The sequence below is a fragment of the Blautia sp. AF19-1 genome, from assembly GCF_003479155.1.
Classification (GTDB): domain Bacteria; phylum Bacillota; class Clostridia; order Lachnospirales; family Lachnospiraceae; genus Fusicatenibacter; species Fusicatenibacter saccharivorans.
This window is the reverse complement of record NZ_QUGQ01000002.1, coordinates 101,320-216,662: the sequence shown is the minus strand read 5'-3', so window position 1 is coordinate 216,662 and position 115,343 is coordinate 101,320. Positions and strand designations below refer to the sequence as shown.

Here is a 115,343-nt window from a genome sequence, read left to right as displayed (position 1 = left end):
GTTCGTCGGCAGGATATGGTTCGGGCCGGCAAAATAGTCACCGAGAGGCTCGCTGGAGTTCTCGCCGAGGAAAATAGCACCGGCGTTATGTACCTTCATCATATCCTCAAACGGGTTCTTCGTCACGATCTCGAGGTGCTCCGGTGCGATGGCATCTACGGTGTCGATCGCTTCCTGATGCGAATCGGTGACAAGGATGTAGCCGAAGTTGTCCAGTGATTTGGAGATGATGTCGCTTCTGGAGAGGACTTTTAAGAAACCGTCTACCTCTTCACTTACCTTCTCTGCCAGTTCCTGGGAGGTGGTAATGAGGATCGCACTTGCAAGCTCATCATGCTCAGCCTGGCTTAAGAGATCGGCTGCCACGAACCGTGGATTTGCAGTCTCATCAGCAAGGACAAGAATCTCACTTGGGCCTGCGATGGAGTCGATGCTGACATTTCCGTATACGGCTTTCTTTGCAAGGGCAACGTAGATGTTTCCAGGTCCTACGATTTTATCGACTTTCGGAATGCTCTCGGTTCCGTAAGCAAGGGCTGCAATTGCCTGTGCACCGCCGATTTTAAAGACGCGGTCCGCACCGGCTTCTTTTGCTGCCGCAAGGACAACCGGGTTGACTTTTCCGTCTCTGCCGCACGGCGTTGTCATGCAGATTTCTTTGACTCCTGCCACTTTTGCCGGAAGAATGTTCATCAGAACAGAGGACGGATACGCTGCCTTTCCTCCCGGAACGTATACGCCGACACGGTTCAGGGCGGTCAGCTTCTGGCCAAGCATCGTTCCGTTCTCGGTAGAGGTGAACCAGCTGTTCTGTTTCTGTTTTTCGTGGAACTCACGGATATTTTTCATGGATCTGCGGATGACACCGATCAGCTCTGGATCTACGATGTTGTACGCTTCATCAATCTCTTCCTGTGTTACTTCTACGGTAGAAGCATCGAGTACCGCGTGGTCGAATTTCTCGGTATATTCGAAAACGGCTGCGTCTTTTCTTGTTTTTACATTCTCAATGATCTCCTGCACGGAAGCCTCGTACGTTCCGTACTGTGTCGGGCTTCGTTTCAGCATATTCTCCAGAATATTTTCTGTAGTCTCTTTTGTCAGTTTTACGATTCTCATACCAGTGCTCCTTTCAGATCCTGAATTAATTTAGTAATTCTCTCATTTTCCATCCGCATGCTCACCTGGTTGACAACCATGCGCGCAGACAGCGGGCAGACCTCCTCGAGAACGGTCAGGCCGTTTTCCCGTAAAGTGCTTCCTGTCTCTACAATATCCACAATCACTTCGGAAAGTCCGACAATCGGTGCCAGCTCGATCGAGCCGTTCAGCTTGATCATCTCAACGGTCTGGTGCTTGCGGTTGTAGAAGTAATCCTTGGCAATGTTTGGGTACTTCGTTGCCACACGGATCTGCTGGTTGTGCTGCAGCAGCTCACGCGCGGATTCCGGTCCGCAGACACACATGCGGCACTTGCCGTAGCCAAGGTCCAATACCTCGTAGAGGCGTCTTCCTTCCTCCAGAATCGTGTCCTTTCCGACGATTCCGATATCCGCTGCGCCGTACTCCACATAGGTCGGCACATCCGGACCTTTGGCGAGGAAGAAACGGAGCTTATGCTCTTCGTCCGTGAAAATCAGCTTTCTCGTATCTTTATTTTTCATTTCATCGCAGGTGATGCCAACTTTTTCCAGCAGCTCCAGCGTCTGGTACGCCAGGCGTCCTTTTGTCAGTGCAATGGTCAAATATCTCATCTTTTTCGTACCCTTCCTCTCCTACAGCTCCACCGGCTGTACTTCTCCTGTCGACAAATCGATAGCAAGCACCGAATCGCTCTTCTGAATATAGACAATGCCGCCGAACTGGTTCTTTCTGCCGTATTCTTCATAATCTGCAAGAACCTTGTCCCTTGCAAAGCAGACCAGCGCGACATCCATGCCCTTGCTTCTGTGCTCGTTAGCAAGTTTTACGGCCAGCGGCTGAAGAAAATCCGGGTAGAGCAGCATCGTTTTCGTATTGGCAATCGGAAGAGAAATTTTCTGGCGCTCCAGTGCATTCATCAGAGATTCCATGACAGTACAGAATCCGATCGCCGGCGCTTTCTTTCCGAAGTGCTGCAGCAGTGCATCGTAGCGGCCGCCTTTTACGATCGGCTCGCCGGTGCCGTAGGTGTAGGCCTGGAAAATAATACCAGTGTAGTAATGGAATTTGCTTAAAAGGCCGAGATCGAAGAAGACGTATTTTTCATAGCCGTAATCTTTAACGATCTCATAGATCGTAGCCAGACGATCGAGTGCCTCTCTTGCCGCCGGATTTCTTGTAAGGCCTTTTGCCTTTTCGAGAATCTCTGCATTTCCGAACAGCTGCGGAACATCACGGAGTGCTTCAAACAGATCACTTCGAAGGTTCTGTTTTGCCAGCAGCTCCTCGGCGCCAAAATGATTTTTAATGGAAATCAGTTCTTTTAATTCGTTCAGAACATCCTCGGCGAGCGCAGCTTCCTCGGCGAGCGCCTGGAAGAAACCTACGTGGCCGATGCTGATCTGGAAATCGGTAAGACCGGCATCCAGCATAACTTTTACGGTCATCGCAATGATCTCTGCGTCTGCCATTGCGGAATCATCGTTTAAGAGCTCGACGCCCATCTGGGTGGACTCTTTTAAGCGGCCCTGATAGCTGCTGCTGTTGACGAAGCTGCTTCCTCTGTAGCAAAGGCGGATCGGCATCGTCTCTTCCATGAAATACATGGAGGCTGCGCGTGCAATCGACGGGGTAAAGTCCGGACGGAGCACAAGGGTGTTGCCGTCGCGGTCAAAGAATTTGTAGAGCTCGCGGGACGGTGTTGTTCCCACTTCTCTTCCGAATACATCAAAAAACTCGAACGTCGGTGTTTCAATATCCTGATATCCAAACGCATGAAATACCTGCTCAATCTGATTCTCCAGGTATAATTTTTTCGTACATTCCTGATTGTAGACATCCCGGACGCCTTCCGGGGTATGAATTAATCGATCCATGTTTTGTTGTCCTCACTTTTTCGCTTTAGTTCACTACCATATTACCATATTGAATTTAAAACTATGGTTAGTATATCGGAAAACATTTTCCCTGTCAACTCAAAATTTTAATCCGCTTTCGAATCCCGTATCTCCAGATCCTTCTGGATTCCGTTCAGGTACGGGACGAGAACGCTGCTTCCCGTTCTGGGAAGGAAGAATGACGTTTCAAGCTCGGTGTAGGAAAAATGCTTCTTTCCGCCGTTCTGTCCGCGGTCCCAGAAGGTTTTCATCGTCTCATACCGCAGGTAATAATATTCGTCCCGCGCCGTAAAATACAGCAGCAGGAAGGAAATCCCCCCCTGCTGCTCGAAATCTTTCATAAACGTGACCTGGTGCTCGTGGATGTTTGCGAGCGGAAAGGAATCCGTTTTGCACTCTTTGGCATCGAAGCAGACGGGAATGCCCTGTACAGCGCCGATGTAATCAACGGTACTCTTCTTTTCAAAATAAGCCAGCGTGATGTGTCTGCTCTCCTTATCTATTTTGATCGGGGTGATCGGCGTCGGCACCTTCTGGATCAGTGCCAGATGCTTGTCACGGTACTGCTCGTTTGTGCGGTTGATCATTTCCTCCAACGTTGATCCGCGGAGTCCCCTCGATGTCCATGCCATAATTCCTGTCCTCGTCTTCGTTCTGTTCTTATTCAATCAGAGAAATTTTGTTCAGCGGCCAGTAGCGCAGAAAGGCCTTGCCGATGATCTTGTCTTTCTCTACGTACGGATTCAGCCAGTAGCGGGAATCCTTTGATACGTTCCGGTTGTCGCCGAGCATAAAGTAGCAGCCCTCCGGCACCTCATACGGTCCGAAATCGCCGACCGGTGTTTCCGGGCAGAAATCATCGCACAGCGGCTCGGTGGAATCGTTGATATACACCTTTCCGTCGCGGATCGTAACCGTCTCTCCCGGCAGTCCGATGACGCGCTTGATAAACTTCTGCTTCTCGTCGTCCGGATAATAGAAAATAACGATGTCATACCGCTGCGGATCGCTCTTTACATAAGCAAGGCGGTTACCGAAGATCTGGTCTCCGGTCATAATCGTGTTTTCCATGGAAGGAGATGGGATTCTTGCGTTGATGACAATGACCTGCTCCACAAAAACAACGACTGCCACGACAATGGCGATCATTTTTACATATTCCCAGATTTCCCGTCCGATGCTCGTCTCCTCCGTTTTTCTTGGTTTTGTTTCTTTCTTTTCGTTGTCTTTTCGGCTCATAATCCTTCTCCCGTCAAATGTTCTCCCTGTAAAATCCGGCGCACGGATGATGGCAGGGGCGCTGTAAAGGTTTTTCCGGACAGATCCGATAAGGTGCCCGTAAGCTCTGGAAATACCGCCTTCCACGAATGGAGAAGTTGGTATTTCAGTCCGTATTTTTCCCGGAAGCGGCGGTTAAACTCCGCATCCCCGTATTTCGTATCTCCCGCAAGCGGATGACCGATGCTCGCGAGATGGCTGCGGATCTGATGGCTCTTTCCGGTCACCAGCTCAACCTCCAGCAGCGTACAGCCTCTTCCGGCACAGAGCGGCCGGTATGCGGTTTCTATGTAAACAGCATCTCCCTGCTGCTCTCTCTGAATCGAAACACGGTTTGTCCTCTCATTTTTTGTGAGGTATCCGCGGATCCGCTCTGTCTCTGTCACGGTTCCTTTTACAACCGTCAGATAGTATTTTCCAACAGCCCGCTCTGCGATCAGTTCTGAAAGCTGCTGCGTCGCCGCAACGGTTTTTCCGGCAAGAATCAGACCGCTGGTATTCCGGTCCAGACGATTGCAGAGTCCGGCGCGGAACATGGTCTCCTCCCCGGCATTTTTTTCCGAAAGATAGGCGCCGAGCGCTTCGGTAAGGCTCACATCCGTCTCTTTCGCCTTCTGTGAGAGGACACCTGCCGGCTTGTTCAGGAAAATTACTTTTTCGTCTTCATAGACGATATCCAGCTTCGGATACTTTACCTGTTTTCCAGCCGCCGGTTTTTCCGGTGTTTTCCGAAATTTTTCGATGGTCTCTTCCGCCAGATACATCCGGATCGTATCGCCTGTTTTCAGCTTTTCACTGCCGTCCGCCTTTTTCTGGTTCAGCACAATGTTTTTCTTTCGCAGCATTTTATAGAAGAAACTCTTTGGCGCCTCCTCCATATATTTGGACAGATATTTGATGAGCTGCTGCGCGCAGTCTTTTTCTGTCACGGTCAGTTCTCTCATAGCAATGGTCTCCTACAGTGCCAGCGCCAGCATCGTGTGTTTCACCAGTTCCGTGCGGGACAGATCCGGGTACCGCTCATCCGGTTTGAAGTTTTCACTGGCGCTCTTTTCCAGCTCATCGTAGTTGCGGTTCAGGGAATCGAGGCGCTCCAGAAATGCTTTTTCCCGATCAAAAATCTTCACATGGCATTTGTAGCCGTTGGCACGGATGATCTTGTTCAGATACGTAGTGCAGTCCTCGATCTGTTTCTGGTCTTTGGCGCGCGTGGTGTAGCAGGCGATCTCCTCACCGCAGAACGCCGCTGCTTCGATCATCAGACTCGATTTTTCCTGTGTGATATACATTTCATATCCCATCAGCAGTTTTCCTTTTTTTGCCTCAATGGCATCGTACACTGCTTTGTCCACTGGCTTTTGCATAACCATCATGATAAAACCGACGGCGGCGCGGCAGCCCGGCAGACAGCCTACTACGGCGACAACCGTAAAAATGTTGCTCTTGTTTCCGTCTGCAAGCACAAGTCCGACAATAAAAACGATGGCCGGAAGGACGAACAGTCCCAGTGTCACAAGCAGTCTTTTTTTCTTTTCCCGGCGGATATAGCCGTAATCCCCTTTTCTGATATTCATTCTTCTGTCATTTCCCTTCTTCGATAAGATCCCCGCTCATCTTCTGCGTGTTTATTTCTTTTTGTGCACGTTGCGGAGCGTCTTTTTCGGCCGTCCGCCTGTTTTGGCTTTTCCCTGTCCGGAACGGTCATTCGCCGTCTTCTGGCCAAAGCCTTTTCCGTTGGACCCTTTTCCTCTTGACGGTTTTCCTGCCTCCCCGGCCATCTTTCTCGGCCGTACGAGACATTTCGGTCCGAATCCGATCAGATCCTCCCGGTGTGTCCGGCGCAGTGCCTCGCAGACGAGCTCATAGTTCTCCGGATTCCGGTACTGAATCAGCGCACGCTGCATCGCCTTCTCATGCGGCGATTTCGGCACGTAAACCGGATCCATCGTCCGCGGGTCAAGACCGGTATAGTACATACAGGTGGAAAGTGTGGAAGGCGTCGGATAGAAGTCCTGTGCCTGCTCCGGGATAAATCCCATATCGCGGATGTACTCGGCAAGCTCCACCGCATCCTCCAAGTCACACCCCGGATGGGACGACATAAAATACGGAAGTGCGTACTGCTGCTTCCCCGTCTTTTTGTTGCACGCGTCGAAGCGGCGGATAAATTCCTGATATACTTCGTGGCGCGGTTTTCCCATATAGGAAAGCACACGGTTCGAAACGTGCTCCGGCGCAACGCGGAGCTGACCGCTGACGTGATCCTTTACCAGCTCGGAAAGGAACGTCTGGTCTTTATCGGCCAGGACATAGTCAAAACGGATGCCGGAGCGGATAAAGACTTTCTTCACGCCCGGAATGTCTTTTAATTCCCGCAGCAGCTTCACATAATCTCTGTGATCTGCCACCATATTTTTACACGGCTCCGGGAAGAGACAGTTCCGGTTCGGGCAGGCGCCTTTGGTGAGCTGCTTTTTGCATGCCGGACCGCGGAAATCCGCCGTCGGGCCGCCGACATCGTGAATATAGCCTTTAAATTCTTTTTCCTGAACCATCTGCCGCGCTTCCGCCAGAATGGATTCGTGGCTTCTTGTCTGCACAACGCGTCCCTCGTGGAACGTCAGCGCGCAGAAACTGCAGGATCCAAAGCAGCCGCGGTTGCTCGTCAGACTGTATTTGATTTCCCCAAGCGCCGGCACACCGCCGTCTTTTTCATAGCTTGGGTGATAGGCGCGCATGTATGGAAGCGCATAGACATCATCCATCTCCTGCTCTGTCAAAGGACGGGAAGGCGGATTCTGTACAATGTAGCCCTGGCCCTCATACGGCTCTGCCATCGGCTTCGCATTGATGGCATCGGTATTTTTATACTGAATCGCAAAGCTCTCCGCATACGTCCGCTTGCTCTCCCGCACCTCCTCGAATGACGGCAGCACCACCGGGTCAATCAGGTGATCCAGCGTTTTGCTCCGATAAACGGTTCCCGGAATAAAGGTGATGTCATGAACGTCAATGCCGGCCGCAAGTGCATCTGCAATCGCTACGATCGAAAGTTCTCCCATTCCGTACGAAATCAGATCCGCACCGGAATCGAGAAGGACGGAGCGGCGCACCTGGTCAGACCAGTAATCGTAATGCGAAAGGCGCCGGAGCGATGCCTCGATGCCGCCGAGGATCATCGGTGTATGTTTATACGTTCTCCGGATCAGATTGCCGTACACGGTAACCGCGCGGTCCGGCCGTTTTCCCATGACACCGCCCGGCGTAAAGGCATCTGTTTTTCGGTGCTTTTTCGCCACGGTATAATGGTTGACCATGGAATCCATATTTCCGGAAGAGACAAGAAAGCCAAGACGCGGTTCACCGAAAATCGAAATGCTGTTCTCGTCCTTCCAGTCCGGCTGTGAGATGATGCCGACGGAATAGCCGTTCGCCTCGAGCACACGGCTGATGATTGCCGGTCCGAACGAGGAATGGTCCACGTAGGCATCTCCGATGACATAGACAAAGTCAAACTGTTCGATTCCCCGTTCCTTCATCTCTTCTCTTGTAATTGGTAAAAAAGGCATGCTTTACTTTCCTTTCTGTGTTTCGGCGTCCGCTATGCCAAGCGCCGCTTTTTCTTCCTGCGTCAGGAGACGGGCACTGCCCTTTGGCAGCGCCGGATCAAGTTTCAGGCTCCCCATCGACAGCCGTTTCAAATAGACGACCGTTTTTCCGACCTTCTCAAACATGCGCTTGATCTGGTGGAAGCGGCCCTCACAGATGGTAATGCGGATCCGGCTTTCAAAAATGCCAGGCTCTTTTTCTGTCGTTTCCAGAATGGTAAGCTCGGCCGGAAGTGTCGGTTTGTCGTCCCCAATGTCGAGCCCTTCGGCAAATGCCTGCCGATCTTCTTCTGTCACTTTTCCGTCAATCACGGCCTCATACACTTTCGAGACATGCGATTTCGGAGAGAGCAGCCGGTGGGAAAGGGCTCCGTCGTTCGTAATCAGCAGCAGCCCTTCGGTGTCCTTGTCGAGCCGTCCGACCGGAAAGAGGTCTTTTCTTGCCGCACCACTTAAAAGATCGAGTACGGTCCGGTCACGGCGGTCCTCCGTCGCAGAGACGACACCCGCCGGTTTGTGGAGCATCCAGTATTCCATTTTCACATAGGAAATGCTGTTTCCGTCCACAGTCACCTGCGCTTCATCCGGGTCGACTTTCAGTTCCGGGGCTTTTGCCGTAATTCCGTCTACGGCCACCCGTCCCTTCCGGACCAGGGCCTTTACTTCCTGGCGTGTTCCCACACCCATGTCCGCCAGATATTTATCGAGTCGTAATTTACTCATACCATCCGCCATCCTGCATAATATTTATTCTTTAACGTTCCGTTGTTTATTTTTCCCCAGCCAAGTGGGAAATCATCCAGGCACACAAGCACCCAGCCCTTTTTCCCCTGACACTCTTCCTCGGAAAACGAGAGTGTCTCACCCTTTAAGTAGCGCATGACACGGTCATCTCCCTTGGGAATGGTCAAACACGAAACGTATTCTTCTTTTTTCAGATACGCCGCCAGCGCCTGGGACGGCTCGAAGCGGTTTTTCTTTACGGTGCCAAGCGAAAGTCCGGTCCGCAGATAGCGCAGACCCTTTGCCGCACAGACACCTTCCGGCAGAAAATAGAGCTGGCCTTTCACAAGGGCAAACGAACCATTCTTCCAGTCCATGCGCACGCCAGCAAGAAACTCTTCCGCCTCTTTCGGCAGCTTCTTTGTCGTTTCCAAAAGTCGGGACGGCTGCCGTTTCCGGCTCTCTCCCTGCTTTTTCAGGAGCGCCACGAAATGGCCTTCTCCCTCCATCCGCTGCGGGAAAATATGAACGCACCGGGAAAGATCGCGGCCATTCACGGATACTCCCGGCGCAAACCCTTCGTAACCCGGGGTAATTTCCTGCACTTCCATATCCGGATGCGCATCCAGCAGCCCTGCGATGACCTCTTCATTCTCCTTTACAGAAAACGTACAGGTAGAGTACAGCAGCTCTCCGCCCTCTGCAAGCATCTGATACGCCTGCTCGATCAGTTTTTTCTGGATCGGCACATAATGCTCCGGCCCATTTTCACTGTAGTAGCGCAGCATTGAGCTCTCTTTTCGGAACATGCCCTCCCCAGAGCACGGCGCGTCAAGAAGGATCTTGTCAAAAAAGGCCGGATACAAGGTTACTAATTTTTCCGGATCCTCGCTCGTCACGAGAAGACGTCCCACTCCCTGGATTTCCAGGTTGCGCAGCAGCGCCTTCGCCCGCGAATTGCTGATATCGTTTGCCAGCAGCATGCCGCCCTCACCGATCCGGCTTCCCAGCTCCGTTGCCTTTCCGCCCGGTGCCGCACAGAGATCGAGCACACGGTCATCCGGCTCAATTGGAAGGCGGGATGCCGGTGTCATCGCACTCGGCTCCTGCAGATAATACAGGCCCGCATAGTAATCGGCATCCTTTGCCGGATTGCAGCTCTCTTCATCGTAATAAAATCCATTTGGGATCCACGGAACCTTCTTAAGCGGAATATCGGTCCGCCTAAGAAACTCTTCTGTCGAAATTTTTCCGTTGTTTACCCGCAGTCCTCTATGTACCGCCTCGTCAAATGTCTTGCAGTATGCCTCATATTCTTCCTCACCGAGCAGCTGTTTCATCTCCTGCTCAAAGGCTTCCGGCAGTGTGATCATATCCGTTTATCCCCTTTTGTTCTAAAGTTCGTCTGTAATTGCCTGTGCGCGGTATCCCTCTGCAATCAGATCCAGTTCTTTGTGGAACCGTTTTAACTCCTGCAGATCGTTCTGCGCATAGATGTGATAAAACTCATCCTGAATTTTTTCTACTTCGCGTTTGTTCGTCACCTTGTAAAGATTCTCGATATTATTCAGGATATCCGTGATCAGATTCCGCTGTATCTGGGAGGAATTCTGTGCATCCATAATCTCACTCCGCACAGAGGACATCTCATTATCCAGCACAATAATCGCCTTTGCAGCTGCGCTTAAGCGCTCCCGGATGTGATCCGGAATGTTTGCCTTATATTTGTACTGCAGCGAGTGCTCAATCGTCGCCCAGAAATCCATCGCCATCGTGCGGATCTGGATTTCCACCTGGATGCGCTTCGGGCCGTTCATCGTCTCCACGGTATAGTAAACAATGAGGTGATAGCTCCGGTAACCGCTGTCCTTCATGTGGCGGATGTAGTCTTTCTCGCTCTTAATCTCAATATCCGACCGCTTCTGGATCAGGTCGGCAACCTTTTCGATATCTTCAACGAACTGGCAGATGATGCGGATGCCCGCGATATCCTCCACCTGCTCCTCCATCTCTTCGGGCACAATGCCCTTTCTCTGCATTTTTTCCAGAATACTGGAAACACTCTTCACACGGCCGCTCACGCTCTCGATCGGTGAGTACAGCCCTTTTCCGTGGTGCTCCTTGATCAGATGCCGGAATTTCACCTGTAATTCCTTGACAGCCAGCTCGTATGGTTCCAGAATCTCATGCCATAACAGTATATCCATGTCCCCTAATCTCCTTTTTTGCTCCTGCTTTCAGCCATTTTTCTTATCGGATGGTAAACGTTTTGGAAATTCAATCCCCACCCTGTTACTTTATGCCTGTCTTTTCTGTTTTATGACTGTTTTTCAGAAACTTTTTTGAAATAGACACGGGCAGTTTTTTATGCCTGCCGTTTCGAAAGCTGCTCCAGAACGCGGCACAGGTACTGATACGTTCTCTCCACGGAGGAAATCGAAAGCCGCTCCTCGGTCGTGTGGATTGCTTTCATGTTCGGGCCGAAAGATACACAGTCAAGACCGGAAAGCTTTTCATAGAACAGACCGCATTCCAGTCCGGCATGAATCGCTTCCACTGCCGGTTTCTGTCCATACATGGCTTCATATTCCGCCACCATCAGATCGCGGAGGGCAGAATCCTCTTTATACTCCCATGCCGGGTACGCGCCCTCTACGTGGAACTCACCGCCCAGGAAACCGATCAGATACTCCAGCTTGTCGGAAAGGGCTTCTTTTGCACTTCCCACGGAGCTCCGCACACTTGCACACGCATGCAGGTGATCCGGCTCTAATTTCAGAATACCGAGGTTCAGGGATGTTTCCACCAGTCCCGGGATCTGGCCGCTCATCTTCTGTACCCCGTTCGGAAGATTCATCAGGAAAAAGACGGTTTTCTGCAGGCTGACCGGATGAAGCGCCGGTGCAGCGCCCTCGCCTGTTTTCTCTACCGTAACGGTAATACCGTCATCTGTTCCGCTGTACTCTCTGCAAAGATTTTCGCTGAAGCGTGATGCTTCCTCTTTTAAGATCTCTTTCTCTCCGCCGTCGATGGCAAGAAGCATGCGGGTTGTCCGCGGAATGGCGTTGTCTTTTAAACCGCCCTCCAGCTCGATCAGGGCATAATCCATCTTTCCTGCCAGTTCGTACAGGAAACGGCCCGCCAGAATGTTGGAGTTGGCACGGTTTTTGTGGATTTCCGTACCGGAATGGCCACCGGCAAGACCGGAAATCGTCACTTCCATCTGCTCACCCATCACTTCGCTTCTGCGCACCGGCAGATCCATCATGGCTGTCATACCGCCTGCGCACGATACGGTGAGAATGCCTTCCTCTTCAGAATCCATATTTAACAGTGTTCTTCCCTTTAATTCATTCCCGTTTAATGCTGCTGCGCCGAGCAGTCCGATCTCTTCATCCGTCGTAATCAGTGCCTCGATGGCCGGAAGCTGCAGATCATCCGATTCCAGCACAGCCAGCATATAGGCAACGGCGATTCCGTCGTCTCCGCCAAGTGTCGTGTCCCTGGCATAAATCTCATCGCCGTCGATGTGAAGCTCAAGGCCGTCCTTCGTAAAATCGTGGCTGCTGCCCGGCTTCTTCTCGCAGACCATATCGCAGTGGCCCTGCAGAATCACGGTCGGAGCCAATTCACATCCCTTCGATGCCGGGCGGCGGATGATCACGTTGTTGGACGCATCCTGATACCAGGATAATTCATGGTCCCTTGCAAACTGAACCAGATAGTCGCTCACTTCTTTTGTGTTTCCGGAGCCGTGCGGAATGCGGCAGAGCTCTTCAAAATAATAAAATACCCGTTCCGGTTTTAATCCTGCTAATACGCTCATTTTTTCTTCTCCCATCTTCTTTTTTTCAAAGCTTCGTCATACTCTATTTTAGAAAGCGGGAGGAGGTTCGAACGTCATGAAAAAATCACTTTTATTTCTCTCTTCCCTGCTTCTTTTTTTCTGTCTTCTTATCTTTCCCGCGCGGACTTTTTTCTATGCCTGCGAGGGTGTCAATCTCTGGTTTCATACCATTCTTCCGTCACTTCTGCCGTTTCTGATTCTGACATCTCTTCTTCTGGAAACAGGAGCCGCGCGGCGGATCTCTGCCCGTGCAGAAGTTTTTTTTCAAACGGTTTTCGGTCTTTCCCCGGCTGGGTTTTATGCACTTTTTCTCGGTCTTTTCTGCGGTTTTCCCATGGGAGCGCGCATCACTGCCCAGCTCTATGAGGCAGAAGAAATTGACCGGAACGAAGCGTGCTATCTTTTAACCTTCTGCAGCAGTCCGAGTCCTGCTTTTCTGTCTTCCTATGTTATCTTAACTGCGTTTTCCGGACAGATCCATCCCGGGTTCGTCTTCGGCGTGCTCTACGGTTCCAATTTTCTAACTGGTTTTCTGTTCCGGCTTGTTTTCCGCCGCTTCCGCCTGCACCGGCACACCGCCCATCGGACACATTCCGTGGAAAAAAAAGAGATGTCAAAACAGACTTCCAAAGGAAACCTGCTGGACACCTCTATCATGAACGGATTTGAAATCATTACACAGCTTGGCGGATACATCATCCTGTTTTCCATTCTGTCCGGACTTCTGATGGATCTGCATCCGTTTGGTTCCGCCTCGCCCCTGCTCTGCGGCGTGCTGGAAATCACGACGGGAATCGCACAGCTTGCCGCGTCCTCTCTTCCTTACGCCGGAAAAGTCTCTGCTATCCTTACCTGCGCCGCCTTCGGCGGTCTCTCTGTCGCTGCCCAGACAAACTGTATGATCCATAACAGCGGTCTGCCCCTCTGGCCTTATCTTGCCGGGAAGCTCTGCTGTGCTGCTTTCGCAGGAACGCTTGGTTTATTCCTCTTCGCTTTCCTCTTCTGATGCCGGATCATATTCCGGTACGACAACTTCTTCCTCTGGCTGCTCTTCTTCCGGAGCACCCTGCGGGGAGAGCTCACTTCTGTTCTGAACAACGGTATTGTAGCAGCTTGTCAGGGATTCTACAAAGCTGTTGTATTTCTCTCCTGCATCGTTTAATGCAGTCGTCATAATATTGCTTAAGTTGGCAAGCATATCATCGGTATATCCGATGGCACCGAGACGGATGCTGTTGGCATCGTTGGTTGCAGCATCCAGGATTTCCTGTGCCTGCTGGTTTGCATTGTTGACGGTCTCATTTGCCTGTGCGTATGCTGACTGCATCACTTCACTCTGCTCTACCATCTCTCTTGCCTTTGCCTGTGCCTCTGCAATGATGGCATCTGCCTTGTTCTGTGCATCTGCCAGAATCGCATCTTTGTTGCTGATGATCTTCTGGTACCGTTTGATCTCGTCCGGTGTTTTCAGACGGAGCTCACGGAGAAGCTCTTCTAATTCTTCTTTATTTACAACGATTTTGGTGGTAGACAGCGGCTGATATTTACAGCTCTCTACATACTCCTCAATTTCTTCGATGATCTGTTCAATTCTGCTGCTCATTTTAATTCTCCTTATCTTTTATCCTGCGGCATTCCTTCTGAATTTCGGGCGGCATACTTTGCGCGGATTTCTTTTTCCACAAAATCCGGAACAAATTTGTGAATGTCGCCGCCAAAAGCAGCTACTTCTTTTACTACCGTGGAGCTGAGGTACGCATACTCCAGCGAGGTAATCAGAAACGTGGTATCTACTTCCGGTTCCAGAACGCGGTTCGTCTGTGCCATCTGCAGTTCATATTCAAAGTCTGTGATCGCGCGGAGTCCGCGGACGATCGTATGCGCCTGGCATTCCTTCGCAAAATCAACAGCGAGCCCGCTGAAAGAACGGACTTCGACATTTGGAATGTCCTGGGTCGCTTTCTTTAGTATATTAACACGTTCTTCCACAGAAAACAACGGAGATTTTGAGGAATTATGTAAAACTCCCACGATTACGCAGTCAAAAAGCTTGGATGCACGCAGAATGACATCCAGATGACCATACGTTACAGGGTCAAAAGTTCCCGGGTATACGGCTGTCTTCATGATTCTTTTACTCCTTCGTGTTTGCTTTTCGGGGTAAGGAATACATGGACATTTGTCTTATAGATTTTTTTCTTCAGAATTTCGTATCCGGCATCCTCCGCCCAGTCGAAATCAGTATTCAGCGATGCTTCTACAATAATTAAGGTATCCTCACCGATAAAAGAGGCGTCGCGGAACGCATACAGCACGTCCTTTTCCAGTCCCTTATCGTATGGCGGGTCCATAAAAATGCAGTCAAAAGGCTCCTGTCCCTGAAGCGACTGCAGAGCTGCATGCGCTTCCATGGGCAGGAGCACTGCCTGCTGTTCCAGCTTCGTAAATTTTAAATTCTGCCGGATACAGTCTGCTGCAGCTTTGTTCTGCTCTACGAACCACGCGCGCTCGGCGCCGCGGCTCAACGCCTCGATTCCGATCGCCCCGCTTCCGGCGAACAGATCGAGAAAACGCGCATCCGGCAGATACGGCTGAAGCATATTAAATAAGGTTTCTTTGATCCGGTCCGTCGTCGGCCGGGTCTGTCTGCCGGGAACCGTCTTTAATGGAAGACTCCGGCATTTTCCTGCTATTACTCTCATGTTGGTCTTATTTTCGTCCTTACTGTTTTTGTTTGATGGATCAGTCGGCTTTCAACTGCTCTCTCCAGTCCAAATCTCCTCTTGCAAGTCCCAAAATCAGAGACTCCGCAGTTCCGATATTTGTTGCAATCGGGATATTGTACTGGTCGCAGGTACGGATAATTTTGTAGACATCCGGCTCTTTCGGATTGATCATCGTCGGATTGTAAAAGAAAATTACCATATCCATATCGCCGCGTTCAATCATCTCGGTAAACTGTTTGTCTCCGCCTACGCTTCCAGGCAGAAACTTGTGTACATGAAGGTTCGTCACCTCTTCAATCCGCCGTCCGGTGGTTCCGGTGGCGTACACCTCATGTTTCATGAGGATTCCCTTGTATGCAATACAGAAATCCTCGATCAGACTCTTCTTGCTGTTGTGTGCTATGATTCCAATATTCATTACTGCAAACCGCCCCTTCTCCTGTTTTTACTACCATGTACAGCAATTATAACAAATTTATTTTCAATACGCAATTCTTTTTGTGAATTTTTTACACAGTTTTTATATTTTTTCTGCCGTTCCATTTTTCCTTCTTCTTTTACTTTCTCCGCTTTTCCGGAAAAAATACAGAATCTGGAAGTTTATTTTTGTTTTCTTTCCACATACTATGACCGTAGCAGAACAGATGAAAAACACATCCGGATCTGCTTCACAGCAGCTTTTAACAAGCACAAAGATAAAGGAGGGAATGAACATGGCGAATCGTTCATCGAATACCGCAGCAGTACCAGAAGCAAAAGGCGCTCTGGACAAATTCAAATTTGAGGTGGCAAGCGAACTCGGCGTGCCGCTCAGTGATGGCTACAACGGTAACCTGACTTCCAAACAGAATGGTTCTGTCGGAGGTTATATGGTCAAAAAGATGATTGAGCAGCAGGAACGCCAGATGTCCGGCGGTTCTTCTGGCCAGTACTAATCATCCCGGTATAACATCCTGATGCCGGAACAGGCATCAAAAAGCGTGAGCTCTTTTCTTTTCGGAAAAGCTCACGCTTTTTTCTTGCTCCTGCAGAGCTGGTACATAATACTTACAGATCAATGCTTCCGGTTACATCATCATTGATTACGTAGTAAGCAGTAAATTCCTCCGGTTTTACATAAACCTTCAGGCTCTTTAATTCTTCTGCTTTCTTGCCATATCCTTCGATCCAGATCTGCTGGATTCTCTCGTACAGATCTTTCTCCTTGATTTCTCTTCCGCCGAACTGCAGAATCATCTCCTGCTCCGCTTCTTTCTTTGCTGCTTTTGCAGGTGATTTTTTCTCTGCCGGCTTTTTCACTGCTGCTGGTTTTTTCGGTGCAGCCGCTTTCTTTGTCGTTGTTTTCTTTGCTGTTGTGCGGGTTGTTTTTGCAGCTTTTGCTGCCGGTTTTTCTTCTGCTTTTGCAGGTGCTTCCTCTGCTGCTGCAGTTTCCTTTACAACTTCTTTTGCAACTTCTTTTACAGCTTCTTTCTCTGCTGCGGTTGTTTTTTCTGCTGCTTTGGTCTCTACTTTTACTGTCTCGTTCTCTGCTGTCTTAGCCTGGGCAGCTGGTTTTTTCTTTACCATATCTGTTTCCTCCCATTTGGACCGGCCCTGTATATTTTGGAAGAGCCGTCCTGCGAACTATCATTCAGGCGAACGCTTGACACTCACGGTCCGCACATTTTTTGATTCCTTGTTTATAATACATGAATTTTTTTGGCATTTCAAGTAATATCTGATTTCGCACGAATTTTCCACGAAATTGTACAGTCATTTTCCGTACTATCCAATCAGGCTGTTACTTTTATCCGATTTTGCATTTTAAAGCCGGATTTTTTTGTAATTTTTCACAATCCAATGTCGTGGTTTTCCAGATCAAGATACGATTTCATTACCTTTTTCAGCAGTTCATGCTCCGGTTTTTCAAAATAAGGATCGTCGGCAAGCAGTTCTGAAGCCGCCTCACTCGCTTTCTGCAGGATATCGGCATCCCGGAAAATATCTGCCATCTGGAATTCCATATCCCCGCTCTGGCGCGTTCCCAGCAGATCGCCGCTGCCGCGCAGTTTCAAATCTTCCGAAGCAATATAAAACCCGTCGTTCGAATGGTTCAGGATTTCCAGACGTTTGGCGGTCTCCTGATCTTTGTTTCCGCGGATGAAAATACAGTAGGACTGATGCTCTCCTCTTCCGACACGTCCGCGGAGCTGATGGAGCTGTGCAAGGCCGAACCGTTCGGCATTTTCCACCATCATCACCGTCGCATTCGGCACGTTGACACCGACCTCCACGACTGTCGTCGAGACGAGTACCTGGATTTCTCCGCTGGCGAACCGCTCCATGATCTCGTTTTTCTGCGCCGCCTTCATCTGTCCGTGCAGCATCTCTACTGTGATGCCCGGCAGCTCTTTTTTCAGGAGCTGTGTATAGTCGGTGACGTTTTCCGCTTCCAGACCCTCGCTCTCCTCCACCATCGGGCAGATCACATACGCCTGACGGCCCAGTTCGACCTGACGCGTGATAAAGCGGTAAGCTTTTGGACGGTAAGACGTATCCACCACACAGTTTTTAATCGGCAGACGCTTCGCCGGAAGTTCATCAATCACAGAAATCGAAAGATCTCCGTACAGAATGATAGCCAGGGTTCTTGGAATCGGCGTTGCACTCATAACGAGAACATTCGGCGGTTCCCCTTTTTCAGCAAGTGCCGTTCTCTGCCGGACACCGAAGCGGTGCTGTTCGTCTGTGATGACAAGCGCCAGATTTTTGTACTGTACCTTTTCCTGAATCAGTGCATGTGTGCCGATCACCATTTTGCAGCTTCCGTCTTCCAGACTGGCATAGATTTCCCGGCGTTCTTTTGCTTTCGTGGATCCAGTCAGAAGGCGGGGATTGTATTCCGTCAGATTGTTTTCTTTCAACAGAGTGCAGAGCGATTCATAATGCTGCCGCGCCAGAACCTCCGTCGGAACCATCAGCGCCGATTGGTAGCCGTTCTCAGCTGTCATAATCATTGCAAGGAATGCCAGAATCGTCTTTCCGCTTCCGACATCTCCCTGTACCAGCCGCGCCATGCGGGTATGGCCTTTTAAGTCCCGCTCCAGTTCGCCCCACACGCGCATCTGTGCATTCGTGAGACGGTACGGCATATTTTCGATGACTTCCTCCGTCTTCCAGACGGCGCGGATCGGGAACACATTGGTAATTCCCTCCGTCTGCTCTTTTAACTGCCGCAGGGACAGGATGAAGAGAAAAAACTCTTCGAACACAATTCTGCGCCGCGCCGTTGCCAGATGCTCCTGGTCTTTTGGAAAATGAACCTCATGGAGGGCATAATTGATTTCACAGAGTTCATACCGGGCACGGATTTTCTCCGGCAGATAGTCCTGCGCAGGTGCGCATCGTTCCAGCACCTGTGCTACGGCCTTGCTCACCATCTTGTTCGTGAGACCGGCTGTCAGCCCATAAACCGGCTGAAGACTTGCCAGAAGCTCATGGTATGCGGCAGGAGTGAAGATTTCCGGCTGCTCCATCACGAGACGGCCTGATTTTTCCTGTATCTTTCCGCGGAAGATAAAAACACTGCCTTTCTTCAGCGTGCTCCGCAGAAACGGCATATTAAACCAGGTAAGCTGCAGCCGCACCGGCTCCTCGTAGAGTTCCAGGACAACGACGCTCTTTCTCTGGTTTCCTTTTACCGACGGACTGTGGACAATTCTTCCGTATACCGCATTCTTTTCCTCTTGTCTGCATTCGCGAAGGGGAACCGGCTCTGCATAGCAGTCATAATCTCTTGGATAATAATGCAGAAGCTGCTGCAAATTGTAGATTCCTACTTTTGCAAACAGCTTCTCCGTTTTTTCACCGATCCCCTTCAGTGTTGTCAGGGGTTCCGTATTCATATTTTTCTTTCCTTACTCTTATTCAACCGAAACGACACAGTAGTAAATCGGCTGTCCGCCATAGTTTACTTCCACATCGCAGTCCGGATATGCCTGCTCGATTTTTTCGCCAAGGCTTTCGGCATCTTCCTCACTCATATCTTCACCGTAGTAGATGCTGATCAGCTCGCTGTCCTCATCGACCATGGCGCGGATGGTTTCTTCTGCAACGGTAAGAATATCCTGTCCGACAGCGAGAAGTCCGTGATCGCCAAGTCCCATGATGTCGCCCTGATGGATCTCTTTCTCATCGATGTGGGTATCACGTACCGCGTACGTTACCTGACCGGTTTTCACCATCTGGATGCCCTCTGTCATGGCCTCCTCGTTCTCTTCTGCAGATTTCTCCGGCACATAGCTGATCATGGCTGTGATGCCCTGCGGAACGGTTTTGGTCGGAACAACGATGATATTTTTGTCCTCAGTCATGGCTTTTGCCTGATTTGCTGCGAGGATGATATTTTTGTTGTTCGGCAGAATAAAGATATTCTTTGCATTGACCTTCTCAATTGCAGTCAGCATATCCTCGGTGCTCGGGTTCATGGTCTGACCGCCCTCGATCAGGTAATCAACACCGAGTCCCTGGAAGATCTCTTTGATTCCCTCTCCGATGGACACGGCAATGAATCCGTTCTCCTTCGGCGGCTGTTTTGCTGCTTCTTTTCTCTTCTTATCTTCCTCTGCCTGCTGTGCTGCGATCTTTTCTGCGTTCTTGATCAGGCGCTCCTGATGCTCCTCACGCATGTTGTCGATCTTCATTCTGGTCAGCTGTCCGTACGTCAGCGCCTTGGAAATTGCTTTTCCAGGATCGTTGGTATGTACGTGTACCTTAACCAGCTCATCGTCTGCAACGAGAACGATCGAATCTCCGATTCCGTTCAGGAAATCTTTGAATGCATAAACCTCTTCATCCGGAAGCGGGTTTTCCAGCATAATGATAAACTCGGTGCAGTAGCCGAATTTGATTTCTTTTTCTGTCTCTTTGGACGGTCTGACAAATTCTGTCTTTGCTTCCGGCATCTCGAAATTCAGATCAATCTCTTTCCCGAGGAACGCGTCATATGCGCCCTGCAGTACGGTTAAGAGACCCTGTCCGCCGGAATCCACAACGCCTGCCTCTTTTAATACCGGCAGCATCTCTGGTGTCTGGGATAGCACGTACTCTGCATGCGCGAGAACGTCCTCGATGAATGCGTTCAGGTCTTCGCTTTCCGGTGCAAGCTCTGCTGCTTTCTCTGCTGCTCCCTTTGCCACGGTCAGGATGGTACCTTCTTTTGGCTTCATAACGGCTTTGTATGCAGTCTCAACTGCTTTTTCCATTGCCTCTGCAAGAATCTCTGCGTTCAGCTCTTCATAATCGCGGATCTTCTTGGTAAAGCCACGAAGAAGCTGGGAAAGAATAACGCCGGAGTTACCTCTGGCACCGCGCAGAGAACCGGAAGAGATTGCCTTGGAAAGGTTGTACATGTTCACTTCTGTGAGTGAGTTTACTTCCTTGACTGCGGACATGATCGTCAGCGTCATGTTGGTACCTGTGTCGCCGTCCGGTACCGGGAACACGTTCAGCTCATTGATCCACTCTTTCTTTACTTCCAGATTTTTTGCACCAGCCAGAAACATTTTTGCCAGTAAGCCGGCATCAATTGTATTTGTAGCCACTTTCTTCATTTCCTCCTATTACCATCAGTCGATGACGCGAACGCCTTCAACCAGGATGTTGATTTTTTCAATTTCCATTCCGGTGAACTCTTCCACCTTGTATTTCACATTATTGATCAGGTTATCTGTTACGGCAGAAATACTGACTCCGTAAGAAACAATCACGTGGAAATCCAGGGAAATTTTATTTTCCGAAATCGATACATTGATTCCGTGTGTCAGACTCTCTTTTTTCAGAAGTTTGACCAGTCCATCTTTCATGTTTACCGCTGCCATTCCGACAATGCCGAAGCACTCCACAGCAACGCTGCCCGCATACAGGGCGATTACATCCGGATTGATTACGATTTCTCCCAAGCCTGTATTCATACGACCTTTCATGCCTTGTATCCTCCAATTCCATCATACTATTCAAAACACATGGAGACAGGAATAACTGACTCCACTCTACGATACATTATAACCGCTTTTCCGCAAAAAAGAAAGTTTAAAATGAAAAACCTTCAAAATTCATATAATTTTTTCATTTTTTACTTGCAAAACCGGTATAGATCTGTTAGAATGACTTATGTTGTGAGTCTAAAATGCGTTTTGACTCAAGTACGTATGTCAAGGAGGTGCAATCATGGCAAAGTGTGCAATTTGTGAGAAGGGTGCTCATTTCGGAAACAACGTAAGTCATTCACATAGAAGAAGCAATAAAATGTGGAAATCTAACGTAAAATCTGTCAAAGTTAAAGTTGACGGTGTACCGCAGAAAATGTACGTATGTACTTCCTGCTTAAGATCCGGAAAAGTAGAGCGTGCATAAGTTGAATGGTTAAAAGGCCTTTCCAGTCCGGGAAGGCTTTTTTGCTGTTTAAAAATAGAATTAAGATTTTAAAAAAAGTTCTGGGAAGAGCAAACAGGACATAAGTTTTCGCTTATGCCCTGTTGTGCTCTATTTTTTATATTTTAAAAGGGAGAAAAAAATAGCGTGGTCTCTTAAGCTGAACCTGCCAACGATCCATATGCTTAGCAAAAGAAAAAGAGCATCCTACCGAAACTTTCATTCTGGTAAGACGCCCTCGTCTTGATCTATGATATTAGTATAGTTGGCTGATTCATTTAAGATGGACTTATTATAGCGCAGCTTTCTTCATTTTGCAAGTATTTCTCTGTACAAATCAGCCAGTTCATTTCCGATCTTTTTGTGCATCTTTCACTATTCCCCTGTATTGCAGAACAGATGATATCCCACGCACAGCAGCAGAGCGGCCGCAAGAACCGTAAGAAATGAGCTGCGGATCATCAGGCTGATGAGAAGCCCGACCCCCATCCAAAACAGCAGAAAACCTAAAATTCTGCACAAACGAGCTTACTCCTTATCCGCCTCTTGGTTTATTATATGCTCTACTTTCTCTGCGGTATACCCGTCCTCTTCCTTTTTGCCGGTAAAGCGGCTGATCAGATCCGGAGCCATGTCAATGATTTTGGTCACAGCATCCTGGTTTTTGATGTTGACCAGACGCGTTCCGTTTTTGCTGATGACAAGAACGGCGCTCGGAGAAATTTTTCCGCCCATACCGCCTCCTGCATTGTTCTTTGCATTTTCTGCAAATGCACCCGCTCCCACGCCGAAGGAAACGTCTACCAGCGGCAGAAGAATCGTATCCTCAATGTGGATCGCCTCACCTACGACCGTCTTTGTTGTGATAAAACTGTCCATTCCGCGGAACAGTGCTTCTACGGTATTCTGAAATGTGTTGTCCTTTTCTGCCATCTTTTAGGCCTCCTTGTGTTTGAAATGTCGTATGGTTTTCCGAAGATTCTGATCCCGGAATAATCGAAGTGCAATGCCGGCTGCTGTCACAGCCTGAAAACTTCCTTTCATCCGGACATCGCCCTGGAGAATTTCCTGTTCGAAATCCGGCTGGATGGAAAGGTCTTTCGGCAGTTTTCCATAAATCATACCCAGAATGCCGAGTGTCTCTCCGGTCAGTGCCGGATCGTTAAATCCGAACCGGACTGTGCCGGTTACTTTTTTCGGTGCTGCTTTCTTCAGGAAATAAAGCACTTCTTTCTTTGCATGGAGCAGCGCCTCACGGAACATCTTCGAACGGAAGAATTTTTTCACACTCTCCCACTTTCTTTTTAACCGTCTGCCTGCCTGGATTTTCTGCTCCAGTTTTTCAAGCAGACGGAACGGAAGTTCCAACAGCCGGAAAGCTGTCTGCAGCAGACGGCTGGCAAGATTCAGCAGTTTTTCCGGAAGATATTCGATCCTTCCGAAAAACCGTTCCAGAATGCTTTTTTTCGGCGCATCCGGTTCCTGCTCTTGCTCTGGCTGCTCCTTCTGTGCTGTCACCTTCTGCTGCTTTTCTTTCTGGTCCGGTGCTTTCTGCTCTGCTGTTTTTTCTGCTTCCAGCGCATTTTCTGTCTCATTTTCCTCCGTCCGGGGCACGGACGCTTCTCCCCGGCGGATCTTTTTCAGCCGCCGTTTCCATGTTTCCAGTGATGCCCCGAAAAGCAGAATCTGCGCCTCCGGCTTCTGTTCCTCATACGAGGCCGTCAGCGCGACGGCTCCGAAAAGCCACGATACTCTTCCGCTCGCTTTTACGCAGGCAAATCCCTCTTCTTCTTTCAGAACCTGCGCCCGGTAGCAAAAAGGAAGAAACAGGACGGTGCAGACGATAAGAAGCACGAGAAACAGTAAAACAAGGATTAAAATCCCCAGTGCCTTCAAAATCATGAATAGTATATGTATCATTCACATCCCTCAATCCGGTTCAGCAGCCATTCCCGGATTTTTACTTCTCCGGTTTCCCGATAAGTTTCCAATGCGATCGCCTCCACAAGCTCAAAAGCTTCCTCGCGCGACACGGCAAGTCCGACAATCATCGGACAGTTTCTCCGCACGGCCGGCTGCAAAAGCAGATCCGCCGGAATTACATCCAGATTGTTCTGCTGATTGGAAGGCAGTGTGAGGAGCCAGACTCCCGGAACTGCTTTTTTGTTCTCAATCCGGCGCATCCATTTTTTCTGTTTCTTTTTTGCAGTATCCCCGACGTACAGATTTTTATACCAGTTTACCATATTTTCCCTGAGCCTGTGGCTGAACCTTCCATAAATTTGCTCTCTTCAGTTCCAGATACTCCTGATAGGCCTTTTCCAGAATCTGCCGTTCATTGGAAAACTTCAGCAGATGATATGCTTCGTGATACTTGTAATAGCCCGAATCCACAAAGTATTCTTCTCTCTGTGGACGGCTGTAGTAGCCGGATGAGACCATCAGATACCAGTGCACCTCTTTTTCCACGGTGTCCTCCGGAATGCTGAAGCTGTACTGGCTTTTTCCCACGTACTTGATGATGGTGCCGTGTACGCCGGACTCCTCATATACCTCGCGGACAGCAGTCTGTTCATGGGTTTCTCCCGGCTCAACGGTTCCTTTCGGCAGAACCCAGCCTTCATATTTGTTGCGGTAGCTTTTGTAAAGCGTCAATATTTTTCCACGGTAGATTACGATACCTCCGCAGCTTACTGCTTCGATCATACGTTTTAAGCTCCTTCTGGCTTTTTCCATTCCCTGACAGCTCTTTTCTTCCCGCTTGCCGCCAGATCTTCTGTTAAAAAGTATACCTCTTTTCCCGCCCCCGCGCAACCTTAAAACCGCATCCTTTTTCTAACATTTTTCTAAAAATTCAGAAAACGCGCCCGAACCCATCCTTTCCGGTTCGAACGCGTTTTTTTCATCGTTTACTGCTGTGCATAATATGCTTCAATTACCTGTCTTGCAATCGGTACAGCGACTTCACTCGAATATCCGCCGTTTTCTGCCACAACAGCAATGACAATATCAGGATCATCCGCATTGGAGAATCCGACAAACCAGGAATGCGGTGTCTCTCCGTCGCTTCCGTGTTCTGCGGTTCCTGTTTTACCGGCGATATTGTACGGCAGATCCGAAAGTGAAACTGCAGTTCCGCTCTGGACAACGCCTTTCATCAGCTCTGTCAGCGTATTGGCTTCGCTCTCGGACATTACCGTGCCAAGAGACTCTTTGTAAAAGGTTTTGACTGCCTGTCCGTCCGCAGACACAATGTTGTCCACATAACGCGGTTTGATCATTTCTCCGTCATTTGCAACCGCGGAGGCGATCAGTGCCATCTCCATCGGTGTTACCAGCGTATCACCCTGGCCAATGGAGGTCTGCATCACAAGAGCATCCGCCGTTGTCGAATCAAGGTCGAAAGAACTTTTGCTGGTCGGAAGCTCCAGATCCAGACGGCTGTTCAGATACAGGGAATCCGCCAGCGAGCGGAAGGCATCTTTATCCAGCCCAAGGCCAATCTGTGCAAAGGCAGAGTTGCACGAATGTGCAAACGCACCTGCAAAATCTTCCGGTCCATGCACTTCACCGCCGGAGCAGTGAATCGTATAGTTTCCTGCTGTCAGCTCACCGTCACAGTCGAACGAAAAACCGTCCAGTGTGCCGTTCTGACGGAGATACGCAAGCGAAGTAACAATCTTGAACGTAGATCCCGGCGGATATCTTCCCTGCAGACCGCGGTTCAGAAACACGCCGCTCTCATCGTCTGCGTTCAGTGCCTCCCAGTCCTCATCAATCGTATTAGGATTAAAAACCGGATTGCTCACATTGGCAAGTACACGGCCCGTTTTTGCCTCCAGCACGACAACTGCACCGCGGTATCCGTCCAGTGCATCGGCCGCGGCCTGCTGGAGTGTTGTATTCAGCGTTGTATAGAGACTGTCTCCCGGGTTCTTCGCATCGCTGAATTCATTCTTTACCTGCTTTAACTTACTTGTATGGGACTCCATCAGCATATAGTTGTAGGAAGATTCGAGGCCGCTGTTTCCTTTTCCCGTGTAGCCAACCACCTGCGCAAACAGGCTGCCGAACGGATACGTTCTTACTTCATCCCCGTTTTCATCTGTCGTCGTCTTTGCCAGTTCCTGGCCGTCCGCAGAATAGATTGTTCCGCGGATCACGCGCTCTGCATAGTTATTCTGTCTCGTATTGTAAGAACTATTCAGAAATTCTTCTTTCCGCACGACATTAAAGTAAACGAGATACGCGATCAGCCCAAGAAACATGGCCACGAACAGGAACGAAACGATCAGATACGGCCCTGCGCCGTTGTTTGCCGCCTTACCAGTGGAGGCTGTTCTCGGTCTGCTCTTCGATCCGCCGTTCGAATTCATCCGGCTGCTCGCGGTACTTCTGGCGGGTTCCCTGTCCGTCGTTCCGGCTGCCGCTCTTCTTTCGTCTTTCGGTCTCTTCGTCCGGGCGTCGTTTTTTCTTGGCGCCTGGGTCGTTTTTCTGCTGGTTTCGTTTCTTCTTGTTTTGTCTTTTCTCAAGCTCCTCACCTTCGTCTTCCCTTAAGATGTACAATCCCTGAATGATCGACAGCATCAGCACCGTGGAGAACATAGAGCTTCCTCCATAGCTGACCAGCGGCAGCGTGATACCTGTCATAGGAATAAATTTAATGGTTCCTCCGATGGTGAGGAACACCTGTGTCGCATATTCCGTTCCAAGACCCATGGCAATCAGTTTGTAGAACCGTTTGCTCATCTTCATGGAAATATTGATAATCAGAAGGAATGTGGACATGCACAGCAGAATCAGGCAGATTCCGAAGATAATGCCCATCTCCTCACAGATCGCACAGAAAATAAAGTCTTTCGTTGCAACCGGGATAATGTCAGGCCGTCCCTCGAAAAGGCCGGTTCCGAACCATCCGCCGGAGCACATGCCGAAGAGTCCCTGTGCTAACTGGCTGCTGATATCCCAGTTTCCGATCGGATCCTGCCAGAGTGCCACACGGTTCCGTACATGGGAAAACAGGAAATACGCCACAACGCAGGCGGCACTCATTCCCGCAAGTCCCAAAAGCGGATATCTGGCTTTTCTCGTTGCCACATAGATTACAACCACGTACGCCATAAAGAAGACGAACGCAGTTCCAAGGTCGGTGGATGCAACAAGGATCAGCACATGAACTGCCGCAACGACCGTTGCTTTCACAACGTTTCCAAAGGAATTATCCTCGCGCAGCATGCCTGCCATAAAGAACACGAGTGTGATCTTGGCAATCTCGGAGAGCTGGAACGTAATGCCGTGGATTTCGATCGACAGCTTCGCACCGCCGGAAGTAAAGCCAAGCACCATAACGACGGAAAGCATGGCAATTCCGAGCACAGCGTAAATCCAGGTCAGATTTTTCAGAAACTTGCCCTTTCGGACAATGACCGGAATGATGAAGCAGAGCAGTGTGGATGCCGCCAGAATTTTGTACTGGGACATCGCCTTTGACACGCTCAGTCTCGTCAGAATAATCATGCTGATCGAGAGCAGCATACACATGTTGTTTACCAGGATCATCGATGCCTTCCGGTAAATCAGGCGGTACAGGATCTGTACGCCCAGGATATACGCCATCGTGAGCAGAAACATCTGAATCGTTGATACTTCGCCCTCCTGCAGGAACATCACGAAGAAACAGATGAAATTCATCAGAATGATCATGATGATCTGCCGCATCAGAATGTAATGGCGCTCATCCTCATCCCGCTCTTTGAGTGCAGCAAACGACTGCACGGTAAAACAGATCATGAGGAAGGTAATCACATATTTTGATAACTGAACAATGGTATTTTCCATAAATTCCCCTTATTTTTTCTCACCGTTTACTCTACTTTCCGGCGGAAATGGCCTTTGGTATATTCCTGTTCGGCCGGAACTGAGATTCCTTTACAGTACGTTCCAGCAAACGCAGCGGCGATTTCTTTTGTCTCCTCCAGTGTCTCGATGGTAAAATTCAGCCGCACCGCAGCCGGATGCATGGACCGGATCTCATCGGCTTCTTTTACCAGGCCGAGCGGAAGGCTGTTGTAGATCACACTGTAGCACGAGGTGCAGTAACTCTTCACCGGGAAGTATTTTCCCATCCGGTCTTTTAAGCGTACCAGAGAATAACTGTGATTGCAGCCGTTCAGGTTCTTCTGGACACACTGGGCGGAAACCATCATCGGAAGGTAGCCGTAGACCACCATTTCGCTGTTCGTATTGTCACGTTTTCCGATTTCCCGCTCGTTCAGCTCATACGGAACGGTATCACGCTGCACGCCCTGCTCCTGCCAGAATGCCTGCGCACGGCTGTTGTACGTGTAAACGCTGTAATCGAGCCGGATATCCTTTTCCATTCCCATCTCTTTCAAAAACGAAAAGCTTTCGAGATTGCGGATCAGAAAACCGCCAAGACCGATCTCCTTCAGACAGCGGAACGTGTCGCGGTATTCCTTCAGATCGCCTTCACGCACAACGTGCGGCAGCATCAGATAAACCTGTTTTCCCAGTTCTTTCGCCTGCAGGATGCCTTTTTCCGCCTGCTCTTCGAAGATTTCCCGTTTGAAGCATCCCATGCCGGCGTAGATCGTCGTGATCTCCGGAATCTCGAGCAGCGCATTCCACTGGGCTCTCGTCTCGGCAGATGCGGTCAGCTCCATTTTCTTTTCTGCCCTGCTTTCCTGGTCCGGTTTTCCAGATGCTTTTGCTTCCTGTTCCGGCTTTTCCGCTGCTTTTCTGCGGTATGGCTCTGTCATCTCTTTCACCAGCTGGTCCGAAACGCCTCTCCGCAGCTCGTTTAACGTCTGCATCGGCACGAAACAGTTGTCATCCATACAGACATCGAGTTCTTTGAAATAGAATGGTGTCTCGCCTGTCTTTTCCAGCTGTGTTTTTACGCGTTCCTCGGTCAGCGGCTGCTTCTTTGCCGGTTCTACCATGCCCGCCTCTGCTGTTACGCTGTATTTTCCGCTTTCTGCACTTAAGAACGCCGGCTGGCCCGGATACAGGGTCAGAAAGCCGGAAATCGGCTCTTTTGCCTCAGTCTCGATATAATCTCTCTGGATCTCATAAAAGAGCTGCTCATTTCTGCGCTGTTTCTTTTTATTTTCCTGCTCTTTTTCGTTCTTCAGCGCCATCATATCGCGTCCGTTTCTTACGGTATAATAGCTTTTGTTGAAACCGTCACGGTTATACAGCTCATACAGCTTTTTCATGTCCTCCGGCAGAACGTGGAAACGGGACGGCTTTTTCTCGTACAGATCGAGGTATTTGCGGTAAATGCTGACAACGCCCGCTGTATACTCCGGCTTTTTCATTCTGCCTTCGATTTTGAGGGACATAATCCCGGATTTTACAATCTCCGGCAGCAGTTCTACCGTACACATATCCTTCGGGCTTAACGGATAGCGGTCGCCCGGCTCCCCCATGCGGTGGTTGTCTTTATCGTACGCTTCGTACGGCAGACGGCACGGCTGCGCGCATCTTCCGCGGTTTCCGCTTCTTCCGCCGATCAGGCTGGAAAAAAGGCACTGTCCCGAATAGCAGTAGCAGAGCGCCCCGTGGACGAAGCATTCAATTTCAAGGTTGGTCGTCCGGTGGATTTTCTGGATCTCCGCAAACGAAAGCTCACGGGCCGGTACCACACGCGTTGCGCCAAGGCTCTCCAGGAAACGCGCTCCCGCAGATCCTGTCACTGTCATCTGTGTGCTCGCATGAATGTCGAGATCCGGGAACCAGGAGCGGACCGCCTTTAAAACGCCCATATCCTGGACAATCACGGCATCCAGTCCCTGCTCATAGTACGGACGCAGATACGGATACAGTTTCTCTTCCAGTTCCTCCTCTTTTAAGAGGGTGTTGACCGTCAGATACAGTTTCCGGTTCCGCAGATGGACGTAATCAATGGCTGAGAGAATCTCCTGCTCATCCAGATTTTTTGCATACGCTCTTGCGCCGAATGCGGCTCCGCCGAGATAGACGGCATCCGCACCGGCGGAAACCGCTGCTTTTAACGCTTCCATCGAACCGGCTGGTGCTAATAATTCTGTCTTCATCTTTATCTCCTAAAAACGGGCGATTACCTGTTCCGCAATCCCCCGTTTTTCCTTCTTTTACGCTTTTAATAAATCTTCCAGATCCTTATTTGCCTTATCAAGCTGCCGCTGCAGTTCTTCCATCTCGCCGCGCACATGTTCCAGCTCGATTCGTTTCTCTTCCAGCTCTTTTTTCAGATCGCCGGCCTGGATTTCCGCTGCAATCAGATCGTGCTTCATATCGTAGGTTTCCCGGTCTTTGGCTTCCATATCCTCTTCGAGGGTATCTACCTGGCTTTTTGCTTTGAAATAGTCGTCTGCAATGTTCAGTGCAAGCAGTGTGTGCTTCGTATCCACCGACAGGCGGTTGTATCCGGCTGACTGGGAAAGTTCGCTGATCTTCTGATTCAGATAAGCAGCTACTTTCTGCAGATATTCCGGGCTCTCATAGCCTCCCAGTGTGATAATTTTTCCATCTATTAAAACCTGTGTTGTATTTTTTACAGCCATTCTTTTGCTTTTCCTCCACTGAATTTAACCGGACCAAACTTCCGGCTAATATAACCTATCATATACCGAAAATGGAAGAAAAACAACCTTTTTCTGCAAAAAGCGACAGAAAATGAAAGATTCAGGGCTTTTACTCTTCGATCTTACGCGGTGCCTCCAGCCCCAGGTGGTGCCAGGCAAATTCCGTTGCCACTCTTCCGCGCGGAGTGCGGTTGATAAATCCGGATTTGATCAGGAACGGCTCGTAGACATCTTCGATGGTGCCGGCATCTTCTCCAATCGATGCTGCCAGGGTATCGAGTCCCACCGGACCGCCCTGGAACTTTTCCATAATGGTGGTAAGAAGCAGCCGGTCAGTCTGATCCAGTCCGTAACGGTCTACTTCCAGCAGATCGAGAGCAAATGATGCGACCTCTTTTGTGATTCTTCCATCGTATTTCACCTGGGCAAAGTCGCGGACACGCTTTAAAATCCGGTTTGCCAGACGCGGTGTTCCCCTGGAACGGCGCGCCATCTCAAGCGCTCCCTGCGGGTCCACCTCCACATTCAGTACTTTTGAGGAGTGCAGGATAATGTTGGCCAATTCTTCCTCCGTGTAAAATTCCAGATGGTGGATGACACCGAACCGGTCGCGGAGCGGGGCAGTCAAAAGACCTGCACGCGTTGTTGCGCCGACCAGCGTAAACTTCGGCAGATCCAGGCGGATCGAGCGCGCCGAAGAGCCTTTTCCGATCATGATATCAATCGCAAAATCCTCCATCGCTGGGTAAAGAACCTCCTCGACCTGGCGGTTCAGGCGGTGGATCTCATCAACAAACAGGACGTCGCCCTCCTGCAGATTGTTGAGGATCGCTGCCATCTCACCCGGTTTTTCGATCGCCGGGCCGCTCGTTACCTTCATATGGGTTCCCATCTCATTTGCAATGATGCCCGCCAGCGTTGTTTTTCCAAGTCCCGGAGGGCCGTAAAACAGCACATGATCGAGAACATCACTTCGCTGTTTTGCTGCTTCAATATATACTTTCAGGTTCTTTTTCGTCTTTTCCTGTCCGATGTAGTCGTCCAGGTGCTGGGGACGGAGCGAACCTTCGATTTTCACGTCCTCCTCGAGAACGTCAGTTGTGATAATTCTTCTTTCCATCGTTATAAGGTTTCCTTCTTCCACAATTTAGGACCATCTGCTAAAACATATGCTTCAATGCCGCTTTCAGCACAGCCTCGCTGTCCATGCCTTCGGTGATTTCGACTTTCTTTACTGCCTGCAGTGCTTCCGTTCCGGAGTAGCCAAGCGCAGTCAGCGCCTGTACCGCATCCTGGAAGGCATCCGGTTCGCCTGTCTGCCGTACCGCCGCAGCCGCCTGATTTCCTGCCAGCTTCTGCTCGAACGCTTCCTGCAGGTCGAATTTGTCTTTTAATTCCAGAATCAGCTTCTGCGCGGTCTTCTTTCCGATGCCCGGTGTTTTGGCAATCGCCTGGACATCTTCCGAGAGGACGGCAAAGCGCAGATTGTCTGCAGTAAGCGTGGACAGCACCGCAAGCGCCGCTTTTGGTCCGATGCCGCTTACGCCGATCAGCATACGGTATATTTCAAGATCTTCACGGGACAGAAAGCCGAATAGGGAAATTCCGTCTTCCCGCACACTCATATGGGTATATATCTTTAACTCTTCTCCCTCCCGGATGCCTGCGTCGAACATACTCGCTGGAATATTCAGCTCATAGCCGATTCCATGGCTTTCGAGAATCATTTTTCCTTCCGAAAGAGAATCTACAGTTCCTTTGATAAATGCAATCATGTTTTTCCTCCAAAGCGCCGTTTTCTTTTTTCGAAAGCGAACGCACATTCTATTATAGCAGAACTTTTCTCATCACGCAACGATTAGTCGCTGTCTTTCTTGCATGTCAGATTTTTTCGTCTTATAATATCTTTAGATTCAAAAAAGTTTTTCAAAGGAGACAAAAAACCTTATGCAGATCATAGATTCTACCCCCGCTGCTCTCTCTGCCAATCTTCAGATGTATCTGAGAAACGGCGATGTCTTTTTCGATATTGAGACGACCGGCCTTTCCTGGCGTACCTCGCATCTCTATCTGATTGGTGCGCTGTTCTTTGACCCGGCCGCGGATGCTTTCACACTGCGCCAGTGGTTTCTTGATCGACCGACCGAAGAAAAAGAGATGCTTGTCTCTTTTTTCACGTTTCTTTCCGACGTGAAGCGGCTGGTGCATTTTAATGGAACGACATTTGATCTTCCTTACCTCACACACAAAGCACTGTTTTATCAGATGGAAGATCCGCTTTCGTCAATCGCATCCCTGGATCTTTATCAGGCACTCCGCCCGTTTCAGTCAATCCTGGGACTTTCTTCAATGAAACAGAAAAATGTGGAACAGTATCTCTCATTCCCACGGAAGGATCAACTTAACGGAAAACAGTTGATTTCTGTTTACCACGACTATCTTCAGACACTGGATGAAAAGAAACTGGAACTGCTTTTCCTTCACAATTATGAGGATGTCCTCGGCATGGGTTCTGTTCTGGAACTGCTCGCGCTTCCTGCCCTGTTTCACGGCGATTTTTCTGTCCAGTCGTGTCGTTTTACCGGACAGACACTGGAAGTTTCACTGCAGCCCGAGCGGGAAGTTCCGGTTTTCCTCTCCCGTGTCTGCGCGGATGGTTCTCTTACAGCCTTTGGTTCACGGGTTTCTCTCTCCCTGCAGACGCATACGGCGGAGCTGAAATATTTCTTCCCGGACTATAAGAATTACTATTATCTTCCGCTGGAGGATCAGGCTGTTCACAAGAGCGTTGGCGCGTTTGTCGATCCGGAACACCGTCAGAAAGCAAAGGCTGCCAACTGCTATCAGCGGCGGACCGGTACATTTCTTCCGCAGCAGAAAGAGTTTTTCACCCCGGCCTTCCGCGAGGATTTCAAAAGCCGCCCTTACTATTTTGAGTGGTCCGATGCCTTTCTTTCGCAGGAAAATCTCCTGAAAGAGTATCTCTGTTCCGAGCTTCAGCTCTTTTTCAAAGACGATAGCAAAACCAGAAAATAAAACAGCCGTACACGTTTTTGCATGCACGGCCGTTTTTCCGGGACTGTCCTTTCCAAGCAGTCCTTTATTTTTTCTCTTCTTTCTCTTCTACCTTTTTTTCTTCCTTTTTCAGAGAAGCATGATGCGTTCCCTGCAGATGCGGATAGGCGCGCAGATAACGTTTCGTTGTCAGGCGCATCAACCAGTTGGTCGGAAGCTGCGGTTTTGTCATCTGGTCAAAGCGCTCCAGCAGCTCTTTAAGATCCGGCATCTTATCGCTGCGCACATCAAATCCAAGTGCCGCAAACCGTTCTTTCTGCTCTGCTCCGAACTCGGTCAGGCGTTCCTTCTGCTCTGCTCCGAACTCCATCAGGCGGTTCTTCGACTCGGAAAGCGGATTTCTTCTTCCCTCGGCTTCTTTCCGCTCCTTCTCCAGCTTCTGCATCTGCTCCATTGCCTCAGACAGTGTCTGGCGTTTCTCGGCCAGATATTCTTTCATCTTATCTCTGGAATACTCTGCACGATACTGCTGTACTTTCGCATTCATCTCCTCGGCAAGCTGGTTAAAGCGGGATTTCTGCAGATATTTCATAAATTCTCCCCACGTTTTCTCCAGACTGCGCATCTTCTGTCCCAGCTGGAATGCTGCGGCTGCGGAAAATCCAAAATCTACCAGATAGCAGACGGTAACAACGGAAACAATGATCTCTCCTGTAGTATCCGAAACAAGATTCACTACTTTCACGGCAATCGGCTGCAGAATATAGAACAGCCCCAGTGTAAAGAATCCCCAGGCAATCGAACTGCTGAGGCAGATCTTTCCCTGAAAATTAAACTTCTGATTGCTGTAGTCCCACCAGTGCGCATGAAAAATGGTCTCCATCAGCACGCCGGTTACATATTCCAGAACCGTCGCTACAATGACACCTCCGAAATACAGTGCCCAGACGTTCGCTTCAAACGGGCGCAGGATCAAGTATACCATAACAGCGCCGGTGCCGTACAGTGTCAGCAGCGGACCATTGACAAAACCGCGGTTGACCAGTTTTTTCTGCCGGATCGATACATAGGAACTCTCCCAGATCCATCCGCAGAAGCTGTACAGCCAGAACCATGCTAGAACGTGGTACAGATCCACACCCAGAATCTTCGTCTCCCACATAAACTTTCATCCCCTTTTTCTTTTCTGGTGCCAAAAACAGGATGATAAGAAAATACCGCAGGCAACAGGTTTCCTGTCTGTTCAGGAAACCCGGTTGTCTACGGCATTCTAATCATCCAACTGCAGCACCTGCAAGTTAAATTATTCTTACTCTTCTACTGGCTCTTCGTTTTCCAGAGCTTTCATGCTCAGAGAGATTTTTTTGTCTTCCTCGTTGAAATCAACTACTTTTGCAGTGATTTCCTGTCCGATTTTCAGTGCATCAGACGGTTTCTCAACGTGCTCTCTGGAGATCTGGGAAACATGAAGCAGAGCATCTACGCCCGGCTCAAGCTCAACGAATGCACCAAAGTCAGTCATACGGGCAACACAGCCTTCTACTACGTTGCCTACAGCGTATTTGTCAGCAGCGTTCAGCCACGGATTCTCTTCCGGGAATTTTAAGGAAAGAGCGATCTTGTCGCCGTTGATGTCTTTGATCAGAACTTTTACAGTCTCACCAACTTTGAATACTTTTTTCGGGTTCTCTACGCGGCCCCAGGACATCTCAGAGATGTGAAGCAGTCCGTCAGCTCCGCCCAGATCGATGAATGCGCCGAAATCGGTAACATTCTTAACAGTTCCCTCTACAACATCGCCAACTGCAATGCGTGCGAACAGTTCTTCCTGCAGTTTCTTCTTCTCAGCAACGATGAGCTGTTTGCGGTCACCGATGATGCGTCTTCTTCTCGGGTTGAACTCGGTAATAACGAATTCAATTTCCTGATCTGCATATTTAGACAGATCTTTTTCATATACATCAGATACAAGGCTGGCCGGAATGAATACTCTGGTCTCCTCAACAACTACGGATAATCCTCCGTTCAGTACCTGTGTTACTTTTGCTTTCAGAACTTCATGATTCTCGAATGCTTCCTCGAGTCTCTTGTTGCCTTTTTCAGCAGCAAGTCTCTTGTAAGTAAGAAGGACCTGTCCCTCTCCATCATTTACTTTCAGAACTTTGACTTCCATTTTGTCACCTGGCTGTGCAACGGTGTGAAGATCGATGGAAGAATCGTTGGAATATTCGTTTTTGGTAAGAATACCATCGGCTTTGTATCCGATATTCAGGATAATCTGATCGTCTTTGACATCGATTACAGTACCCTCAACGACTTCTCCGTTTCTGATTGTTTTAAATGATTCATCCAGCATTTGTTCAAAACTCATTTCTGACATTTTTTGAACCTCCTCAATTATTTTATTCGGGGTGGATGCCCCAGCTGTAATACCTACGCGACCAAATGATTGAAAAGGCTTAGATTCCAAATCAACGAGTGTCTCTATAAAGTAAGTATTTTTACATTCTTCTTTACATATCTCATACAGCTTTTGCGTGTTTGAACTATGTCTGCCTCCCACGACAAACATGGCATCAACCTTCCTGGCAATTGCTCTCGCTTCCGTCTGTCTTTCCTCGGTAGCGTTGCAGATAGTCTTTAAAACAGTACTATCATAACTCTTTTTCAAAAAAATTTCAACTAAATCTTTAAATTTGTTGTAATTAAATGTCGTCTGTGCCACAATAGATATTGGTTTTCCATTTTCGGGCACAAAACTTTCCGCTTCTTCGGCGGTATGCATCACGGTAACCGGGCCGCTCGCCCATCCCATGATGCCCTGTACCTCCGGATGATCCGCGCTTCCGATGATGACGACGTGGCGGCCTTTTCTGCCCTCCTCGTCCACAATCCGGTGGATCTTCTTGACAAACGGGCACGTCGCATCTACAATCTTCATGCCGCGCGCTTCGATCTTTTCACAGACATCCCGCGACACGCCATGCGACCTGATCACAACGGTTCCGCCGGAAAGCCCCTCTAGTTCATCTTCCGAATGGATCACCTGCACGCCGCGGTTTTCGAGATCCTCCACAACCTGTTCGTTGTGAATAATCGGCCCGAAGGTGTAGACCGGCTTTTCACCGCTCTCAATTTCACGGTATACCGTATCGACCGCCCGTTTGACGCCGAAGCAGAAGCCTGCACTTTTTGCAACAGTTACTTCCATCTGTTTTTCTTCTCCTCTTTTCTCTGCCGCGTTTACATGCGCTCGCGGGCAAGGCTTAAGATCTTTTCCACAACCTCATCGATCGTCATTTCAGAGCTGTCAACGAGTACGGCGTCTTCTGCCTGTACCAGCGGGGAATGCTCTCTGTGCATGTCCTGATAATCACGCTCATTGATATCTTCCTCGATTTTCGCAAGATCGGCTGTCTGTCCCTTTTCGGTCAGCTCTTTCCAGCGGCGCAGTGCGCGGACATGGGCACTTGCTGTCAGATAGACTTTCAACGGTGCGTTCGGCAGAACGGCAGTTCCGATATCGCGGCCGTCCATCACAAGATCCGTATTCTCCGCCATCTCCTGCTGCAGCTCCACGAGTTTTTTCCGTACTTCCAGATAGGCGCTTGTCGCGGATGCCATCTTTCCAGCCTCCTCGGTGCGCAGTCTTCCGGTGACATTGACGCCGTTTAAATAAACCTGCTGCTCTCCGTTTTCGTAGGAAATGGAAATTTTCACATCTTTGCAGGCTGCCTCAATTTTTTCCTGCTCTTCCGGTGCAATGCCAAGATCTGAAAAATAGATGCCCATGGCACGGTACATTGCTCCTGTATCAACGTAGACAAACGAAAGCTCCTTTGCCACACGTTTTGCGATTGTACTTTTGCCAGCGCCTGCCGGTCCGTCAATTGCAAGATTAAATCTCATCTTCTCTCTTCCTCCTGAAAATTCTAAAATCTGTGATCCATATTTTATTCCTGTTCTTCCTTTGCCCGGATCTCTTCGGCTGCAGCGTGGGCACTTGCCCAGGCAATCTGCAGATTGAAGCCGCCGGTCAGTGCATCGAGATCGAGCACTTCTCCTACGAAGTACAGACCTTCTTTTTTCTTTGCCTCCATCGTGCCCGGACGGATCTCTTTCACGGAAACACCACCCTGTGTGATAATTGCTTCACGGAAACCCCGTGTTCCGGTTACTGTAAACGGGAAATGCGTGATCAGCTCTTCAAAGTGCTGACGCTCCGCTTTCGATACGGCATTGACCTGTTTGTACGGGTCGATCCCGCCAAGAGAGAGCATCACCGGAAGCAGTTTCGCCGGGAACAGACTGTTGATCACGTTGCGGAACTGTTTGTTCCGGTTTTCCTCAAATTCACGCAGGATCCGCGCATCCAGCTGTTCTTCCGTGAGTGCCGGCTTCAGGTTCAGATATCCTTTCAGCGGCTGCTGTTCCAGTGCTTTTCCGATGTAGGAGCTCGCAGAAAGCCCCAGCGGGCCGGAAATTCCGAAATGTGTAAACAGCATCTCGCCGAATCCATCGAACAGCGTCTTTTTGCCGTTTTTAATCGTCATCGTCACATTTTTCAGGGAGAGTCCCTGCAGCTCACGGATGTACGCTTCCTCTGTTTCCAGCGGCACCAGCGCCGGGCGGAGCGGAGTGACGGCAAGTCCTGCCTCTTCTGCGAAACGGTAGCCGTCTCCATCCGACCCCGTCGTCTGGTACGACATACCGCCGGTTGCGACAACGACATCATTGTAAAAAAGCTCTTTCCCGTTTTCCAGGCGGATTCCTTTCACGCGGTCTCCTTCGAAAAGAAGCTCTTTTACTTTTGTATTCTTATGCACCTGAACATTTTTCCGTTTCAGTTCCGTCTCCAGCGCGCGGATAATATCCGAGGAGTGATCTGACTCCGGGAAGACACGGTTTCCGCGCTCCACTTTTAAGCGGACACCTGCCGCTTCGAAAAACTCCTGCACCTGGGCGCTGTCAAAGCTGTAGGCGGAGCTGTACAGAAATTTCGGGTTTGTCACCACATTCGTGAAGAACTCTTCTGTCGGGCAGTCGTTTGTCACATTGCAGCGGCCCTTTCCTGTGATAAACAGCTTCTTTCCCAGCTTTTCATTTTTTTCATAGAGATGAATCTCTGTCTTTTCGCCGGCGGCAAGCACGGCGGTCATCATTCCGGCGGCGCCTCCGCCGATTACTGCTGCTTTTCTCATGCTTTCTCCTTTACCGGCAGAGCTGCCTTTTTTCCGCCCATGGGACGTGCATCGTCCAGCCCGTTGATTTCATCGTTGCTGTAAACCTGGTACTCATCCCACAGTTTTTCCATGCTCTCAAGTGTCTTTTTCACATCCGCCTGGCGTTTCATGCAGAGCGCCACGACAAGCGCATTGATTACACTCAAAGGGGCCACCAGAGAATCAACGATCGATGCCATATCGCTCTTGGCAATCAGCGTACAGGCTGCATAAACATTCATCGGTGAATGCACACTGTCTGTGATCGTAATCACCTTCGCTTTGCGGCTGTTCGCAAATTCCAGTGCCTTCATCGTACGCATCGAATACCGCGGGAAGCTGATGCCGATCACCACATCATCCTCCGTGATGCGGATCATCTGCTCGAAAATCTCGCTGGAACTGTTTGTCTGTACCTGGCGCACATCCGGGAAAATCATATGGAAATAGAACGCCAGAAAGCTCGCAAGCGGCGCGCAGCTCCGAATGCCGACAATGTAAATTGTCCGCGCAGAAAGAATCGTATCCGCAGCGCGCTCAAAGGCGCTCCGGTCCACTTCTTCCAGCGTCATCTTGATTTTTTCAATATCCGACTGCAGGACGGTCTCCAGAATTTCTCCCTGCGGCACGCGGCCATACGTAAACTGCATCCGCTGCACTGAATTCAGACGATTCATCACCATCTCCTCCAGTGCGCGCTGGAACTCCGGATATCCCGCGTAGCCAAGCTGCATCGCAAAGCGAACCGTTGTCGATTCGCTGACGCCGACCTGCTGTCCCAGGCGCGCTGCCGTCATCGATACGGCCTGGTCATAATGTGCCGTAATAAAATCTGCCAGCCTCTTCTGTCCTTTGCTCAACTTTCCGTAATTTTGATTCAGACGAATGAGGAGATTCTCGTTCGCTGCCTTCTGCTCTTCTGAAGAAGACTGTTCTTTTTCTTTTTTCATGTTATTTTCTTCCTGATTTGTTTTTCCGATCTGCAAATGCCGTTCGGCATCCACATTTTTTCTTTTGGGGGCATCCTGATTCTTTTTCGGACACACCTCGATCTTTTGAATTATAACACGAATAAATTACTGACGCAATGGCTGAAAAGCTGAAAAGGAAAGCCGGTGTTCTGCATTCCCTTTTTACGGGGAACACAGAACACCGGCTGATTTTTTTACTCAGATTTTATTTAGACCGGATATGCGCCGTCTTTTTTGTCAGCGGCTGCCGGATCTACTTTTGTCTGCTGCGCTTCACGATATTTGAAGAAGTCTACAGCTACCTGCGGGAACAGAGCGTAGGTTAATACATCCTCATCCTGCTGTTTCCACTGCTCGATCTCTTTCTCCAGTTTCGGAAGCTCCGGCTCAAGCAGGTCTGCGTAGCGGCAGGTGATCGGCTCGGTATCGCCGATGCATTTCTTCTGTACTTCCGGATTGAACGGTTTTACAGTTGCACCGTATTTTCCGGCAAGAACGTCTTTTGTCTCTTTCGTTACCATCTTGTAACGCTCGCCCATCAGGACATTGAATACAGCCTGGGTACCAACGATCTGGGAAGACGGAGTAACCAGCGGGCACTCGCCGAGGTCTTTTCTTACGCGCGGTACTTCTTCGAGTACATCGTAGTATTTGTCCTCTGCGTGCTGCTCTTTTAACTGGCTTGTCAGGTTGGAGAGCATACCGCCCGGTACCTGATACAGAAGAGTCTTGATATTTACGCCAAGGTTCTTCGGATTTAAGAGGCCTGTATCGAGCGCTTCGTCTCTCATCGGACGGAAGTAATCTGCGATCTCAGCCAGTTTGTTCTGATCCAGACCAGTATCGTATGGAGTGCCTTTGAAGGTTTCAACCATAACCTCAGTTGCCGGCTGTGAAGTACCCATAGCGAATGGAGACATTGCGGTATCGATGATATCAACACCAGCCTCTACTGCTTTCAGGTACGTCATGGATGCAACACCGGAAGTATAGTGGGTGTGCAGCTGAATCGGAAGATCGGTTGCTTCTTTCAGCGCGGTTACCAGCTCAGTTGCCTTGTACGGAACGAGCAGGCCTGCCATATCTTTAATACAGATGGAATCTGCACCCATCTCTTCGATTCTCTTTGCCATGGTGGTCCAGTAATCCAGGGTGTAAGCATCTCCTAAAGTATAGGAAAGTGCTACCTGTGCGTGGCCTTTTTCTTTGTTTGCTGCGCTGACAGCGGTCTGCAGGTTGCGCAGATCGTTCATACAGTCAAAAATACGGATGATGTCGATTCCGTTTGCGATGGATTTCTGTACGAAATACTCTACTACGTCGTCTGCGTACGGACGATATCCCAGGATATTCTGTCCGCGGAACAGCATCTGCAGTTTCGTGTTTTTAAATCCGTCACGAAGTTTTCTCAGTCTCATCCATGGATCTTCATGCAGGAAACGTAAGGAAGCATCAAAGGTTGCGCCACCCCAGCACTCTACTGCGTGATATCCGATTTTATCCATTTTATCAATGATCGGAAGCATCTGTTCTGTTGTCATTCTTGTCGCGATCAGGGACTGATGTGCATCACGCAGAACAGTTTCCATAATCTTGACAGGTTTCTTTTCTACTGCCATTTCTATCCTCCTAAATGAAGTGTTTTTCACTTTTGTTTGTCTTAAGAAGTTATACACCAAAGATCGCCATGAAGGTACCGGCCGCTACTGCTGTACCGATAACACCGGCTACGTTCGGTCCCATCGCATGCATCAGCAGGAAGTTCGTCGGATCTGCCTCAGCGCCAACCTTCTGGGATACACGGGCTGCCATCGGAACCGCAGATACACCTGCAGAACCAATCAACGGGTTGATTCTTCCATGTGTTGCCTTGCACAGTATTTTTCCTAACAGGACACCGCCTGCAGTACCAAATACGAATGCGATCAGACCCAGTGCAACGATCTTTAAAGTGCTGACATTTAAGAATGCCTCCGCACTTGTGGATGCACCAACGGAAGTACCAAGAAGGATAACAACGATGTACATCATGGCGTTGGAAGCTGTCTCCTGAAGCTGTTTTACAACGCCGCACTCGCGGAACAGGTTACCAAGCATCAGCATACCTACCAGCGGAGCGGTAGACGGAAGAATCATGCAGACAACGATTGTAATGACAATCGGGAACAGAATCTTCTCAAGTTTGGATACGGAGCGAAGCTGCTCCATTTTGATTTTACGCTCTTTTTCTGTAGTCAGAAGCTTCATGACCGGCGGCTGGATGATCGGCACAAGTGACATATAGGAATATGCTGCTACTGCGATCGGTCCCATCAGGTGCTGCTGTCCGAGCTTGTTCAGAAGGAAGATAGAAGTCGGGCCGTCGGCACCGCCGATGATGGAGATAGCTGCTGCCTCTCTTCCATTGAATCCCATGAAAATAGCGAAAAAGTACGCCAGATAGATACCAAGCTGTGCTGCAGCTCCCATGATGAAGCTGATCGGGTTTGCAATCAGCGGACCGAAGTCTGTCATCGCACCTACACCCATGAAGATCAGGGATGGAAGGATACTCCACTCGTCCAGAGTAAAGAAATAGTAGAACAGACCGCCCGCATGCTCAAGACCCTGTACGTCGGTATAAGGCTCAGCCATGATGTCCGGGTAAATGTTTACAAGCAGCATACCGAATGCGATCGGTACAAGAAGCAGCGGCTCAAATTCATGCTTAATCGCAAGATACAGGAAGAAGCAAGCCACTGCGATCATAACGTAATTGCCCCAGTCCAGATTAAAAAACGCCGTCTGGTGAAGCAGGTTGTTTAAAGTTTCAGTAATCATTTTTTCACCTCCGGTTTTTTCTTACAACGGGCATTAGTTCATGGTTGCAAGAACGTCACCGGATTCTACTGCATCGCCTACTGCTACATTGATGGTTGCTACTGTGCCATCCTGCGGTGCTACAACCGGGATTTCCATCTTCATGGCTTCCAGTACAAGAACAGCATCTCCTGCTTTTACAGCGGTGCCTGCTGCTGCTTCGATTTTGCAGATTTTACCAGGTACAGAAGCAGTAACCTCTACGCTGCCTGCTGCGCCTGCCGGAGCTGCTGCTTTCGGTGCTGCCGGTGCTGCTTTTGGTGCCGGAGCTGCTTTTGCTGCGCTGACAACTGGAGCTGCGCCTGCTGTGGTTCCTTCTTCTACAGTTACGTTATATACATTTCCGTTTACGGTAATGGTGTAGTTTTTCATTGAAAATTTCCTCCTTAAGCTCTTTTGCCTTTTCTGCGGATCGGACGTGCAACATAAGCATCTCCGGATGCAGAAGCCATATCTTCTTCATACATGGCGATTGCAGCTGTAATAACAGCCTGCAGCTCCATATCGTCTGCTTCCGGTGCTGTCTCTTCAACAACCGGTGCTGCGACAGCCTTCGGTGCTTCCTGTACAGGTGCTGCCGGTGCTTTTTTCTTCTTCTTGTCTCCCAAAATGTAATCAAACGAAGAAATAACGAAAATCAGGAAAATCAGCATAACAAATACGGTACCGATTCCGATGATGGTGTTCATGCCGGCCTGGCCGATCAGAACGCCCTTTGACTCCTCAACGGTGATGGTGAGGTCGGTCGGAACTGGTGTTCCGGTGCTGATGTTCCAGAATACGCGGACAATACCAGGATTTTTTTCAAATTCACCCGGAATTGTGCAGGTTACAAAATCTCCGTCTACTTCGAGAGTACCGTCTTCCAGGCTTTTTACCTCTCCGAGGTCAGCCTTTGCCTCTTCCCATGCCTCAGCTGCTCTTGCATAGAACTGCTGGTCGGAAGCTTCCATATTGACAAGATCGTCATCGCTGTAGGTCATCAGGCTCTGTCCTACCCACTGAACACTGGAGGAGAGCAGAGAATCTACCGTAGATGCCTCAACCGGTGAATAAGCCGGTGTAGATGCCGCATCCGCAAAAACAGGAGCTACGGTCACAACCATGGTGCAGGCTGCGGTAAGGACGAGACTTACTAATTTTTTCCAGTTCTTTCTCATCGTATGCCACCTTCCTTAGACTGTTCCGTGTTTTCTGTCCGGTCTGTCTTCTCTCTTGGTATACAGCATCTCGAATGCGCCGATAACATATTTTCTGGTGTCTTCCGGCTCGATGATGGTGTCCACATAGCCTCTTCTGGCTGCGGAAGTTACATTGTTCTGAAGGGTTGCATATTCAGCTGCTTTCTCGTTGATGGTAGCAGCGTCAGATCCTTCGTACATGATCTTTGCTGCAGATTTTGCATCCATCATTCCGATTTCTGCGTTCGGCCATGCAAATACCATGTCTGCTCCGATGGATTTGCTGTTCATGACAACGTATGCGCTTCCGTATGCTTTGCCGACAACAACGTTTACTTTCGGAACGGTTGCGTTTGCGAAAGCTGCGGTCAGGGCTGCTGCGTTCTTAGCCATGGTTCTCTCAGAGCATTTGGTTGCCTTGAATCCGGTTACGTTTGTGATGGTAAGTACCGGGATGCAGAAAGCATCGCAGAAGTTTACGAAATCTGCTGCTTTTTTGGCTCCTCTTGCGCTTAAGGTTCCATCCATTTTCTCTTTTACAGTTCCGTCCTCGCCGTAGATTTCAGAGCGGTTTGCAACTGCTCCTACGGTTGCTCCGTTTAACTGGATGAATGCGGTTACAACATCTTTTCCGTAAGCGGCTTTGGTCTCAAAATAGATGCCGTTGTCGCTGAGCTGGGAAAGAAGGATTCCGGTATCGCCTGCGCAGTTTGCAAGGTCTGCACATGCACGGTTCAGATCATCCTCGCACTCGGTGTATGCTTCGTCCTCGTTGTTTGCCGGAAGCATAGATACCAGGTTTCTGATCTGTCCGAGGATTTCTTCCTCGGTTCCAGCAAAGTCAACAAGACCTGCTTCTTCGCCCTGGAAATCTGCGGATGCGGTATCACATTTGGATACGTGGTTTCCGTCCAGTGCGTTCGGGGAGTTTACGAAAAGTTTTCCGTTTTTAGACTCCATGAACGTGAAGTCTGTCATAGCCGGGATGAGTGCCATACCGCCGCCGCAGGTACCAAATACTGCTGTGATCTGTGGAATCACGCCGGATGCCATTGCCTGCGCCATATAGATTTCGCCGAAACCGTTCAGAGCATCAGTTGCCTCCTGCAGACGCATACCGGCACAGTCTACCAGTCCGATGACCGGAGCACCTGTTTTCTGTGCAAACTCATACAGTCTCGCGATTTTTTTTGCATGCATTTCGCCGATGGTACCGCCCATCACAGACGCATCCTGGCTGTATACGTATACCAGGCTGCCGTTGATCACACCGTAACCAGTAATTACACCATCGGATGGTGTCTCCATGCCGGCCATGTTGAAATCTGTGCTTCTGGCAGTAACCTGTCCGCCGATTTCCACAAAGCTGTTTTCATCCAGCAAAGAGGCGATTCTTGTGCTCGCTAAACTTTGTGCTGTGTTACTCATTCTTCAAACCTCCATCTTTCTATTTTCATTATAAAATTTTAAACAAATTTTATACAAGTCTATCATATCTGTTTTTTCGTTTTTTTTCAATACTTTTTCTCACCTTTTTGACAGAAAATAGACAGAAAAATTTCAGATTTTTCCTATTATAAATGGAAGGTCAAACTTGATTTTTCCCAGCCTTTCCTTTTTCAAAAAGTCCTGTTTTCTTTCCGCATCGTACAAAAAAGCCGCCCGGCGGCGGCTTTTCTTACACGTTTTTCCTTCGGTTTAATATAGTTCAATGTGAACCGGAATTCCATTCTCATACTGCATCGCCGGTTCGCCAAGAATCAGCGGACGAAGATACGCCATCATCTCCTCGGTCACATCATGACCATCTTCTGTAATCCAGGAAAGCGGCACTTTCTTTTCTTTATTTGCCACTTCCGATACCGGAACGGAGGTATACTCCACGCGGTAAGGATCCGCGGAGATTCTTCGGATCGATGCCATCTGTCCTCCCTGTTTTTCCAGTGCACACTGGCAGGCTTTCATGCCGAGCATACGAGACTCCTCAAGATCGGTCGCACTCGCAAGATGAGCCGCGCACCGCTGCATCAGGTTCAGTTCAATCGATCTTACCTTACAGCCGATACGGTCACGCACCAGCTCTTCGAGTACTTTTGCAGAACCTGCAATGTAGCTGTGCCCAAACTGATCCTGTGCATCGCTCTGCACCTGCTCAGAAACATAGCGGCCCTCGCTGTCATGGATGCCCTCGCTGATTGCAACCAGAACACTGTCCTTCTGTTCCAGTTTTTCCTGCACATCCTTTAAAAACTGTTCGGTGTCAAAGACCGGCTCGCAAAGATAGATCAGGCTCGGCCCTTCTCCGCCGTTGACACGGGACAGTGCAGACGCTGCCGTCAGCCATCCTGCGTTTCTTCCCATGACCTCCACGATGGTCACAGCCTTCTTTTCATATACATGGCAGTCTCTCTCCAGCTCTGCAAAGGTTGCTGCCAGATATTTTGCCGCAGATCCAAAGCCCGGGCAGTGATCCGTTTCGACAAGATCATTGTCAATCGTCTTTGGCGCCCCGACAACAAACACATCGTCCACACCGTTTTCTTTGCAGTACTTTGACATCTTGTCTACGGTATCCATCGAATCATTTCCGCCGATATAAATAAAATAACGGATCTCATGTCTGCGAAAAATTTGAAGTATTTCTTCAAAATCCTCCTTGTTTTCTTCCGGATCGCCCAGTTTATAACGACAGGAGCCAAGCGCTGCTGCCGGGGTCTGCATCAGAAGAGAGATTTTTTCTGCTGAATCCAGTTTTTGTCCAAGATCAAGAAATTTTTCTGCAAGCACGCCTTCAATTCCATTTACCGCACCATAAATATGATCTACTTTTCCGGACAGTACAGCACAGGAAACAACTCCTGCCACCGTTGCATTGATCGCCGCGGTCGGTCCGCCAGACTGCGCTACTAACAGATTTCGCATATGATTTTCCTCCATCTATTCCCACTACTTTCTAAAAGTTTTTCACGAAATCACTTTCGCTTCGTCCTATAGCGTACCATATTTTTTTTCTTCCGTACACCCTGTTTTGCGTTTCCGGGAAAAGCCTGTAGACTTTCACAACGGATTGCAAAGTTTTTCGTTTTTTTCTTGCAGGATTGCCCTTAAAAAGCTATAATAGAAGCAATGTCCACGAAAAGGACGCAGAAAAATATACGTTTCATCAACAAAAAAACTGGAGGTTTTTTTCATGCAGACCAAGCAAGATGGCCGTCTCGGCACCGAAAAAATCGGGAAACTGATGCTCGAACTGGCCCTTCCCTCTGTCCTCGCACAGATTGTAAATGTACTATATAACATTGTAGACCGCATTTATATCGGCCGGATTCCTGATGTTGGTTCCCTGGCACTGACCGGTGTCGGCGTCACGTTTCCGATTATCACAATCATCTCCGCCTTTGCCGGATTCGCAAGTGGAGGCGGTGCTCCTCTTGCCGCCATCGCACTCGGACAGAAAAACCGGGACCGCGCAGAAAAAATTCTTGGAAGCTCCACTTCCCTGCTGCTCTTTTTCTCCGTGTGTCTGATGGCGTTTTTCTTTTTCTTTCAGACACCGCTTCTGTACCTCTTTGGTGCAAGCAGCAACACAATCCGATACGCTTCCACGTATATTTCCATTTATCTTGTCGGAACCGTATTTGTCGAGCTGGCTGTCGGATTGAATACTTTTATCAGCTGTCAGGGACACGCACGCACGGCCATGTGCTCCGTTCTCATTGGCGCTGTTATCAACATTGGTCTTGACCCTGTTTTCATCTTCGTTCTTCATATGGGTGTTTCCGGGGCCGCACTTGCTACCATTCTCTCCCAGGCTTTAAGTGCTGCATGGGTTCTTCGGTTTCTTACCTCAAAAAAATCAGGTGTCCGCCTTTCTCTTCGCACCATGAAACCGGATTTTTCCATTTTAGGCTCTGTCATGGCACTCGGCATCTCACCATTTATCATGTCTGCAACGGAAAGTGCCATCACAATCGTCATGAACCACGGGCTGCAGACGTACGGCGGCGACCTCTATGTCGGCTCGATGACAATTCTCCAGTCGGTGCTGCAGCTGATTTTCGTACCGGTCAACGGCTTTACAAACGGGGTACAGCCGATCATCAGCTACAACTTTGGTGCAGGCCAGTTTGACCGTGTCCGCCAGACAATCCGGCGCATGATCGCCATTACTTTTACTGCCGCTTTCGTCTACGTTGTATTCGCAATGCTTCGTCCGGCTCTTTTTGCCGGTCTTTTCACGACTGACCCGGAACTGATTGTCATCGTAGAGAAGGTACTTCCGGTCTACATTGCCGGCATGGCAATTTTCGGACTGCAGAGCGGCGTACAGAGTTCCTTCCTCGGTCTTGGCCAGGCGAAGATTTCTCTTTTTATTGCACTGCTTCGAAAAGTCATCCTTCTGATTCCGCTTGCACTCATTCTGCCGCATTTCTTCGGTGTCATGGGCGTTTACTATGCAGAACCGATCGCTGATGTATGTTCTGTTATCACTGCCGTTACGCTGTTTCTCTGCAATATCCGGAAAATTCTTTCAACGGAAACACTTGCAAAAGTAACTCATACCGAAGAGTGACAAAAGAGGCGCTCTGCGACCTTTTCCATGCACCACCCATAATCAATTTTCTCGATCGTTTCGGCTGCATAGACGGGATATTCCGCGAGAAGAATCCCGTCGATCGAATACGTAACCGAACCGACCTTTTCTCCTTTCTTTACCGGGGCTTTCAAAAGCTCCGGTAAAAAAATGTCTTTTTCCGGTATTTCTGTCTCTTTCAGAAGAGCGGGAAGCGAGCGCGCCGGATCAAGCGCCGGACTTGTAAGGGTAAGGCGGGCGCTGCTTTTTACCTGCAGCATCCCGTCGTAAACACCGTCTGCTACTTCAATCTGCCCTGGGTTCCAGCTATGGTCCAGCACGTCACGATACATATACGATTCCAGCCCGTAGTTTAAAAGCTTTGCGGCATCCGCCCATTTATAGTTTTTATGGCTGGGCCATCCGCATGCAAGCAACGACACAATCAGACGCTTTCCATCCCGCTCCAGCGCACCGGTATAACAGTAACCGGCTTTTGCCGTGAAGCCGGTTTTTCCCGAAACAGCTCCATCCATCTGATCCAGCAGTGCGTTGTGATTATAGCAGTTGAACATGTTTTTCTTTTCCAGATCCCAGAAGGTATAGGACCGCGTCTGCGTCACTGCGAGAAACTGGGCGGCTTTCGGTGAAATCCAGACACAGTATCGCATGATCCGTGCCAGATCAGCTGCTGTCGTGTGGTGATCTCCGCCTGCGTCAGAAGCATCGAGACCGTTCGGCGTCACAAAATGCGTATCCGTACAGCCGATTGCTGCGGCTTTTTCATTCATAAGCGATGCAAATTCCTCTACACTTCCGCCGATGGTCTCTGCAATCATTACCGCCGCGTCGTTATGCGATTCCAGCATCAGGGAATACAGAAGATCGCCAAGCAGAAACTGTTCTCCCTTGCGCACACCGAGATGTACTTTCGGCGCTGCGGCTGCTTTGGCCGATGCAGTTGCGACCGTCTGCTCTTGTCCGTTTTCCAGTGCCAGAATGCATGTCATGATTTTCGTTGTGCTCGCCATTGCCATAGGATCTGTCTCGCGTTTTCCGAACAGCACACGGCCGGTATCGCCATCCATCAGGCATGCCGCCGTTGCAAACAGCTGATTCGGCTCGCTCTCCTGCTCTGTCGCAGTCACGGACACACTTCCCAAAAACAGAAGCAGGATTCCCAGGAAAAAACCTGTCTTGTTTCTTCTTTTTCTGTTCAAAATCAGATCCCCCTTGTGTTTTTTCTCTTTAAAAATGGAAAAGCCGGACGCTCTTTTGGGACCGGCTTTTTGTCTGCTTCTTCTTCATTATATGAGGTTTCCTGCAAAATCATGGTAAAATTTCACAAAGTTATTGACACTGCGATCCATATCATGTATAATTCCCCGTGTTTGTATAGAATTACTAAACTTTTTGTTTATTTTTACTGAGATTTCCTGAGAATCCGTATTCAGCAAAAGGATCCCGGGAAAGACTTTGGATGCAGAAAGGATTTTTTATGGAAATCGGAAAAAAAATCAGGGAACTGCGGATGTGGAAAGGGCTGACGCAGGAGGAACTGGCAGATCGGAGCGAGCTGTCAAAGGGATTTATTTCCCAGCTTGAAAACGATGTGACCTCTCCCTCGATCGCCACGCTGGTTGATGTTCTTACCTGCCTTGGAACGGATCTAAAAACGTTTTTCGGCGAAGAGCAGGACAATCAGGTTGTCTTTTGCGAAGAAGATTACTTTGTAAAGACCGCTGAAGCGCAGGGCAACGAGATCGCATGGATCGTTCCGAATGCACAGAAAAACAGGATGGAGCCAATCCGGCTGACGCTGCAAAGCGGCGCGTGCACCGAGATTGATTCACCGCATGAAGGCGAGGAATTCGGCTATGTACTTTCCGGCCGTATTCTCCTTCATCTTGGAGATGAATGCCACAAAGTGAAGAAAGGGGAAAGCTTCTACTATCCCGCTTCCTGTAATCACTATCTGGAAAATCCGGGTAAAACACCGGCCATCATTCTCTGGGTCAGTTCACCGCCTTATTTTTAGATTTTTTACACCGCGTGATTTTCACGAGAAACGGTGTTCCAAATTTCACAACCCGAAAGGAGCATATTACACATGAGTACCAAATTACTTGATCTGGTCAACATCACAAAATCGTACGACGGAGTTACCATTCTGGATGATCTGAATCTTTATATCCGTGAAAACGAATTTCTTACTCTCCTTGGCCCGAGCGGCTGCGGAAAAACAACTACATTACGTATCCTCGGCGGTTTTGAGACACCGGATGCCGGAAAGGTTTTATTTAACGGACAGGATATCACCCAGCTTCCGCCAAACAAACGCCAGCTAAACACGGTGTTCCAGAAATATGCTCTTTTCACGCATATGACAATTGCGGAAAACATTGCTTTCGGGCTGAAAATCAAAGGAAAATCCAAAGCATATATCAATGACAAAATCAAATACGCATTAAAACTTGTTAACCTTGAGGGTTACGAAAACCGCTCCCCGGCGCTTCTCTCCGGCGGCCAGCAGCAGCGAATCGCCATTGCGCGCGCGATTGTCAACGAACCGAAAGTTCTCCTTCTGGATGAGCCGCTCGGCGCACTTGACTTAAAGCTCCGCCAGGACATGCAGTACGAGTTGATCCGTCTGAAAAACGAACTTGGCATCACCTTTGTCTATGTCACCCACGATCAGGAAGAGGCGCTTACCATGTCGGACACGATCGTTGTCATGAACCAGGGTTATATCCAGCAGATCGGCACACCGGAAGACATCTACAATGAACCGCAGAACGCATTCGTTGCAGACTTCATCGGTGACAGCAACATTCTCGACGGCATCATGATTGAGGACCGTCTCGTCGAGATTCTCGGTGCGAAGTTCGAGTGCGTTGATGTCGGATTCGGCAAAAACAAACCGGTCGACGTTGTGATCCGCCCGGAGGATATTGATCTTGTGAAACCGGAGGAAGGTACCATCCGCGGACGTGTCACCCATCTGATTTTCAAAGGTGTTCACTATGAGATGGAGGTTACGGTGAACGGTTTTGAGCTTCTCGTTCACTCTACCGATCTGTTCCCGGTCGGACAGGAAGTCGGCATCCATGTCGATCCATTTGATATCCAGATCATGAACAAACCGGAATCCGAAGATGAGGAGGCGGCAGCCATTGAAGAGTAATAAATTAAAGAAATGGCTGGCAGCACCGTATGCCGTCTGGGCTGCCGGTTTCATCATCATCCCGCTGATCCTGATTCTCTACTATGCGTTCACCGGGGAAGAAGGCGGCTTTACCCTTTCGAATTTCGCCTACGTTGCGACGAAGGAAAACATCAAGGCACTCGGCCTGGCGCTGTGGCTGTCGCTTCTTAGCACCGCGCTCTGTCTTTTGCTTGCCTATCCGCTTGCCATGATTCTGGCAAACCGGAATGTCAATCAGACCAGCTTTATTGTGCTGATCTTCATTCTCCCGATGTGGATGAATTTTCTGCTCCGTACGCTTGCATGGCAGACACTGCTTGAGAAAAACGGCGTCATCAACAGCATCCTCGCGTTTTTCCATCTGCCCGGCATTTCCATCATCAATACACCGGGAGCGATCATTCTCGGTATGGTGTACAACTTCCTGCCGTTTATGGTTCTGCCGATCTACAATGTTCTGATTAAGATCGACCGTGATGTCATCAACGCAGCAAGGGACCTCGGAGCAAACAGTGTGCAGACGTTTCTGAAAGTAACGCTGCCGCTCACCACGCCGGGTATCGTAAGCGGTATTACCATGGTATTCATCCCGGCGCTTACAACCTTTGTTATTTCCGACCTGCTCGGCGGAAGCAAGATCCTTCTGATCGGAAACGTCATCGAGCAGGAGTTCAAACAGACCAACAACTGGAATGCCGGAAGTGCACTCTCCACAGTCCTGATGATCTTCATCATCCTGTCGATGGTTCTGATGAACAAATACGATAAAGACGGGGAGGGAACGGCATTTTGAGAAAGAAACTGGAAAAAATTTACATGGCACTCATTTTTATTCTTCTGTATGCGCCGATTGTCACCCTTGTGGTGCTCTCCTTTAATGATTCAAAAACGCGTGCCAAATGGGGCGGCTTTACCCTGCACTGGTACCGCTCACTGTTTGCCAATACAGAGATCATGAATGCGCTGTATACGACACTGATCATCGCGCTTCTTGCCTCTGCGATTGCGACTGTGCTGGGAACGCTTGCGTGCATCGGCATCAACAGCATGTCGAAAAAGAGCCGGACGGTTTTCATGGGCATCACCAATATTCCGATGCTGAACGGTGAGATCGTCATGGGTATCTCGTTGATGCTGCTCTTTATCATCTGCCGCATTCAGCTTGGATTCGGTACCATTCTGATGGCACATATTACGTTCAATGTTCCTTACGTTATCTTGAGCGTTATGCCGAAATTAAAGCAGACGAACAAATCGACGTACGAGGCAGCTCTCGATCTTGGTGCCTCTCCGCTGTATGCATTCTGGAAAGTTATCTTCCCGGACATCATGCCAGGCGTTGTTTCGGGCTTTCTGCTCTCCTTTACGATGTCCCTCGATGATTTCGTTATCACCTACTTCACCAAGGGACCGGGCGTTGATACGCTCTCCACAAAGATTTATGCCGAAGTCCGCAAGGGAATCAAGCCGGAGATGTACTCGCTCTCCACGATTCTTTTTGTTACCGTACTGCTTCTGCTGCTCCTTGTGAATGTGAATCCTTCTCCGAAGGAAGAAAAAGAGGAGGCAAAAGAGCGCGAGGCTATGGCGAAGAAGGGCATCCGTTTCCGCATCACGAAACGTGTGGTCTTCCGCCGGATTCTTCCGATCGCCATGGTGCTTGTCATCGGCGGCGGCGGTATTTACTACGGAAGCCAGAATGCTTCAGCCGGCGGCTCCCAGCAGCTGATTGTGTACAACTGGGGCGAATATATGGATTCTGATGTCATCGATATCTTTGAGGAAGAAACCGGTATCCACGTTGTTTACGAGGAGTATGAGACGAACGAAATCATGTATCCGAAGATCAAATCCGGTGCGATTTCCTACGATCTTGTCTGCCCGTCCGACTATATGATTCAGAAGATGATCCAGAACGATCTGCTGCAGCCGATCAACTTTGACCATATTCCGAACGCTTCCAACATTGGAGATATGTACTACGAGACTTCCGAGCAGTTCGACCCGGGCAATCTCTACTCGATCCCGTACTGCTGGGGAACAGTTGGTATTCTGTACAACAAAAAAATGGTAACCGAGCCGATCGACTCCTGGTCTGTTCTGTGGGATACCAATTACCGCGACAGCATTCTGATGCAGGACAGCGTGCGCGATGCGTTTGCTGTTGCTTTAAAGGATCTGGGATACTCCTTAAACTCCACCAATATCAAGGAGCTGACGGAGGCGAAGGATCTGCTTGTGACACAAAAACCTCTCGTGCAGGCGTACGTTGTGGATCAGGTGCGTGACAAGATGATCGGAAATGAGGCGGCTATCGGCGTTATTTACTCCGGTGAAGCTATCTACACGAAGCGTGAAAACCCGGATCTGGAATACGTTGTTCCAAAAGAAGGCTCTAACGTCTGGATCGATTCCTGGTGCATTCCAAAAGATGCGCAGCATGTCGAGAACGCAGAGAAATTCCTGAATTTCCTCTGCCGGCCGGACATCGCACTGAAAAACTTTGAGTATATTACCTACTCTACGCCGAATGATGCGGCGCGTGAACTGATTGAGGATGACGATATCCGAAACAGTGAAATCGCCTTCCCGGATGAGGAAACGCTTGCACGGTGCGAAACCTTTACGTATCTTGGCGATGATGCCGATGAGGTTTACAACCAGCTGTGGCGTGAAGTAAAATCAAATTAAAGATCTGCTTTCGGACAAAAAAAGATCCCGGTCAGGAATTCTTAGGAAAGATTCCTGCCGGGATTTTTCTATTCTTACTGTTGCTCTCAAAAGTCTGTTTTAATCAAAATTGTGGTCAAAGCGCGGGGAAAGCGTTCCGTTTCCATGGAGCACTTCATCCAGCTTTACAAGCTCCTGCGGCGCCTCTGCAAGCGCTCTTTCGTACAGGTGGACAAGATTCCGTGTGCCCGCTTCGCATTCCTTCTGAGGCCTTCCAGGCATCACACGGCCGCCCATCGAATCGTAGCAGCCGACCAGTTTCATCACTCCAAGAAGAAGGCTTCTTACCGCACTGCTGCGGCAGATCGTGATTCTCGTCCAGAGCTTCATGCCCTTCAGGCATTCGACAATTTCTGTTTCCCCGATTTCCGGAAAACAGCGGTGGATGACCTTGTTGCCGTCGGTGTGCGGGCAGATCGGCGATGCCGGACGGTATACGAGCGGATCGAGGCCGTCCTCCAGCATGAAGTACTGGTCAAGGCTCGTCTCAATCTTTGCATGGGAAATTCCAGTGTGATCCACAAATTTCCCGATATACGGATGACACGTCGAATCGAGAAGGTAATGGCAGGCAAAGCCTAACAGATACGCTTCCATCGCCTCTGACGGACTCTGCTGATACTTTTTCACCTCATCCTCGAACAGAACGGAAGCCGTCTGCTCATGCAGAAACGTTCCGTAATCAGACACACGGTTTTTCGAGAACGGATGGTAATAAAAGAAGATATCCGGCCCGTGCAGTCCGATCAGATACAGTTTTTTGTTTTCTCGAATGATCTTTTTCAAATTTGCCGGAAGCTGTTCATAAACTTCTCTTCCGAACCTGTCGTGTGCGTACGTAGTAGGCATATCGGTATCTCCCTTCTTTTTTCTCCTGCCGGATCAGACATCCAGCTTGATCTGCATTTCCTCTTCCACTTCTGCGCGGAAGTCCTCCATCTTGACCGGACTGATCTCCGGCAGATTGTCGGTGGAATCGACGCCGAAGTTCCGCAGGAATTCTTCGGTCGTGCCGAACACAATCGGGCGGCCCGGCGCGTCGAGGCGGCCAAGCTCCTGCACCAGATTGTACTCCACCAGTTTGTTGACCGCGTGATCGCTCTTGACGCCGCGGATCTTGTCGATCTCCTGCTTCGTGATCGGCTGCTTGTAGGCAATGATCGAGAGGGTCTCCATCATGACGTCGGTCAGAACCGCCTTCTTCGGCTGCATGGCGATGTTGACAAGATAATCATAATATTCCTGTTTCGTGCACATCTGATACGCATTTTCAAGCTCCACGATGTGGATGCCGCGGTCTTTCGTATTATATTTTTCCATCATATGGTTCAGAATCCTGCGGGTCGTCTCCGTGTCATGGCCGATCGCTTTTGCAATCCTTCCCAGCTCCACGGAATCTCCCATCGCAAAAAGGACTGCCTCGATGGCTGCTTCCGCCTCCTCGACCGAAGAGGGGCGTCTTGCCTCACCCGGGGCAGTTTCTTTATTCCTGTTCTGTTCTTCCATCTGTCTTGTCCTCACTGTCTGTCTCGTCTGTATACGGCACAACTACGGTGTCTTCATCCTCCAGGGATTCAATCAGGATATCCCCGAAAAGCTCCTCCTGGCTGATCCGGATTTTGCCGGTTTTCATCAGCTCCAAGATTGCAAGGAAGGTGACAATCACATGCACCTTGCCCGGCTGGGATTCCAAAAGGTCGCGGAAGCTGAAGCGGCGTTTTTTAACAGCAAACTGCTCGACATACGTCATCTTGTCCGGCAGGCTGACCTCTTCTTTTTCGATCTTTCCGAACTTGCTTCGGATCGGGTCGATCTTGTCCTCCTGGCGCTTTAAAATCATTTTATAGATCGTATGGAGCTTCGCGAGAGAAATCTGCGAGAGGAGCTCGGAGGTGTCGACCGGCGTCCTGTACTCCAGCACTTCTCTTGGAAGCGTCGGTTCCTTGTACACGGAACGGCTCGCCTCGTTCATGCGGTCACGCAGCTCGTACGACATGTACTTATACATTTTGTACTCTAAAAGCTGCTGCACCAGCTCGGCTCTCGGGTCCTCTTCCTCGCCTTCCTCATTCACTTCTTTTGGAAGCAGCATGCGGCATTTGATATCCAGAAGCGTCGCCGCCATGACCATGAACTCGCTCATGATGTCGAGGTCTTCCCGCTCCATCTGATGAATGTATTCCAGATACTGGTCCGTAATCTCTACAATGGGGATATCGTAAATATCTATTTTGTTTTTATCGATCAGGTGAAGAAGAAGGTCCAGCGGTCCTTCAAACACCGGAAGCTTTACTGGTATCGCCATGTGCTCTGTTCTCCCTTACGGTTTCCCGATATCTGTAATAATCAATTCTCTTCTGTTCCAGATGCGGACCGGAATGGTGTGTTCGCCCGTTCCTGCACTGATGATCTGGCAGGTGCCGCCCGTCAGGAACAGCCCGCGGCAGTTTTTCGAAAAAAGGCGGAAATCCGGCGTCACAAGCCCCCGGTGCGCGCCAAGGCCCACCACGCCGCCGTGATAATGGCCGGAAAGCGTCAGATCGGCTCCATATGATGCATAGGAGCTGCGGTAGGCAGGGTGATGTGCCAGCAGAATGCCGTAGCGCGCCGGATCCGGTTTTCCAAGGTGGTCCGTCAGTTCCGAAACCGGCAGCGGTCCGCGGTAAAAGCGGTTGTAATAGGTGCGGTCCATGGCATAGCCGTAGATCCGGACCGGACAGCCGCTGATGGTAAGATCCGCCGTCTCATTTTCCAGATAGCAGATTCCTGCCTTTTTCAGGCGCTCCCGGAGCTTTTCATACAGATCGCCGTACTGTTCCGGATACAGCTTCAGACGGTATTCGTGGTTTCCGCAGCCATAGATTACCTGGTATTCCTCCGCAAGACGTTCCGCGAAACTCAGACCCGGGTCGAGGTTCTCCCCCGGCTTTGCCACAATCTGGTCCCCGCCGATGATGACAAGATCCGGAGCCGCCTCATCGATGACTGCCTTTAACACCGTGTTATCCGGGCCAAACTCCATATTGTGAAGATCACTGATAAACGCCAGACGAAAACCGTTTCCTTCCAGAAATTTTCCATTTGACGAAAGTTTGTAATAGGTCGTTGTAAATTTTCTCATACCGTTCATTATACTTGATTTTTCGGTGTATGACAACCCGTTTTCCCTGCTGTTTATAAGCTCAATGCCTGTTTTGCCAGCTGATCGGCTTTTTCGTTGTAGGTGACGCCGGTGTGGCCCTTTACTTTGCAGAAGCGGATCGCAACTTTGGCCGATGCCATCTCGTAAAAATTCCGGTAATCGATGGTTCCCTGTTTTTTCGCCTGCCATTCTCTCGTACACCAGCTTGCGATTCCCTGGTAATCGTGATAGATGGCCAGCTCCGGAATATCATGTGTCAGGCAGTAAGCCATGGCCAGCTCTGCGCCCTTGATCTCGCCTGCCACATTCCGCATGGAGACGAGATCCGGGTCGCTGTATTCTTCTGCAAGATTCAACTCTTTTCCGTCCAGGAAGAGGACCACACCGCAGGAGAACTTTCCGAGCGCATGCTGATAGCTTCCATCCACGTATGCGACGGCGCTCCTGCCGACACCGGCGTATTCCGGGTCTTCGCATGGTTTTTCTGCCAGAATCAGGTGTTCCCAGTCCCAAGAAGAAGGATCGGGTGCTGCCGTGCTCTGTACTGCCTTTCGTTCCGGGGCAGCGGAATACGTTCCTTTTGTTTCCCGCAGCAATGGTTCCGGCATTTTACCGCCGCCCAGAAAGGCCTCTGCCTCCTCCAGACGCTCAAATCCCTTGTAAATTGCGCCAGGATAACCGTGTACCTGCGCTTTGCACGCATCCCATGTCCGGTAGATGCCCGGAACCTTTCCCTGTTTTACCGCATAGTAATTTTTCTTTGCCATGTTTTTCTCCTTTTCGCGCATGATACTCCGGCTTTATGCCGTCCCAAGAAAATATTGTTTCATCGTACATCCGAACAGGTCCCACATGCCGGCTCTTGCCACGTCTGCTCCATATAAAATCGCAACGGAACCAAGTTCCTCACCGTCTGCTTTGTAAACAACTCTTCCGGCACACTCGCCTTTCTGGATAGGGGCCTGCACCTCTTCCGGCAGTTCTATCGTTTTTTCCACTTCACCGATCACCGTCCCGCCCGTCGCAAGATAGCGGAATTCTTCCGCATATTCCAGTTCTGCCGTATCCTGCTTTCCATAAACAACCGAAAGTTCCGGCAGGGGATCGCGTTCCCGGTCTATGTAGATGCTGCAGGACGAAAACCCATACTGGAACAGTGACGCCGCATCTGCAAACCGCACCTTGTAGTCCGGTGCTCCCATCACGACTGCCAGCATTGTCAGATCATTTTTCTTCGCCACTGCCGAGACGCAGTACTTCGCCTTCGAGGTGCTTCCTGTTTTCAGTCCCACACAGCCCTCATAGCCGCGGATCAGCTTATTTGTATTGGTGAGGGTGAATGGTTTGCTTCCCTTCTGTGTGACATGCGTAATCTCTTCCATCCAGATAGAGGAATAGTTCAGGATCTGCGGAAAGCGCTCGATCAGCTCCCGAGACATTTTCGCCACATCTGCCGCTGTCGTGTAATGGCCGTCGGAATCCGTGAGGCCGCAGCAGTCCTCAAACTTCGTGTCGTTCATGCCGAGTTCTTTTGCTTTCTGGTTCATCCGGCTGACAAACTCGCTTTCTGTCCCCGCAATATGCTCTGCCATCGCTACAGATGCATCGTTTCCCGAAGCAACGACAATACACTTGATCATCGTCTCAACGGTCTGCTTTTCGCCCTCTTCCAGAAAAACCTGGGACCCGCCCATACTTCTGGCGTGCGCACTCGTCGTCACTTCGTCGGTCAGCTGGAGCGTCCCTTTTTCGAGCTCTTCAAAAATCAGCAGCAGCGTCATGATTTTTGTGATGCTCGCCGGGCTTCGCTGTTCCGACGCATTTTTCTCATACAGAACAGTTCCGGTCTGTGCCTCCATCAAAAGAACAGACGGCGAAGCCAGCCCAAGGTCCGTTGTCATCTCCGGTGCTGTCTCCTCCGTCTCTTCTGTTTTCTGTTCCGTTGTTTCGTTCTGCTGCTTGTCGGAAGATTCTCCATTCTGCTCTGCCGCAGTCACTTTCAAGGGCGCTGCAAGAAGCGCCAGGATCATCAGCAGGCTCCAGACGATATTTCGTGTTCTTCTCTTCATATTCCCCCGAAACATCTGCTCTTTCTTCCCTACAGGCTATGCAGACGACCGCAGAACTATGCTGTCTGTTCCGTTTACAGCAGCGGTGCCAGAAACTTCAGCGCACCGCGGAGTGCACGGACTGCAAAATTTTTCTTTCGGCAGTAGTCCATATTGATCTGCTCACACTGTTCAAACGTGGTCAGCGCATCCTCTTTTACCTGGGCAACCGCACTGCTGCCGTACATCCAGACACCGCACTCAAAATGCAGGTACATGCTCCGGTAATCCATGTTGATCGTTCCGACCGTCGCAACTTCATCATCACAGACAAAGCTCTTGGAATGGATAAAGCCCGGCGTATACTGGTACATCTGAACGCCGGATTCCAGCAGGATCTCGTAATTGGCCTGCGTCAGAATATAGACAATCTTCTTATCCGGGATGCCCGGCGTTACAATCCGCACATCGACTCCGCGCTTTGCCGCCATGCAGAGAGCGGTCAGCGTCTCGTTGTCCGGAATCAGATACGGAGTAAAAATATAAAGATATTTTTTCGCCTGTGAAATAATGTTCAGATAAACATGCTCGCCTACTGTCTCTCCATCCAGCGGGGAATCGCCGTACGGCTGCACAAAACCGTCTTTTTTAAACGCTTCCTCGTGATAGATCTCCGGCCGGTATGATTCGAAATTGCATTCCATACCGGTGATTGTGCTCCACATCTGCAGAAACATCACCGTAAAACTCCATACCGCCTCACCATGCAGACAGATTCCGGAATCCTTCCAGTGGCCGAACCGCTCCTTGCGGTTAATGTATTCGTCCGCAAGATTAATGCCGCCCGTGAAAGCCGTATGACCGTCGATCACGGCAATTTTCCGGTGGTCACGGTTATTTAAAATGACATTCAGCACCGGTCGGAACTGATTGAACGCCGCACACTTGATGCCCATCTGCTGCAGCGATTTATAATACTGATACGGCAGCGTCGTCACGCAGCCGAAATCATCGTAAATCAGCCGCACATCCACACCGGCGGCCGCTTTTTCCTTCAGAATCTCCAGCACCGTATCCCACAGATACCCCTCGCTGATGATGAAATATTCCATAAAAATGTAGTGTTCTGCCTTTTTGAGTTCCTCAATAAAGTGCTCAAACCATACATCTCCCAGCGGGTAATACTCTGTTTCTGTGTTTTCATAAACAGGATAATGCGCATAATTGGTCAGATAGGAAGACTGCCCCGCTGCCAGGATATTTTCTTCCTCGAGCTTTTTACGCGTCTCTTCTTCCTCTCCAAGAACGCCTCCCTGCGAAAGCAGAACTGTATCGTAATGTGTACGGAATTTTCTTGCCACACTGGAATGGCCGAGAATGCCGTACAGGCAGATTCCGGTTACCGGAAGCGCCAGGATACAGACTGCCCACATCAGTTTGTAGCCGGGATTCATTTTCGGATTATTGATAATCGAAAGCACTGCAATCAGGGAAAGGATCGTGACCGCATAGTTGATGTAGACAGATTTTTCATTGAGCTGCATCATAATTCCGGCCAGCCAGCAAAATTCCAGAAGAAGTGCAACACCGATAATGACCATACGGCTGGTAAGCAGCTTCAGAATCTTTTTCACGATACGAAACAACTTGTTTGCTATTTTGTACAAAATTCTCATTTGTCACCGCCTTGCTGTTTTGTCAAAACCTGCGACTTTAAGTTACAAGTATAAAAATCCCCGGCAAAACAGATCGCCGGGGATTTTTTGCACATTAATTATACTTACGTTTTCTGGCAGCTTCAGATTTCTTTTTACGACGAACACTTGGTTTCTCGTAATGCTCTCTTTTACGAATCTCCTGCTGAATGCCAGCTTTTGCACAGCTACGCTTAAATCTGCGTAAAGCGCTGTCCAACGTTTCGTTTTCTTTAACGATTACATTTGACATAGTCTCACACCTAACCTCCCTCCAGTTGTAGATTGTGCATAATACAACTGTATGGGTATTTTTTGCACTGTTCTTATTATACCAGAAAAATCTCGTACGTCAACAAGTTTTTTCATTTTTTTGCAAAATTTTTCCCTGCCGCCTGCCTGGCTCCTTTTTCTGCCCTGCAGGCGGCAGGATTTTGTGCTGTTTTTCCTGCTTATTGTTATGCGATCTGGCCTTCCAGTACCTCAGCAGCTTTTGCAACTGCTTCGTCGATCTTCTCCGGATTCTTTCCGCCGGCCTGTGCCATGTTCGGACGTCCACCGCCGCCGCCGCCGACAACGGCTGCCACTTCTTTGATCAGTTTTCCGGCATGTGCACCTTTCTTCATCGCATCATCGGTTACCATGGCAAGAAGGCTTACTTTGCCGTCCTTTGCAGATGCCAGAACAACAACGCCGCTTCCCAGTTTTTCTTTCAGCTGGTCGCCAAGGTCACGCAGTCCGTTCATATCGACATCCGGTACGGATGCAGCGAGAAGTTTTACACCTTTGACTTCGGTTACTTTATCCATAACATCGCCGAGCGCTTCTTTTGCCAGTTTGCTCTTTAAGGACTCATTCTCTGCCTGGAGTGCTTTTGCCTCTGCCTGCAGATGAGCGATCTTCTCGAGGAGATCCGCCGGTGTTGTCTTTAAAAGAGCTGCTGCCTCATGTATTTTCTCTTCCTGTGCTTTATAGTATGCAGTAACAGACGGTCCGGTCAGAGCTTCGATTCTGCGGACACCTGCTGCAACGCCTGCCTCAGAAACAAGTTTGAACAGTCCGATTTCAGCGGTATTCTTTACATGGGTACCACCGCAGAGCTCTTTGGAGAAGTCTCCCATGGAAACGACACGTACTTTGTCGCCGTATTTCTCACCAAACAGAGCCATCGCGCCGGATTTCTTTGCTTCCTCAGTATCCATGATGTCGGTTACAACCGGGATCTGCTCCTGAATCTTTTCATTTACCAGATTCTCAACTTTTTCCAGTTCTTCCGGTGCCATAGCCTGGAAGTGGGCAAAGTCGAAACGGAGTCTGGTCGGGGTTACGAGAGAACCTTTCTGCTCTACGTGTGCACCGAGAACAGTCTTTAATGCCTTCTGCAGAAGGTGTGTTGCGCTGTGGTTCTTCTCGATATTTTTTCTTGCCTCTTCGTTGACCTGAAGTGTAACTTCCTCGCCGTTTGAAATCATACCGGATTTCATGACACCGACGTGGCCGTATTTTCCGCCGCGGAGTTTGATGGTATCTTCTACTTCGAATACACCATTTGCTCCTTTGATGATACCGCAGTCGCCTTCCTGACCGCCCATGGTAGCGTAGAACGGAGTTTTCTCTACGAAAATGGTTCCCTTCTGGCCTTCCATCAGAGATTCTGCAATCTCAGTCTCTGTCGTCAGAACGGTTACTTTGGAGGTATCCTCCAGATGATCGTATCCGGTAAACTCAGTTGTTACGGACGGGTCGATCTCATCGTAAACGGTTGCATCAGCACCCATGTAGTTTGTTACTTCACGGCTCGATCTTGCACGCTCTCTCTGCTCTTCCATTGCTGCATGGAAACCGTCCTCGTCGATGCCGTAGCCCTTCTCCTCGAGGATCTCTTTGGTCAGATCCAGCGGGAATCCGTAGGTATCGTACAGTTTGAATGCATCCTGTCCGTCCAGAACTTTTTTGCCTTCGCTCTGCATTTTTTCTTCGAGCTCGGAGAGGATATGAAGTCCCTGGTCGATGGTTTTGTTGAACTGGGTCTCCTCGTTGTTCAGAACGTTGAAGATGAAATCTTTTTTCTCTTCAAGTTCCGGATATCCGTCTTTGGAGCCTTCGATTACGCTTGCGGAAAGGCGGGCAAGGAACAGTCCGTCAATGCCAAGCAGACGGCCATGACGTGCTGCACGGCGGATCAGACGGCGCAGTACGTAGCCTCTTCCTTCGTTGGTCGGCATGATTCCATCGGAAATCATGAATGTTGCGGAACGGATATGGTCTGTGATAAGGCGGATGGAAACATCGGTCTCATGATCTTTATCATACTCTTTTCCGGAGATTTCGCATACTTTGTTGCGGAGTGCCTGAATGGTGTCGACATCGAAGATGGAATCTACATCCTGTACGACAACGGCCAGACGCTCAAGTCCCATACCGGTATCAATGTTCTTCTGGATCAGGTCGGTGTAGTGGCCCTCGCCGTCGTTGTTGAACTGGCTGAATACGTTGTTCCATACTTCCATGTAACGGTCACACTCGCAGCCAACGGTACATCCCGGTTTGCCGCAGCCGTATTTTTCTCCGCGGTCATAATAAATCTCAGAACACGGACCGCACGGACCTGCGCCATGCTCCCAGAAGTTGTCCTCTTTTCCAAAACGGAAAATACGGTCTGCCGGGATGCCGATCTCTTTGTTCCAGATATCAAATGCTTCATCATCGTCCTGATAGATGGATGGGTACAGACGATCCGGATCGAGCCCTACTACCTGTGTTAAAAACTCCCAGGACCATGCGATTGCTTCGTGTTTGAAATAATCACCGAAGGAAAAGTTTCCGAGCATCTCAAAGAAGGTGCCGTGACGGGCTGTTTTTCCTACATTTTCAATATCGCCGGTACGGATACATTTCTGGCATGTTGTTACTCTTCTTCTCGGCGGAATCTCTGCGCCTGTGAAGTAAGGTTTCAGCGGAGCCATACCGGAGTTGATCAGTAAAAGACTTTTATCGTTGTGTGGAATCAACGAAAAACTCTTCATAGCAAGATGTCCTTTGCTCTCGAAGAACTCAAGAAACATCTTTCGTAATTCGTTTACGCCATATTTTTCCATGACTGTTTGTCCTCCAAATAATTCAGTGTGTCCCGGAATTTCTTCCGGGAATCCATTCTTTTATAATAGCACACTTAATTATTTAACGCAAATTTTTTTGAAATTCTTCTTTCCTTTTTTCAGAACGATACCGTCCTCGCCGAAGGCTGCTTTTTCTACGGCATATTTCGGATCTGTGATTTTCTCACCGTCTACGGATACACCGCCCTGCTCTACGGCACGGCGTCCTTCGTTTCTGGTCTTTGCAAGCTCTGCTTTGACAAGAAGGGTTACGATATCGATTTTATCGTCCGTGAAATCCTCTGCAGAAAGTTCACTGGTCGGCATATGCTCGGAGCTTCCGGTAGAGAATACGGCACGTGCGCCTTCCTGCGCTTTCTTTGCTTCTTCCTCGCCGTGTACCATGGAGGTCAGCTCATAGGCCAGGATCTCTTTTGCCTCGTTCAGCTTGCTTCCTTCCCAGGAATCCATCTCGTCGATCTGCTCCAGCGGCAGGAAGGTCAGCATACGGATACATTTTAAGACGTCGGCATCGTCCACGTTTCGCCAGTACTGGTAGAAATCGAACGGGCTGGTCTTGTTCGGGTCAAGCCATACAGCGTTTCCTGCGGTTTTACCCATCTTCTTGCCCTGAGAGTCGGTCAGAAGGGTGATGGTCATTGCATAGGCATCTTTTCCAAGTTTACGGCGGATCAGTTCGGTTCCTCCCAGCATGTTGGACCACTGGTCATCGCCGCCGAACTGCATATTGCAGCCGTATTTCTGGAACATGTGATAGAAGTCGTAGCTCTGCATAATCATGTAGTTGAACTCCAGGAAGGAAAGACCTTTTTCCATACGCTGTTTGTAGCACTCTGCACGGAGCATGTTGTTGACGCTGAAGCATGCACCTACCTCACGGAGCAGTTCTACATAGTTCAGATTCAGCAGCCAGTCTGCGTTGTTGAGCATCATAGCTTTTCCCTCGCCGAACTCGATGAAACGCTCCATCTGACGTTTGAAGCACTCTGCGTTGTGGTCGATCTCCTCGCGGGTCAGCATTTTTCTCATATCGGTTCTTCCGGACGGGTCACCGATCATGGTGGTGCCGCCGCCGATCAGGGCGATCGGTTTGTTTCCTGCCATCTGCATCCGTTTCATCAGGGTCAGTGCCATGAAGTGACCTGCAGTCAGACTGTCTGCGGTGCAGTCGAATCCGATATAGAACGTTGCTTTTCCATTGTTTACCAGGTCTCTGATTTCATCTTCGTCGGTTACCTGTGCCAGAAGGCCTCTGGCGATCAGTTCGTCATAAATCTGCATTTTGTTTTTCTCCTTTTTTCGGTTGACTTTCGGGTATGTGTTACCGTCTGGGACCAAAGTTTTTTATACAAAAAGACTCCCGTCCTTTCCGATTCAAAGGACGAGAGCCCGTATCTCCCGTGTTACCACCTTACTTCACAGCTGTCTCACGGCAGCTGCCTTTGTCGGTATCCAAAACCTCTGAATACCCTGACGCTGTAACGTTCGTCTCTTACGTCGCAGCCTACTAAAAACGTGCATCATAGTTCTTCTGCCGCCCGTTTTATTCGGTGCGCAACTCCAGGATGTATTCGAATCGTACAGAACCTGCATGTGCCTCTCATCTGCCGGCTGCTTTCTGTCCGCGTTTTTGTACGTCTACTTGTTCCCTTCCAAGCCTTTTTCCATGTTCCATAGTATAAACGGTGATTCGAAATCTGTCAAGACTTCTGCTTTCCGTTTTTTCATCTATTTTTAATATCCGCGGTCCTGATCCATCATATACAGGAGTGCGTTGCAGATGCACGCCGCGATATTGCTGCCGCCTTTTCGTCCGCGTGCCACGATATACGGGATATTGGTCTGCATAATCAGTTCTTTGGACTGTACCACATTGACAAAGCCGACCGGAACTCCGATGATCAGCGCCGGTTTTATTTTTCCTTCCCCGATCAGTTCATAGAGGCGGACCAGTGCCGTCGGCGCATTTCCAACCGCAATAATCAGCTTTTTATCCAGCTCCGCCGCTTTTTCCATGCAAGCTGCCGCGCGGGTGCTTCCGGTTTCTTTTGCTCTTGCTGCAACATCTTCGTCTGACATAAAGCAGAGCGCTTCACCGCCGTGGCGCGCAAGCACCTTTTTGTTGATGCCGGATCTTGCCATCTGCGTATCCGTCACAATGCAGGCTCCCTCCCGGATCGCCTCGATGCCTTTTGCCACCGCATGCTCCGAAAAGCAGAGATTATCCGCATAATCAAAATCCGCACTTGTGTGGATACACCGCTTTACAACCAGTTCCTGATCCTCTGGAAACGTTCTTCCGTTTAATTCTTCCGTGATAATTTCAAAGCTTCTCTTTTCAATCTCGTGCGGGCTTACCTGCTCCAGTTCTATCTTCATCTTTATGCCCCTTCTTCCAGAATTTGATAAATCTTCTTCATGTCGAGATGCTCGCGCAGCGCATCTGCGAGAATATCGTACTGTGTCTCTTTGAATGTCTGGTAATCGACACCGTGAATCTGCTCCATGGCAATTCCCTTATTCTTTGCAAGTGCTTCCACGATCCGCTCGGCAACTTCTTCTTTGTCGAAAATGCCGTGCACATACGTACCGTACACATTTCCTTTCTGTGCACCGTCCAGCTTATCCGAATCAGCACGGTTCTGATCATCGATGAACGTGAATGCTTCTGTTTCTTCTTTCCGCACCGTTTCTCCCATATGGATTTCATAGCCCTCAATCCGGGTTCCCTCGATCCCGGCAAGAACGCCTTCTGTTTTTCCAAAAGCGCCCTCCGCGCGGGTTCTCGTCTTCTCACCGGCAAATACAGTATCCATCGGCAGGAGTCCCATTCCTTCGATCGTTCCGCCGGCTTCGACATGCAGCGGATCGCTCAGCGTATCTCCGAGCATCTGGAAGCCGCCGCAGACACCGAAAATTACTTTTCCGGCCGCAGCCGCCTTCAGTACGGCCGCTTCCAGACCATTCTGACGCATCCAGAGCAGATCCTCCATCGTGTTTTTCGTTCCCGGAAGCAGAATCATATCCGGATTTTTTAGTTCGGAGACAGAGCTTACGTAGCGGAGTGATACGCCTTCGATCCGCTCGAACGGGTTGAAATCGGTGAAGTTTGAAATACGCGGGAGACGGATGACCGCAAGGTCAATGAGACCGATCTCCTCTTTTCTGGTGAATCGCTCGGTCAGACTGTCCTCGTCTTCCACTTCGATGTGGAGATACGGCGCCACGCCGACCACCGGGATGTGTGTTTTTTCTTCCAGCATCACAACGCCCGGGTCCAGGATGGTTTTGTCCCCGCGGAATTTGTTGATAATCAGACCCTTGATGCGGTCGCGCTCATCCGGCTCTAAAAGCTCTACGGTACCGTAAAGCTGAGCAAAAACGCCGCCGCGGTCAATATCTCCGACAAGGAGCACCGGTGCATCCACAAGCTTTGCCATTCCCATATTGACGATATCATCGGCTTTCAGGTTGATCTCCGCCGGACTTCCGGCTCCCTCGATCACAATGATATCATACTGTTCTTCCAGTGCATGGTACGCTTTCATGATGTCCGGGATCAGCTCTTTTTTGTGGGAAAAATATTCCCGCGCACTCATGTTTCCCAGTACCTCACCGTTTACAATCACCTGCGAACCGGTGTCATTCGTCGGCTTTAACAGAATCGGGTTCATCAAAACGGACGGTTCGATCCCGGCCGCTTCCGCCTGCATGACCTGTGCACGTCCCATCTCAAGGCCTTCTCTCGTAATAAACGAATTCAGCGCCATATTCTGTGATTTGAACGGCGCCACACGGTATCCGTCCTGATGGAAAATCCGGCATAAGCCCGCCGCAAGCAGACTTTTTCCCGCATTTGACATCGTTCCCTGTATCATAATTACTTTCGCCATCGTTTTTCCTCCTAAAACCACTGCAGAATCTGTGAAACGGCTTCTGTCAGAATCTGGTTTTCTTCATGTGTGCGTACGGCTGCACGGTAATATCCGTCGGCAAGGCCCGGGTAGTTGGAACAGTCGCGGATCAGAATGCCGCCTTTTTCCAGCCGTGCGGCAAGTCCCTTCGGTCCCTCAAAGAACAGATAATTTGCACAGGAATCCCATACGGTAAGACCTGCTTTTTCCAGTTCTGCTTTCATCCAGGCGCGTTCTTTTCCGATCAGTTCCCGTGCTTCTTTGACGTAAGCATCCTCGTTCAGGGCGGCAAGGCCTGCCATCTGCGCCGGAATCGAAACATTCCACGACTGCATGCTGCGGCTGATCCGATCCAGCAGATCCTCGTCGCTGCAGAGCAGATAGCCAAGACGCAGGCCCGGCATTGCGTAAATCTTTGTGAACGCACGCAGAATCAGCAGATTCGGATATTCGTCCAGTTTTCCCTGCATCGTCACTTTTTCCGGCTCCGGCAGAAATTCTATGAAACACTCATCCAGCACCAGATAGATGTTACGCTCCCGGCAGTTATCCAGGATCTTTAAAAGAAGCTCCTGCGGAATCGTAAGGCCGGTTGGATTATTTGGATTACATAAAAAAACAAGATCCAGATCGTCGGTCAGATCATCGCAGAAATCGTCCTGTAAAAGAAAGCCTTTTTCCTTTTGCAGCAGATACATACGGATAAAACACCCTGCCGCTGAAAGTGCTGCTTCATACTCTGCAAATCCCGGCGCTGCAATCAGCGCTTTTTTCGGGCGGAGAGCCTGTGTCAGGGCAAAAATAAGCTCCGCGGCGCCGTTTGCAAACAGGATATTTTCTTCTGGAAGCTGCTCCTTTTCCGACAGTGCCCGGGTCAGGTCCCGGCACAGTGCGTCAGGATACTGTTCCACCGATTCCGCGCTCTTTCTCACCGCCTCTTTCACACTTTCCGGAGCTCCAAGAGGATTGACATTCACAGAAAAATCGACTCTGCATTTTTTCGTGTAAATGTCTCCTCCATGTGGATTTTGTCTCATACCATATGCCTTCCTTTCTCTTTTCCGTTGTGTTGCTATCTTCTCTTTTTACAGAAATAAAAAGAGCGCGCGGATTCCCGCAAAGAACGCCAGTCCGAGGAACGAGGTCAGATACATCAGATGATTTGCTCTTTTGATATCTTCCGCCTCGACCGGGCGGATGTCATCGCCGATCGTTGGTTTCTTTACGACTTTGCCGAAATACACGGCATCTCCAGCAAGCTGTACTTCCAGCGCCCCTGCCATAACTGCTTCTGTCTGCGCAGAATTTGGGCTGGCGTGGCAGTAACGGTCGCGTTTGTAAATTTTTTCTGCATTTTTCCAGTTCATGCGCTCGCATGCAGACGCAAGAATCATCAGCCATGCGCTGATTCTCGCCGGTATGTAATTGACGACATCGTCCAGTTTTGCCGCACACCGTCCAAAATACAGATATTTGTCATTTTTGTATCCCACCATGGAATCCATGGTATTGATGGACTTATACAGAAAGCCCAATGCCGGTCCGCCGAGGGCAAGAAAGAGGAGCGGTGCAATGACACCGTCCGACGTATTCTCCGCGATCGTTTCCACGGCAGCTTTCGTCACTCCTGTTTCCGAAAGATTTTCCGTATCACGTCCTACGATCATGGAAACCGCATAGCGCGCCCCCGGAAGATCGTTTTCTTTTAATTTCTGATAGACCTTCATGCTCTCATCCTTCAGGCATTTCGTTGCCGGAATCTGCCAGCACCAGAGAACCTCCAGAAGGAAGCCGATGACCGGATGAATTTTAAATGCCGCAAAGAGCAGCAGTGCCGGAACACCGTATCCCGCCAGGCAGACGAGGATCACGAGAAAAACTCCTCCGGCAAGCTCTCCATTTGGCGTTTTCGGAAATACCTTCCGCAGCCATTTTTCCAGCAGGGCAATGAGATTTCCGATCACACGGATCGGATGGTACAAAAAGGAGGGATCTCCAAGCAGCAGGTCCAATCCATAGCCCACAATCAGGGCTGCTAATGCTGTTTTCATCTTGTTTTCTCCTGTTCTTTCCGGTAAGAGACACACTGCTCCAGAAATTCCAGTGCGAGGTGCGGACTTGCCATATAGTAAAGATGCGGGAATCCCGCCATCATCCGTTTTGTCGCATGAATGCATTCCCAGTTCCGCTTCCGCAGCGGTTTTGCCGCATGCCATGCACTTCCGCAGTCTGTGCTGTCAAAGTAATGGAACTCATGGCCGCGCACCGGATTTCCGCCGTTCCGAAAGGTATCTTTCGTGTTTGGCGTGAGGGTGATATAGCCGAATCTTCCCAGCTTTTTTGTCCGGTAAACATTTCCCGGAACAGCCTGTACCATAGGATACACATTTCCATCCATATCCTCCATGGATTCTGACAGGTACATATAACCGCCGCATTCTGCAAGAACCGGCATTCCCTGACGGATGTTATCGCGGATCTTCGTTCTCATGGTCTGGTTTTCCGAAAGCTCTTCTGCGTGCAGCTCCGGGTAGCCGCCGCAGAACAGAAATCCGTCTGTATTCTTTGGCGGCTCCGCATCGGAAAGCGGCGAAAAATATTCGATTTTGGCTCCAAGTGACGCGAGAAGCTCCAGATTATCCCGATAAAAGAAACAAAATGCTTCATCCTTTGCAACGGCAAGAATCGGCTTCGCAGCACGCACCTTGGCGGCTGCTTCGCTTTCTGTCACCTTACGCAGGACTTCCGGCATTTTTCCCGAGAGCTCTTCTGCCCCTTCTGCAATCGCAAGAATTTTTTCAAAATCCAGTGTCTTCTGCAGTGTTTCTGCAAGCAGATTGACCTGCTCCTGCAGATTTTCCACCTCATCCGGCATCACAAGGCCGAGGTGGCGGCTTTCTAAGTGGCATTCCTTCAGTTCCGGCACAAAGCCGACACAGGAAATGCCAAGTTCTTTTTCCGCCATCGGCGCGATCTCCCGGTACAGCATCTCTGACATCCGGTTAAAGATTACACCGGCGATCCGGCTGTCCTCTTTGTACTGCAGGTATCCCTTGATAAAGGCAAGCGCTGAAACGCTCATGCCTTTGGCATCGACAACCAGAAGAACCGGCGTTTTTGTCATACCGGCGAGATCGTAGGCGCTGCCTTTGGTAGAAATTCCGCCAAGACCGTCGTAATACCCCATAACGCCTTCCAATACGGAAATGTCATGACCCGCTGCATGTTTGCAGAACAGATACTGTGTTGTTTCTTCCTCTGTGAAAAACGGATCCAGATTACACGACGGGGCGCCGATTACCTGTTCGTGAAACATCGGATCGATATAATCCGGGCCGCATTTAAACGCTGCGGGCTGCTTTCCCATCTGCTGCAGTGCACGGAGCAGTCCGCAGGTGATCATCGTTTTCCCGCTTCCGCTCCTTCCTGCTGCCAGCATGATTCTTGGTGCTTTCATTCTTTGGCACCTCCCTGGGCTGTAAAGATATAAACCGGATTCTGGGCAATCATCAGATGGCTTCTTCCGGCCTTTTTCGCATTGGAAGCCTGCAGGCAGACGATTTCCGGCTCTTCAAACGCAAGTTTTTTGAAACACGATGCTGCCTCCGCTAATGTTTCCACGGTTACTGTATTTAATACCACGCGGATGTTCGGATTCTTCCGCAGGAGCAGTTCCAGAATCTCTTTTAAGTTTCCGGCAGACCCGCCGATAAATGCATGCGTCGGAACCGGGAGTGCTTCGAGTGCTTCCGGTGCAGTTCCCTCAATAATTTCCAGATGATCCACTGCAAATTTCTTTTTATTTTCCTGCAGAAGTGCAACGGCTGCCGGATTTTTTTCTATCGCATATACCTTTCCCTGTGCTGCACGAAGCGCCATCTCAATCGAAACAGAACCTGTGCCCGATCCAATATCATAGACAACAGAATTCGAAGAAAGCTGCAGATGAGAAAGAGATGCATTGCGCACTTCCCGCTTGGTCATCGGTACTTTGTCACGCAGAAATACTTCATCTGCCATGCCGGCTGTAAACTCTGGTTCCGGATTCGGGTTTTCAAACAGAAGAACCGCAAGCGGAGCAAACTCCATTTTAGCAAGTTCGAATGGGGTTCCTGTCACAATCTGTTCTTCCGGATACGACAGATCCGTTCCCACATGCAGCACAATCTGCTCCCAGCCGTACGAACTTAACGTCTGGCAGATTTCCCTGACACTGCCCTTTCCGCCGGCGATCGCCAGAGTTTTCCGGTTTCGGCGGACCGTCTCCAGAAAGTTGCAGTGCTGCCCGTGCAGGCTCACAAATGCTGCATCCTCCCAGGACACTCCGATTTTGGCACAGAAATAAACCAGCGAAGAAATTCCCGGCTCTACACGGACAGAAAAATCCGCATCTTCCGCAAGGACGGCCTGAAGTTTCTTTGCTCCGCTGTAAAAGCCGACATCACCCGACTGCAGAAGAACAATCTTTTCATATTCCGGGTGCGCCTTCAGATACTCGTAAATCTTTTCCGGGCTGTATTCTGCAAGCATTGGCTTCTGATATTTTTCTACTGCTTTTGTCATGCGTCCCGCACCGATCAGCACATCCGCCTGCTCACACGCGTCTACGAGCGCCAGCGTCATCTGTGCTTCTGCACCAGGTCCGATTCCGGCGATCACGACGTCCCGTTTCACGGACAGATCAAATTTTTCAACGAGATACCGCTTGACCTCGTCCTCCGAGAGTCCTTCTTCCTCTTTCGGACGGCCGATCAGAACGACACGGACACCGGCCTTTTTGGCTGCCTCAATTTTTTCTTCAAAGCCGCCGTTTCTTCCGGATTCCTTCGTTACCATCCATTCGGCATGGAACGACTGCAGCATCGCAACGTTCATGTCCATAGAAAACGGTCCCTGCATGCCTATGGTATGTGCGGCATCAAATCCAAGTTCCGCGCAGGATGCAATTACGCCTGGCAACGGCAGCACCCGGGCATACACACGGTTTTTATAATCCGGAAGCTCTGCAAATTTTGCGAGTTCCTTGCTTCCTGTTGTCACCAGAATCTTTCCCTCTGTACCCGCCAGATACGATACCGCTTCTTCTGTCGTATCGACCATGACGCAGGATGGATCTGCCGCAAGCGACGGCCGCAGCAGCCGAAGATACGTTTTTCCTGCTTTTTCACATGCAGACCGGATATTTTCCGACACAAGATCGGCATACGGATGGGTTGCATCGATAATCATTTCCGGCTGTTCTTCGCCAAAAAGCTGTTCCATCTCTTCTTCTGTCAGTCTTCCGCTTCGAACCGTCAGGGCACCGCCCTCCTCGATCCGGCACTTGCCGTATTCTGTCGCCGTACAGGCAAGGGATGCAATCTCATATTTCTTCAGAAAACTGCAGATTTCCCGGCCTTCCGTCGTTCCGGCAAAGACGATTACTTTATTCATAGCGATATCCCCTCGGCGTTACCATGTGATCCCGGATTTCCTTTGTCTGACTGTTTCCGATAAATACCGTCGTAAACATATCCACTTTTGTATTGCGAAGTTCTGCAAGCGTCATGGTCCGGCTCGTCTCCCCGTCTCTTCCGATCTGGCTTACGATTCCGCAGACGGTTTCCGGCGCTTTGTAACGAAGCATCAGATCACACGCTTTTTCCAGATAATCCGCTCTCTTATGGCTTCCCGGGTTATAAAGACAGATGACAAAATCCGCTTCCGATGCCAGCAGAAGACGTTTTTCAATTTTCTCCCACGGTGTCAGAAGATCGCTCAGGCTGATCAGGGCGAAGTCGTGGATCAACGGTGCACCAAGAACGGCAGCGCCTCCCGTTGCGGCGGTCACGCCTGGAATTACCTTAATTTCAATATCAGGCCATTCTTCCGAAAGCTCATACATCAGACCTGCCATACCGTAAACGCCGGCATCTCCGCTGCAGATCATAGCAACCTGTTTTCCCTCTGCCGCAGTTTCAAATGCCAGACGGCAGCGCTCCACCTCTTTCCGCATCGGCGTCGTCAGAAATTCTTTTCCTGCAAAATGTTCTTTTACCAGATCCACATAGACGGTATAGCCGATGATCACATCGCAGTTCCGCAGCGCATCCGCCGCCTCGATCGTCATTTTTTCATATGCTCCGGGGCCGATGCCCACGACAAAAATTGTACTCAAAATACTGCCCTCCAGTCCGCCGCAGCCAGTGCAACTGTTACACCGTCCGCTGCCTTTTTTTTCTTTATCAGTCTGCCGCCGGCGAGAACTGCGCTGCGCTCACAGACATTGTCAATTCCTGTAATCTTCTTCACAAACGGAGACGGCGTAAATTCCCCCTCCGCCGTTTCCAGTTCTTCTGCAGAAAAGGTCCGGTACTGCCAGCCATACTTTTCCACCAGCTGCAGAATTCCCGGCTCCTGCGCTTTCAGATCAATACTTGCCGCCTGTCGAACTGCTTTTGGAGAAATCCCGGCCGCCGCAAGTGCCGCAAGAACCTTTTCTTCAATCCGGCTGGCCGGTGTATTCTTCTTACAGCCGATGCCGACGGTGATCACCTTCGGGATCAGGTGAAGTGTTCTCTCATATGGCGAATCCTCTTCCGATGTGGTAATGCAGATTCCCATCGACGGTTTTGCCGCCTCTTCCGGGATCAGTTCCTCCGGTTTTGTTCCCTTCACCGGAAAACGGCTGCAGAATCCAACCGTTTTTCCGTCCACCAGAAGCGCCGCTGCCTCTTTTGCCAGCTCCATCTCACAAATTTCACAATGATTTTTTACAGCAAAGACATCGACCGCAAACTTGTGATTGACATCCGTTGCCGTTGTAATGACCGGAACCGCACCCGTTATAGCTGCAACTTCTTCCGTCAGCTCGTTTGCTCCGCCGATATGGCCGGAAAGTAATGAAATCACAAACTTTCCCTGTTCATCCATACACAGAACCGCCGGATCTGTCTTTTTACTTTTCACGTACGGTGCAATACTGCGCACCGCAATCCCGCACGCCCCGATAAACAAAATCGCATCCATTTTCTGAAACATGCGCTCTGTCCATGCAGGAAGCGACGGTGCAATCGCAGGAATTCCCGCTTCTTTCCCGTACTTTTCCAGTGCATATCCTTCACAGCTGTGTTTTTTCAGTGCCGCACAGAGTTTTTGATTCCAGGCGCATCCGTTTCTTGTAAAACTTGCTATGGCTATTTTCATCTTATTTTTCTGCCTCTCGGAATTCGGTGGTAAACGCCGGATTGTACAGATCACTTCTGCGGTAATTTCCCTGGGAAACGGCATTTCCGATGATCATCAGCGCTGTCTTGGTGATCTGGTTCTTTTTCGCCGTCTCGGCAAGTGTTCCAACGGTGCAGACGAACGTCTTCTCCTCCGGCCAGGTTGCTTTGTAAACGATCGCTGCCGGAGTATCTGCCGTATAGCCGCCTGCAATCAGCTCACGGGAAAGTTCCTCTAAGAGTCCCGTGCTTAAGAATACAACCATCGTTGCCTGATGTGCCGCAAAAGACGCAATGCTCTCCCGCTCCGGAACCGGTGTTCTTCCGGCCATTCTGGTGATGACAACACTCTGGGAGATATCCGGCAGCGTATATTCCATTTCAAGGGCAGCAGCCGCTCCGCAGAAAGAGCTGACACCCGGACAGTCATCGTGAGCGATTCCAAGGGCATCGAGCGCATCAATCTGTTCGCGGATTGCACCGTACAGGCACGGATCTCCCGTGTGGAGTCTTGCCACAGTCTGGCCTTTGCTTTCGGCCTCTTTCATAACATCAATCACCTGCTCCAGCGTCATGGTTGCACTGTTATATACCACACAGCCCTCTTTTTTCAGATCCAGCAGTGCCGGATTGACAAGAGAACCTGCATAAATGATAATGTCCGCCTCACCAAGCAGCTTCTGTCCTCTTACCGTAATCAGATCCGGGGCTCCAGGGCCCGCTCCAATAAAATGTACCATCTATTTTTTCCTCTTTTCTTTTACAATAATCAGTGAATAGTAACTTGCCTGGTCCGGGATTTCTTCCGCGCTGAAATACTTCTGTTCCGTATCCATGCCGCAGTTTTCTACCATCACCGCCCGGCAGTTCTTTTCCTTCAGGAACTGTTTCACAGCCGGCATCTTTTTACCCGCTTTCATCAGAACCTTTGTTCCTGAAAGTTCCAGTGCATCTTCAATCTGATAAGACGCCGGAATCACATGCAGTTCTTCGGAATTTTCCACCAGTCCCTCGGAAAGAGATGCTGCTGCCGCGCAGAACGATGTAACACCGCTTACAATTCTCGCATCGTAACCGTCTTCCAGTACCCGTCTGTGTACATAAAGGTAGGTAGAATACACGGTTGGATCTCCGAGTGTCAGAAATACTACGTTTTTTCCTGCATCCAGCAGCTCCTCTATTTTTTCTGCACCGCGCCGGTGATTTTCCTTCAGTTCTTTGGCATTCTTTGTCATCGGCATTGGAATAGCAACAAGCTCTTTTTCTGCCAGTTCCGGCACTGCCTGAACAGCAATCTGGTAGGCAATGCTCTCTTCCGGTTTCTCTCCTGGTACTGCAATCGTATCATTTTCCCGGATCAGACGGACGGCCTTTAACGTCATAAGCTCCGGGTCTCCCGGTCCGATTCCTGTTCCAAATAAAATTCCTGTCATTTTGTTTTTACTCTTTTCTGTTTTCTTTTTCTTCCTGCTCCCGCAGGCGCTCCAGAAGTTCTCCCGCTCCCGGGGTTTCCCCGAGCAGGCCCTCATTGCTTGAAAAAACAATCGCCTCCGTCTGCACTCTGCCCTCAATATGGTAATTCATGTAAAAAGCAATTTTTTCTGTCACTTTTTCCATGGTCTCTTTCAGGCATCCTGCTTCCTTTAAAATCTGCACCGCTTCTTCCGTCGTTCCAGTCTCCAGCAGTTTTTTTGCCAGTGCAAGATCCGCCCCTGCACGCACCGCCTGCGCCGTAAGAAGCTCCGCACGGCAGTCTGCCTCGTGGGAATGGGTATTCATAATTCCGCCGGACACCTTGACAAATTTTCCAAGATGGGCCACAAAAAGGATGGCGTCAAAGCCGAGCTCAGCTGCAAATTCCAGTGTTTTTCCGACGTAATTACTGCACTTAACGGAATGGTCTGCACGGACCCACGGATACGTTTTTAAGAAGTCCTGTCCGTAATTTCCCGGTGTCACCAGAAGGACGCGGTCACCCTGTGCTTTCCGCATTTCCATCTCGACGCGGATCGTGGAAATCAGCGCCTCCTCGCTCATCGGCACTACAATCCCGCTCGTTCCAAGGATTGAAATGCCGCCGGTGATGCCAAGTCTCGGATTGAACGTATGCTTTGCCAGTTCTTCCCCTTCCGGTACGGAGATGATAACCTGCAGTGCGCGGAAATCATCGAGTTTTTTCTGAATCTCCTCCACATTCTCGCGGATCATCTGGCGCGGTACATGGTTGATCGCCGCGTTTCCGACCGGCTGATCCAGCCCCGGCTTTGTCACACGCCCGACGCCGAATCCTCCATCGATTACAATTCCCTCTTCTGTTCCAAACGTCACTTCCGCGTAAATCAATGCTTTATCTGTCACATCCGGATCATCCCCGCCGTCTTTTCGGACGGCACAGCTTACTTTTTCGGCACTTCTCCGGATATCCAGCAATTCCAGATTCAGAACAATGCCCTTTGGCGTATGGATTTTCACTTCCTGTATTTCTTTCCCGGAAAGCAGCATAAACGCCGCTCCCCGCGCTGCCGCTGCAGCGCAGGAACCCGTCGTATATCCCATGCGGAGTTTCTTGCTGCCGCGCATAATATATGCATCTTCCAAGCCTGTCCTGCTCATGTTTTTCTCCTTAACAGATCCGGCGGTTTTTCTGCCGGATCACGCGATCTATTTTATCATAACACACAATGAAAAAATGCTGAACCATTTTCGCATATTTTTTCAAAAAAGATCAATTTTTCCCGGCTGTTTTTCTATCTCAGAAACTTATTCTTTTCCCAGCTTCCTGTTGTTTCAAACTCCGCAGCTCTTCTTTCTGCCTGTTTCACAATTTTTTCATCAATTCCCATATTTCCAAGCAGCGCAATCGCATTCTTTCCTCTTGCCGGCCCCTGTTCCAGGCGATACGGGAAGGAAATACTCTGCGCGGTAATCTGCTCTTCAAAATGATAATTGGTGTAGAGATCTTCCAGCAGATACGTCAGTTCAGTATCATGTGTTGCTGCAAGACAGAGCACATTTGCACGGCGCAGGGCAGCAAGCACACTCTCTGACGCTGCAATCCGCTCCGTCGTGTTTGTTCCCCGCAGCACCTCATCAATGACGCACAGAAGCGGTGTTTTTTCACGGCTTGCCTCCAGAATCCGTTTTAAAGATTTTACTTCCACAACAAAGTAACTCTCTCCCTGTGCCAGATTATCGCGGAGTGCCATGGATGTCATGATCCGGCACACAACACCGCGGTACCGCTTCGAAAGACTCGTGTTCAGTGTCTGTGCCAGAATCGCATTCACTGCCATGTTTTTCATAAATGTGGATTTTCCCGACGCATTCGAGCCGGTCAGCAGAATTCCGCCCTCCGCATACAGACTGTTTGCCACCGGATGTGTCAGAAGCGGATGATAAAGCTCCTCCACATCGATCCGACAGCCCGCCTTTTTCTCATCCAGGAATTCCGGCCGGCAGTAATACGAAAGGCTCTCCCGGTACGATGCTGCAGACAGTGCAAAGTCCAGGAGTCCAAGATCCTCTGCCATCTGCAGAATCGCTTTTTCATACGATTTCACTCCGGAAACAACCGAAGAATACTCGATCAGATCCAGCAGAAAAAACGTGTGAAAGTATGCAAAAATCATGTTTGCTGCACCGCCCTGCGATTCTTTCGTATTCACAAGTGTTCTGCATTTTCTTGTAATCGGACGGAGTTGTTTTTCCTGTTCTTCCAGACGCTTCTGATACATTTCCAGTCCGGAAATTTTTTCTTTTCCAAGTTCCCTGGCTGTCCGCTGCAGCCGCAGGATACAGCCAAACGCTTTTAATGCACTCTCCAGCTTTTTGCTCTCCCTTCCATGCATCAGTCCGTTGCCGACCATAGAAGCAAACAGAACAGACACACCCAGCGGAGGCAGTGCAAACAGCAGTCCAATTCCAAGCACAGCAATACCGGCCATCAGAAGATATTTCCCCTTCTCTCCCGGCTCCGCCTCCATCAGTACAGCTATTTCTTCTGTCGGCGGATTCATCTTTTCTTTTCCCATCAAAAGAAGTGCTTTCTGCACTGCTTCTCTGGCTTTTTGGTTCTCTGCAAAAAGCTTCATCAGCCGTTCCCGCTCTTCCCTGATTTCTGTTGTTGTGACCGGCATCCGAAGCGCCGTGTACAGATATTCTTCCCCGCACACCGACACTGTGTGGTCGACTGTGTCAAAAACCGCATCGAGATCCAGGTCATTCCAGGTAATCGCGTCCACGCAGAAGTTTTCCCCTGCTTTTCGTCTCAGACACGCTTCCAGTTTTTCTTTCTTTTCCCGTTCTGTCCGTTTCTCCTGCTTTTTTCCCCATTTCTTCCGCAGTTGTACCAGCTTCTTTTCCTGTTCATTTCTGTTATTCTGTACCATCCAAACTCCCAGCAGTATCAGAACCACAAAAATTCCTGCTGCCGTGTACAGTTCTTTCATGTCTTATCGCCATCCTTTTTCCTGCTCTGTATCATAAGTCTTTTGATTCTGTCTTATTCTAGCACAGAACCCTCTTCCCTTCCAGATTTTGTTGCAAAAATCATCTCCACCGCCGCATGTACAGCCAGTCTCCGTGAACTGTTGCCGTCACCAATGCAGGTGGAAAGGGTAAGTATCTTTTGAACTTCCTTTTCCTCACCGCTGCCAAAGATAATGCTGTTTTCTTTTCTTTCCTGTACCCATGCATTCCAGTCCGCATCGCTCCATGCTCCCAGCCGGTAAACATCACTTTTGGCATCCGTCTCCTCCACACTCCAAATACGGCACTGCCATGCTTCACCCGGCAAATACAGGTACAGATACGGAAATTCCTGTTTCCACGACGCTTCACGATACTTTTTCAATCCTCCGAACATCGTTCCATCCCGCATATTATGCCCATATAAAATCGTGTGACGTTCAGAAAAATCCTCCGGTGTATCACACGGTGCAAAAATACTGCCGTAAATCCGCTCCCTGCAAAACGCATCGTGTGTCAGATAATATGCGTTATCCTGCCCGTGCGCAACCGGAACATCTAAGGCGCAGCCCGGAATCCAGAGCCACGCGCAGATTTCTCTATTTTTTGATCGAAGTCCTGTAAAATCAATTGTCCGAAACAGATTTTGATCTGTACTGCCCGGTTCCTGCTCCTGCACTTCTTCGCTTTTTTCGTTTTCCTCTTTGTTCTCTTCTTTTTCTTCTCTGACATACATCTCCACCGCTTCTTCCTGTTCTTTTCGAATCTGCCGGCTTACCTGAATCTGCGGCAGATACCAGAAAAAAAGCGCCGCCAATGTCAGAACTGCAATCCCTCTTCTTTTTCTGCTGATTTTTTCTCTCTCCATTTTGTTTTCATTCCACCACCCGAACCGATGGTGGAATGTTTTTCCGTTTTGTTATTCAACCGGAATCCGGTTTTTTACAATACTGTTGTGTCCATAATCATCCCAGCGGTATTTCTGATTTTCAAATACAACCTCACTTTCTTTGGGATGTCCGCAAAGATTTACCGATACCGAAAAGACGCGCGCAGGATCTTTTCCATATGCCGGCTCTTCTAGTTTTTTCACGGTAACATTCTTCGTACCTGTCACCTGCATAAGCGAATACCGCAGCACCTTCTTCTCCTGTACCCGGTAATCGTTTCCTGCCGGAATTCCCCGGATCTGTACCGACTGTTCCGTGTAGCCGTCCTGATCTGTCGTTTTCTCCACCTGTGTTTTTGTAAACGTAAGATAGCATTGGTATGTATGTTCTTTTCCATACAGATCCTTTCCCTTCACGGAAAACAGAAACGTTGGATTTCCATGCGCCCATGTAATCTCATCCGCCTTAATCTTCTTTGTAATCGTCAAGGTTTCACATGCAAGATCCTTCATCGTCACGGTCTGCACTTCCTGTTTTGCCTCCAGCACAAACGAAACCGGTTCTGCCACAAGGTATCCATCCGGCGCGGCCTCCTCCACAAGGACATAAGAACCCGGCTTTAATTTTTCCAGTTCATGCGGGCCGCTTCCTCCTGAAATCCAGCTGTCCACACGGTTTCCATCCATATCTTTTAATACCAGCTTTGCGCCGGAAATTCGTTTTCCGCTCTCTGCATCTATTTTTTCAATTGTCAGATGTGTTCCATCATTTTCGACCGTCACCGACAGTTCCGATTTACCGTCAATTTTTCCGTTTTCTACCACAAATTCCCGGCATGTACTGTCCAGCAGATAGCCCTCCGGAGATGCTGTCTCCTGATAGTACCAGACACCGTCCAAAAGTCCCGTCAGCTCAATTTTTCCATTTGCATCCGTCTTTTTTGTCTCATCAAAACTTCCATCTTTCGTCCAGATATGAAAGGCTGCTCCCTGAAGCACTTTTCCGTCTCCCTGACTTACTTTCTGCAGAATAAAACGGTTCTTCCAGTTTGTAAACGTCAGTGTGATCTGTGCGTTTTGTTCCCCGATCGTTATTTTCTTTTCCGTCGGATCCAGCACATATCCATTTGGAGCCGCCGTTTCCCGCACAAGATACGTTCCGTACTCCAGCCCGTCTTTGAACGCCTCTCCATTTTCATCCGTTTTCAGCACAGCTGCTACCGCCTGATCCGGAAACAGCACTGTTCCGTTTACCGTTGTAATTGCTCCGCTCGCAATCACCTGATATGTTGCACCAGAAAGTGCTTTCCCTGAGTTTTCTTCCGTCTTTTTTATCTTCAGTGAGCCTGTTTTTCTTGTGTTTTCTGCCTCCAGATGGATCGTCTGCATGCCTTCCTTGTCAATGGAAAATTCCTGCTCCCAGCTTCCTGCATAACCAGCTGGATTCTTTGTCTCCACAACACGGAATTTTCCATTTTCACTGTCTGTATCCAGAATTCCCTCCAGCAGATAAGAACCCGTTTTTTTCACCCAGTTCATCTTTTTGAATTCACTCCAGGTGTTGTTTTTCCAGCGGTACACGGTAAATTCTGCACCCGAAATAGCTTCTTTTGTCTCTGCATCCATTTTTTTCACTACAAGATCTCCTACTTTCGACAGATGACAGGGAACGTTCGCTGTGTAACCAAATTCCGAAGTATTCCACGGCACAACAGTTATTCCCGTTTCCCGGGATGCTCCATGCCAGTTGTTGTACGTACTGGAAGTATCGTTTACAAAATTATCCGGCCATTTTTTCGGTGCTTTCACTCCGCCGCCGGGACCAGTTACCGCATCGTTAGTGCCTCCATCATAGAAAATCATCGTCTGGGAATTTCCTTCAAAGGTAAGTGTAACCCAGCCTTCCGAATTTTCCGGAGTTGTTCCACCGTCCGGCTCAGAGCCGCGTCTTGCCGACCAGATCGCTTCTGTTCTGGCATCGTAGACGATTCTGGCATCTGCCTCCTTCGTCAGATAGATATGTTCTGTCTCATCAGCCAGATAAAAGCCCTGCTTAAAGTCCAGATCTGAAAGTGTAAAATATCCTTTCACATTCAGCGGATTTCCTTTACTGTCGTAATAAGCAAACCGTACCTTGATCCAGAGCAGACCTTTAATATCAATGACCGGCTTATTGTGGTCAATCGCCACGACTACCGCATCCACGTCCTCATACCCTGATAGTACAACCGTGTTCTGCCAGTCTTCCAGCCAGATCCGCATCGTTACATTTTCCCCGTGGCACTCTCCAACATTCGTATATTCCGCATACATTTTTCCTTTTTTCGACTCCAGCGGCGTGAAGGAACGGAGATTACTCCATCCCTTCACATCGGCCGCCGGCCACCATGTGGAACAGCATTTCGAATGGCTCTCTCCGTTTTTGCAGAACAGATTGTCCCAGGTACTTCCATCTGTACTTCCAAAACGGATTTTTGTCTCACTTCCGATCAGCGGGGTAAAATCATATCGGCCGTCAATAACAGAGTCCGATGATACAACTTCTCCGATTCCGGCTTTCGAAAGAGAAGGAAGACTCGTAAGACTCGAAGCCAGAACATCTTCCCGAAAACAAAATCCCAACAACAGCAGAATTCCTGCGAGAAACCAGAAGCTTTTCTTTGCTCTTTTCATTCTTCCCTCCTTTCAGACCGGCCCGCGGCAAGAAACAGGAAGGCTCCTGTCACGGCAATTCCAATGGGGACCGCTGCTAACGGATCGCGCAGACCTGTTTTTGGCGCGCTGTGCCAGATAGAGGGGCCTTCTTCCTGCGGCAGATCTTCTCCTTCGACAGAAAAAATCCATTTTACCCCGCTTTTCCGAAGTGCCCATTCATTTCCAAGTTCTGACGGCACACGGATTGAAAAACAGATTTCTTTCCGTTCATCTGGACTGCATATTCCAAGACTTTTTGCTGCCCATAGTCCCTCACTCTCTAAATCACCTTCATAAATCACGCTGTTTCCCTCTCGTATTTCCAGTTTCACCTTGGAAAGCAGTTCTTTTTCTGTTTCACTGAGTTCTTCCGGAAGTTCCGTCCGCAGAAAAAATTCTGCACGGCTTGCTGTCGTGTTCACCAGTGTGAACGTATCTTCCCATTCATCTCCCGGCATCAGCACTGGAAAGTTCCGAAAGAAATTGTCGGGTGCCAAGATCAGATTCCGCGCTGCTCCTTCGTACGAAACGGTGAGGAAGCTCTGCTGCGAAACCTCCGAAACGGTATTATCCGCCTCGTGGACACACTGTTCAATTTCCAGTTCTTCTCCCCACGGAGCTTCTGCCGTAAAATCCGGCGTCACATTCGCTGCCTGTACGGCCTCCGCCTGGATTTCAACGGACAGCACCTGTCCCTCCGCCTCACTGGTCCACGCAGATGGAATGGTGATTGTACGGAAAAAATCGACAGATTCCTGCTTTCCCAGCACTTTGGGATAATAATAATACTCTCCTGCTTTCAGCCAGACGTCCTCGATTCCCCCAAGATCCTCTTCCCCCAGACGGTAATCCTGCGTTTCTTCCGCATCAAACACAGGCTTTACGCGGACATAGCATGGTTCGGCATAATTGGTGATCCGCGGAATTTTTGAAATCACCTGGGAAGGCAGTACAATGCCGTTTTCCGGTCCCTCATACTTCTTTTCTCCATCCCCGTCTTCCTCATATTCCCAGATTCCAATATTTACATCTCCGACAGCTATTTTGTTAATGGTCTCAACACTGCTCCGGTAATATGCATACGTTCCGCTGATTCCCATCAGAAGACTCGCCGCCGCACATCCGATCCTGACGCGTTTTCCTTTCATGTCTGACCACCTCTCTCATAAGCATCCCATGCCTCCCGATAGCCGTGAAATACCATATTCCCCTTCTGGATCTGCACCGATTCCTCATAGACCGAAACCTCAAGTTCTTTCTGTTCCATTTCTTTTGCAACGCGGATTCCGGTAAACAATTCCGTCGTGCTTTCGCCTTCTGAAACCGGTTTTTTGTAATAATAGTAGTCATCTTCTCCTTTTACCCAGTTTTCCGTATCAAGTCCCTCAATCGCTTCAATTGGTTCACTGAATATAAGTGCCGCACGAATATAGCAGGCAACGGAACCTTCATTTCTGATTTTTACTCTCTTTACCACACTTTTCCCTGGCGGTACGGGCGTCGGTGTCGGAAATTCTTCATCGATAGTACTTGTATTATGTCCGAACACCATACGATTCCAGACACTCTCGTGATCTGTAAAATACGCCGAAGTTCCCGGCAGCAGCCAAATGGCTGCCGCCATCGTACACCCGGCCGCACCCGCAAGGAAAAACAGCCGTTTCGTCTTTTTCTTCATCTTTTGTCCCCCAGAAAACTGCTTAAATTCCAGGTGCTTCTGTCTGTTCCGGCTCCGACTGCGGTGCCGTTACCTGCCCCTTCTGCCCATTATTCTGATTTACATACTTCTCCCAGGCCTTTGCTGCCCGCTCGGCAGCCGTACTTCCCTCACCGGTATTCAGCGCCTGGATTGCATAATAATTGATCGGAATATCGACCTCTTTTTCATCCAGCTGCCCTTCCACGATATTAGCTGCTGTCACGCTCGTAAATAAAGGATCCGTCGTTTTGCCAGCTGCAAGCACTTCATTGTAGAGATATGTATATACCATCGAATTGTTCTGTTTTTTCTTGTACATCAGCACCCATTTTTTCGAAAGCTGATTCATCGAAAACAGTTCCGTATCGCCGGCTGCTCCGCCGTTTAAACGGTTTCCGGATGTATCTGCAACGATCACTTTTGCGATTGGTATGGAAACATCCATATAGACGTAAGAATCATTTTTACCTTTATTTTTGATACGCGGGTCCTTCGGAATCACCTGGGTCGGCACAATATGATTGGTCTTTCCGTCCGGATCCGGTGCGTACGATGGTTCATTTCCTTCGATATCTACTTTTCCCACAACAAACTGGTTCGTCACAGAATCCTTATCCGTCAGATACGCCAGTGTTCCGCCCGCTGCCAGGGCTCCTGTCAGAAGCAGTGATGCTGCCCAGAATACGATTTTCCGCTGTTTTTTCATAGATCAATTCCTCCTGTTTTCCTAAATAATTTTGCTAATTCTTTTTATAACTTGTTTTCCTGCATGATTTTTCTACCGTGCCAAAGCTGCCGGATTGTAAAAAGCATCACCGCTCCCACGGCCAGAAAAAAGAGTGTTCCTCTCTGCCGGAGCCAGACGATACCAAAGCCAAGCCAGGGAAGAGCTACGATCACATTCCCGATCACCTGTTTTTCCAAAACGATGCCTGCATCTTCCTCCGCGTTGGCATCCCCCTTAGTACAGTATCCTTCCTCGCTCTTTTCCACGATCCGGTGTGTCACCACCATATTTCCTCTCCGGTAGGTAATCACATCCCCCGGATTCCATTCCTTCTTCCGTCCATCCACAACCACAACAGATCCCGTCGGGATCTCCGGTTCCATGGAACCGGACAGTACGACATAGGCGCAGAAATACTGCATCAGATACCATCCCGCCGCCAGAAAAAGGAAGGAAAGAAAGCCCTGCAGCCCCAGTTTTCCTTTTGCTTTCATTTGCTCCCTTCCGTCGATGCGGATATCCAGACTGTCATTTTTGCACGCAAAAAACAGAGGATAGCATTTACCCTCTGTCTCAGAATATCCCTGTTTCATTTTCTCTAAAGTTCTTGTAAAAGTGATTTAAACTTACCATAGTCCGGGCGAAAGCGCAAGCATTGTCTGCCCGTTTAATTCTAAATTTTTTCTAAAGCCTGAAACGCAGAAAATTTTCAGAACTTTTCCCGGATCTTTTTTTCTCCAAACGCAAGCCGCTTTTCCAGCTCCTGCCCATTTTCTGCCCCAAGGATTTTTCGCATTACACTCTCTTCTTCCCGGATTCCTTTTCCGTGAAGTACGCCGTATGCGCCGGCATCACTTCCCGCCGCAAGCACAACGTCCTTTTCAAATGCGAGCTGCAGACCTTTTTTCTGCGTCTCAAAAATCCACGCCAGCGTTTCAGCCGGATATCTGCCGTTCTCCAGAAGATTCGAAACCGTCACAATTGTCGGCACCCAGATTGTTGCATGCTCTGCCATACAGCAGATGCTCTCTTCATTCTGAAAGTTCCCGTGTTCAACCGAGTCCACGCCTGCCTCTGCCGCATCCATCACAGCCTGTGCGCCGTTCACATGCGCCATCACAGAAAGCCCCGCATCATGTGCCGCAGCCGTCATTGCAAAAACCTCCTCCCTGGAAAGCGGCTCACTGGTCACATGCCCCTTTGTCGCGAAATCCAGGATTCCCGTCGTCATGATCTTGATAAAATCTCCGCCCGCACGGCGTACTTCACGCACAAGCGCACAATACTCTTTCCAGTCTGAAAATGCGCGTCCGACAATTTTTCCATAACGGCCCGCCCTGTGAATCGCAAAAACCGGTGTGCGGTATGTGATCCCGTACTCCGGCGCAAGGCTCCGTGCAAGAACACCCGCCCCGTACGGATCCCCGCCGTCACGCACATAGGAAATCCCTGCCTTCTGATACGCCGCCAGATGTTCCCGGATCAGATCCTCCCGCGGGCCGTTTTCATGCGCTGCCGCCGCCTTTTTGTAATCCACACCGTCCATAAAAATATGGGCATGGCATTCTGCTGTCACCATTTTTGTTTACCGCCTTATCTCCGATTCCACCACAGCTTCTCTACGGCCCATTTTCCAGTTCTGCTCCGAGAGATACAGATGATATCCACAGCCGTTTTCTACTCGCCAGTCATAGTAACTCTTCTGTGGCACGCCGTACTGCTCAAGGATACTCATGATCGTGCCTCCGTGTACCACCATCGCCACGTTGCGGTAATGGCGGCGGATACACGTATCCACCATCTTGTCAAAGCCGGCGATGCAGCGGTCCTTGAACTGCTGCGGGCTCTCACCGCCCGGAAAGGCAAGCGTCGCCATGGAATCAATCCACTCCTGGTATTTCGGATTATCTTTTAATTCCTGATAATTTTTGTTCTCAAACTCACCAAAATTGCACTCTGCAAATTCCGGGATTTTGACCTGTTTGGCGTACGGATACAGAATGTCTGCCGTTTCCAGACACCGTTTCAGCGGGCTGACGAACAGAAGCTCAACAGTATCCATCGTCCGCTGTTCCAGCTCTTTTTTCCCTTCCTCACACAGTGGTTCATCCGTCACGCCGATATACCGTCCTAATGTATTGCCATAGGTTTTTCCATGGCGGATCATTGCAATTTTAATCATGTTTTTCCTCACCTTTCAGCAGGATTCCGATTCCGCACACCACACGGGTTACCGAATCAGCCTTTGCTGCCAGCTCCGTACAGATGCGCCCCGTCTTTTCCCGCCATTTCCGGTCGAAGGGTTCGATCGGAACCACTCCGTAACCGAGTTCATTCGTAACAATGCAGATTTCCGGATTTTTCTGCAGCAGTTCTTCCAGTTCCGCTTCCGGTGCAGTCCCGGTCTCCTCTTCCAGAAGGAGCCATCTGCGGACCAGTTCCTGAAAATCATATACGCCGGAACATGCCGACAGCTCCTCTTTCGAAACTGCTGCCCCATCGGCCCATCCTGTTTCTTTTCCGGTCATCTTCTTTGCAAAGTTAAGCTTTCCCTGAAAAGCCCCTCCAATTACTAATTTCATTTCCAGTTCTCCATTCCAAGAGAAAGTACCACAAGAGACAGGAGCTGTGCCAGCTCACAGAGCGAAAGGAAATAGCCTGCGAGATCTCCTGTAATTCCTCCAAAATACTTACTGCTTTTCCATTTATAATAACAGAATACCAGTGCCGATACAACCAGTACATCCAGTGCCGCCCAGACGCAGAACGAAGCTGAGAGCGCCGTCACGGCAAAAATCGTCACAACAAGCACCGCCGCCGTTCTTTTTTTCTCTGCTCTCATGCCAAACGCTGCCGCTGTTCCTTTCGGATTGGCATTTGGAAAAAACGCGATCGAAAGACCGCTGAACGATCTCGAAACTGCGAAGCCAAATGCATACGCCGGAAAAATCTTCCAGACAAGTTCTCCGGCTGCGCCCGCGTACAGTACAAAATACAGACATCCCATAATAATCGCAAATGCTCCGGCGTGCGGGTCTTTTAAGATTTCCAGTCGGCGCTGTTTTTCTCTCCAGGAACTTAACGCATCCATCGTATCCAGATAGCCGTCGAGGTGAATGCCGCCCGTCACCAGAACCGGAACTGCCGTCAGCACTGCAGCCCGCAGCATGCTTCCCGCGCCAATCTGCTGCAGCAGCCAGAAAAGCACCGCCGAAACTGCACCGACAGCCAGTCCGACCCACGGAAAGAAACACAACGCATATTTCATGTTCTCTTTTTCCCAGTCTGCCGGCGGCATCGGGATTTTCGAGTACATGGCAAACGCCACTTTAAAATTATTCCATATCGTTTTCATCTTATTCTTTTTTTATTCTGACGGGAATCCCATACACAACCTCGGTCACACAGTCCGCCATCTCTGCCAGACGTACATTAATGTTTCCCAGGATCCGCTGGTATTCCATCGTCTCCTCCTCATATCGGTATCCGTCCGAAAAAATTTCATTCGTCACCAGAACCAGATTCCGCGCCTGATGGGCCAGACGGGAAACGCCCGCAAGAATTTCCTCCTCCGTCCGCGCTTTTCCCGCCCCGGATGGATCAAATATTTCATTTGCCGTGAGATTCGACATACATTCGAGCAGCACATCGCTTCCCGGTTCCAGCTCCACTTCTTTTAAATTCGTATAACACTCAATCGTCGAAAACTTCTTTGCCGCGCGCATCTTCCGGTGGCGTGCAATACGCGCCTGCCCTTCCGCACCGAATGGCTGCATCGTTGCGATATAAACCCTCCGTGTTCCGCCAAAATCCAGAATACACTGCTCCGCATACGCCGATTTTCCGCTGCCGCTGCCGCCTGTAACCAGATGTATCATCGTTTCACCTGCCTTTTTTAAGTCAGCGGCACATACGTTTCGATCTGTGCCTCGTCAAATGTCGCCATGCCGCGGTATACGGCATTTGCCTGATCCAGAATCGGGAAAAGCATGATGGCGCCCGTTCCCTCGCCCAGACACATATCGCAGTGCAGGAAGGCTTCTTTTCCAAGCTCTGCAAGCAGCAGATGCGCCGCCGGCTCCTTCGATACGTGCGAAGCGATCATATAGTCCTTTGCAAACGGTGCAATCCGTGCAGCAAGAAGCGCTGCCACACAGGAAATAAAGCCGTCCATCACAACCGGAACGCCATGTGCAGCCCCTGCAAGAAAGACACCCGCCATGCCGGCAATGTCAAAACCGCCGACCTTTGCCAGCACATCGATGGGATCGGACGGATCCGGCTGATTGATGGCAATTGCTTTTTCAATCGCTGCAATTTTCCGCGCAAGACCTTCACTCGAAAGCCCGGCGCCCCGTCCCGTCAGTTCCGGAACCGGCTGATTCAGGAAAACGGCTGCCATTGCACTGCTCGTCGTCGTATTTCCAATGCCCATCTCACCGGTTGCCATCAGCTGATAGCCCGCCGCAATTTTTTCTTCCGCCACGGCGATTCCTGTTTCAAGCGCACGAACGGCCTCTTCCCTTGTCATCGCCGGACCTTTTGCCATATTTTTTGTTCCATACGCAACTTTATACCGCGGAACCTTCGTATCGCGCGCCATTCCGATATCAATCGGAAACAGATCCGCATGCGCACCGCGGCAGAGAATGGCTGCTGTCGCCTTCTCCTGCAGAAAATTTTCCGCAACTGTCGCTGTCACTTCCTGACCGCTCTGCGTCACGTTTTCTTCCACAACGCCATTGTCCGCACAGAACGTCAGAAGTGCTCTTTTTTCAATCGAAATCTCCTCTTTTCCGGTGATTCCGGCAATCTGGATGAGCACGTCCTCCAGCTTTCCGAGGCTGTGGAGCGGCTTTGCAATGCCGTCCCAGTGAGCCTTGGCACGATCCATCGCCTCTTTCGAAAGCGGATGGATCTGTTCGATTGTTTCCTGTAATGTCATCTTTTGTTCGCCCCTTCTTTCGATATGACGTCCGATCAGCTCTGTTTTTTCACCCAGTTCACAAAGAAAATATGGGAATCTTCCCGCGCTGTTCCGCTGGAAGTTGTCCATTTATAGGTGTATGTATATGTCACACATTTTTCTTTATCCATATTCAGATTTTCAAATGCTTTCGGAGTCATGAAATATAGATAATCAAAATCATCTCTCGTATCGCCAAAGCCCGGGATCACACGTTTTGTGCCGTTCTTCAGATATGCATCCATGATCGACCGGGATTCATCCACTGCACCGTAGGCTCCATTATTTTTCAGCTGATTGATGATCGAACTGCTCTGCTCCGCAATTCCCGTCAGATAGTTTGTCAGACTTCCGTTCCGCGCCGGTTCAAACTGCTGCTGTTTATAAATCGCTGTGCGGAGCGAAATATTCTGTGCCGCCATCCGGTTCCGGATGACCATCGCAACTGCCGTCATACCGGTTTTTCTCTGGACACCCGCCTCCGCACTGCAGATAGCCGCAAAGAAATCACGGTCGCTCACAGACGGATCCGTGTAATACTGATGCTCCATCGTATAATATTTTCCGCTTACGCTGTCCTTTGCACGCACATACTGGCTCGAGCTGAGAATGCACACTCCGTTTTCGTCAAAGCTGTAGTACCAGTTGCTGCTGTTCTTTTTCAGCAGAGCGTAATACGATTTTACCATCTTTCCGTCGCTTCCAAAGTAATACCAGCCCGTCTGCGGATCACCGCTTACCATCCGTTTCTGTGCATTGAGCCACTGGTTCTTTGCCATGCCTCCCCAGTCTTTAAAGTAATAGGAAGCGCCGTTGATAGTCCGCTCTCCCGTCACCATCACGCCGTTGGCATCGGCATAGTAACTGTTGTTTAAATGCGTAAAGAAGGTATTGCGGTACATCGCACCATTTTCCCGGAAGTAATACCACTGGTTCTCTTTCGAAAGCCAGCCCGTCACCATCTTTCCATCCGCATCGGCATAATACGTTTCACCGCCAAGCTGGAAAAAGGTACCACGGTACATGCCGCCCCAGCCCCGGAAATAATAATACGTACCATTGATTTTCTGCCAGCCGGTTGCCATCTTTCCATCTGCATTCACACGATATGTATTGTTGTCATATTCAAAAAAGCGGTCAAAATACTGCTCTCCGTTTTCATCAAAATAGTAATATGTACTGCCCTGCTGCAGCCAGCCGACGGTCAGTTTTCCATCTGCAGCCGCATGGCATACACTCGTTCCGTTTTTGATGAATGCATTCTGATACATGCCGCCCCAGTCCTTGAAATAGTACCAGTCACCGTCGATCTGTTTTTTTCCGACAGCCATCTTTCCGTTCTCATCGGCATAGTAAAGTGCACTTCCTGTCGGTGCTTTGAAAAAGGTGCTGCGGTACATGCCGCCCCAGCTTCGGAAATAATACCAGGTTCCATCCTGCTGCAGCCAGCCGGTCGTCATCTTTCCATCCGTATCAACATGATAAATATTATTTTTATGCGTCAGAAAGGTGTTTTGTGCCATGCCGCCCCAGCTTCGGAAGTAATACCAGATCCCGTCAATCTGTTCGAACCCGGATGCCATTTTTCCATCCGCATCAACATAATACGTATTCTTGTCATACTCAAAAAAACGATTCCGGTACATCGCGCCCTGATCATCAAAATAATAATACACATCATCGATCAGTTTCCAGCCGGTCGCCATTTTTCCGTCCGCATCAGAATAATACGGTACATTTTTCACGGTGTAAAAGGCATCCCGGTAAACACCGCCCCAGCTTTGGAAATAATACCAGGCTCCATCAAGTTTTTTCCAGCCGACCGCCATTTTTCCGTCATTATTCAGGTAGTAACGGTTCTTGTCGTACTCTCTCCAGGCTCCTTTGACAATGGTACCATCCGGATCCTTAAAATACCAGATCCCGTTCTCATTCACCCATGGGTAATAGCTTCCAGCCTGCACGGATACCGCCGTCTCTTCGGACTTTCCGCTCTGTACTTCTGCCGCCGGAAGATCCGAGGCGGCATTTTCCGCTGTCGAATCCGGCGTCTCCGTTTCTGTCATCTCCGGCGTATTTTCGTCTGTGGTTTCCGCCTCCGATGTTTCTTCTGTTTCTTCCTGTGTAACAGCAGAAGCCTCATTTACCAGACTCTGCTCTGTGCCTGCTCCAAATACGTTCGCAGCACTGACAGCGGTTGTCACGCAGGCTGCCGCCAGTACTCCCCTGATTACTTTATTTTTCATTATTTATTCTTCTCTCCCTGCAAAAACAGGCAAAGCCTGCTGTGTGCTCTGCCTGTTTTAAAATTCTGCTCCTGCTTTATCTTATTTCAAAAACGCCCGAACAGTCTCCGGCATCTGATCTACATCACACTCTGTCGTATGAAGCACCGGTGCAGTACGGATTTCTTCGATCGCACGCGGAATCTCGGTATTGGCAAGTGCAGACAGCTTGTCTACCTGCTCCAGTACCGGAAGGGTGTCATACTCCGGTGCAATCGCTGCAAGAACGCTGCTTGTAAATTTATACGGGCTTGCGGTAGATGCGATGACGGTCTTGGTTTCGTCATAGGTTTCCTCGCGGTATTTTCCGTATACAGCCGCTGCAACCGCGGTATGGGTATCAATCACATATCCGGTATCGCTGTACAGTTTTGCAATCGCGTCTGCTGTCTCCTGTTCGGATGCATAATTGCCGTAGAAGTCTGCCAGCTCTTTTTTCATCGCATCGGTGATCTCATATTTTCCGTCCTTTGCAAGATCCTGCATCAGCTCGCGGTCTGCTGCTTCGCTGTTTCCGGCGATGCGGTAGATCAGACGCTCCAGATTGCTCGAGATCAGGATATCCATGGACGGTGATGTTGTCAGAATAAAGTCTCTGTTTCTGTCGTAAACGCCGGTGCGGAAGAAGTCAAACAGAACTTTGTTCTCATTGGAAGCGCAGATCAGTTTTGCGATCGGCAGTCCCATCTGTTTTGCATAGAATGCAGCGAGAATATTTCCGAAGTTTCCGGTCGGAACGGTTACATTGATCTTTTCTCCGTCTGCAATCTCTCCGTTTTTCACCAGGTTTGCGTAAGCATATACGTAGTAGACGACCTGCGGAACGAGTCTTCCGATGTTGATCGAGTTTGCAGAGCTGAACTGGAAGCCTTTATCTGCCAGCTCTTTTCCAAGCTCTTTGTCGTTAAACATTTTCTTCACGCCGGTCTGTGCGTCGTCGAAGTTTCCGTGGATGGCAACAACGTGGGTATTTTTGCCCTTCTGTGTTACCATCTGTTTTTCCTGAATCGGGCTTACGCCGTTCTTCGGGTAAAATACAATAATTCTGGTGCCCGGCACATCTGCAAAGCCTGCCATTGCTGCTTTTCCAGTATCTCCAGATGTAGCAGTTAAGATGACGATCTCATTTTTCACGCCGTTTTTCTTTGCGGCGGTCGTCATCAGATGCGGCAGAATGGAAAGTGCCATGTCCTTGAACGCGATCGTTGCGCCGTGGAACAGCTCCAGATAGTAAACACCGTCTGCTTTTGTCAGCGGTGCAATTTCCTCTGTGTCAAATTTTGCATCGTATGCGTTTGCAATACAGTTTTTCAGTTCATCTTCTGTAAAGTCGGTAAGAAAACGGCTCATTACCTCGTATGCCACTTCTTGATAGCTCATAGCCGCAAGTTTTTCCATGGGAACATCCAGTGCTGGAATGGAGGTCGGTACAAATAATCCGCCGTCGTCGGACAGACCCTTTAAGATTGCCTGGGATGCAGTTACGGTTTCTCCATTGCCTCTGGTACTTTTGTATAATACTTCCATGCTCTTTCTCTCCTTCACTTTGACTCCCGGCAGAGCCTCTCTAACTCCCGGCCGGATACGTTTCAGATTAGTTTTACCTGTACGCTTCCTCTTATTATAATGGATGAAGTATGAAAAAACAACAAAAATATACAAAAAATGACTGTGCACAAAAATGCACAGCCATTTTCCACCATTCTGCCAAAATATTTTTTGTCAGAATGTATGATTTAATTTTCGTCGGACTCCTCCGTTTTTGCTTCGCCGTCTTCTAACGCCGGAGCTTCCCTTTCTGTCTCCTCGAGTGCGAGTGCCTCTTCCTCTTTTTCCGCATTCTCTGCGATTTTATCTTCCGCCCAGGTCACAAACGCTGCCGCGTCTCCGATTTCAAAGCGTTTCTTATCGAGAAAGGTGCTTCTGCCTCCGATGGTGATGCGGATAAAGTTGTCAAACTCCGTCACCTTTGTCAGCTCTTCGAGCGGAATATCAGTGCTTCTGCCCTCTTTTTCGTATGTCATTGTGAGCACCTGCTCAGTAAAACGAAGGGTACGTTCTCCAAGGAGTCCTCTCTTTTTGCATTTTTTCATCTGTGAACGTGCCATCAGATTCGGCAGAAACGTACACAGAAGTGCCATCAGAATGGAGATTCCAAGATTGAAGAAGTCTCCCGGCATGATAAATCCCCGCGCTGCTGCACCGTAGATCATAAAAGCGATCGCAGCCACAACAGCAATCCCTGTAATGATCCGCAGTACCAGACGTACTTTTTTTATCTCGGTGCCGTAAATCTCCACAAACATTCCTTTGGTGTATTCAATTTTGTTTTTAAACAGCATATGCTCTCTCTTTTCTTATCGGTTGTTGATTGCAGTTACCAGCGCGTCGATGGAAGCACGGATGATATCCGGATCTACGCCTGCGCCCCAGGAAAGGATTCCGTCCGGCTTTTTGATGCCGACGTAGGCAATTGCCTGTGCACTTGAGCTCTGCTCCAGCGCGTGCTCCGTATAGCTGACCAGATCATACTGCAGATTGTACTGCTGTTTCAGCGCGTTGCTGACAGCATTCAGACGGCCGTTTCCTTCTGCATATGCAGTTGCATACTCACCGCCCTCGTAATTGGAGGTAACCTGTGCTTCAATTCTGCCCTCATCGAGCTGTTTAAAGTGAACGCCGTTGATGTTGTACGGTGTCGTTACGTTCTCGAAGGTATCTTTAAAGAGTTCAAAGATCTCATCCGGACGCAGCTCTTTATGCAGATGATCGGAAACGGATTTTGCGGTATAGCTCATAGCCTCGCGCATCTTCGCCGGCAGATTCAGGCCGTATTTCGTCTCCAGAATATAGCCGACACCGCCCTTTCCAGACTGGCTGTTGATGCGGATGACGTCTGCATCGTAGTTTCTTCCGATATCGGTCGGATCGATCGGCAGATACGGAACGGTCCAGGTATCCGGTGCTTTCTCCTCGATCCAGTGCATGCCTTTTGCGATCGCATCCTGATGGGAACCGGAGAAGGCTGCAAATACGAGAGATCCGCAGTACGGGCTTCTCGGGTTGATGCTCATACCGGTGAAGGATTCAAATGCATGGCAGAGTTTCGGCATATCGGAGAAGTCAAGCTCCGGATCGACGCCCTGCATGTACATGTTCATGCCGACCGTGATAATATCCACGTTTCCGGTTCTCTCGCCGTTTCCGAACAGCGTTCCCTCGATACGGTCTGCTCCGGCAAGGATACCCATCTCTGCATCGGAAACGCCGCAGCCGCGGTCATTGTGCGGATGAAGGGAAAGAACGACATTATCGCGGTATTTCAGGTTTTTGCTCATGTATTCCACCTGGCTTGCATAAACGTGCGGCATGGAAAGCTCCACGGTGCTCGGCAGGTTGATGATGGCTTTGCGGTCTGCAGTCGGCTGCCATACGTCGAGAACGGCGTTGCACACCTCAAGCGCATATTCCGGCTCGGTTCCGGTAAAGCTCTCCGGGCTGTACTCGAAGCGGTATTTCTCGCCGGCCTCTTCTGTCAGCTCTTTTAAGAGCTTCGCTCCCTCAACGGCGATTTTCAGGATGTCTTCTTTCGACTTTTTGAAGACCTGCTGACGCTGTGCATAGGAAGTGGAATTGTAAACGTGAACGATAGCATTCTTGCAGCCCTTTAATGCCTTGAAGGTCTTGCGGATGATATGCTCTCTCGCCTGGGTCAAAACCTGAACGGTTACGTCTTCCGGGATCAGATCCTGCTCGATCAGGGTGCGGAGAAACTCATATTCGGTCTCGGATGCTGCCGGGAAGCCAACCTCGATCTCTTTGAAACCAACTTCCACAAGAAGTTTGAAGAACTCTACCTTCTGTTCCAAGCTCATCGGAATGACAAGCGCCTGGTTTCCGTCACGCAAGTCAACGCTGCACCATACCGGTGCTTTCTCGATGCTGTCTTTTTTTGCCCAGTCCATGCACGGAACCGGCGGCATATAGTACTGTTTCTGATACTTCTTTACATTCATCATGATTTTCTCCTCTCAGAAAGTGAAATATAATTTATTCTGCCGACATAAATTCGGGATGAAAGCATAAAAAAATCTCTCATCTTCTGTGTCGGCTTCTGACACAAGAGACGAAAGACTTGCTATCTTACGCGGTACCACTCCTGTTTTACAGAGATTTTCTCTGTACACTCTGCGGATACGGATGAAACATCTGCATATCCTGCCCCTCTAACGGTGGGTTTCCGTCTGCACCTACTCTTTTTATTCTAAATTTGGGAGCAGCGGCTCTGAGGTCAGTTCCACGGAATTCGTCTGCTGTTTCGCATCACCCAACAGCTTTCTGGATTCGGAAGCTCCATGTAGTATTCCTCTTCTTTGCCTTTTTCCTAACTTGGCTCTTATGTTACCATTTTTCTCCATCTCTGTCAAGCGCAAAACGCAGGATTCCGTAAAAATACACCCGCCGGAAAGGAGGCTCCGGCGAGTGCTCTAACGCATGATTTCGTTGTTTTATTTGTTGTACTCTTCTAGGTATTTCTGGTAATCCTCTACCTGTTTTCCGTGGTAGTGTTTTTCTACATGGCATTTATGCACGAATTTGAATCATCGCAAAAAGGGAGCCGGAAACGCCCCGGCAGACGGTTTTTCTTCTCGTCCGCCGGGGCGTCCCTAGCTTTCTTTCTTTGTTCACTTTTTCCTGTTTTTTCTATTTCTTTCTATCCCTGACGCTTGCACGAGGAACGGCGCACCACAACCTCCCCCGAAACGAGAATCCGTTCTTTCGGCGCTTCCGGGTGCTCCTCCCGCCATAAAAATTCATGCACCATACGGCGGCCAAGCCACTTCGTATCGACATGAACGGTTGAGAAGAACGGATACAGCATCCGGTCCTCATCATCATCAAATCCGGTCAGTGCCACATCCTCCGGCACGCGCACGCCGATTTTCCGGAAGGATTCTGTCAATCTTTTGGCGATCATATCGTTGCCGCAGACAATCGCTTCCGGCAGTGTATCGTAGCTCGCCACAATCTTGTCAAAATTTTCCGGGTAATAAAAATGATCGCTCTCCATATTGGGGCGCACAAGCTCCTCCTCGAGCGGAATGCCCGCCTGTTCCATCGCTGCAAGGAAACCGACATACCGGTCATGCATCGACTCATACGTGCTGCTGTGCTCACTTAGGAAACCGATCCGCGTCATGCCCTGCCCGATCAGATGGGACGTCAGAAGACTCACCGGTTGCACACCGTCCACACGCACGATATCGCCCATCGGCCGCTGTTCGATACCGCAGTAATGGTCGAGCTGAAAAATGCGGTATCCCAGATTTACCAGTTTCTGCATATATTCCAGCGGCAGCATTTTAATGCAGAAGATCGCATCGATATTTTCATTCAGGCCGAGCGGCAGAATGCCGTTCTCCTCCTCCCGCTCCGTCACGACCGCAACGCGCGTCTGACAGTTATTGAGGCTCGCCTCCTCGGAGATGCCGCTCACGACACGGTCCCAATAAACAGCGGCATCCCGCGTACGCAGAACCATAATATTGTAATGCTTCTCCTGCGGTGCCCGAACTTCTTCCACATATACATTTTCGCCCAGATAGCCATTTCTTTTCGCCATCCGAAGAACTCTCTCCCGCGTCACCGGAGCTACCTTCGGATCATCCTTTAATGCCATGGCAACCGTATTCCGGGACAATCCCAGCTCCTTTGCCATACTCTGTATCGTTACTTTCCCCATAACTTCCTCCCTGTTTTTTCTGCGCAATTCATTTTTCTTCCGCACACGTCTTTGTCTGTAAGAAAAAAAGTGCCGTAAAACGACACTCTTACCGATCGGGGCAACAGGATTTGAACCTGCGACCTCACGGCCCCCAGCCGTGCGCGCTACCAAGCTACGCCATACCCCGTAATCATGTTTTCATTATACCAGCGAACTTCTGAAAAATCAATGTTATTTTTCCCTCTCCCGTTTCATTACATTCATTTCTTTATTTCGTGTCATATTCTCTTTTATTTTACTATATTGTCACTTTTTCTTTCTGAATATGTAATTTTTCGACGTTTTCCACGTATCATAAGTGAAAGGGGAAAATCGTATGCCATACAAACTTTCACCTCTGGCATGCCCGTCTGCAAAGACTATGTAAAAACTGAATAAAAGGAGACATCGTAATGGAAACTGAAATTTACTTTCTACTACACTCTTTAGGAATTGGTGCAAAATACCGCGGATTTCGCTATCTCGCCTATGGTATCGCTTTATGCATGGAAGACGAAGATTATCTCCTTCGGGTCAGCAAAACGCTGTACCCAAAGATCGCGCAAACGTTTCAGGTATCGTCCTCCTGCGTCGAACGAGACATCCGCACCGCTATTTCCGTCTGCTGGACCCGCGGAAACCGTGATCTGCTCTTTTCGCTTTCTGTGCATCCGGTTCTGACAAAACCGACCAATTCCGAATTTTTTGATATTTTAAGTTCTTATATCAAATACTACCGTGCTTTTCCTGCCTGTCGTCAGGAGGCATAAAAAAACGAATACAGAAAAGATAACACTTCCGCGCCCTATCATATTGGGGGATATGCATGGCGCGGAAGTGTTTTTTCTATGATAAAACGATAGAACAAAAAAAGGAGACTGCCCGCAAAGGCAGCCTCCCGATATGGATCATTTGACAGCAAACCGATTAGTTATTGATCAGTTTGTCCTCGTTGCTCCAGCTGTACAGTTTTCTGACTTCTTCTCCGACTTTCTCTGACGGATGCTCTGCAGCTTTTCTTCTCATTGCACGGAAGTGAGCCTGTCCGCCTGCTGGGGACATATCCAGAAGGAAGTCTTTTGCGAAAGTACCATCCTGGATATCGGAAAGGATCTTCTTCATGGTCTTCTTGGTTTCTTCTGTGATGATCTTCGGTCCGGTGATGTAATCGCCGTACTCGGCTGTGTTGGAGATGGAGTATCTCATTCCGGAGAATCCCGACTGATAGATCAGGTCTACGATCAGTTTCATCTCATGGATGCACTCGAAGTATGCGTTTCTTGGGTCGTATCCAGCCTCGCACAGAGTCTCAAATCCAGCCTGCATCAGGGCGCATACACCGCCGCAGAGAACTGCCTGCTCACCGAACAGGTCTGTTTCGGTCTCAGTTCTGAAGGTTGTCTCCAGAAGACCAGCTCTTGCTCCGCCGATTCCAAGGCCGTAAGCCAGTGCTCTGTCCAGAGCTTTTCCGGTGTAATCCTGCTCAACAGCAACCAGGCAAGGAGTTCCTTTGCCAGCCTGATACTCGCTTCTTACTGTGTGGCCAGGTGCTTTCGGAGCGATCATAGCTACATCTACGTTCTTCGGAGGTACGATCTGTCCGAAGTGGATAGCGAAACCATGAGCGAACATCAGCATGTTGCCCTCTTCCAGGTTTGGCTCGATATCTTTTTTGTACATTGCAGCCTGTTTCTCATCGTTGATCAGGATCATGATGATATCAGCCTGTTTTGCAGCCTCAGCAGCGGTGTATACTTTGAATCCCTGTGCCTCTGCTTTTGCCCAGGATTTGCTGCCTTCATAAAGTCCAATAATAACATCACAGCCGGAATCTTTCAGGTTCAGTGCATGAGCATGTCCCTGGCTTCCGTAGCCGATAATTGCGATTTTTTTGCCTTCCAGTAAAGAGAGATTACAATCTTCCTGATAAAAAAGTCTTGCTGCCATTTTATTTTCCTCCATAATATATAGAATGTCTTGACCGGCGGCAGGTCGGTCAATTTATACAGCGAAAAGCATTTCTGCCTTTTGCTGTTTGTCAGGGAAATGAACTTTTCTATACAAAAATTTCATTCCTCCAGCAAACGTATGTAATGTGATCTGCGTTAATCGAGGTAACGCACATCGTGGGCTCCTCTGGAGAGTCCTGTCACTCCTGTTCTGGCCAGTTCCAGGATTTCGTATCCCTGTACCAGATTCAGGAACCCTTCGAGCTTTGACTGGTTTCCGGTCAGCTCTACAATCAGGCTTTCCTGTCCCACATCCACGATTCTTCCACGGAAGACATCGGAGATGGCGATGACATTGCGGCGTTCATTTTCATTCACACGGATTTTGACCAGCATCAGCTCTCGTCTGACACTCTCGTCCGGCTTCAGCTCTTTGATATCCCGCACATCGACAAGTTTTGCCAGCTGTTTTTTGATCTGCTCCAGAATCATTTCATCACTGCAGTACAGAACAACAGTCATTCTTGTGTATCGCGGGTCTGCTGTCACACCGGCGGTGATCGTCTCGATATTGTATCCGCGTCGGCTGAAAAGACCAGCTACTCTGCTTAAAAGTCCCGGCGTATTATCCACCAGCAGGGATAATGTTCTTTTCTGTTCCATAAACACCAACTTTCCTCCATCCGCAGGCGCCGCGGATTTTCAGCAATTTCTTACAACTTCCAACGCCTTATCCAATATATTAGCAACTTATCCTCGCTTTGTCAACAAAAATTTTACCAAATTATTCTTTTGGGCAAAAATCTTTTGCCTCCTGTGGTTCCCATTTGCACACCTTCCGGTCATACGTAAGGATGCCGTTCGACTCCTCCTCGACATCGGTAAGCTGTGTGTAGACTGCTGCGGCAAGTCCCTGTTCTGTGAGTTCTCTTATCTTTTCTGCCAGTGCATCCATCGCTTTCTGGTACTGTGCCTGGTTCTGGTATGTGCGGTAGCCGAACGATTTTTCGGAGTAGAGATGCTCCTGTACCGGATACGTATAGCCGCCGTATTCAGAAAAAGCAAACGCGCGCTCCTCCGGTTTTACTTTTAACGGACGAAAGTAATTGTGAAGGCTCTTGATGTCCCCCGCTCCCTGATCGTACCAGCCGCTCGCGTGGTCGATCTGCCGCGTCAGATCGAGAGCGCGCACCATTTCTGTCATCTCCCTGGCATCAAACTGTCCCCATCCCTCGTTGAACAGAACCCAGAGCGACACGCACGGTGCATTGTAAAGCTGATGAACCGTCTCGCGGCACTCCCGCTTCCACCACTCTCTTCCCGTTTTTGAGGTCCGCGAAAAGAGCGGATAACAGTTATCCCTGAATTCCGTTGTCACAAACGGCAGTACGGTCGGAAGGTACAAAAGGAACGTCTGGATCGACCGGCCGCCGCCGTTGATCATATCCTGCCACACCAGCATACCGATATGGTCGCAGTGGGAATACCATCTTGCGCACTCAACTTTCAGGTGTTTCCGGATCATATTGAAACCGAGGCGTTTGGCCGTCTTAATGTCATAAACCATCGCCTCATCGGACGGCGGCGTGTAGAGGCTTTCCGGCCAATAACCCTGGTCGAGGACACCGTTCTGGAAATACGGCTTTCCGTTTAAGAGAAGACGCGTGATTCCTTTCTCATCTTTTCCAATGCCGAATTTGCGCATGCCGAAATAACTCTCGATGCGGTCTTCTCCCGCTTCAATGGAAACCCCATAGAGATGCGGATGTTCCGGGCTCCAGCCTGCAAAATTACCGAGAATCAGCTCCGCCTCGTTTTCTCTCGTCTCCCGGACGCAGATCACCTTCGCATCCGGCGCTTCGCTCTCCCGCACCGTAATTTTTTTCGTCAGTCCCGCATCCGGTCCGTTGAGGAAAACCCGTACTTTTACGCTCGCCGTATCATATTCCGGCGTGATCACGATGCGTTCCAGATACGTCTCCGGCACCCATTCCATCCAGACGCTCTGCCAGATGCCGCTCTGCGCGGTGTAAAACATGCCGCCCGGGGTAAGGCTCTGCTTTCCGCGGCCCTTCCAGTCCGTGTCCGTCTCATCGCGCACCTTGACGGCAAGCTCGTTCTCTCCCGTTTTGAGATACGGCGTAAGATCCACTGAAAAAGAAAGATACCCGCCGAGATGGCCTCCGGCACGCTTTCCGTTGCAGTAAATTACCGCATCCTGATCCACGGCGCCGAACTGCAGCAGCAGCCGTTTTCCGGCAGGAATTTTTGGAAGCTGAATCGTGCGGAAGTACCACAGATATTCTTTTGGAAGCAGCTGCCGCTTCACGCCGGACACATCGCACTCCGGGGAAAACGGAACGAGAATTTTTCCGTCCCGCTGTTTTGGCATTTTCTGCGTTTCCGTGAACGCATACTCCCACCATCCGTTCAGATTTGTCCAGTTTTCCCGGCGCATCTGCGGACGCGGATATTCCGGAAACGGGAGCTCTTCTTCCGGATTTTTCCCAAATTCCGTAGAAAGGCGGAATTTTTTTCCTTCCTTTTTTCCAATCTGTAATGCTTTGACCGCATTTTTGAAGTCCATTCTTTTCCCTCTTTTTCTGATTTTTATGATTGATAAAAGCGTGCCCGTACAAAATCCCGGACACGCTTTTGGTGTACTGAAAATCAAAGCGGATATTCACAATCCGGTTAGATAAACGCCAGCGTTTTCATCAGATACAGCCAGAACGTCAGCGTAAAGGCACTGCCGCACGTTGTGAGCATAACGGTGTTTGCCGTCAGACTTCCCTCATGACCCATATTTTTCGCCATGATAAAACTGCTCACCGTCGTTGCGGAACCCAGCATCACAAGGATTGCCACCAATTTTTCCTGACGGAAGCCAAGTATCACGGCGATCGGCAGAAAGACAGCTGCAAGACCGACCAGCTTAATCGCAGCTGCAGCAATCGACGGCCGGATATTCTTTGCCGCGCTCTTTGCCTCAAACGACGCCCCCATCGCAATCAGGCCGAGCGGCGTTGCAAGTACCGCAATATTCTGCACCGTTTTCTGCAGAATCACCGGCTTTGGAATGCGAAGCACCGACCAGAGAAGTCCTGCAGCGATCCCGAGGATAATCGGGTTTGTCACGATATTTTTCGCCGTCTTTTTCACAAAATCTGCCGTGATCTCCTCCCGTTCCGGACGGAATACTGCAAGAACGACAACCGCCATGATATTATACAGCGGCACACTGCTGATGATCATCAGCGGCGCCATGCCGGAATTTCCGTAGATATTCTGGATAAAGGCAATACCAAGGATCGCCGCACTGCTCCGGTACGCCGCCTGGATAAATTCGCCTCTTGCACTTCTCTCTTTTAAGAGATGGGAAAGTCCCCATACCGCAAGAATTGAGAGCAGTGTTGCAAAGAAGCAGAACAGAACGAATTTGATATCCCACACAGCGGAGAAATCAGAATCCGACAGGTCCTGGAACAGCAGCACCGGGAGTGCGATTTTAAACACAAATTTGTTCATTTTGCTTGTGAACGATTCGTCCAGAATACCAACCTTTCGAAAGAAAAGTCCCAAAATCATTGTCAGGAAGATCGGCATCGTCGCGTTCAGGCTGAAGATCAGATTACTCATACCAGTGTTTTTCCTGCCAGTACATTTTTATAATCTTCGTAGTTCTCTTCGAGAAGCTTCGGCGTATTCAGACCGTAGGGACATTTCTTCATGCAGGCGCCGCAGTGGAGACAACCTTCGATTTTCTTCATCATCGCCTGGCCGCGCTCGGTGAGCTGGTTGGCGGACGGGGAACGGCGCAGAAGCAGGCTCATGCGCGCGCAGGTGTTAATCTCAATGCCTGCCGGACATGGCATACAGTAACCGCAGCCGCGGCAGAAGTTGCCGGAGAGCTCTTTCTGGTCTTTCTCGATGATCGTCTTGATTTCATCCGTCATGGCAGGCGGACAGGCAATGTAGCTTAAGAACTCGTCCAGCTCTTTTTCTCTCTGGACGCCCCAGATCGGAAGCACGTTGTCGTACTGGTCTTCAAAAGCATATGCAGCCGCGGAGTTTGTGATCAGCCCGCCCGAGAGCGCTTTCATTGCGATAAAGCCGATATTTTTCTCTTTGCATCCCTGTACCAGTGCTTTCTCACGGTCCGTTGCCAGATAGCAGAACGGGAACTGCAGCGTCTCGTAAAGACCGGACTCGATGATCTCCTCTGCCACGCTCATGCGGTGGTTCGTGATACCGATGTGGCGGATTTTTCCCTGTGCTTTTGCTTCCAGCATCGCCTCATACAGGCCGGTTCCATCTCCCGGCTTAGGACAGAAGGACGGATTGTGGAACTGATAGATATCGATGTAATCCGTCTTCAAAAGGGAAAGGCTTGTCTCCAGATCCTTCCAGAAGCCCTCCACATCCTTTGCCATCGTCTTCGTAGAGATAAAGACCTTCTCACGCATTCCCTCAAACGCTGCGCCTAATTTTTCCTCGCTGTCGCTGTATGCACGCGCGGTATCAAAAAAGCGGATGCCTCCGTCATACGCTTTGCGCAGCAGATAAACAGCGTCTTCTTTCGTGACACGCTGTACCGGCAGCGCGCCGAAGCCGTTCTTGTTTACACAGATTCCTGTACTTCCCAGTGTTACCATGGACATACTTGTGTTCCTCCTTTTTCGCTTTCATTGTTTCAACTCATAGTCGGTATTTCACGGAGTCTGACATGTCGAAAATAGTTCGACTGTGACTTGCCTCATGTCAGTGGAGAATACCGATTTCTCTCCGCCCGCCACTGCCGTTATGTTTCTTTTAGCAATTCATCCCACCGCTTCAGAAACGGGGGACTTCTTGTCTACTGGTGTTAAAATCCGTTATTTCTATAGTATCACACTTTCTATCAGACGGCAAACGCGATTTAAAGAGGCAGGCACAAAGGGAAATACTTTCCTTTTATGTCTGCCTCTGAATATCATTTTTTATTTTACTTCTTTATAAAAGTTTACGCAGTCCGACGGATCATAATAGATTTTATTATCCGCAAGCAGCGTGGAAACACCGTTCTGTACTTCGATGATGCTGACCGCACAGTTGTACGGCACGCCGCCGTGCCAGAAGTCGTTCTTGTCTTCATAGACATTGCGCAGCAGCGCACGCATGCAGCAGCCGTGGGTGGCGATCAGGATCGTCTTGTCCTGGAGCTCCGGTTTTGCAGTCAGCTCATGATAGAACGCTTCTGCCCGGTCGCAGACCTCCTGGATCGTCTCTCCGTCTCCCGCCGGGCAGAAGTGGAACGGATCTCTGTAAAAATCGTCGAAGTGTTCAGACGGAATCTCAAAATTGTTTGCCCGGCATCCAAGCCCTTCCCAGGAGCCAAAGGAAAGCTCCATCAGGCGGTCGTCGGTCGTAAGCGGCACATTTCTGCCCGCAAGGACGAGCTCTGCCGTGTGCTTTGCGCGGCGCAGTGGACTGGAAATTCCAAGGTCAAACGGGATATTTTTCAGTCCTTCCGCCGTCACTTTCGCCAGACGGACACCATTCTCATTCAGCTCGGTGTCCGTCTGGCCCTGCAGTCTGCCTTCTACGTTCCACGCAGTTTCACCGTGGCGTATGATATAAAGTTTCATAAAAATCAGCCTCTCAGTTCGATGTTGAACTCATTCTGCAGTTTCTTGCAGATCTTCTCGACAAATTTCTGTACTTTTTCGAAGTCAAATGCTTCTTCCTTCGGTGCAAAGGTGACGGTGAACGCCATGCTCTTCTTGCCTTCCGGAATCTGGCCGCCCTCGTAAACATCGAACAGACGGATCTCTTTTACGTATTTGTTTGCCTCGCGGATACAGTTCTCTACATCGCCGCAGCTGATGTTTTTGTCCATGACAAATGCCAGGTCACGTTTCTCCTCCTGGAATTTGGAGATCGGCTGGAAGGTGCGTTTTTTGCCGTACCATCTGGAGAGCTCTTTTAAGTCAAGCTCCATGATGTAAGAGGAAGTACGCATGCTCAGCTCGTTCTGGATATCGTATGCTGCTTTTCCGAAGTATCCGATTTCTGTACCCTCGCAGAGTACTTTCACTGCCTGATACGGATGCAGGAAGGATTTCTGAACCGGCTCGTAGGTGAACTCAATGTCCATGCTCTCGGCGATGGTGTTGGCGATGCCCTTCATAGTGAAGAAGCTCTCGTTGTTTCCGAAGGTTCCGACGCAGAGAACTTTTCTCTCATCCGGGTAGGATGTCAGCGGCAGGGACTCCGGAATGTAGATGCTTGCTACCTCGAACAGTCTTCCTTCAAGGGTGCCCTGTTTCTCATTTCTGGAAATGGCATTCAGCATGGAAGCTGCCAGTGTGGTACGCATCAGGGACAGATCCTGGTTGATCGGGTTGATGATCTCGATGGCATTTCTCTCTTTTGCATCTGCCGGCAGTTTCAAGAGATCCAGATCTGCAGGGGAGAAGAAGGAGTAATGCATGCACTCGTAGATACCCATGGTGCATAAGGTATTCTTCAGTGCCAGCTCGCCTTTCTGCTCTTCATTGTAGCCGCCCATCGTTACCTGTGCAGCGGAAAGGAAGGTATCGGTTACGTGATCGTAGCCGTACATACGGATGACTTCCTCTGCCACGTCCGGATAGCGCTCGACATCGTTCTCTCCCTCCGGCAGCATATCCTCACGGTAAGCCGGAACCTGGATGGTCAGCTCATCGCCGTTGATTTCCGGTGCAAAGTTCAGGTTTTTCATAATGCGGAGAATCTCTGCTTCCGGAACTTCGATACCGAGTACGCCGTTTACTTTGCTGACACTGACGGTCATCGGAGTCGGATCGATGGAGTTTCCGGTGTTCACATCGAAATGGGTACGGGAAACTTTACCGCAGCCAAGCTCTTCCATCAGATGCAGCGCACGTTTCATACCAAGTACGGTTGAATACTCGTCCACGCCTTTCTCATATCTTGCACTGGCATCCGTCGCTTTTCCAAGCGCACGGGCTGTCTTTCTGACGTTGTCGCGTGCGAATTTTGCGGACTCAAACATAACAGCCTCTGTCGTGTCGCGGATCTCGGAGTTTAAGCCTCCCATGACACCGGCAAGTGCAACCGGTTTTACGCCGTCGCAGATCACGAGGTTGTTCTCATTCATTGTGTATTCCTGCTCATCGAGGGTCACAATCTTTTCATTTTCTTTTGCTCTTCTGACACAGATTTCATTGCCTTCCAGATAAGAGCAGTCAAAGGCATGCATCGGCTGACCGATCTCTTTTAAGACGTAGTTTGTGATATCAACCACGTTGGAGATTGCGGACATGCCGACGAGTGCCAGACGGCGTTTCATCCATGCCGGGGACTCTCCGATTTTTACATCATATACGTAATGAGCGCTGTAACGCGGGCAGAGTTCCGGAGCTTCCACGCGGACAGAGAAGCCTTCTTTTTCCACATCCGTCTCGGTGTAATCGGTTGCCGGCATTTTTAAAGGTTTTTCCAGCATCGCCGATACTTCTCTTGCGATACCGAGGATACTCTGGCAGTCCGGTCTGTTTGCAGTCAGGGAGATATCAAAGATCCAGTCGTCAAGACCTGTCAGCTCTTTGACATCTGCGCCAAGCTCGGCATCTTCCGGCAGAACAAGCAGTCCGTTGTAGCCTGCGCCCGGGTACAGATCCTCGGTAAGGCCGAGCTCCACGCCGGAGCAGAGCATTCCGCAGGACTCATATCCTCTTAATTTTCCTTTTTTGATGGTCATAACACCCTCGATGGTCTTATGATCTTTTGCTGTTGCATAAACAGAAGCGCCAGGAAGGGCAACCGGGAATTTTCCGCCGGTGTGCACGTTGTCTGCGCCGCAGCAGATCTGCATGGTGCCGTGTTCTCCTGCATTTACCTGGCACACATGAAGATGGGTCTCCGGGATCGGCTCGCAGCCCTCCACCAGACCGACAACAACGTTGCTGATGTCTTTTCCCACCTGATAACGCTCTTCTACTTCAAAACCGCCGTCGAACAGTTTTTTCTCCAGTTCTTCCGGGGTAACATCGATATCTACATATTCTTTCAGCCAACTTAACGGTACTAACATATTAAACCTCCAAATTCAAACTGTTTCGTCTTTATTTCTCGTTAATCTGATTTAAAACCCGCAGATCGGAACCGAATAACAGTTTGATGTTGTTGATTCCGTATTTCAGCATGGCGATACGCTCCAGGCCGATGCCAAAAGCGAAGCCGCTGTACTCTTCTGAATCAATGCCGCAGTTCTCCAGCACGCGTTTGTTTACGATACCTGCTCCAAGGACCTCGATCCAGCCGGTTCCCTTGCAGAGGCTGCATCCTTTTCCGCCGCAGGCGAAGCAGCTGCAGTCTACCTCAACGGACGGCTCCGTGAACGGGAAGTAAGATGGACGAAGACGTGTTGTCGTTCCCTCGCCGTAGATCTTCTGTACGAGTACGTCGAGCATTCCTTTCAGGTCGCAGAGGGTGATGTTTTTGTCGACAACGAGTCCCTCCATCTGATGGAACATCGGAGAATGGGTTGCGTCGTCATCAGACCGAAAAACACGTCCCGGGGAAAGGATCTTGATCGGCGGCTTTTTGTTTTCCATGACATGAATCTGGCCTGCCGATGTCTGGGTACGAAGCAGGAATTCCGGGGAGAGATAGAAGGTATCCTGCATATCTCTTGCCGGGTGATCCTGTGGTGTATTCAGTGCAGTAAAGTTGTAGTAATCGGTCTCGATTTCTCTTCCCTCGTATACCTCAAAGCCCATGCCTGCAAAGATGTCGATGAGCTGTTTGCGGATCAAGGTAACCGGATGAAGGTTTCCGATCGCTGTCTCTTCTGCCGGAAGGGTCAGGTCGATTTTCTCGGACTCATATTTCTTCTGCAGCTCGCGCTCTTTCATCTCCTCTTCCACTTTCTGGAAGCGGCCAAGCGCCCACTCTTTTAACTCATTGACGGATTTACCGTAGTTTGCGCGCTCTTCCGGGGCAATGTTTTTCATTTCTTTCATCAGCCCGCTGATCTTACTTTTCTTTCCTTCCAGATACTCGCTCTTAAATTCATACAGTTCTTTGGAGCTTTTCAGCTCTTCCAGTCCATTTTCAATCTTCTGTTTTAATTCAGACAGATGGCCGGTTAATACACTTTTTTCCTGCATTTGACTCTCCTACTTTCTTTTTCTTGCTTGTTTGATGGTAAATGTGAAAAACAGTCAGATACCCCGCTGCAAACAGCGGAGCATCTGATTTTCGTGGCAGTCGCCAAATATCCATGCAAGCATGGCTGTCTGGCTCGTTGCTCACAAAAAAAGACCCCGCCCCACAAAGGGACGAGATCTGAAATTTCGCGGTACCACCCTGATTTCTGCAGATACTTCCTGCAGACACTCATAACCGGTGCTGTAACGTACACCAAACGTCTGTCCCTACTTGCATTTCCAGTATCCTGCTATACGTTCCGGACATCTGCTCCAATGCGAAATTTGAAATATTCCTGAACCTGAAGGAGCTTGCAGCCGATGACTCCCTCTCTCTGGCGGAAAAAATATTTCTCTGAACATCTTCACAGCATTTTTCCTGTTAGATTATTTATAAAACTTTCATAAACAATATTTATTGTACCGTCTTGACCCCCGGATGTCAAGCCATTATTTTCCCGCTTCTTTATTCGTCTCTTTATTTTCCATAAAATGCTCGATCGCCGCGTTCTGCAGTTTCCGCAGTTTATCCTCAAAATACGCGTTGATCTCCGCGCCGATCAGAAGGATCCACATGCAGAAATACATCCAGATCATGATAAACACGATCATCGTCAGACTGCCGTACATATTGGACGCCGCAAGCGCGATGTCGAGGTACATGGAAAATGCAAGGGAAAAAATAGACCAGGCAAGGGATGAGATCAGTGCGCCCGGGCACTGGCTCTTAAAGCTCGCCTTCCGGTTTGGAATACATTTATACAGTACAAGAAACAGAAGAGCCAGCACGCCTGTCGTGATCAGGGTACGCATTCCCATGATAGAGGATGTCACACGCGCCACCATCGGCAGATGTTCCGTCAGCTTATTCTGAATGCGGGTTCCGAAGACCAGAAGCACCAGACTGGTGAGGAATGCAACGACAAATATCAAGGTATATGCCATGCCCCGCAGCCGGTTGATGATGTAATTACGTGTCTCTGTTACGTGATAAATGCTGTTCAGCCCATTTGTCAGCGCCGCAATGCCCTTTCCCGCCGACCACAGCGTTGTGATGATCGTAATCGGCATATAAGCAACGGACTGATAAAAGATCTCATTTACAATACCGCCCACGTAGCTCTGAAACTCCGTGGGCAGCATATTGATCAGAACGCTGTAAACATCGTCGCGCGTCAGCGGCGTATATTTTACAAGCGTAACAACCAGAAGAACAAACGGAATAAAGGAAAGAAGAATGAAATACGCACTCTGCGCTGCATAAGCACCGACATGGTCCTCATTCAGGCGCTTCATAAAACCGCGGATTGTTTTTATCATCTGGCAAAACCGCCTTTTCTTTGTTTTCGTGAATCTATCCCATTCTTGCACATATATCGTACTTCAGGATAGCCTACAAAGCATATCATACTTTTCTTTCCTTCGCAAGGGATTTAATTCCATTTCCGGTAATACCATGCGTAACCGCGTGCCGGAACCGGAACGCCGCGCAGAACACGTTTCTCGCCGGTAAACAGATCCTTCCAGGTGAACTCACCCATATCGATCCAGGCCGTGCGGTCTTCATTGCTGAAGTTAAAGAGACCCGTTACCATCTCATTGCCGGATTTTCTGCAGACACAGAGAAGCGCCGTATCATACGTTTCCTCGGTCCAGACATCCGCCTCACCCTCAAACGGACGGTATTTGAATTTCAGCTCCTCCATCTTTTTCATCGAAGCAAAAATCTGATTCTGAACCGTTCCTTTTTTCTCCTTCTGGGGCTCCAGATCCCAGCGGAAGTGGCCGCGGTGCAGATAACGGCTGTCGGCTGCGCGGTCAGAATCTTCACTCTCTTTGTAGGAATAATCGTTGACCTGGCCGATCTCATCGCCGCTGTAGATAACCGGAATACCAGACTGGATGAAAAGGTATGCGTTCAGCATCTCAATTCTCTGGATCGCCTGTTCGGTCTTCGCCTCATTCTGCTCAAAGCCTGCCGCCTCAAGTCCACACAGGGAAGCGGTTGTTCCGCAGAGACGCGCATCCTGCAGCACCGGATCGTCGTTATAGAGCTCTCCTCTTGCGTCGCTTCCCTCCACATAACCGCGGAAATAGTCATTCAGATATTTCTTATGCGGTGCCTCGGCGATGCCGAACTGTTTCAGCCATTCGTAATCGAGGCCCCAGCCGATATCATCGTGGCATCTCAGATAGTTCAGGAAGACATAGTCCTTCGGCAGTCTCGTCACAATATCCATCTGATGTTTCAGCAGGCGGGTATCCGCCGTTGCAACCGTGTGCCAGGTGGATGCCATCGTCGTTACGTTGTACAGCATATGGCATTCCGGTTTCTCGAGTGTTCCGAAGTACGGAACAACCTTTTCCGGCTCCATGACAACCTCGCCGAGCAGCAGAACGCCCGGGCAGACGATCTCGGTGATCATACGCATCATGCGGACAATGGTATGTACCTGCGGCAGGTTACGGCAGGTGGTGCCGAGCTGTTTCCAGATGTATGGAACGGCATCAATGCGGACGATATCGATTCCCTGGTTGACGAGATAGAGCATATTGTTTACCATCTCGTTAAAGACAACCGGGTTCGCATAGTTCAGATCCCACTGGTATGGATAGAACGTCGTCATGACAAATTTATGGCAGTCCTCTCTCCAGGTAAAGTTGCCCGGTGCCGTTGTCGGGAATACCTGCGGACAGGTCTTTTCATATTCGGACGGAATATCGTAGTTGTCGAAGAAAAAGTAACGGTCCTGGTACTCTTTTTCACCGGCAAGTGCACGTTTTGCCCATTCATGATCCTCGGAAGTGTGGTTCATAACGAAATCCATACAAAGGCTCATGCCCTGGTCATGGCATTTTTCAGAGAGGGCAGCCAGATCTTCCATCGTTCCAAGGGACGGCTGTACCGTGCGGTAATCGGCAACCGCATAGCCGCCGTCGCTTTTTCCCTTCGGCGTTGCAAGGAACGGCATCAGATGCAGGTAGTTGACGTTGCACTCTTTTAAATAATCCAGTTTTTTCTCAAGGCCGCTGATGTTATCTGCGAATGCGTCGATGTACAGCATCATACCGAGCATTTTCTGGCTCTTGTACCAGTCTTTCTGTTTTTCTCTTTTCCGATCCAGCGCTTTCCATTTTTTATTCCGCTCTTTGTACCACTGCTCCATGGCTGCACAGAGTTCCTCAAAGCGTCCCTGGCCGTTTGGATACAGCTCACAGTAGAGCCATTTCAGCTCGTCGTAGTGTTTTTCGAGTCTTCTCTGATATTCCACTGTCATGTTGTTTATTCTCCTTTATCTTATTCTTTATTTTGTCACATCATTCCGGTAACGGTAATTCTGTGTTACGTTTCTTCTCTTGCAGTATACCGTTGTGTGAATTATATGTCAACCGTTTACATACCATATTTTTCAACAAATTTCCGGCTTCTTCTTTGTCTTTTTTGCTATTTTTCTGTCTATCGTTTACCGCAGGGCAGAAAAAAACTCCGCGGTTTCTTTTTTCCGCAGAGTTTTCTTTTCGTTTTTGTTTCACGCCGAATCGCGCACCACAAGGCTCACCGGCATGGTCGTCACACTCGGCACCATCTCTCCCTTTCTTCTCCGGTCGATATACGCAATGGAAAGCTCCGACATTTCCTCAATCGGCTGATGGATCGTCGTGATGGAAGGCGTGGTAATCCCGGCGATCACAGTGTCATCAAACCCGACAACTTTAATATCCTCCGGCACCCGTTTTCCCATGGCGTAAAGGCGCTGGAGTACCTGTGCGGCAATCAGGTCACTGCTTGCAAAAATGCCGTCCGTCTCCGGGTGCTCCAGAAGGCCCTTTTCAATATAGGATTCATAGTGCATGGAGCCGTAGCTTAAGCGGTCACTCAAAAGAACTTCCCCTTCAATCCCCCGCTCCCGGCAGACGCGCAGGAATCCATCCGCACGCCGGTCCGCCGGCATATCTCTTCCGACGATTCCGCCGAAATGAAGCAGATGGCGGCAGCCGCAGTCCGCAAGATGCGATGCTGCAAGCGCTCCTCCCTGCTCGTTGTCACACTGGATTGTAATGGCCTCCGTATTTTCCTCTCGCTCGAAATTGACGATCGGAATTTTCAGATCATGAAACTTTTCAATCTGCACATCGCGGCTTGCCATCACAACGCCGGTTACACGGTTGGAGATGAACATATCGAGATATTCGGTTTCTTTCTCCGGCTGATCTTTCGAGTTGCAGAGCAGAATCTTGTAGCCCCGCTTTGCCGCCGCGCTCTCGAGTGCACTGATCATTTTACTGAAAAACGGGTGCGAGATGTGCGGAACGATAACCCCGATCGTATTGGAATGCGCTTTTGCCAGGGAACGCGCCAGCTCATTCGGCTGGTAATTCATCTCCTGCATCGCCTGCGTTACTTTTTTTCTTGTCTCTTCACTGATGTATCCGCGGTTGTTGATCACACGGGAAACCGTCGTCGCCGTAACGCCGGCGCGTGCCGCTATGTCCTTGATTGTCGCCATGTTTCTCTCCTCGTCATTTTCTAACTGTTTTTCACTTTCGCCCATTATAGCACAAAAAATCTGTTTTCGGTGATTTTTTTAAAAAAGGGAACGGCAGTCGCCGATTTCGATGTTCTGGTAAAAATAGCGGAGAATCTCCTCATACGATTTTCCCTGCTCCGCCAGATGTTTCGCACCGTTCTGTGACATGCCGACGCCGTGGCCGTAGCCGCCGCCGTAAAATGTAAAGGAGACAACCGTTTCCCCTTCTTTTTCCGGAACCACGATAAAGCAGGCACTCGGAAGCAGCTCCATCTCACAGCTTACAGTTCCGTCATTTTTCTGAATCGGCCAGCCTTTCGCCGAGAGGAACTTTCGGATCTGATACTCTCCCTCGATTTCCATGGATCCTTTTTCCCCCTCGATAAGGACGGTTTCTGCCGCACCTCCCTCTGACCGCCGCCGCACCTCAATCCCCGTGATCTCCCCGATTTTCTGATCCGCTGCCCGTTCTGACAGCACATCCGCCGGAATCGTCACCTGCCAGCGGTACCAGCCGTCCTCCACTTCCAGACTTGTGCTGTCCCTTTTGGTGATAAACGATGCAAACGCCTCCTCCGTCTCCGGTTCCTGCTTCTCCCCGCCTACCGTCACGCTCTTCAGATATTCTGCCGTCTCCGCCGTATTCCACACTTCATCCGTACTCGTCTTCCCGCAGGAGGTTGAGAAAAAATACGCCTGAATTGGTTCCCCGCCGCAGGTGATGATTTTTCCTTCTGTCTCCGCCACCGCAGCGTCTGTCTCCGGCTGCGCTTCCATATTGTGGTAGACCTGGCTTTCCACGCTGTCGTCTACATCCGCGTGGTAGTTCTCCCACGTTTTTTCACGAATCCTGGCACACGCATACGTTCTCGCACAGACCGCCTGTGCTTTTAATGCCTCCTTTTCATAGGAGGACGGCATCTCACTCGGCACGACATACCGAAGATACATTTCCAGATCAAGTTCATTTACAACGAGAAGTCCCTCTTCGCTTTTATAGATGACAAAACTTCCCGGATAAACCGTCTCGTCCTCCGGCTTTCCCGTAAGGGAAACCGCCGTTCCCGCCGTCTCATCGGCCGG

The 115,343-nt window shown here is 49.6% G+C and carries 105 protein-coding genes, 1 tRNA gene and 2 other annotated features (2 of these 108 only partly in view); of the genes, 10 read left to right on the top strand and 96 right to left on the bottom strand.

Annotation, left to right across the window (positions count from 1 at the left end; genetic code table 11):
- The 12 genes from hisD to DWX26_RS02060 form a co-directional block, all read right to left on the bottom strand.
- Nucleotides 1-1,119: the 5' portion of a histidinol dehydrogenase gene (hisD, locus tag DWX26_RS02115; protein ID WP_055226357.1), read on the bottom strand. 180 nt of this gene lie to the left of the window's left edge; 1,119 of the gene's 1,299 nt are visible here — the first part of the coding sequence; the start codon lies at nt 1,117-1,119; its stop codon lies off the left edge, out of view.
- Nucleotides 1,116-1,754, bottom strand: a complete 639-nt coding sequence (gene hisG, locus DWX26_RS02110; RefSeq protein ID WP_022461875.1) for an ATP phosphoribosyltransferase — start codon at nt 1,752-1,754, stop codon at nt 1,116-1,118. Before hisG ends, hisD begins: the two co-directional genes overlap by 4 nt.
- Before the next feature lie 21 nt (nt 1,755-1,775).
- Nucleotides 1,776-3,017: an ATP phosphoribosyltransferase regulatory subunit gene (gene hisZ / locus DWX26_RS02105; RefSeq protein ID WP_118600646.1), complete on the bottom strand. Its 1,242-nt coding sequence runs from the start codon at nt 3,015-3,017 to the stop codon at nt 1,776-1,778.
- Nucleotides 3,018-3,124: 107 nt separating this feature from the next.
- Nucleotides 3,125-3,673 carry a Holliday junction resolvase RecU gene (locus tag DWX26_RS02100; protein WP_117509155.1) on the bottom strand — a complete coding sequence of 183 codons (549 nt, stop codon included), beginning with the start codon at nt 3,671-3,673 and terminating at the stop codon, nt 3,125-3,127.
- Between the two features lie 25 nt (nt 3,674-3,698).
- A complete protein-coding gene (gene lepB / locus DWX26_RS02095; protein WP_117812915.1) occupies nt 3,699-4,277 on the bottom strand; it encodes a signal peptidase I in 579 nt (192 codons plus the stop codon).
- Entirely contained in the window at nt 4,274-5,260 is a 987-nt protein-coding gene (locus DWX26_RS02090) for an RluA family pseudouridine synthase (RefSeq protein ID WP_055265189.1), read from the bottom strand. The genes lepB and DWX26_RS02090 overlap by 4 nt, the downstream gene beginning before the upstream one ends.
- A 12-nt stretch (nt 5,261-5,272) precedes the next feature.
- Nucleotides 5,273-5,890 carry a DUF4191 family protein gene (locus tag DWX26_RS02085; RefSeq protein WP_118600644.1) on the bottom strand — a complete coding sequence of 206 codons (618 nt, stop codon included), beginning with the start codon at nt 5,888-5,890 and terminating at the stop codon, nt 5,273-5,275.
- A 51-nt stretch (nt 5,891-5,941) separates the two neighbouring features.
- A complete protein-coding gene (locus DWX26_RS02080) occupies nt 5,942-7,885 on the bottom strand; it encodes a YgiQ family radical SAM protein (RefSeq protein WP_055218016.1) in 1,944 nt (647 codons plus the stop codon).
- A gap of 3 nt (nt 7,886-7,888) precedes the next feature.
- On the bottom strand, nt 7,889-8,647 hold the full coding sequence (locus DWX26_RS02075; protein WP_118600642.1) for a pseudouridine synthase: 759 nt from the start codon (nt 8,645-8,647) through the stop codon (nt 7,889-7,891).
- Nucleotides 8,644-10,017 (bottom strand): RsmB/NOP family class I SAM-dependent RNA methyltransferase, encoded by a 1,374-nt coding sequence (locus DWX26_RS02070; RefSeq protein WP_118600664.1) that lies wholly within the window; start codon nt 10,015-10,017, stop codon nt 8,644-8,646. The genes DWX26_RS02075 and DWX26_RS02070 overlap by 4 nt, the downstream gene beginning before the upstream one ends.
- 24 nt (nt 10,018-10,041) lie before the next feature.
- The gene (locus DWX26_RS02065) at nt 10,042-10,854 is read right to left on the bottom strand and encodes a GTP pyrophosphokinase (RefSeq protein WP_055218019.1); all 813 of its coding nucleotides are present in this window, start codon (nt 10,852-10,854) and stop codon (nt 10,042-10,044) included.
- A gap of 158 nt (nt 10,855-11,012) precedes the next feature.
- Nucleotides 11,013-12,473: an aminoacyl-histidine dipeptidase gene (locus DWX26_RS02060; protein ID WP_118600640.1), complete on the bottom strand. Its 1,461-nt coding sequence runs from the start codon at nt 12,471-12,473 to the stop codon at nt 11,013-11,015.
- A gap of 76 nt (nt 12,474-12,549) precedes the next feature.
- Here DWX26_RS02060 and DWX26_RS02055 point away from each other — a divergent pair, with 76 nt between their 5' ends.
- Complete coding sequence (locus tag DWX26_RS02055) at nt 12,550-13,500, top strand: nucleoside recognition domain-containing protein (protein ID WP_055265191.1); 951 nt, start codon at nt 12,550-12,552, stop codon at nt 13,498-13,500.
- On the opposite strand, the gene DWX26_RS02050 is transcribed toward DWX26_RS02055, so the two are convergent.
- From DWX26_RS02050 to DWX26_RS17340, 5 genes are read right to left on the bottom strand one after another with little or no spacing between them, the layout of a single operon-like run.
- Entirely contained in the window at nt 13,474-14,097 is a 624-nt protein-coding gene (locus DWX26_RS02050) for a hypothetical protein (RefSeq protein ID WP_055265193.1), read from the bottom strand. The two genes, DWX26_RS02055 and DWX26_RS02050, sit on opposite strands and share 27 nt — an antisense overlap.
- Before the next feature lie 11 nt (nt 14,098-14,108).
- On the bottom strand, nt 14,109-14,621 hold the full coding sequence (gene coaD, locus DWX26_RS02045) for a pantetheine-phosphate adenylyltransferase (RefSeq protein WP_022461888.1): 513 nt from the start codon (nt 14,619-14,621) through the stop codon (nt 14,109-14,111).
- Nucleotides 14,618-15,196, bottom strand: a complete 579-nt coding sequence (gene rsmD / locus DWX26_RS02040) for a 16S rRNA (guanine(966)-N(2))-methyltransferase RsmD (protein ID WP_022461889.1) — start codon at nt 15,194-15,196, stop codon at nt 14,618-14,620. The genes coaD and rsmD overlap by 4 nt, the downstream gene beginning before the upstream one ends.
- Before the next feature lie 40 nt (nt 15,197-15,236).
- A complete protein-coding gene (locus DWX26_RS02035) occupies nt 15,237-15,638 on the bottom strand; it encodes a methylglyoxal synthase (RefSeq protein WP_022461890.1) in 402 nt (133 codons plus the stop codon).
- The gene (locus DWX26_RS17340; protein ID WP_279220552.1) at nt 15,638-15,763 is read right to left on the bottom strand and encodes a hypothetical protein; all 126 of its coding nucleotides are present in this window, start codon (nt 15,761-15,763) and stop codon (nt 15,638-15,640) included. The genes DWX26_RS02035 and DWX26_RS17340 overlap by 1 nt, the downstream gene beginning before the upstream one ends.
- Before the next feature lie 170 nt (nt 15,764-15,933).
- Here DWX26_RS17340 and DWX26_RS02025 point away from each other — a divergent pair, with 170 nt between their 5' ends.
- A complete protein-coding gene (locus tag DWX26_RS02025) occupies nt 15,934-16,155 on the top strand; it encodes an alpha/beta-type small acid-soluble spore protein (RefSeq protein ID WP_022461891.1) in 222 nt (73 codons plus the stop codon).
- Nucleotides 16,156-16,267: 112 nt separating this feature from the next.
- Here DWX26_RS02025 and DWX26_RS02020 read toward each other — a convergent pair whose 3' ends face one another.
- The 4 genes from DWX26_RS02020 to DWX26_RS02005 all read right to left on the bottom strand — a co-directional run bounded on the left by DWX26_RS02020 (nt 16,268) and on the right by DWX26_RS02005 (nt 21,183).
- Complete coding sequence (locus tag DWX26_RS02020) at nt 16,268-16,786, bottom strand: DUF6465 family protein (RefSeq protein ID WP_055265199.1); 519 nt, start codon at nt 16,784-16,786, stop codon at nt 16,268-16,270.
- A 263-nt stretch (nt 16,787-17,049) separates the two neighbouring features.
- Nucleotides 17,050-19,104, bottom strand: coding sequence for an ATP-dependent DNA helicase RecG (gene recG, locus DWX26_RS02015; protein ID WP_117508994.1), 2,055 nt, complete (start codon nt 19,102-19,104; stop codon nt 17,050-17,052).
- Nucleotides 19,105-19,122: 18 nt separating this feature from the next.
- Entirely contained in the window at nt 19,123-20,802 is a 1,680-nt protein-coding gene (locus DWX26_RS02010; RefSeq protein ID WP_055226532.1) for a DAK2 domain-containing protein, read from the bottom strand.
- A 24-nt stretch (nt 20,803-20,826) separates the two neighbouring features.
- A complete protein-coding gene (locus DWX26_RS02005; RefSeq protein WP_022461895.1) occupies nt 20,827-21,183 on the bottom strand; it encodes an Asp23/Gls24 family envelope stress response protein in 357 nt (118 codons plus the stop codon).
- 244 nt (nt 21,184-21,427) lie between these two features.
- Between DWX26_RS02005 and rpmB the strand changes: the two genes are divergently transcribed.
- Nucleotides 21,428-21,613, top strand: coding sequence for a 50S ribosomal protein L28 (rpmB, locus tag DWX26_RS02000; RefSeq protein ID WP_022461896.1), 186 nt, complete (start codon nt 21,428-21,430; stop codon nt 21,611-21,613).
- Nucleotides 21,614-22,006: 393 nt separating this feature from the next.
- Here rpmB and DWX26_RS16825 read toward each other — a convergent pair whose 3' ends face one another.
- From DWX26_RS16825 to ruvA, 11 genes are all read right to left on the bottom strand, one after another.
- Nucleotides 22,007-22,153 (bottom strand): hypothetical protein, encoded by a 147-nt coding sequence (locus DWX26_RS16825; protein WP_167622772.1) that lies wholly within the window; start codon nt 22,151-22,153, stop codon nt 22,007-22,009.
- A 6-nt stretch (nt 22,154-22,159) separates the two neighbouring features.
- Nucleotides 22,160-22,564 (bottom strand): GerW family sporulation protein, encoded by a 405-nt coding sequence (locus DWX26_RS01995; RefSeq protein WP_117760321.1) that lies wholly within the window; start codon nt 22,562-22,564, stop codon nt 22,160-22,162.
- A 3-nt stretch (nt 22,565-22,567) separates the two neighbouring features.
- Entirely contained in the window at nt 22,568-23,551 is a 984-nt protein-coding gene (locus DWX26_RS01990) for a DUF2953 domain-containing protein (RefSeq protein WP_118600638.1), read from the bottom strand.
- Complete coding sequence (locus tag DWX26_RS01985) at nt 23,548-23,877, bottom strand: hypothetical protein (protein WP_022461899.1); 330 nt, start codon at nt 23,875-23,877, stop codon at nt 23,548-23,550. Before DWX26_RS01985 ends, DWX26_RS01990 begins: the two co-directional genes overlap by 4 nt.
- Nucleotides 23,861-24,337 carry an NUDIX hydrolase gene (locus tag DWX26_RS01980; protein ID WP_117508996.1) on the bottom strand — a complete coding sequence of 159 codons (477 nt, stop codon included), beginning with the start codon at nt 24,335-24,337 and terminating at the stop codon, nt 23,861-23,863. Before DWX26_RS01980 ends, DWX26_RS01985 begins: the two co-directional genes overlap by 17 nt.
- 203 nt (nt 24,338-24,540) lie before the next feature.
- Nucleotides 24,541-25,899, bottom strand: a complete 1,359-nt coding sequence (locus DWX26_RS01975) for a peptidoglycan D,D-transpeptidase FtsI family protein (protein ID WP_179964624.1) — start codon at nt 25,897-25,899, stop codon at nt 24,541-24,543.
- A 55-nt stretch (nt 25,900-25,954) separates the two neighbouring features.
- Nucleotides 25,955-27,469, bottom strand: coding sequence for an FtsW/RodA/SpoVE family cell cycle protein (locus tag DWX26_RS01970; protein ID WP_117508997.1), 1,515 nt, complete (start codon nt 27,467-27,469; stop codon nt 25,955-25,957).
- 26 nt (nt 27,470-27,495) lie between these two features.
- The gene (locus DWX26_RS01965; RefSeq protein WP_118600636.1) at nt 27,496-29,709 is read right to left on the bottom strand and encodes a U32 family peptidase; all 2,214 of its coding nucleotides are present in this window, start codon (nt 29,707-29,709) and stop codon (nt 27,496-27,498) included.
- A gap of 57 nt (nt 29,710-29,766) precedes the next feature.
- Nucleotides 29,767-30,198 carry a cell division protein ZapA gene (gene zapA, locus DWX26_RS01960; RefSeq protein WP_055226374.1) on the bottom strand — a complete coding sequence of 144 codons (432 nt, stop codon included), beginning with the start codon at nt 30,196-30,198 and terminating at the stop codon, nt 29,767-29,769.
- Nucleotides 30,199-30,328: 130 nt separating this feature from the next.
- Nucleotides 30,329-31,339: a Holliday junction branch migration DNA helicase RuvB gene (gene ruvB / locus DWX26_RS01955; RefSeq protein WP_022461905.1), complete on the bottom strand. Its 1,011-nt coding sequence runs from the start codon at nt 31,337-31,339 to the stop codon at nt 30,329-30,331.
- 40 nt (nt 31,340-31,379) lie between these two features.
- Nucleotides 31,380-31,994 (bottom strand): Holliday junction branch migration protein RuvA, encoded by a 615-nt coding sequence (ruvA, locus tag DWX26_RS01950; protein ID WP_117508999.1) that lies wholly within the window; start codon nt 31,992-31,994, stop codon nt 31,380-31,382.
- Nucleotides 31,995-32,166: 172 nt separating this feature from the next.
- Here ruvA and DWX26_RS01945 point away from each other — a divergent pair, with 172 nt between their 5' ends.
- Nucleotides 32,167-33,255 carry a ribonuclease H-like domain-containing protein gene (locus DWX26_RS01945; protein WP_118600634.1) on the top strand — a complete coding sequence of 363 codons (1,089 nt, stop codon included), beginning with the start codon at nt 32,167-32,169 and terminating at the stop codon, nt 33,253-33,255.
- Nucleotides 33,256-33,319: 64 nt separating this feature from the next.
- Here the strand turns inward: DWX26_RS01945 and DWX26_RS01940 are convergent, their stop codons facing one another.
- The 11 genes from DWX26_RS01940 to DWX26_RS01890 form a co-directional block, all read right to left on the bottom strand.
- Nucleotides 33,320-34,396 carry a putative ABC transporter permease gene (locus DWX26_RS01940; RefSeq protein WP_117801018.1) on the bottom strand — a complete coding sequence of 359 codons (1,077 nt, stop codon included), beginning with the start codon at nt 34,394-34,396 and terminating at the stop codon, nt 33,320-33,322.
- Between the two features lie 147 nt (nt 34,397-34,543).
- Nucleotides 34,544-36,445 carry a bifunctional 4-hydroxy-3-methylbut-2-enyl diphosphate reductase/30S ribosomal protein S1 gene (locus tag DWX26_RS01935; RefSeq protein ID WP_117509002.1) on the bottom strand — a complete coding sequence of 634 codons (1,902 nt, stop codon included), beginning with the start codon at nt 36,443-36,445 and terminating at the stop codon, nt 34,544-34,546.
- A gap of 32 nt (nt 36,446-36,477) precedes the next feature.
- The gene (gene cmk / locus DWX26_RS01930; RefSeq protein WP_022462337.1) at nt 36,478-37,143 is read right to left on the bottom strand and encodes a (d)CMP kinase; all 666 of its coding nucleotides are present in this window, start codon (nt 37,141-37,143) and stop codon (nt 36,478-36,480) included.
- A gap of 44 nt (nt 37,144-37,187) precedes the next feature.
- The gene (locus DWX26_RS01925; RefSeq protein WP_118594753.1) at nt 37,188-38,435 is read right to left on the bottom strand and encodes an NAD(P)/FAD-dependent oxidoreductase; all 1,248 of its coding nucleotides are present in this window, start codon (nt 38,433-38,435) and stop codon (nt 37,188-37,190) included.
- Nucleotides 38,432-39,406 (bottom strand): MurR/RpiR family transcriptional regulator, encoded by a 975-nt coding sequence (locus tag DWX26_RS01920; protein ID WP_117509159.1) that lies wholly within the window; start codon nt 39,404-39,406, stop codon nt 38,432-38,434. The genes DWX26_RS01925 and DWX26_RS01920 overlap by 4 nt, the downstream gene beginning before the upstream one ends.
- Before the next feature lie 230 nt (nt 39,407-39,636).
- A complete protein-coding gene (locus tag DWX26_RS01915; protein ID WP_117804070.1) occupies nt 39,637-41,046 on the bottom strand; it encodes an oxaloacetate decarboxylase subunit alpha in 1,410 nt (469 codons plus the stop codon).
- 49 nt (nt 41,047-41,095) lie between these two features.
- Nucleotides 41,096-42,247, bottom strand: a complete 1,152-nt coding sequence (locus DWX26_RS01910; RefSeq protein ID WP_055226382.1) for a sodium ion-translocating decarboxylase subunit beta — start codon at nt 42,245-42,247, stop codon at nt 41,096-41,098.
- A 33-nt stretch (nt 42,248-42,280) separates the two neighbouring features.
- Nucleotides 42,281-42,658 carry a biotin/lipoyl-containing protein gene (locus DWX26_RS01905; protein WP_117509004.1) on the bottom strand — a complete coding sequence of 126 codons (378 nt, stop codon included), beginning with the start codon at nt 42,656-42,658 and terminating at the stop codon, nt 42,281-42,283.
- Nucleotides 42,659-42,672: 14 nt separating this feature from the next.
- A complete protein-coding gene (locus tag DWX26_RS01900; RefSeq protein WP_118600632.1) occupies nt 42,673-43,446 on the bottom strand; it encodes an OadG family protein in 774 nt (257 codons plus the stop codon).
- A gap of 15 nt (nt 43,447-43,461) precedes the next feature.
- Nucleotides 43,462-44,895, bottom strand: coding sequence for an acyl-CoA carboxylase subunit beta (locus DWX26_RS01895; RefSeq protein WP_022462330.1), 1,434 nt, complete (start codon nt 44,893-44,895; stop codon nt 43,462-43,464).
- Nucleotides 44,896-45,165: 270 nt separating this feature from the next.
- The gene (locus DWX26_RS01890; protein WP_118594752.1) at nt 45,166-46,389 is read right to left on the bottom strand and encodes a 6-phosphofructokinase; all 1,224 of its coding nucleotides are present in this window, start codon (nt 46,387-46,389) and stop codon (nt 45,166-45,168) included.
- Between the two features lie 268 nt (nt 46,390-46,657).
- On the opposite strand from DWX26_RS01890, the gene DWX26_RS01885 reads away from it, so the two are divergent.
- Nucleotides 46,658-48,040 (top strand): MATE family efflux transporter, encoded by a 1,383-nt coding sequence (locus DWX26_RS01885; protein ID WP_055226390.1) that lies wholly within the window; start codon nt 46,658-46,660, stop codon nt 48,038-48,040.
- On the opposite strand, the gene DWX26_RS01880 is transcribed toward DWX26_RS01885, so the two are convergent.
- Complete coding sequence (locus DWX26_RS01880) at nt 48,025-49,260, bottom strand: D-alanyl-D-alanine carboxypeptidase family protein (protein ID WP_243030475.1); 1,236 nt, start codon at nt 49,258-49,260, stop codon at nt 48,025-48,027. The two genes, DWX26_RS01885 and DWX26_RS01880, sit on opposite strands and share 16 nt — an antisense overlap.
- A gap of 278 nt (nt 49,261-49,538) precedes the next feature.
- Here DWX26_RS01880 and DWX26_RS01875 point away from each other — a divergent pair, with 278 nt between their 5' ends.
- From DWX26_RS01875 to DWX26_RS01860, 4 genes are all read left to right on the top strand, one after another.
- The gene (locus DWX26_RS01875; RefSeq protein WP_055226534.1) at nt 49,539-50,078 is read left to right on the top strand and encodes a cupin domain-containing protein; all 540 of its coding nucleotides are present in this window, start codon (nt 49,539-49,541) and stop codon (nt 50,076-50,078) included.
- A 72-nt stretch (nt 50,079-50,150) separates the two neighbouring features.
- The gene (locus tag DWX26_RS01870) at nt 50,151-51,224 is read left to right on the top strand and encodes an ABC transporter ATP-binding protein (protein ID WP_117812903.1); all 1,074 of its coding nucleotides are present in this window, start codon (nt 50,151-50,153) and stop codon (nt 51,222-51,224) included.
- Nucleotides 51,196-52,038 (top strand): ABC transporter permease, encoded by an 843-nt coding sequence (locus DWX26_RS01865; RefSeq protein WP_055218051.1) that lies wholly within the window; start codon nt 51,196-51,198, stop codon nt 52,036-52,038. Before DWX26_RS01870 ends, DWX26_RS01865 begins: the two co-directional genes overlap by 29 nt.
- 23 nt (nt 52,039-52,061) lie before the next feature.
- Nucleotides 52,062-53,936, top strand: coding sequence for an extracellular solute-binding protein (locus DWX26_RS01860; RefSeq protein WP_442857748.1), 1,875 nt, complete (start codon nt 52,062-52,064; stop codon nt 53,934-53,936).
- Nucleotides 53,937-54,035: 99 nt separating this feature from the next.
- Here DWX26_RS01860 and DWX26_RS01855 read toward each other — a convergent pair whose 3' ends face one another.
- From DWX26_RS01855 to DWX26_RS01660, 40 genes are all read right to left on the bottom strand, one after another.
- The gene (locus tag DWX26_RS01855; RefSeq protein WP_117812900.1) at nt 54,036-54,824 is read right to left on the bottom strand and encodes a zinc dependent phospholipase C family protein; all 789 of its coding nucleotides are present in this window, start codon (nt 54,822-54,824) and stop codon (nt 54,036-54,038) included.
- A 33-nt stretch (nt 54,825-54,857) separates the two neighbouring features.
- A complete protein-coding gene (scpB, locus tag DWX26_RS01850) occupies nt 54,858-55,481 on the bottom strand; it encodes an SMC-Scp complex subunit ScpB (protein WP_118600630.1) in 624 nt (207 codons plus the stop codon).
- Nucleotides 55,459-56,280 (bottom strand): segregation and condensation protein A, encoded by an 822-nt coding sequence (locus DWX26_RS01845; protein ID WP_022462320.1) that lies wholly within the window; start codon nt 56,278-56,280, stop codon nt 55,459-55,461. The genes scpB and DWX26_RS01845 overlap by 23 nt, the downstream gene beginning before the upstream one ends.
- A 15-nt stretch (nt 56,281-56,295) precedes the next feature.
- Entirely contained in the window at nt 56,296-57,096 is an 801-nt protein-coding gene (locus tag DWX26_RS01840) for a metallophosphoesterase (protein ID WP_158554950.1), read from the bottom strand.
- Nucleotides 57,097-57,149: 53 nt separating this feature from the next.
- On the bottom strand, nt 57,150-57,884 hold the full coding sequence (locus DWX26_RS01835; protein ID WP_118600628.1) for a ribonuclease H1 domain-containing protein: 735 nt from the start codon (nt 57,882-57,884) through the stop codon (nt 57,150-57,152).
- A 33-nt stretch (nt 57,885-57,917) separates the two neighbouring features.
- Nucleotides 57,918-59,186: a D-alanyl-D-alanine carboxypeptidase family protein gene (locus tag DWX26_RS01830; RefSeq protein ID WP_243030473.1), complete on the bottom strand. Its 1,269-nt coding sequence runs from the start codon at nt 59,184-59,186 to the stop codon at nt 57,918-57,920.
- A gap of 74 nt (nt 59,187-59,260) precedes the next feature.
- Nucleotides 59,261-60,841 carry a cardiolipin synthase gene (gene cls, locus DWX26_RS01825; RefSeq protein ID WP_117801014.1) on the bottom strand — a complete coding sequence of 527 codons (1,581 nt, stop codon included), beginning with the start codon at nt 60,839-60,841 and terminating at the stop codon, nt 59,261-59,263.
- 94 nt (nt 60,842-60,935) lie between these two features.
- Nucleotides 60,936-61,112: a 30S ribosomal protein S21 gene (gene rpsU / locus DWX26_RS01820; RefSeq protein WP_004222305.1), complete on the bottom strand. Its 177-nt coding sequence runs from the start codon at nt 61,110-61,112 to the stop codon at nt 60,936-60,938.
- A 205-nt stretch (nt 61,113-61,317) separates the two neighbouring features.
- Entirely contained in the window at nt 61,318-63,957 is a 2,640-nt protein-coding gene (gene alaS, locus DWX26_RS01815; protein WP_118600626.1) for an alanine--tRNA ligase, read from the bottom strand.
- Between the two features lie 78 nt (nt 63,958-64,035).
- Nucleotides 64,036-65,259 (bottom strand): tyrosine--tRNA ligase, encoded by a 1,224-nt coding sequence (gene tyrS, locus DWX26_RS01810; protein WP_022462314.1) that lies wholly within the window; start codon nt 65,257-65,259, stop codon nt 64,036-64,038.
- A gap of 453 nt (nt 65,260-65,712) precedes the next feature.
- A complete protein-coding gene (locus DWX26_RS01805) occupies nt 65,713-66,357 on the bottom strand; it encodes a precorrin-8X methylmutase (RefSeq protein ID WP_055218068.1) in 645 nt (214 codons plus the stop codon).
- Between the two features lie 2 nt (nt 66,358-66,359).
- Entirely contained in the window at nt 66,360-67,871 is a 1,512-nt protein-coding gene (locus DWX26_RS01800) for a cobyric acid synthase (protein ID WP_118600624.1), read from the bottom strand.
- A gap of 11 nt (nt 67,872-67,882) precedes the next feature.
- Nucleotides 67,883-68,929: a threonine-phosphate decarboxylase CobD gene (gene cobD, locus DWX26_RS01795; RefSeq protein ID WP_117509015.1), complete on the bottom strand. Its 1,047-nt coding sequence runs from the start codon at nt 68,927-68,929 to the stop codon at nt 67,883-67,885.
- A gap of 48 nt (nt 68,930-68,977) precedes the next feature.
- A complete protein-coding gene (gene cbiB / locus DWX26_RS01790) occupies nt 68,978-69,943 on the bottom strand; it encodes an adenosylcobinamide-phosphate synthase CbiB (protein WP_117509016.1) in 966 nt (321 codons plus the stop codon).
- Nucleotides 69,940-71,349, bottom strand: a complete 1,410-nt coding sequence (locus DWX26_RS01785) for a cobyrinate a,c-diamide synthase (RefSeq protein ID WP_117509017.1) — start codon at nt 71,347-71,349, stop codon at nt 69,940-69,942. The genes cbiB and DWX26_RS01785 overlap by 4 nt, the downstream gene beginning before the upstream one ends.
- Nucleotides 71,346-73,325, bottom strand: a complete 1,980-nt coding sequence (gene cobK, locus DWX26_RS01780; protein ID WP_117509018.1) for a precorrin-6A reductase — start codon at nt 73,323-73,325, stop codon at nt 71,346-71,348. The genes DWX26_RS01785 and cobK overlap by 4 nt, the downstream gene beginning before the upstream one ends.
- Nucleotides 73,318-74,049 (bottom strand): precorrin-3B C(17)-methyltransferase, encoded by a 732-nt coding sequence (gene cobJ, locus DWX26_RS01775; RefSeq protein ID WP_022462307.1) that lies wholly within the window; start codon nt 74,047-74,049, stop codon nt 73,318-73,320. Before cobJ ends, cobK begins: the two co-directional genes overlap by 8 nt.
- Complete coding sequence (locus tag DWX26_RS01770; RefSeq protein ID WP_118600622.1) at nt 74,046-75,077, bottom strand: cobalt-precorrin 5A hydrolase; 1,032 nt, start codon at nt 75,075-75,077, stop codon at nt 74,046-74,048. Before DWX26_RS01770 ends, cobJ begins: the two co-directional genes overlap by 4 nt.
- 1 nt (nt 75,078) lies before the next feature.
- Nucleotides 75,079-75,837, bottom strand: coding sequence for a precorrin-4 C(11)-methyltransferase (gene cobM / locus DWX26_RS01765; protein WP_022462305.1), 759 nt, complete (start codon nt 75,835-75,837; stop codon nt 75,079-75,081).
- Nucleotides 75,838-76,530, bottom strand: a complete 693-nt coding sequence (cobI, locus tag DWX26_RS01760; RefSeq protein WP_117812894.1) for a precorrin-2 C(20)-methyltransferase — start codon at nt 76,528-76,530, stop codon at nt 75,838-75,840. It abuts the gene before it with no gap.
- 7 nt (nt 76,531-76,537) lie between these two features.
- Complete coding sequence (cbiD, locus tag DWX26_RS01755; RefSeq protein ID WP_055226415.1) at nt 76,538-77,710, bottom strand: cobalt-precorrin-5B (C(1))-methyltransferase CbiD; 1,173 nt, start codon at nt 77,708-77,710, stop codon at nt 76,538-76,540.
- Between the two features lie 134 nt (nt 77,711-77,844).
- Entirely contained in the window at nt 77,845-79,545 is a 1,701-nt protein-coding gene (locus DWX26_RS01750) for a MutS-related protein (protein ID WP_118600620.1), read from the bottom strand.
- A gap of 53 nt (nt 79,546-79,598) precedes the next feature.
- Nucleotides 79,599-80,432, bottom strand: a complete 834-nt coding sequence (locus tag DWX26_RS01745; protein ID WP_118600618.1) for a class B sortase — start codon at nt 80,430-80,432, stop codon at nt 79,599-79,601.
- A 51-nt stretch (nt 80,433-80,483) separates the two neighbouring features.
- Nucleotides 80,484-83,126, bottom strand: coding sequence for a SpaA isopeptide-forming pilin-related protein (locus DWX26_RS01740; RefSeq protein WP_118600616.1), 2,643 nt, complete (start codon nt 83,124-83,126; stop codon nt 80,484-80,486).
- The gene (locus tag DWX26_RS01735) at nt 83,123-84,295 is read right to left on the bottom strand and encodes a hypothetical protein (RefSeq protein WP_118594738.1); all 1,173 of its coding nucleotides are present in this window, start codon (nt 84,293-84,295) and stop codon (nt 83,123-83,125) included. The genes DWX26_RS01740 and DWX26_RS01735 overlap by 4 nt, the downstream gene beginning before the upstream one ends.
- On the bottom strand, nt 84,292-84,825 hold the full coding sequence (locus tag DWX26_RS01730) for a hypothetical protein (protein WP_022462298.1): 534 nt from the start codon (nt 84,823-84,825) through the stop codon (nt 84,292-84,294). The genes DWX26_RS01735 and DWX26_RS01730 overlap by 4 nt, the downstream gene beginning before the upstream one ends.
- Nucleotides 84,826-84,847: 22 nt before the next feature.
- On the bottom strand, nt 84,848-85,552 hold the full coding sequence (locus DWX26_RS01725; RefSeq protein WP_022462297.1) for a SipW-dependent-type signal peptide-containing protein: 705 nt from the start codon (nt 85,550-85,552) through the stop codon (nt 84,848-84,850).
- 44 nt (nt 85,553-85,596) lie between these two features.
- On the bottom strand, nt 85,597-86,166 hold the full coding sequence (locus DWX26_RS01720) for a signal peptidase I (protein ID WP_022462296.1): 570 nt from the start codon (nt 86,164-86,166) through the stop codon (nt 85,597-85,599).
- 116 nt (nt 86,167-86,282) lie between these two features.
- The gene (locus DWX26_RS01715; RefSeq protein ID WP_022462295.1) at nt 86,283-87,152 is read right to left on the bottom strand and encodes an amidohydrolase family protein; all 870 of its coding nucleotides are present in this window, start codon (nt 87,150-87,152) and stop codon (nt 86,283-86,285) included.
- Between the two features lie 6 nt (nt 87,153-87,158).
- Nucleotides 87,159-87,755, bottom strand: a complete 597-nt coding sequence (locus tag DWX26_RS01710; RefSeq protein WP_022462294.1) for a histidine phosphatase family protein — start codon at nt 87,753-87,755, stop codon at nt 87,159-87,161.
- Nucleotides 87,748-88,155, bottom strand: coding sequence for a bifunctional adenosylcobinamide kinase/adenosylcobinamide-phosphate guanylyltransferase (locus DWX26_RS01705; RefSeq protein ID WP_118600614.1), 408 nt, complete (start codon nt 88,153-88,155; stop codon nt 87,748-87,750). The genes DWX26_RS01710 and DWX26_RS01705 overlap by 8 nt, the downstream gene beginning before the upstream one ends.
- The gene (locus tag DWX26_RS01700) at nt 88,152-88,928 is read right to left on the bottom strand and encodes an adenosylcobinamide-GDP ribazoletransferase (RefSeq protein ID WP_118600612.1); all 777 of its coding nucleotides are present in this window, start codon (nt 88,926-88,928) and stop codon (nt 88,152-88,154) included. Before DWX26_RS01700 ends, DWX26_RS01705 begins: the two co-directional genes overlap by 4 nt.
- Nucleotide 88,929: 1 nt before the next feature.
- Nucleotides 88,930-89,451, bottom strand: coding sequence for a bifunctional adenosylcobinamide kinase/adenosylcobinamide-phosphate guanylyltransferase (locus DWX26_RS01695; RefSeq protein ID WP_117800966.1), 522 nt, complete (start codon nt 89,449-89,451; stop codon nt 88,930-88,932).
- Nucleotides 89,452-89,468: 17 nt separating this feature from the next.
- Nucleotides 89,469-90,518, bottom strand: coding sequence for a nicotinate-nucleotide--dimethylbenzimidazole phosphoribosyltransferase (cobT, locus tag DWX26_RS01690; protein WP_022462290.1), 1,050 nt, complete (start codon nt 90,516-90,518; stop codon nt 89,469-89,471).
- A 35-nt stretch (nt 90,519-90,553) separates the two neighbouring features.
- Complete coding sequence (locus DWX26_RS01685) at nt 90,554-92,785, bottom strand: cell wall hydrolase (RefSeq protein WP_118600610.1); 2,232 nt, start codon at nt 92,783-92,785, stop codon at nt 90,554-90,556.
- Between the two features lie 81 nt (nt 92,786-92,866).
- Nucleotides 92,867-94,351 (bottom strand): threonine synthase, encoded by a 1,485-nt coding sequence (thrC, locus tag DWX26_RS01680; protein ID WP_117760348.1) that lies wholly within the window; start codon nt 94,349-94,351, stop codon nt 92,867-92,869.
- Between the two features lie 209 nt (nt 94,352-94,560).
- Nucleotides 94,561-95,166 (bottom strand): hypothetical protein, encoded by a 606-nt coding sequence (locus DWX26_RS01675; RefSeq protein ID WP_055218094.1) that lies wholly within the window; start codon nt 95,164-95,166, stop codon nt 94,561-94,563.
- Between the two features lie 15 nt (nt 95,167-95,181).
- Nucleotides 95,182-96,843, bottom strand: coding sequence for a 2-isopropylmalate synthase (locus DWX26_RS01670; protein ID WP_173815685.1), 1,662 nt, complete (start codon nt 96,841-96,843; stop codon nt 95,182-95,184).
- 100 nt (nt 96,844-96,943) lie between these two features.
- Nucleotides 96,944-97,207, bottom strand: a binding site (T-box leader).
- 331 nt (nt 97,208-97,538) lie between these two features.
- Complete coding sequence (locus DWX26_RS01665) at nt 97,539-98,567, bottom strand: LacI family DNA-binding transcriptional regulator (protein ID WP_118600608.1); 1,029 nt, start codon at nt 98,565-98,567, stop codon at nt 97,539-97,541.
- Nucleotides 98,568-98,662: 95 nt separating this feature from the next.
- Nucleotides 98,663-98,736: transfer RNA gene (locus tag DWX26_RS01660), tRNA-Pro, on the bottom strand.
- Nucleotides 98,737-99,001: 265 nt separating this feature from the next.
- Between DWX26_RS01660 and DWX26_RS01655 the strand changes: the two genes are divergently transcribed.
- The gene (locus DWX26_RS01655; protein WP_022462283.1) at nt 99,002-99,358 is read left to right on the top strand and encodes a sporulation initiation factor Spo0A C-terminal domain-containing protein; all 357 of its coding nucleotides are present in this window, start codon (nt 99,002-99,004) and stop codon (nt 99,356-99,358) included.
- 157 nt (nt 99,359-99,515) lie between these two features.
- On the opposite strand, the gene ilvC is transcribed toward DWX26_RS01655, so the two are convergent.
- From ilvC to DWX26_RS01595, 12 genes are all read right to left on the bottom strand, one after another.
- Entirely contained in the window at nt 99,516-100,535 is a 1,020-nt protein-coding gene (gene ilvC, locus DWX26_RS01650; RefSeq protein WP_022462282.1) for a ketol-acid reductoisomerase, read from the bottom strand.
- Between the two features lie 158 nt (nt 100,536-100,693).
- Nucleotides 100,694-101,200 (bottom strand): acetolactate synthase small subunit, encoded by a 507-nt coding sequence (gene ilvN, locus DWX26_RS01645; protein WP_022462281.1) that lies wholly within the window; start codon nt 101,198-101,200, stop codon nt 100,694-100,696.
- 121 nt (nt 101,201-101,321) lie between these two features.
- A complete protein-coding gene (locus DWX26_RS01640) occupies nt 101,322-103,124 on the bottom strand; it encodes a glycoside hydrolase family 2 protein (RefSeq protein ID WP_118600606.1) in 1,803 nt (600 codons plus the stop codon).
- A 107-nt stretch (nt 103,125-103,231) separates the two neighbouring features.
- Nucleotides 103,232-104,176 (bottom strand): AEC family transporter, encoded by a 945-nt coding sequence (locus tag DWX26_RS01635; protein WP_022462279.1) that lies wholly within the window; start codon nt 104,174-104,176, stop codon nt 103,232-103,234.
- Nucleotides 104,173-105,198, bottom strand: a complete 1,026-nt coding sequence (locus DWX26_RS01630; protein WP_022462278.1) for an aldo/keto reductase — start codon at nt 105,196-105,198, stop codon at nt 104,173-104,175. The genes DWX26_RS01635 and DWX26_RS01630 overlap by 4 nt, the downstream gene beginning before the upstream one ends.
- Before the next feature lie 318 nt (nt 105,199-105,516).
- Entirely contained in the window at nt 105,517-106,164 is a 648-nt protein-coding gene (locus tag DWX26_RS01625) for a histidine phosphatase family protein (protein WP_022461826.1), read from the bottom strand.
- Between the two features lie 5 nt (nt 106,165-106,169).
- Nucleotides 106,170-108,614 carry a phenylalanine--tRNA ligase subunit beta gene (gene pheT, locus DWX26_RS01620; protein ID WP_055226441.1) on the bottom strand — a complete coding sequence of 815 codons (2,445 nt, stop codon included), beginning with the start codon at nt 108,612-108,614 and terminating at the stop codon, nt 106,170-106,172.
- A gap of 31 nt (nt 108,615-108,645) precedes the next feature.
- Nucleotides 108,646-109,692 (bottom strand): phenylalanine--tRNA ligase subunit alpha, encoded by a 1,047-nt coding sequence (gene pheS, locus DWX26_RS01615; RefSeq protein ID WP_022461828.1) that lies wholly within the window; start codon nt 109,690-109,692, stop codon nt 108,646-108,648.
- A gap of 164 nt (nt 109,693-109,856) precedes the next feature.
- Nucleotides 109,857-110,109, bottom strand: a binding site (T-box leader).
- A 72-nt stretch (nt 110,110-110,181) separates the two neighbouring features.
- Nucleotides 110,182-111,051 carry a YihY/virulence factor BrkB family protein gene (locus DWX26_RS01610; protein WP_055226442.1) on the bottom strand — a complete coding sequence of 290 codons (870 nt, stop codon included), beginning with the start codon at nt 111,049-111,051 and terminating at the stop codon, nt 110,182-110,184.
- A 113-nt stretch (nt 111,052-111,164) separates the two neighbouring features.
- Nucleotides 111,165-113,009, bottom strand: coding sequence for an alpha-amylase family protein (locus DWX26_RS01605; protein WP_118600604.1), 1,845 nt, complete (start codon nt 113,007-113,009; stop codon nt 111,165-111,167).
- Nucleotides 113,010-113,261: 252 nt separating this feature from the next.
- Nucleotides 113,262-114,239 (bottom strand): LacI family DNA-binding transcriptional regulator, encoded by a 978-nt coding sequence (locus DWX26_RS01600; protein ID WP_118600602.1) that lies wholly within the window; start codon nt 114,237-114,239, stop codon nt 113,262-113,264.
- Nucleotides 114,240-114,317: 78 nt separating this feature from the next.
- On the bottom strand, nt 114,318-115,343 hold the 3' portion of the coding sequence (locus DWX26_RS01595) for a SpoIID/LytB domain-containing protein (protein WP_158580577.1). Its footprint extends 393 nt past the window's final position; 1,026 of the gene's 1,419 nt are visible here — the last part of the coding sequence; the start codon falls outside the window, past its right edge — the gene reads right to left on this strand; its stop codon occupies nt 114,318-114,320.

What these genes read in the sequence shown, in the direction of transcription:
- hisG (WP_022461875.1), bottom strand. Translation starts at nt 1,754, where the DNA reads ATGAGATATTTGACCATTGCACTGACAAAAGGACGCCTGGCGTACCAG.
- hisZ (WP_118600646.1), bottom strand. Translation starts at nt 3,017, where the DNA reads ATGGATCGATTAATTCATACCCCGGAAGGCGTCCGGGATGTCTACAAT.
- lepB (WP_117812915.1), bottom strand. Translation starts at nt 4,277, where the DNA reads ATGAGCCGAAAAGACAACGAAAAGAAAGAAACAAAACCAAGAAAAACG.
- DWX26_RS02090 (WP_055265189.1), bottom strand. Translation starts at nt 5,260, where the DNA reads ATGAGAGAACTGACCGTGACAGAAAAAGACTGCGCGCAGCAGCTCATC.
- DWX26_RS02085 (WP_118600644.1), bottom strand. Translation starts at nt 5,890, where the DNA reads ATGAATATCAGAAAAGGGGATTACGGCTATATCCGCCGGGAAAAGAAA.
- DWX26_RS02080 (WP_055218016.1), bottom strand. Translation starts at nt 7,885, where the DNA reads ATGCCTTTTTTACCAATTACAAGAGAAGAGATGAAGGAACGGGGAATC.
- DWX26_RS02075 (WP_118600642.1), bottom strand. Translation starts at nt 8,647, where the DNA reads ATGAGTAAATTACGACTCGATAAATATCTGGCGGACATGGGTGTGGGA.
- DWX26_RS02065 (WP_055218019.1), bottom strand. Translation starts at nt 10,854, where the DNA reads ATGGATATACTGTTATGGCATGAGATTCTGGAACCATACGAGCTGGCT.
- DWX26_RS02060 (WP_118600640.1), bottom strand. Translation starts at nt 12,473, where the DNA reads ATGAGCGTATTAGCAGGATTAAAACCGGAACGGGTATTTTATTATTTT.
- DWX26_RS02055 (WP_055265191.1), top strand. Translation starts at nt 12,550, where the DNA reads ATGAAAAAATCACTTTTATTTCTCTCTTCCCTGCTTCTTTTTTTCTGT.
- DWX26_RS02050 (WP_055265193.1), bottom strand. Translation starts at nt 14,097, where the DNA reads ATGAGCAGCAGAATTGAACAGATCATCGAAGAAATTGAGGAGTATGTA.
- coaD (WP_022461888.1), bottom strand. Translation starts at nt 14,621, where the DNA reads ATGAAGACAGCCGTATACCCGGGAACTTTTGACCCTGTAACGTATGGT.
- rsmD (WP_022461889.1), bottom strand. Translation starts at nt 15,196, where the DNA reads ATGAGAGTAATAGCAGGAAAATGCCGGAGTCTTCCATTAAAGACGGTT.
- DWX26_RS02035 (WP_022461890.1), bottom strand. Translation starts at nt 15,638, where the DNA reads ATGAATATTGGAATCATAGCACACAACAGCAAGAAGAGTCTGATCGAG.
- DWX26_RS17340 (WP_279220552.1), bottom strand. Translation starts at nt 15,763, where the DNA reads ATGGAACGGCAGAAAAAATATAAAAACTGTGTAAAAAATTCACAAAAA.
- DWX26_RS02025 (WP_022461891.1), top strand. Translation starts at nt 15,934, where the DNA reads ATGGCGAATCGTTCATCGAATACCGCAGCAGTACCAGAAGCAAAAGGC.
- DWX26_RS02020 (WP_055265199.1), bottom strand. Translation starts at nt 16,786, where the DNA reads ATGGTAAAGAAAAAACCAGCTGCCCAGGCTAAGACAGCAGAGAACGAG.
- recG (WP_117508994.1), bottom strand. Translation starts at nt 19,104, where the DNA reads ATGAATACGGAACCCCTGACAACACTGAAGGGGATCGGTGAAAAAACG.
- DWX26_RS02005 (WP_022461895.1), bottom strand. Translation starts at nt 21,183, where the DNA reads ATGAAAGGTCGTATGAATACAGGCTTGGGAGAAATCGTAATCAATCCG.
- rpmB (WP_022461896.1), top strand. Translation starts at nt 21,428, where the DNA reads ATGGCAAAGTGTGCAATTTGTGAGAAGGGTGCTCATTTCGGAAACAAC.
- DWX26_RS01995 (WP_117760321.1), bottom strand. Translation starts at nt 22,564, where the DNA reads ATGGCAGAAAAGGACAACACATTTCAGAATACCGTAGAAGCACTGTTC.
- DWX26_RS01990 (WP_118600638.1), bottom strand. Translation starts at nt 23,551, where the DNA reads ATGATACATATACTATTCATGATTTTGAAGGCACTGGGGATTTTAATC.
- DWX26_RS01985 (WP_022461899.1), bottom strand. Translation starts at nt 23,877, where the DNA reads ATGGTAAACTGGTATAAAAATCTGTACGTCGGGGATACTGCAAAAAAG.
- DWX26_RS01980 (WP_117508996.1), bottom strand. Translation starts at nt 24,337, where the DNA reads ATGATCGAAGCAGTAAGCTGCGGAGGTATCGTAATCTACCGTGGAAAA.
- DWX26_RS01975 (WP_179964624.1), bottom strand. Translation starts at nt 25,899, where the DNA reads ATGTTTCTTGGGCTGATCGCGTATCTCGTTTACTTTAATGTCGTGCGG.
- DWX26_RS01970 (WP_117508997.1), bottom strand. Translation starts at nt 27,469, where the DNA reads ATGGAAAATACCATTGTTCAGTTATCAAAATATGTGATTACCTTCCTC.
- DWX26_RS01965 (WP_118600636.1), bottom strand. Translation starts at nt 29,709, where the DNA reads ATGAAGACAGAATTATTAGCACCAGCCGGTTCGATGGAAGCGTTAAAA.
- zapA (WP_055226374.1), bottom strand. Translation starts at nt 30,198, where the DNA reads ATGGCTGTAAAAAATACAACACAGGTTTTAATAGATGGAAAAATTATC.
- ruvB (WP_022461905.1), bottom strand. Translation starts at nt 31,339, where the DNA reads ATGGAAAGAAGAATTATCACAACTGACGTTCTCGAGGAGGACGTGAAA.
- ruvA (WP_117508999.1), bottom strand. Translation starts at nt 31,994, where the DNA reads ATGATTGCATTTATCAAAGGAACTGTAGATTCTCTTTCGGAAGGAAAA.
- DWX26_RS01945 (WP_118600634.1), top strand. Translation starts at nt 32,167, where the DNA reads ATGCAGATCATAGATTCTACCCCCGCTGCTCTCTCTGCCAATCTTCAG.
- DWX26_RS01940 (WP_117801018.1), bottom strand. Translation starts at nt 34,396, where the DNA reads ATGTGGGAGACGAAGATTCTGGGTGTGGATCTGTACCACGTTCTAGCA.
- DWX26_RS01935 (WP_117509002.1), bottom strand. Translation starts at nt 36,445, where the DNA reads ATGGAAGTAACTGTTGCAAAAAGTGCAGGCTTCTGCTTCGGCGTCAAA.
- cmk (WP_022462337.1), bottom strand. Translation starts at nt 37,143, where the DNA reads ATGAGATTTAATCTTGCAATTGACGGACCGGCAGGCGCTGGCAAAAGT.
- DWX26_RS01925 (WP_118594753.1), bottom strand. Translation starts at nt 38,435, where the DNA reads ATGAGAAAAGCAGCAGTAATCGGCGGAGGCGCCGCCGGAATGATGACC.
- DWX26_RS01920 (WP_117509159.1), bottom strand. Translation starts at nt 39,406, where the DNA reads ATGAAAAAAGAAAAAGAACAGTCTTCTTCAGAAGAGCAGAAGGCAGCG.
- DWX26_RS01915 (WP_117804070.1), bottom strand. Translation starts at nt 41,046, where the DNA reads ATGGCAGTAGAAAAGAAACCTGTCAAGATTATGGAAACTGTTCTGCGT.
- DWX26_RS01910 (WP_055226382.1), bottom strand. Translation starts at nt 42,247, where the DNA reads ATGATTACTGAAACTTTAAACAACCTGCTTCACCAGACGGCGTTTTTT.
- DWX26_RS01905 (WP_117509004.1), bottom strand. Translation starts at nt 42,658, where the DNA reads ATGAAAAACTACACCATTACCGTAAACGGAAATGTATATAACGTAACT.
- DWX26_RS01900 (WP_118600632.1), bottom strand. Translation starts at nt 43,446, where the DNA reads ATGAGAAAGAACTGGAAAAAATTAGTAAGTCTCGTCCTTACCGCAGCC.
- DWX26_RS01895 (WP_022462330.1), bottom strand. Translation starts at nt 44,895, where the DNA reads ATGAGTAACACAGCACAAAGTTTAGCGAGCACAAGAATCGCCTCTTTG.
- DWX26_RS01890 (WP_118594752.1), bottom strand. Translation starts at nt 46,389, where the DNA reads ATGCGAAATCTGTTAGTAGCGCAGTCTGGCGGACCGACCGCGGCGATC.
- DWX26_RS01885 (WP_055226390.1), top strand. Translation starts at nt 46,658, where the DNA reads ATGCAGACCAAGCAAGATGGCCGTCTCGGCACCGAAAAAATCGGGAAA.
- DWX26_RS01875 (WP_055226534.1), top strand. Translation starts at nt 49,539, where the DNA reads ATGGAAATCGGAAAAAAAATCAGGGAACTGCGGATGTGGAAAGGGCTG.
- DWX26_RS01870 (WP_117812903.1), top strand. Translation starts at nt 50,151, where the DNA reads ATGAGTACCAAATTACTTGATCTGGTCAACATCACAAAATCGTACGAC.
- DWX26_RS01865 (WP_055218051.1), top strand. Translation starts at nt 51,196, where the DNA reads ATGAGGAGGCGGCAGCCATTGAAGAGTAATAAATTAAAGAAATGGCTG.
- DWX26_RS01860 (WP_442857748.1), top strand. Translation starts at nt 52,062, where the DNA reads ATGGCACTCATTTTTATTCTTCTGTATGCGCCGATTGTCACCCTTGTG.
- DWX26_RS01855 (WP_117812900.1), bottom strand. Translation starts at nt 54,824, where the DNA reads ATGCCTACTACGTACGCACACGACAGGTTCGGAAGAGAAGTTTATGAA.
- scpB (WP_118600630.1), bottom strand. Translation starts at nt 55,481, where the DNA reads ATGGAAGAACAGAACAGGAATAAAGAAACTGCCCCGGGTGAGGCAAGA.
- DWX26_RS01845 (WP_022462320.1), bottom strand. Translation starts at nt 56,280, where the DNA reads ATGGCGATACCAGTAAAGCTTCCGGTGTTTGAAGGACCGCTGGACCTT.
- DWX26_RS01840 (WP_158554950.1), bottom strand. Translation starts at nt 57,096, where the DNA reads ATGAGAAAATTTACAACGACCTATTACAAACTTTCGTCAAATGGAAAA.
- DWX26_RS01835 (WP_118600628.1), bottom strand. Translation starts at nt 57,884, where the DNA reads ATGGCAAAGAAAAATTACTATGCGGTAAAACAGGGAAAGGTTCCGGGC.
- DWX26_RS01830 (WP_243030473.1), bottom strand. Translation starts at nt 59,186, where the DNA reads ATGAAGAGAAGAACACGAAATATCGTCTGGAGCCTGCTGATGATCCTG.
- cls (WP_117801014.1), bottom strand. Translation starts at nt 60,841, where the DNA reads ATGAGAATTTTGTACAAAATAGCAAACAAGTTGTTTCGTATCGTGAAA.
- rpsU (WP_004222305.1), bottom strand. Translation starts at nt 61,112, where the DNA reads ATGTCAAATGTAATCGTTAAAGAAAACGAAACGTTGGACAGCGCTTTA.
- alaS (WP_118600626.1), bottom strand. Translation starts at nt 63,957, where the DNA reads ATGGAAAAATATGGCGTAAACGAATTACGAAAGATGTTTCTTGAGTTC.
- tyrS (WP_022462314.1), bottom strand. Translation starts at nt 65,259, where the DNA reads ATGCAGATTTATGACGAACTGATCGCCAGAGGCCTTCTGGCACAGGTA.
- DWX26_RS01805 (WP_055218068.1), bottom strand. Translation starts at nt 66,357, where the DNA reads ATGAAGATAGAACTGGAGCAGGTAAGCCCGCACGAGATTGAAAAGAGA.
- DWX26_RS01800 (WP_118600624.1), bottom strand. Translation starts at nt 67,871, where the DNA reads ATGGCGAAAGTAATTATGATACAGGGAACGATGTCAAATGCGGGAAAA.
- cobD (WP_117509015.1), bottom strand. Translation starts at nt 68,929, where the DNA reads ATGAGACAAAATCCACATGGAGGAGACATTTACACGAAAAAATGCAGA.
- cbiB (WP_117509016.1), bottom strand. Translation starts at nt 69,943, where the DNA reads ATGAAAACAGCATTAGCAGCCCTGATTGTGGGCTATGGATTGGACCTG.
- DWX26_RS01785 (WP_117509017.1), bottom strand. Translation starts at nt 71,349, where the DNA reads ATGAAAGCACCAAGAATCATGCTGGCAGCAGGAAGGAGCGGAAGCGGG.
- cobK (WP_117509018.1), bottom strand. Translation starts at nt 73,325, where the DNA reads ATGAATAAAGTAATCGTCTTTGCCGGAACGACGGAAGGCCGGGAAATC.
- DWX26_RS01770 (WP_118600622.1), bottom strand. Translation starts at nt 75,077, where the DNA reads ATGAAAATAGCCATAGCAAGTTTTACAAGAAACGGATGCGCCTGGAAT.
- cobM (WP_022462305.1), bottom strand. Translation starts at nt 75,837, where the DNA reads ATGGTACATTTTATTGGAGCGGGCCCTGGAGCCCCGGATCTGATTACG.
- cobI (WP_117812894.1), bottom strand. Translation starts at nt 76,530, where the DNA reads ATGACAGGAATTTTATTTGGAACAGGAATCGGACCGGGAGACCCGGAG.
- cbiD (WP_055226415.1), bottom strand. Translation starts at nt 77,710, where the DNA reads ATGAGCAGGACAGGCTTGGAAGATGCATATATTATGCGCGGCAGCAAG.
- DWX26_RS01750 (WP_118600620.1), bottom strand. Translation starts at nt 79,545, where the DNA reads ATGAAAGAACTGTACACGGCAGCAGGAATTTTTGTGGTTCTGATACTG.
- DWX26_RS01745 (WP_118600618.1), bottom strand. Translation starts at nt 80,432, where the DNA reads ATGGAGAGAGAAAAAATCAGCAGAAAAAGAAGAGGGATTGCAGTTCTG.
- DWX26_RS01740 (WP_118600616.1), bottom strand. Translation starts at nt 83,126, where the DNA reads ATGAAAAGAGCAAAGAAAAGCTTCTGGTTTCTCGCAGGAATTCTGCTG.
- DWX26_RS01735 (WP_118594738.1), bottom strand. Translation starts at nt 84,295, where the DNA reads ATGAAAGGAAAACGCGTCAGGATCGGATGTGCGGCGGCGAGTCTTCTG.
- DWX26_RS01730 (WP_022462298.1), bottom strand. Translation starts at nt 84,825, where the DNA reads ATGAAGAAAAAGACGAAACGGCTGTTTTTCCTTGCGGGTGCGGCCGGG.
- DWX26_RS01725 (WP_022462297.1), bottom strand. Translation starts at nt 85,552, where the DNA reads ATGAAAAAACAGCGGAAAATCGTATTCTGGGCAGCATCACTGCTTCTG.
- DWX26_RS01720 (WP_022462296.1), bottom strand. Translation starts at nt 86,166, where the DNA reads ATGAAACAGGGATATTCTGAGACAGAGGGTAAATGCTATCCTCTGTTT.
- DWX26_RS01715 (WP_022462295.1), bottom strand. Translation starts at nt 87,152, where the DNA reads ATGGTGACAGCAGAATGCCATGCCCATATTTTTATGGACGGTGTGGAT.
- DWX26_RS01710 (WP_022462294.1), bottom strand. Translation starts at nt 87,755, where the DNA reads ATGATTAAAATTGCAATGATCCGCCATGGAAAAACCTATGGCAATACA.
- DWX26_RS01705 (WP_118600614.1), bottom strand. Translation starts at nt 88,155, where the DNA reads ATGAAATTAGTAATTGGAGGGGCTTTTCAGGGAAAGCTTAACTTTGCA.
- DWX26_RS01700 (WP_118600612.1), bottom strand. Translation starts at nt 88,928, where the DNA reads ATGAAAACGATATGGAATAATTTTAAAGTGGCGTTTGCCATGTACTCG.
- DWX26_RS01695 (WP_117800966.1), bottom strand. Translation starts at nt 89,451, where the DNA reads ATGATACATCTGGTTACAGGCGGCAGCGGCAGCGGAAAATCGGCGTAT.
- cobT (WP_022462290.1), bottom strand. Translation starts at nt 90,518, where the DNA reads ATGACATTACAGGAAACAATCGAACAGATCCATCCGCTTTCGAAAGAG.
- DWX26_RS01685 (WP_118600610.1), bottom strand. Translation starts at nt 92,785, where the DNA reads ATGAAAAATAAAGTAATCAGGGGAGTACTGGCGGCAGCCTGCGTGACA.
- thrC (WP_117760348.1), bottom strand. Translation starts at nt 94,351, where the DNA reads ATGGAAGTATTATACAAAAGTACCAGAGGCAATGGAGAAACCGTAACT.
- DWX26_RS01675 (WP_055218094.1), bottom strand. Translation starts at nt 95,166, where the DNA reads ATGCTGTTTAAAAACAAAATTGAATACACCAAAGGAATGTTTGTGGAG.
- DWX26_RS01670 (WP_173815685.1), bottom strand. Translation starts at nt 96,843, where the DNA reads ATGATGAATGTAAAGAAGTATCAGAAACAGTACTATATGCCGCCGGTT.
- DWX26_RS01665 (WP_118600608.1), bottom strand. Translation starts at nt 98,567, where the DNA reads ATGGGGAAAGTAACGATACAGAGTATGGCAAAGGAGCTGGGATTGTCC.
- DWX26_RS01655 (WP_022462283.1), top strand. Translation starts at nt 99,002, where the DNA reads ATGGAAACTGAAATTTACTTTCTACTACACTCTTTAGGAATTGGTGCA.
- ilvC (WP_022462282.1), bottom strand. Translation starts at nt 100,535, where the DNA reads ATGGCAGCAAGACTTTTTTATCAGGAAGATTGTAATCTCTCTTTACTG.
- ilvN (WP_022462281.1), bottom strand. Translation starts at nt 101,200, where the DNA reads ATGGAACAGAAAAGAACATTATCCCTGCTGGTGGATAATACGCCGGGA.
- DWX26_RS01640 (WP_118600606.1), bottom strand. Translation starts at nt 103,124, where the DNA reads ATGGACTTCAAAAATGCGGTCAAAGCATTACAGATTGGAAAAAAGGAA.
- DWX26_RS01635 (WP_022462279.1), bottom strand. Translation starts at nt 104,176, where the DNA reads ATGAGTAATCTGATCTTCAGCCTGAACGCGACGATGCCGATCTTCCTG.
- DWX26_RS01630 (WP_022462278.1), bottom strand. Translation starts at nt 105,198, where the DNA reads ATGTCCATGGTAACACTGGGAAGTACAGGAATCTGTGTAAACAAGAAC.
- DWX26_RS01625 (WP_022461826.1), bottom strand. Translation starts at nt 106,164, where the DNA reads ATGAAACTTTATATCATACGCCACGGTGAAACTGCGTGGAACGTAGAA.
- pheT (WP_055226441.1), bottom strand. Translation starts at nt 108,614, where the DNA reads ATGTTAGTACCGTTAAGTTGGCTGAAAGAATATGTAGATATCGATGTT.
- pheS (WP_022461828.1), bottom strand. Translation starts at nt 109,692, where the DNA reads ATGCAGGAAAAAAGTGTATTAACCGGCCATCTGTCTGAATTAAAACAG.
- DWX26_RS01610 (WP_055226442.1), bottom strand. Translation starts at nt 111,051, where the DNA reads ATGATAAAAACAATCCGCGGTTTTATGAAGCGCCTGAATGAGGACCAT.
- DWX26_RS01605 (WP_118600604.1), bottom strand. Translation starts at nt 113,009, where the DNA reads ATGACAGTGGAATATCAGAGAAGACTCGAAAAACACTACGACGAGCTG.
- DWX26_RS01600 (WP_118600602.1), bottom strand. Translation starts at nt 114,239, where the DNA reads ATGGCGACAATCAAGGACATAGCGGCACGCGCCGGCGTTACGGCGACG.